The sequence below is a fragment of the Melaminivora sp. genome, from assembly GCF_032059615.1.
Classification (GTDB): domain Bacteria; phylum Pseudomonadota; class Gammaproteobacteria; order Burkholderiales; family Burkholderiaceae_C; genus Melaminivora.
On the sequence record NZ_DAMCAM010000001.1, the window covers coordinates 1 to 112,430 of the forward strand.

Sequence of the window (112,430 nt, forward strand, 5' to 3'; positions counted from 1 at the left end):
GGCCGGCGGCACCGGCGGCCACATCTTCCCGGGCCTGGCCGTGGCCGAGGAGCTGGCTGCGCGCGGCTGGCGCGTGCACTGGCTGGGCACGCCCGGCAGCATGGAGTCGCACCTGGTGCCGCCGCGCGGCATCGCGTTCGAGACCATCGATTTCTCCGGCGTGCGCGGCAAGGGCGTGCTGACGCTGGCGCTGCTGCCCGTGCGGCTGCTGCGTGCCTTTGGGCAGGCGCTGGGCGTGCTGCGCCGCGTCAGGCCTGACGTGGTGATCGGCCTCGGGGGCTACGTCACCTTCCCTGGCGGGCTGATGGCCTCGGCCGCGGGCCGGCCCCTGGTGCTGCACGAGCAAAACTCCGTGCCCGGCCTGGCCAACCGGCTGCTGGCGCTGGTGGCCGACCGGGTCTACACCGCCTTTCCAGGCGTGCTGGCCGGGCGGCGCACGCAGTGGGTGGGCAACCCGCTGCGTGCGGCCTTCCTGCAGCAGGCCGGGCCGGCCGAGCGCTTTGCCGGGCGCAGCGGCCCGCTCAGGCTGCTGGTGGTGGGCGGCAGCCTGGGGGCGCGCGCGCTCAACGAGATCGTGCCGCAGGCGCTGGCCCTGCTGCCCGAGGCCGAGCGCCCCGAGGTCGTGCACCAGAGCGGCGCGGCCCAGATCGACGCGCTGCGCGCCAACTACCAGGCCGCTGGCGTGCAGGCCGAGCTGACGCCCTTCATCGACGACACGGCGGCTGCTTTTGCCGCTGCCGACCTCATCGTCTGCCGCGCCGGCGCCAGCACCGTCACCGAGATCGCCGCCGTGGGCGCGGCCGCGGTGTTCGTGCCCTTTCCCTTCGCCGTGGACGACCACCAGACGGCCAACGCCCGCTTCCTTGTGGACGCTGGCGCGGGCTGGCTGGTGCCGCAGGACGAACTCACCCCCGAGCGGCTGGCCGGCATGCTTCAAAAAATGGAGCGCTCCGCCCTTGCGGGGCGCGCGCTGGAGGCCAAAAAGATGCAAAAAACCCAGGCCGCCCGTGAGGTGGCCATGGCCTGCGAGGAGCTGGCATGAGCCTGTCCCGAGCCTTTTCGTGGCGCCCGTTGCCCCGCAAAGGCGGCAGGTGCAAGGCGCCCGCCGCAAGCCGCACTGGTGTGCGACGAGGATGGGCAACGCCGCAGATGCCGCCTTTGCGGGGCAACCCTTCGGGCAAGGCAGCAAAAGGCCGCAATCGTTGTTGCGCGCCTTGCCCAGGCCAACGGCATGGGCCGCAGCGCGCGCCTAGATTGCAACCTTTTGCTGCCTTGCGGACGCCACGAAAAGGCTCGGGACAGGCTCTATGAAACACGCCATCCGCCACATCCATTTCGTCGGCCTGGGCGGCTCGGGCATGTGCGGCATCGCCGAGGTGCTGCACAACCTGGGCTTTCGTGTGTCGGGCTCGGACTTGCAGGCCAGCGGCGTGCTCGAGCGCCTGGCCGCGCTGGGCATCGCCACGCACGTAGGCCATGCGGGCGCGCACATCGCCGGTGCCGACGTGGTCGTCACCTCCACCGCGGTGCAGGCGGACAACCCCGAGGTGCGCGCCGCGCGCGCGGCCGGCGTGCCCGTGGTGCCGCGCGCGCTGATGCTGGCCGAACTCATGCGCATGAAGCGCGGCATCGCGATTGCCGGCGCGCACGGCAAGACCACCACCACCAGCCTGGTGGCCAGCATCTTGGCCGAGGCCGGGCTGGACCCGACCTACGTCATCGGCGGGCGCCTCAACAGCGCCGGCAGCAATGCGCGCCTGGGGCAGGGCGACTACATCGTGGTCGAGGCCGACGAGTCGGACGCCTCGTTTCTGAACCTGCTGCCGGTGCTGGCGGTGGTCACCAACATCGACGCCGACCACATGGAGACCTACGGTCACGACTTCGGCCGCCTGCAGCAGGCCTTCGTGGACTTTTTGCACCGCATGCCGTTCTATGGCCGCGCCATCGTCTGCAGCGACGATGCGGCGGTGCGCGCCATCGCCCCGCGCGTCGCGCGCCCGCTCACGCGCTACGGCCTGGGCGAAGACGCCGACGTGCGCGCCAGCGGCGTACGCGCGGTGGGCACGCAGATGCATTTCTCCGTGCAGCGGCGCATCGGCGGCCAGGAGCTGCCCGCGCTCGACGTGGTGCTGAACCTGCCCGGCCTGCACAACGTGCAGAACGCGCTGGCGGCCATCGCCGTGGCGGCCGAGCTGCAGGTTCCCGACGGGCCGCTGCTGCGCGCGTTGGCGGGCTTCACCGGCGTGGGCCGGCGCTTCCAGAGCCACGGCGAGCTGCCGGCCGCGGGCGGCGGGCATTTCACGCTGATCGAGGACTACGGGCACCACCCGGTGGAGCTGGCCGCGACGCTGGCGGCCGCGCGCGGCGCCTGGCCGGGCAGGCGCATCGTGCTGGCCTTCCAGCCGCACCGCTACAGCCGCACGCGCGACTGCTTCGCCGACTTTGTGCGGGTGCTGTCGGGCGCCGACGCGCTGTTGCTGACCGAGGTCTATGCCGCGGGCGAGGCACCGATCGCCGGCGCTGATGGCCAGGCGCTGGCGCGCGCCGTGGGCGCGGCCGGGCGGCAGGCGGGCGAGCCGGTGTTCGTGGCCGACGTGGCCGCGCTGCCCGGGCGCATCGCCGCCCTGGCGCGCGGCGGCGACGTGGTGCTGTGCATGGGGGCGGGCTCCATCGGCGCGGTAGCCGCCCAGGTGGCACAATGGATTCAAAAACAAGAGCAAACTATCGAAGAAGGATGCGGGCTATGACCCAATTCGACCCCATGATCGAGCCTGCGGCACTGGGCAAGGTGGCGGTGCTGATGGGCGGCGCATCCAACGAGCGCGAGGTCTCGCTCATGTCCGGCGGCGGCGTGCTGCAGGCGCTGCGCGCGCGCGGCGTCGATGCCCACGCCTTCGACCCGGCCCAGGCCGGCCTGGACGAGCTCAAGAGCCATGGCTACGCGCGCTGCTTCATCGCCCTGCACGGCCGCCACGGCGAGGACGGCACGGTGCAGGGCGCGCTCGAGCTACTGGGCATTCCCTACACCGGGCCGGGCGTCATGGCCTCCAGCATCGCCATGGACAAGGTCATGACCAAGCGCATCTGGCGCGCCGAAGGCCTGCCTACCCCCGACTGGCGCCTGGTGGCCAGCGCCACCGAGACCGTCCAGGCCTTCCAGGCGCTGGGCGCACCCATGATCGTCAAGCCCTCGCGCGAGGGTTCCACGCTCGGCCTGACCAAGGTGACCACCCTTGGTCAGTGCGAGCAGGCCTATATGCTGGCCGCGCGCTACGACCCGGAGGTGCTGTGCGAGCAGTTCATCGACGGCATCGAGACCACCTGCCCGGTGCTGGGCCAGGGCCTGCTCGCCCAGGCGCTGCCGGTGATCCGCATCGAGGCGCCCGAGGGCAACTACGATTACCAGAATAAATACTTCACCGACGCGACGCAGTACCACTGCCCGAGCGGCCTGCCCGAGGACGAGGAGCGCGAGATCGGCCGCCTGGTGGTCGAGGCCTTCCGCACCCTGGGCTGCCGCGGCTGGGCGCGCGCCGACATCATGGTGCGCAGGAGCGACCGCAAGCCCTTCCTGCTGGAGATCAACACCTCGCCCGGCATGACGGGCCATTCGCTCGTGCCCATGTCGGCGCGCGCCGCCGGCGTGAGCTACGAGGAGCTGTGCCTGCGCATCCTGGCCGACGCCTCGCTCGACGCCCTACAGGGCCGGGCCCGCGCCTGAGACTCGGCACAGAGGACAACACCCCGTGAACGTCGCCGCCACCACGCTGCCCGCCCCGCTGGACGTCCGGCTGATGAACGCCACCGCCGCGGTGCTGTTCGTCGGCCTGGCGCTGGCCACGCTGTGGCTGTGTGGCGGCTGGCTGCTGCGCCAGCCCATGTTTTCGGTGGCGCGCATCGTCGTGCAGGGCGAGCTGCTGCACACCAGCGCCAGGAGCCTGCGTGCCAACGTTGCGCCGCAGCTGGTGGGCAACTTCCTCACCCTGGACCTGGAGGCCGCGCGCCACGCCTTCGAGCAGGTGCCGTGGGTGCGCAGCGCGCAGGTGCGCCGCGAGTTCCCGGGCGACCTGCGCGTGCTGCTGCAGGAGCACGACGTGGCCGCGCGCTGGGGCGAGGGCGGCGGCATGCTGGTCAACAGCCATGGCGAGGTGTTCGAGGCCGACGACGACGGGCTCGACCTGGAGGACCTGCCGCGCCTGCAGGGCCCGGCCGACCGCGCCGCCGAGCTGCTGGACATGGCGCGCCGCCTGGAGCCGGCGCTCGCGCCCCTGGGCTCGCCGCTGGACGCGCTCGAGCTTTCGGGCCAGGGCGGCTGGCGCGCCACGCTGGACAGCGGCGCGCTGCTGGAGCTGGGTGGCGGCACGCCGGCGCAGGTGCTCGAGCGCGTGCGCCGCCTCACCAACACATTGCCGCAGGTGGCCGAGGCGCAGGGCCGCACGGTGGCGGCGCTGGAGTCGGCGGACCTGCGCCATCCCAGCGGCTACGCGCTGCGCCTGCGCGGCGTGACCACCGTGAGCAGTGACACCGCGGCCCGGGCGCCTGCGGCGCGCGCGGCCGCACGCCCGGCGCCTCGCCGTGCACCGAACAAGAACCATTGAGGGCAAGGACTAGCGAAGCGATGGCAAGGGAATACAAGGACGTGGTCGTGGGGCTGGACATCGGCACCGCCAAGGTCATGGTCGTGGTGGCCGAGGTGCTGCCCGGTGGCGGGCTCAAGCTCGCCGGCCTGGGCGTGGCGCCTTCCAATGGCCTCAAGCGCGGCGTGGTGGTCAACATCGACGCCACGGTGCAGAGCATCCAGCAGGCGCTGAAAGAGGCCGAGCTGATGGCCGACTGCCGCATCCAGCGGGTCTATACCGGCATCACCGGCAGCCACATCCGCGGACTCAACTCCAGCGGCATGGTGGCCATCAAGGACCGTGAGGTCACGCCCGCCGACGTGGCGCGCGTGGTCGAGACGGCCAAGGCCATCAATATCTCCAGTGACCAGCGCCTCCTGCTGGTCGAGCCGCAGGAGTTCGTGATCGATGGGCAGGACGTGCGCGAGCCCATCGGCATGAGCGGCATCCGCCTGGAGGCCAAGATCCATATCGTCACCGGTGCGCAGAGCGCGGCCGAGAACATCATCAAGTGCGTGCGCCGCTGCGGGCTGGAGGTCGAGCAGCTGCTGCTCAACCCGTTGGCGTCCAGCCAGTCGGTGCTCACCGACGACGAGCGCGAGCTGGGCGTGGCGGTGGTGGACATCGGCGCCGGTGCCACCGATGTGGCCATCTTCACCGGCGGTGCCATCCGCCACACGGCCGTGATCCCGATCGCCGGCGACCTGATCACCAGCGACATCGCCATGGCGCTGAGGACGCCCACCAAGGACGCCGAGGACATCAAGGTCGAGAGCGGCTACGCCAAGCAGCTGCTGGCCGACCCCGAGGCGCAGGTCGAGGTGCCGGGCCTGGGCGACAGGAGCCCGCGCATGCTCTCGCGCCAGGCGCTGGCCGGGGTGATCGAGCCGCGCGTCGAAGAGATTTTTTCGCTGGTGCAGCAGGTCATCCGCGATTCGGGCTTCGAGGAGATGCTGTCCTCGGGAATCGTGCTCACCGGCGGCAGCGCCGTCATGCCGGGCATGGTGGAACTCGGCGAGGACATCTTCTTGAAGCCCGTGCGCCGGGGCGTGCCCAAGTATTCCGGGGCGCTGGCCGACATGATCGCCCAGCCGCGCGCGGCCACCGTCATGGGCCTGCTGGAAGAAGCCCGCCTGGCGCGCCTGCGCGGCTTCAAGGTCGCGGCCAAGAGCGGCTCGGTCAAGACGGCCTTCGGCCGCTTCAAGGATTTCATCGTGGGGAACTTCTGACCATGCGAACCACCCCCCAACACCGAAAACGCCGCCGTCTGCGATGCGACGGCGCACCGCCCGGCGGGGCCACGCGAGCCCACCCCCGCCACTACCCACCCCATCACGAAAAAGCCAGAGGAGCAGCAACATGAGCATCGAAATGATCGAAACCGAAGAATTCAACCAGGGCACCCTCATCAAGGTGATCGGCGTGGGCGGCGGCGGCGGCAACGCGGTCGCGCACATGATCGACCGCAGCGTGCAGGGCGTGGAGTTCGTCTGTGCCAACACCGATGCCCAGGCGCTGCTGCGCAGCACCGCGCACCGCACGGTGCAGCTGGGCAACAACGGTCTGGGCGCCGGCAGCAAGCCCGAGAAGGCGCGCGAGGCGGCCGAGGCTGCGTCCGAGGACATCCGCCAGGCGATCTCGGGCGCGCACATGCTGTTCATCACCGCCGGCATGGGTGGCGGCACCGGCACGGGCGCCGCGCCCGTGATCGCGCGCCTGGCCAAGGAGATGGGCATCCTCACCGTGGGCGTGGTCACCAAGCCCTTCGAGTGGGAAGGCAGCCGCAAGATGAAGAACGCGGAAGAGGGCCTGGCCGAGCTGGAGGCCAACGTGGACTCCCTCATCGTGGTGCTCAACGAGAAGCTGCTGGAGGTGCTGGGCGACGACGTGGGCCAGGAAGAGGCCTTCGCCCACGCCAACGACGTGCTCAAGAACGCCGTGGGCGGCATCGCCGAGATCATCAACGAGTACGGCCAGGTGAACGTCGACTTCGAGGACGTGCGCACCGTCATGGGCGAGCCCGGCAAGGCCATGATGGGCACGGCCACCGCCGCCGGCCCGGACCGCGCGCGCATCGCCGCCGAGCAGGCGATTGCCTGCCCGTTGCTGGAGGGCATCGATCTGTCGGGCGCGCGCGGCGTGCTGGTGCTGGTGACGGCCAGCAAGGGCAGCCTGAAGCTGTCGGAGTCGCGCCTGGCGATGAACACCATCAACGCCTACGCCTCGCCCGACGCCCACGTCATCTTCGGCGCGGCGTATGACGAGTCGCTCGGCGACGCCATCCGCGTCACGGTGATCGCCACCGGGCTGTCGCGCGCCAACGCCCGCCGCCAGAGCATGCAGGTGGTGCAGGGCAGCCTGCGCACCGGCACCGACAACGTGTCCTACCACATGCCCGGTGCCGGCAGCACCGTTCCGGGCGTGGCGGGCGTGGGCGCCGCGGCGTCGGCCGACTACAACAACATGGCCGTGCCCAGCGTCTGGCGCACCAACCGCACGCAGGCCACGGCGCGCGTGGACGCGCTGTCCTCGGGCGGCATGGACGAGCTGGAGATCCCGGCGTTCCTGCGCAAGCAGGCCGACTGAGCATCGCCCGGCGCCCCGGGCGGCGCCGTCGCCCGCTTCTGAGAACCCGCTGGCGCGAAGCCCGCGGGTTTTTTCATGGGCGCGGCGCGCCTTCCAGCCGGAACAGGGCCACCACCTGCGTGAGCTTGAGGGCCTGCTCGCGCAGGCTCTCGGCGGCGGCGGTCGACTCCTCGACCAGCGCGGAGTTCTGCTGCGTCATCTGGTCGAGCTGGTTCATGGCCGTGCTGACCTGGCCGATGCCCTGGCTCTGCTCGGAGGTGGCCGCGCCGATCTCGCCGATGATGTCCGTGACGCGCCGGACGCTGGCGACGATGTCGCCCATGGTCGCGCCGGCGTTGCCCACCAGCTGCGAGCCGCTTTCCACCTGCTGCACCGAGGCGCCGATCAGGGTCTTGATCTCCCGGGCGGCCTGGGCCGAGCGCTGGGCGAGCTGACGCACTTCGCCGGCCACCACGGCAAAGCCCCGGCCGGCGTCGCCGGCGCGCGCCGCCTCCACCGCGGCGTTCAGCGCCAGGATGTTGGTCTGGAAGGCGATGCCATCGATCACGCCGGTGATGTCGCTGATCCTGCGGCTGCCTTCGTTGATCTCCTGCATGGTGTCCACCACCTGCGCGACCACCTCGCCACCGCGCGCGGCGACCTGGGCGGCCGAGCCGGCCAGCTGGTTGGCCAACTGTGCCGATTCAGACGTCTGGCGCACGGTGCTGGAGAGCTCTTCCATGCTGCTGGCCGTGGCCTGCAGGTTGCTCGCCGTGTCCTCGGTGCGGTGTGCCAGGTCGTTGTTGCCCTGGGCGATCTCGGCGGCGGCCGTGGCGATGCCATCCGAGGCCGAGCGCACCTCGGACACCAGGCGGCGCAGCGAGGCCACCATGTGCGCGAGCCCGTCCAGCAGCGAGCCTTTCGGGCTGTCGGGCATGGGCGTGTCCAGCCGGCCCTGCGCCACTTCGGCCATGACCGCCATGGCCTGCGAGGGGTCGCCGCCGATCTGGCGCAGCACCGAGCGCAGCACCACCCAGCCCACGGCCGCCACCAGCAGCATGACGGCCGCCACCAGCGCCAGGTCCTTGAACAGCGCCTGGCGCACGGCGGCGTCCACGTCGTCCATGTACAGGCCCGAGCCCACGAACCAGTTCCAGCCGTCCACGCGCATGGCGTATTGCAGCTTGGGCACCAGCGCCTGCTGGCCCGGGCGTGGGAACATGGCCGGCACGAACACCCGCCCGTCGCGGCTCGCGGCGAGAGCCTCGTTGATCTGGCGCAGCAGGTCCATGCCCGTGCCGTCCTTGAGCTTGCCCGTCATGTCCCGGCCTTCCCACTCGGGCTTGATGGGGTGCATCACGCCGCGGCTGTCCAGCGTCCAGATGTAGAAATACTCGGTGCGCCCGTCCGGGCCGCCGTAACGCGAGGCGCGCACCGCCTCCCGGGCGGCGTTCTGTGCGTCCTGCACCGGCATGGCGCCGCTGTCGGCGCGTGCCTTGTAGGATGCGACGATGCTGTGCGCAGACTGCACGGCCGTGGCCAGCACGTCGCGGCGGGCCTCGATGATCAGGCGGCGCTCCTGCACGAGCGCCAGGGCGGCCATCGTCACCAGCGCCAGCAGGGCGGTGGCGAGCATCCAGAGAATCTTGGCCTTGAAGCTGAGTCGGTTCATGGGAAAGGGCAGGCAGAGAGCGGGGCCTGGTGGGCCGGATGGGGCATGCCGGCGTCCGCACGAGAGTGATCGCGCGGCAGCGATGCCCGGCGTTCTATCGGCGTCATAGAGGAATTCTGAAGAGGGGATGGCCGGCGCCCGCCTAAAATCGTCCGATGCTCCAGCAACGCACCCTCAAGACCCTCACGCGCGCCGTGGGCGTGGGCCTGCACAGCGGCCAGCGGGTGGAGCTGACGCTGCGCCCGGCGGCGCCCGACACGGGCATCGTCTTTCGCCGCGTGGACCTGCCCGAGCCGGTGGACATCCCCATCCGTGCCGAGTCGGTGGTGGACACCCGCATGGCCTCCACCATTGGCGCGGGCAGCGCCAAGGTGCACACCGTCGAGCACCTGATGTCGGCCTGTGCCGGACTCGGTGTGGACAACCTCTACGTGGACATCACCGCCGAGGAGGTTCCCATCCTCGACGGCTCCTCGGCCTCCTTCGTCTTCCTGCTGCAGAGCGCGGGGATCGAACTGCAGAACGCGCCCAGGCGCTTCATCCGGGTGAAGCGGCCCGTGGAAGTGCGCGAGGGCGAGGGCGCGAGCCTCAAGTGGGCGCGGCTTGCGCCCTACCATGGCTTCAAGCTGCGTTTCGAGATCGATTTCGCCCATCCGGCGGTGGACTCGACCGGCCAGAGCGTCGAGTTCGACCTGGGGGAAGGCAACTACGCCCGCGACATCGCCCGCGCACGCACCTTCGGCTTCACCAAGGACGTGGAGATGCTGCGCGCCAGCGGCCGCGCGCTTGGCGGCGGGCTGGACAACGCCATCGTCATGGACGACTACAAGGTGCTCAACGCCGATGGCCTGCGCTACGACGCCGAGTTCGCGCGCCACAAGATCCTGGACGCCATGGGCGACCTGTACCTGGTGGGCCGGCCGCTGCTGGCCGCCTACAGCGCCCACCGCTCGGGCCACGCCATGAACAACCTGCTGCTGCGCGAGCTGCTGGCCCAGGAGGACGCCTGGGAGCTGGTCACCTTCGAGAGCGAGCGGCAGGCGCCGGCGGGCTTCGCCCAGCCCGTGCGCGCCTGGTGAGCGGCAGGGCATGCTGGTCTTTCGCGCGGCGGTCTTCTTCCTGCTGCTGGTGGCGGCCGTGAGCTTTGCCTTCTTCGCCGTCACTGGGCAGGCGCGCTATCGGCGCCTTGGAACGGTGGTGCTCAAGTGGACGCTGATCGCCGCGTTCCTGTTCTTCGCAGTGCTGATCCTCGAGCGCATCCTCTGAACGCGGGGCATCCGGCCCGAAGCCCTGGTGATGCGGACGCGCCCTATACTCGCCTGCGCTCCGGGGTGCACGAACGACAGGCGTGCTGAGATGGCGGACCCGACCGCCAAAACCGCGAACTTGATCTGGTTAGTACCAGCGTAAGAAGAGCTGCAGCAGGAAGGCCAGGGTGCGTGCGCGCGCCGGCGGGTGCACAGGCACCCGTCCCTCTCTTGCCGATTGCGGAGCATTTCCTTCACCACGAACCGGAGTGCCTGCCATGAACGCCCCCGCCGATTTCTCCCACCTGCTGGCCCGCGCGCGCGAGTCCTTTCCCGCCTCGACCAAATCCTTCATCACTGGCAGTCGCGCCGACCTGCGCGTGCCAGTGCGCGACATCCGGCTCACCAACGACGAGGTGGTCAGCGTCTATGACACCTCCGGCCCCTACACCGACCCGGCCGCCAGCATCGACGTGCGCCGTGGCCTGGCCAGCGTGCGCGGCGTCTGGATTGCCGAGCGCGGCGACACCGAGGCCTATGAGGGGCGCAAGCCCCTGGCGCTGGACGATGGGCAAAAGAGCGAGGACGCCGCTCGCCTGGCCGCCCTGCGCGCCGAGGCAGCCGCGCTGCAGCGCCAGCCGCACCGCGCCCGAAGCGGTGGCAACGTCACCCAGATGCACTACGCCCGCCGCGGCATCATCACGCCGGAGATGGAATACGTCGCGCTGCGCGAGAACGGCCGGCGCGAGTGGATGGCGCAGTACCTGCAGGACGCCGCACGCGAGCAGCGCCTGGCCGGCAACCCCATGGGCGCGAGCATTCCGCAAGTCATCACGCCCGAGTTCGTGCGCGATGAGGTGGCGCGCGGCCGCGCCATCATCCCGGCCAATATCAACCACCCGGAGGTCGAGCCCATGGCCATCGGGCGCAACTTCAAGGTCAAGATCAACGCCAACATCGGCAATTCGGCCGTGACGTCGAGCATCGAGGAGGAGGTGGAAAAGCTGGTCTGGGCGATCCGCTGGGGCGCGGACAACGTGATGGACCTGTCCACCGGCAAGAACATCCACACCACGCGCGACTGGATCATTCGCAACTCGCCCGTGCCGATCGGCACCGTGCCCATCTACCAGGCGCTGGAGAAGGTGGGCGGCATCGCCGAGGACCTGACTTGGGAGATCTTCCGCGACACGCTCATCGAACAGGCCGAGCAGGGCGTGGACTATTTCACCATCCACGCCGGCGTGCGCCTGGCCTTCATTCAGCTGACCGCGCAGCGGCGCACCGGCATCGTCTCGCGCGGCGGCTCCATCATGGCCAAGTGGTGCATGGCGCACCACCGGGAGAGCTTCCTGTACGAGCACTTCGAGGACATCTGCGACATCATGAAGTCGTATGACGTGAGCTTCTCGCTGGGCGACGGGCTGCGTCCGGGCTGCGCCTCGGACGCCAACGACGAGGCGCAGTTTGCCGAGCTGCACACCCTGGGCGAACTCACGCAAATCGCCTGGAAGCACGATGTGCAGACCATGATCGAAGGCCCCGGCCACGTGCCCATGCACCTGATCGCCGCCAACATGGCCGAGCAGCTCAAGACCTGCCACGAGGCGCCGTTCTACACCCTGGGGCCGCTCACCATCGACATTGCCCCCGGCTACGACCACATCGCCTCGGCCATCGGCGCGGCCATGATCGGCTGGATGGGCACGGCCATGCTGTGCTATGTGACCCCGAAGGAACACCTGGGCCTGCCCGACCGCGACGACGTCAAGCAGGGCATCATTGCCTACAAGATCGCCGCGCACGCCGCTGACGTTGCCAAAGGCCACCCGGGGGCACGTGCGCGCGACGACGCGCTGAGCCAGGCGCGCTTCGACTTCCGCTGGCAGGACCAGTTCAACCTGGGGCTGGACCCGGACACGGCGCGTGAATTCCACGACGAGACGCTGCCCAAGGACGCTGCCAAGGTGGCGCACTTTTGCAGCATGTGCGGCCCGAAGTTCTGCTCGATGAAGATCACCCAGGAGGTGCGCGAGTTCGCGCAGCAGGGGCTGCAGGCCAAGGCCGAGGAGTTCAACCGCGCGGGCGGGGGGTTCTACATTCCCATCACCAGCGAGGGCACGCCGCGAGGCTGACCGCCCCGTGAATACCCTCGGCAGGACGGCCTGGCAGCCCTCCTATAGTTGCCCGGATCCGGCACCACAAGTGCCGGGCTCCAGACTTCCTGCCGAGGTGAACCATGACACTGCCGGGCCGCTCTTCCTTGCGCGCGCGACTCTACTTTGCCACCGCCTTCTCGCTGCTTCTGCTGGTGGCGATCGGCCTCCTGGGCTATCTCGCGCTCGATGGCGCGCGGGCCACGGTGCAGGGCCTGTTTGCGCAGCAGGTGCATGCGCTCACGGCCATGGCCGAGCTGCGCACCGACCTGGCCCAGCTGCGGCGGCTGGAAAAGGACATCATCATCAACTTCAACAATTCGGCCGAGGTCGAGGAACTGCGCGGCGCCTGGGCGCAGCAGCTGGCGCGGGTGCGCGATGGCCTGCAAAGGGCGCGCCCGGCCGAAGGCGCTGACTCGCAGGCGACCTTCGTCGCCGGCCTGGAGCAGGCGCAGGCCGAACTGGGCCGCTACGTCGAGGGCATCGTCCCGATCTTCGAGCAGATCGAGCGTGCCCAGGTGGACGGTGCTGGCGCCGGCGCCTACGCCGAGCGCCTCAAGGCCTCCATGGAGGCAGCCGACGGCGCGCTGGCCGGGCTGTCGGGCCAGGCACGCGAGCGCATGGACGAGGCGCGCGAGCGGCTGGATGCACGGTCGGCGACCATGGCCCTTCTGATCGCTGCCGCAGTGGTGTTGGCGCTGCTCGTCCTGCTGCCGCTCACGCTGCTGACCGTGCGCTCGGTCACGGGTGGATTGCTGCAGGCGCGCGCCCTGGCCGAACGCATTGCCGCGGGCGACCTGTCACGGCAGGTGCAAGCCACCCGCAGCGACGAGGTGGGTCTGCTGATCGGGGCCATGGGCGGCATGCAGCAGGCCCTGCAGGCTCTGGTAGGGCAGGTGCAGCAAGCCGCAGGCGGCATCTCTTCGGCCAGTTCGGAGATCGCCCTGGGCAACCAGGACCTGAGCCAGCGCACCGAGCAAGCTGCGGCCAGCCTGCAGCAGACCGCCTCTTCCATGGAAGTGCTGACGGGCACGGTGCAGCAAAGCGCAGGGTCTGCACATGCGGCAAGCCGGCTGGCCGCTTCTGCCGCCGAAGTGGCCGAGCGCGGCGGCACCGTGGTGGCGCAGGTGGTGCACACCATGGGGGAGATCTCCGAGAGTTCGCGGCGCATCGGCGACATCACGGGCGTCATCGATTCCATCGCCTTCCAGACCAACATCCTGGCGCTCAACGCCGCCGTGGAGGCGGCGCGTGCCGGAGATTCGGGCCGGGGCTTTGCCGTGGTGGCCAGCGAGGTGCGCAGCCTGGCGCAACGCAGTGCCGAGGCGGCGCGAGAGATTCGGCAGCTGATCGACGCATCGGCCGAACGGGTTGCAGGTGGCTCGCGCCTGGTGGGCGAGGCGGGCGAGACCATGACGCAGATCGTCGAGGGTGTGCGCCAGGTCGCGGCCATCGTGGCCGAAATCACCGAAGGCGCCACGCTGCAGAGCGACAACATCGGCCAGATCAATCAGTCGGTCGCGCACCTGGACCGGATGACGCAGCAGAACGCGGCGCTGGTGGAGGAGTCGGCTGCGGCTTCGTCGTCGCTCAACGAGCAGGCGCGGCAGCTCGCGCAATCCGCGGCGCGGTTTCAGCTCGGCGAGGTGGGCGTCCGCGGGCCGGGAACGTGGGGCGCGGCAGCAGACGGCAGCGCCCCGCCTGCTGGCGTCGCAGCGGGTGCCCTGCTTCCGCCCACGCTGGTTGCAGGCTGAAGCAGGGCGGCGGATCAGAGCCTTGTCAGAAGCTCACGGCCATGGCCGGCACGTCGATGCGCACGATCGGGCGGGACAGCGCCGAGACCGTGGCGCGGGCGAATTGCTGCGCCCACTGCGGGTCCTGGAAGTGGCGCGTGCCGGCCGCCTGGGCCACCACCAGCACCTTGTCGGCCAGCAGCACCTTGCCGCTGGCGCGCAGCGGCTCGCACTCCAGGCGATGGAACTCGTCGTCGAGCCAACGGCGCGCCTGCTCCAGGTCCAGGGGTTCGCTGCCTTGCAGATCCAGGCGCAGTTCCTCGCCGGGGCTCAGGGTGATCAGGACTTCGCTGTGCATGGTGTTTCCGGGGTTTTCAGAAGGAGGAAAGGGCCCGGCCGGAGGGTGCTGCGCCCTGCCGGCCGGGGCTGTGGGCGAGCTTACACCGCGCCGCGGCGCCGGGCGCGCACCGCCTCGGCCAGCTCGGCCAGGCAGGCGGCCGAGTCGTCCCAGCCCAGGCAGGCGTCAGTGATGCTCTGGCCGTAGGCCAGCGCGTCGGGCCGGTCTTGGCCGGGCGTGAACTTCTGCGCGCCGCCCTGCAGGTGGCTCTCGACCATGACGCCGAAGACGCTCCGGGAGCCCGCGGCGATCTGCGCGGCGATGTCGCGCGCCACATCGCGCTGGCGCTCGTGCTGCTTGCTGCTGTTGGCGTGGCTGCAGTCCACCATCAGCGACGGGTGCAGGCCGGCGGCCTCCAGATCCTTGCAGGCAGCGGCCACGCTGGCTGCGTCATAGTTGGGCGCCTTGCCGCCGCGCAGGATGACGTGGCAGTCCTGGTTGCCCTTGGTGTGAACGATGGCCACCTGGCCGTTCTTGTGCACCGACAGGAAATGGTGGCCGCGGCCGGCCGACTGGATGGCGTCGGTGGCGATGCGGATGTTGCCGTCCGTGCCGTTCTTGAAGCCGATGGGCGCGGAGATGCCCGAGGCCAGTTCGCGGTGTACCTGGCTTTCCGTGGTGCGCGCGCCGATGGCGCCCCAGCTGATCAGGTCGCCGATGTACTGCGGGCTGATCACGTCCAGGAATTCGCTGCCCGCCGGCACGCCCAGGCGGTTGATGTCGATGAGCAGCTGGCGGGCGATGCGCAGGCCCTCGTCGATGCGGTAGCTGCCGTCCAGGTAGGGGTCGTTGATCAGGCCCTTCCAGCCCACCGTGGTGCGGGGCTTTTCGAAATACACGCGCATGACGATCTCCAGTTCGTCCTGGTACTGCGTGCGCACGGCCTGCAGGCGGCGGGCGTATTCGAGGGCCGCCTCGGGGTTGTGGATGGAGCAGGGCCCGATCACGACCAGCAGACGATCGTCCTCGCCAGCCATGATCCGGCCGATGTTGCGGCGCGTGTCGGCGATCAGGGTCTCCACCCGGGAGCCCCGGATGGGGAAGAAGCGGATCAGATGGTCGGGAGGCGGAAGCACGGTGATGTCCTGGATGCGTTGGTCGTCGGTCTGGCTGGTGCGGTCGTCGACGTTGCGATACCAGGTCTCGGCGCTGGCAGGGATGCGTGCGTTCATGGCTGTCTCTCCGGTGGATGGGTGGGATGGTGGAAAACGGGGAACAAAAAAACCGCCGGGCTGCTGGCAGCTTCGGCGGTTTTTCAGGGAGGGTTTTCGTGTGGCTCGGGGTGCGCGCGTACCTCTCTCATCCGCCTGGGACAGAGAACCAAAAGTAAAACCAGAAGGAGGAATACGCGCGGGGAGCGGACATGCGGGGCAATGTAGCACGCTTTGACGCACTGCAGCATGGGGCGGCGTTGCCCCCTGGCCACAGGGCTTTCACGCTGGCGCAGGCGCTCACGCCGTGCCGCCGACGGTCAGGCCTTCGATGCGCATGGTGGGCTGGCCCACGCCCACGGGAACGCTCTGGCCTTCCTTGCCGCAGGTGCCCACGCCGCTGTCGAGCTGCATGTCGTTGCCGATCATGGTCACCTTCTTGAGCGACTCGGGGCCGCTGCCGATCAGCGTCGCGCCCTTGACCGGATAGAGGATCTTGCCGTTTTCCACCCAGAAGGCCTCGCTGGCCGAGAACACGAACTTGCCGCTGGTGATGTCCACCTGGCCGCCACCGAAGTTGGTGGCGTAAAGGCCGCGCTTGATGCTGGCAACAATCTCCTGCGGGTCCCTGTCGCCGCCCAGCATGTAGGTGTTGGTCATGCGCGGCATGGGCAGGTGGGCGTAGCTCTCGCGCCGGCCGTTGCCCGTGGGGGCGACCCCCATCAGGCGTGCGTTCAGGCTGTCCTGGATGTAGCCCTTCAGGATGCCGTCCTCGATCAGCACGTTCTTCTGTGTGGCGTGGCCCTCGTCATCCACGTTGAGCGAGCCGCGCCGCTCGGCCATGGTGCCGTCGTCGAGCACCGTCACGCCCCGGGCTGCCACGCGCTCGCCGATGCGGCCGCTGAAGGCGCTGGAGCCCTTGCGGTTGAAGTCGCCCTCCAGGCCGTGGCCCACGGCTTCGTGCAGCAGCACGCCGGGCCAGCCCGGGCCGAGCACGACGGTCATCTCGCCGGCCGGTGCCGGGCGCGCGTCCAGGTTGGTGAGCGCCGCCTGCACTGCCTCCTGGGCGTACTGCGCGATCTGCTCGTCGCTGAAGTAGGCTAGGCCAAAACGCCCGCCGCCGCCGGACGAGCCCACCTCGCGCCGACCGTCCTGTTCGGCGATCACCGTGATCGACAGGCGCACCAGCGGGCGCACATCGGCGGCAAGGGTGCCGTCGGCGCGGGCCACCAGCACCACGTCGTACTCGGCCGCCAGGCCGGCCATGACCTGCACCACGCGCGGGTCACGCGCCCGGGCGTGCTGCTCGGCGCGTTCGAGCAGCTGCACCTTGGCTGTGCTGTCCATGCTGGCGATCGGGTCCAGGCCGGCGTAGAGGGAGCGGCTCGGCGCTACTTTTTTGCGAGCTACACGTCCGCGCCCAGCTTGGCCTGCACTCGAAATCGAGCGTACGGTGGTGGCAGCATCCATGAGCGAGGCCAGCGAGATGTCGTCGGAATAGGCGAACGCCGTTTTCTCGCCGCTCACGGCGCGCACGCCCACCCCCTGGTCGATGGAGAACGAGCCCGTCTTGACGATGCCTTCCTCCAGGCTCCAGCCCTCGTGGCGCGTGTACTGGAAGTACAGGTCGGCGTCATCGACCTGGTGCGCACGGATGTGCGAGAGCGCGCGCGACAGGTGCGTCTCGTCCAGGCCGAAGGGGGTGAGCAACAGCTCGCGGGCGATGGCCAGGCGCTCGATGGTGGGTTCGCGGGAGATCATCGCGGCATTTTAGGCAGCCGCCCGACGCCGCGCCGCCCGCGGGGCTACCCGTGCCCGGACGTCTCGCGCTGCGCGCGCGCCACCGACATCAGCACGCCCAGTGCCAGGCCGAGCGTGGTCATGGCCGTGCCGCCGTAACTGATGAAGGGCAGCGGCACCCCGACCACCGGCAGGATGCCGCTGACCATGCCCATGTTCACGAAAGCATAGGCGAAGAAGATCATGGCCACGGCGCTGGCCATCAGGCGCTCGAACAGCGTGTTTGCGCGCGCCGCGATTGCCAGGCCCCGCCACACCAGCAGCAGAAAGCAACTGATCAGCACCAGGTTGCCCACCAGCCCGAACTCCTCGGAAAAGGCCGCGAAGATGAAGTCCGTGGTGCGCTCGGGGATGAACTCCAGGTGGGTCTGCGTGCCGGCCATGAAACCCTTGCCCCACAGCCCGCCCGAGCCGATGGCGATCATGCCCTGGATGATGTGAAAGCCCTTGCCCAGCGGGTCGCGCGTGGGGTCCAGCAGCGTGCAGATGCGCTGCTGCTGGTAGTTGTGCAGCACCGGCCAGCGCACGCCGTCGGCGCAGATCTGCGGCTCGAACCACACCACCAGCGCGATGCCGATGGCGCCCAGGATGACGGGCGGCAGCACCAGCTTCCAGGGCAGGCCGGCGAAGAAGATGACCGATGCCCCGGCGGCCAGCACCAGCAGCGCCGTGCCCAGGTCGGGCTGCTTCATGATGAGGCCCACGGGCAGCGCCAGCAGCAGCACCGCGATGACGAAGTCCAGCGCCCGGACCTGTCCCTCGCGCTTCTGGAACCACCAGGCCAGCAGCAGCGGCATGGCGATCTTCATCAACTCGCTGGGCTGCACCACCACGCCGATGTTGATCCAGCGCTGCGCGCCCTTCTTGGTGATGCCGAACAGCGCCACCGCCACCAACAGCGCCACGCCCACCACGTACAGCGGCAAAGCCAGCGCCATCAGCCGCTGCGGCGGCACCTGCGCCACCAGAAACAGGATGCCGGCGGCCAGCAGCATGTTGCGGCCGTGGTCGGCAAAGCGCATGCCGTGGTCGAAGCCGGCGGAATACATCGCCACCAACCCCAGGCCGGCCAGGGTGAGCAGCAGCAGGATCAGCGGCCAGTCGAAGCCGCGCAGCAGCGGCACGATGCGCTGCGCAAGCGTCGGCGAGCGGAACGTCGTCGGATGCGTGGAGGTAGTGGTGGGCTTTGCTGCGGCCATGGCGGCGAAATTATCCGCCGCATGGGCACAATGGCCCTCCATGGCCCGCACCCATCTGCTGTACCTGCATGGTTTTCGCTCCTCGCCCCAGTCGTACAAGGCGCGGCTGGTGGCAGCGCACGTCGCCGCGCACCACCCGGACATCACCTTCTGGTGCCCGCAGCTGCCACCTTCGCCGCACGCCGCCATGGCCCTGGTGGCCGAAGGCATCGCCGGCTGGCCGACGGGCGAAGCCATGGTGGTCATCGGTTCGTCGCTGGGTGGTTACTACGCCAGCTGGGTGGCGCTGCACAAGCGCTGCGCGAGCATGCTGCTCAACCCGGCCGTCGATCCGGCGCGCGACCTGGCGCGCTACATCGGCGAGCAGACCGCCTGGCATGCGCCCGAGGAGCGGTTCTTCTGTCGCGCCGAATACATCGACGAGCTGCGGCAACTCGATGTGCGGGGCACGCAGCCCGCCGGCCCCGAGCTGTTGATCGCCGCCCAGGGCGACGAGCTGCTGGACTGGCGCGAAATGGTGGCCCGCTATCCCCGCGCGCGCCAGATCGTGCTGCCCGGGGGTGACCATGCGCTGAGCGATTTCGAACGGCTGCTGCCCGAGGCCATGGCCTTTTGCGGCCTGGCGTGAGGGCCACTCATCCCGCCGTTGCCGTGCCGGTGTTCCAGTACGCCTGCAGCACGCCGGGCAGCTCCTCGATGCGCCGCACCACGCCATCAAGTTCCTCGGCATCGACAGAGGTTGCATAGAGAATGACCTCGACTTCGGTGTCGCGCGTGCCCAGCTGGTGTTTCTGCACTGCGCGCACCGGGTACTGCGCGGCTTCGAGCAACTGCACCATGCGCTCGCGCACCTCGGGCTGCTCGCTGCGCCGGCACATGGCATAGACGTGGTAGGTCGCCTCGCTCGCGGCGCTACTCAGGGGGCTGCGGTTGATGTGGTTGACCACGGGGCGCAAGAGCGTGTTGCTGGCCAGCACGAACAGCGTTGCCAGGGCTGCCTCGACGATGAAATTGGCCCCGGCGCACGCGCCCACGGCGGCCGAGCCCCATAGCGTCGCCGCAGTGTTCAGGCCGGTGACGTTGATGCCCTCCTTCATGATGGCGCCGGCGCCCAGGAAGCCCACGCCGGTGATGACGTTGGAGACCACGCGCGCCGAGCCCTCCACGCCGTTCATGCGCATGGACAGATCGACGAACACCGCTGCGCCCACGGCCACCAGCGCGTTGGTGCGCAGGCCGGCGGTGCGCTGGCGGATCTGGCGCTCCAGGCCGATGACGCTGCCGAAGGCAAAGGCGAAAAACAGGCTGACCAGCGTGTTCAGTGTGGCGACGGGATCGATGTTCTGCAGGGCCAGCATGAAAGGTGCGGGAACGAAGCGGGGAGGGCGCGAGGGTAGCTCAGGCGGCCAGCGAGGACGAGCCTTTCAGCCCCGCGCTGGTGGCGGCGCGCGTACGCCAGGGCCAGGAGCGCAGCCAGGGCCGCGCCCAGGCCAGCAGCTGGCGTGCGGCAGCGGAGGGCGTGCCTGCCGGGCGTGTCTTCCGAAGTTCCGGGGCGTCCCGCGGGGTCAGCATGTCGTCCGCCGCCCTTTCGGCGGCGAGCGCGCGCCAGCGCCGCCGCGCGGACGGCGACAGCCGGGCGTACACGGCGGTGCGCTGCGCCTCGGGCAGCAGCGAAAGCGCATCGACCATCTGGCGGGGGCTCAGGCGCGACAGCGCCTGGGCGCAGGCACCGGCGCCTGCCTGCTCGACCAGACGCTCGAGCACCTGCGGGCGGCGCAGGCGCAGCGCGGCCAGAAGGGCGCGCTCCAGCGCGCCGCTGCCGGCGGCCGGTGCGATGGCGTGGGAGTAGGCGAGGCGGTGGTCGGCGCGCGCAAGGGAGGCGCGACGTCCGGTGGTTTGCGGCATGCGGATTTTTCTCCTTGGAAAGGGCGGGCAGGGCCGCCAGGAGCACGCCGCGCCATCCTCAATGGCAGTGCGTGGCCTCCGGCGGCCGGAAGCGGTGAGAAGAACGACAAAGAAAACGCAAAGCCCCGCCGTTCGGCTCTTGCTGTGCGCAATGCACAGGAGAGGGCGGCGGCGAAGCCGTGCAGAGGGTGCCGGCTGCCAGGGGGACCGGGAGAGGGTCGGCCCTTGGGCAGCGCGGCGGCGAGGGCGCCGTCATGGGCGGTGTGCCGGGCGCCTGTTCAGCGGCCCGGGCGGTCCTGCCCGCCCTGCATGCTCAGAAAGCTGCGGATGCGGTGCGTGGGCCAGTCGGTGCGTGCGTCCAGGTCCAGGGCTTCGAGCAGCGGCGCTGCCGGTAGGCGTGGGCCCTCAGAGACGGTTGGCGCCACGGTGGGCAGGATGCGGCGCAGCACGCGCGGGTTCAGGAAGGCAGGCATGGCTTGTCTCCGGTGCAGGCACGGAAAAAGGCCACGTAGCGGTACGCATCAACCAGGCTCGCACGACCAGCGTGCGGGCGCGCAGCGAAGACGGAACGCGTCGAAGAAGGCGGCTCCGAAGAGTCGCCGGGAATGGCAAAAGGCGGGGATCGTTCGATCCACACAGGCAGCAGGCCGGCCGGGCCTCCCGCTGCCAGGGCAGGGGGAGTCGGTCAGTCGGCCAGCAGCGCAGCCCTTGCGGCGCGCTCTATCTCGCTGGTTGAACTGGCACTGTCCACGTGGGGACTCCAAAAATGACGAAGCGCGCATTGTGGCAAAAATACGTCATCTTGTCAAGCCTCTGCGAGCGGGTGGGGTGCGGATATGTGCTGCCGCGCCAAGGCCGAGGTTCGCGGCAGGGCGCGCAGCAGGCCGGCCACGATCAGCGCCTGCGCCGCGTAGTAGCTCGACAGCACCCCCACCTGCGCCGCGGGCAGGGGCTGGACGAAGCGGTCGATGGCCAGCAGCGCATCGCTCAGCAGGAACAGCGCTGCGCCCCAGGCTACGGCGCGTGTGCCCGGCACCTCGCCGGCCAGCTGGGCATGGCGCGCGAACGCCTGCGCGGCCATGAGGGCGATCACCAGGACGTAGGCCGCCACCGGCAGCCGCAGCGCCGCCGGCAGGCCACCCAAGACCAGCAACGCATACACGGCTGCGCCAACGGCGAGCACCGCCACCAGCGCCCGCCGAGCGGCAAACCAGGGCACGCCCTGGCGGAACAGCCGCAGGTAGGCCAGGTGCGCCAGCAGGAAGGCCCCCAGCCCGGGCAGGAACAGGCCGGGCAGCATGAGCGCGACGTCTCCCGCCAGCGAGGCCAGCAACGCAAGCAGCAGCAGCCAGGCCTTGCCGTTGTTTGGGTGAAAAATGCCGCCATCCCTTGATGGATAAAGACGTGCAGCTACGCTTGTGATAGCAAAAGCCATTGCCAGCGGCTTGAATAGCCAGTACCACTCAATCCACCCCAGCGCGCTCGTGGCCGTGGCCAGGGCGCCCGCTTCGACCATCAGCGCCAGGCCCATCCCGATGCGGCCCTGCACGGCCGCGGCCAGTGCCCACTGGCAGGCCAGCAGCGTAGCGAACCACAGGGCAGCCTCCGGGCGGGGCAGGTTGTCGGCATGCCACAGAAAGACCGCGGCCCCGGCCGCCAGCAACATGAACTGCGCGATGCTGAAGACGCGCAGCGCTGTACCCATGGGCGGAGCGAACAGCGGCAGGTCGTTGATGTCGAACGCCGGCTTCGGATGGCTGCGCGCCACGTCTTCCGGGCGCCAGCCCGGGCCCTTGAGCCACACCCGCAGCTTGTCGGCCCAGCGCCGCGTGCGCCAGCTGTCCTGGGCCAGCGACGCATACACCTGCGCATTGGCCCACAGCGGATCCCAGCTGTTGAGCAGCCCGCGCGTGCCATAGACGCAGGGCTGGGCCGGGTCTTCCTCGCGGAAGGTGCCGAACAGCCGGTCCCAGAGGAGCAGGATGCCGCCGTAGTTCCGGTCCAGGTAGTCGTCGTTGACGGCGTGGTGCACCCGGTGGTTGCTTGGGCTGCAGAACCAGCGGTCGAACCAGCCCAGGCGTCCGACCTGCTCGGTGTGCACCCAGAACTGGTAGAGCAGATCGACCAGCCCGACCACCACGAAGACCAGCGGCGGCACGCCGGCCAGAGCCATCGGCAGGTAAAACAGCCAGCTGAAGAGTGCGCCCGAGCTGGTCTGGCGCAGGGCGGTGGAGAGGTTGTAGTGCTGGCTCTGGTGGTGCACTGCATGCGCCGCCCACAGCACCGCTACCTCGTGGCCCATGCGGTGCAGCCAGTAATAGCAAAAATCGTAGAGCAGCAACGCCAGCAGCCAGCCGTACCAGGTGGTCCAGAAGGCGTCGTTCCTCCACAGCGCCAGATGCTGCCAGGCCAGTGTGTACAGGCCCAGGCGCAGCACCACCGTGAAGGCCGCGCTGGTCTGACTGAGCAGGCCCAGGTTCAGGCTGCCGATGGCATCGGCCAGCGCGATGGAGCGCCGGCCGCGGCGCCGGTCGGCCGCCCACTCCAGCGCCATCAGCAACAAGAAGACGGGGGTAACGAGAACGATGAGCTGGCTGGCGGACATGCAGGCCATTGTGCGAGCCGCACGTGGTCATGCCCAGTCGGGCAATCCTGGGGCCGCCAGCGCGGACGCGGACACGAACGACAAAAGCCCCGGCACGCAGCGCCGGAGCCGGGGCAACCGTGCAACGGGGGTTGCGGACTGCGGCGCCGGCGGCCCTCGGGCGGGGCCGGGCGCTGCCGCGCCTCAGGGCCGATTTACAGGCCGTCGCCGTCGGAATCGCCAGGCACGGCGCGCTCGACGCGGTCGCTTAGGCGCTGCCATGCATCGCGCGAAGCCGGGCGGGCACGTTCCCAGTCCAGCGACGAGCGGCCGCGCGCGGTCTGCCAGTCGCGTGCCAGGTCGGGCTCGACGTCATCGAACGTGCGGCCGGGGTACCTGGAGTACGAATTGACGCCGTAGCCATAGGCTGGGCCGTAGTCGTCGTAGCTGGCGCCGCTGGCGTAGGGACGGCTGGCATAGTTGTCGCGCCAATAGCTGTCCTCGAGGGCTGGGTCGACCTTGGCTGCGCCGTTGCCGGCCATGGCGCCGATCACGGCGCCTGCCGCCGCTCCCACCACGGCGCCCACCGGGCCGGTCATGCCGCCTACGGCGGCACCAGCGGCGGCACCGCCCGCCACGCCACCAGCCACACCGCCCAGGGCGGCGCCCATACCGGTCGCTGTCGTCTTGTCGCTCATATCGAACTCCTGCAAGTTGGGGTTGAGGGAGGAGTCATGCTAGGAGCGCTGGCCAGCAGCGCCGTGCAGGACACTGCCCAGCAGTGGCGTCGGCGCGCGCAGGCAGCCGGCCTGTCCCGCGATTCACGCATGCAGCTCCTCGCGCCCTGCGCCTCCTTCCAGGTGCCCGGTGTCGCCCCAGCCCACCAGCGTCAGCCCACCCGGTGTCCACAGCAGCCGGTTGATGGCCGCGTTGCCCAGCGACCAGGTGCGCGGGGCCTGCAGCTCCAGGCGGGTGGCCAGGCGGTAGAGGATGTCGAGCACGCCGCCGTGCGCCACCAGCACGATCTGGCCGCCGGCATGGCGCGCGGCCAGGGCGTGCACGGCCGCCTCGACGCGGCTGCGCAGCATGGTGAGCGATTCGCCCGCGCCACCGGGCACGAAATCGGGGTCGCGGCGGCGCCAGCGCAGGGCGTCCCCGGGCAATTCCTGCTCGATCTGCCGGAATGTGCGGCCTTCGAAGCTGCCGAAGCCGCGCTCGCGCAGGCCGGTCTCCGGGCGCAAGGGCGCGCCCGTGGCCACGGCGATGGCCTGGGCGGTGGCAAAGGCCCGCTGCAGGTCGCTGCTGTAGATGGCGGCGATGGCCTCGCCGGCCAGTGCCCGACCGGCCTGGCGCGCCTGCCACAGGCCGGTGTCGTTGAGGGCGATGTCCAGATGGCCCTGGATGCGGGTGTCCACGTTCCAGGCCGTTTCGCCGTGGCGGATGGCGATGATGCGGGTGGCGTCGTAAGGCTGCATCGAACCATTGTGGGTCAACCGGAACATCCGGGAGTGGACGCTAGCGCGGCGGCAGAACCTCGGTGCGCACGCGCCGCGCGGGGGCCGGGGGCTGGGGAAAGCCGCTCAGCGCCTGGTCGAACAGGATGCCGTAGATGGCCGGGTCGCTGGTCCAGACGTCCTCGTAGGTGGCCGAGGTTTCATAGACCACCTGCTGGGTGGCGGCGTTGCGCAGCACCAGCGTCACGCGGCGGTGGTAGAGCGTGGGTGGCGCGTCCATGATCCAGCCCGTGCCGAAGCCCACTCCCAGGCCGCGCCCACCCCAGCCCAGGCCCCAGCCGAAACGGCCGTAGAACGGGTCGTTGGCGTAGTACGGCCAGTGCCGGGGCACGGTGTAGCCGCCCTCGGCGCCGATCTGCGCGATCAGGCTGGGCCGCGCGTCGTCGCGGCGCAGGCCGACGCGCGCCAATGCCCGGTCGGCCTCGGCCTCGATGGCGACGGCCGCCTCGGGCTGGGCCTGTTGCGACGGCAGGCGCTCGATGCGGTAGGTGGGCGGGCTGGGCAGCGCAGCCAGCGCGGTGTAGCTGCGCACGTCGCTTTCCACCAGGCGTGGGCCGGCGCAGGCGGTGAGCAGCAGGGCCGCGCAGACCAGCGCGGCGCGGGGCAGGAAGCGGTTCAGTTCGGGCATGGCGCGGGCTCCTTGGCCTGCCATGCTAGCCGGCGCACCCCCGCGCGGTGCCGGACGACGCGCCGCATGTGTGTACGCGCAGGAAGGTGGATCGGCTTTTTTCAAGGTAAAAGCGGAAAATTCGGCGCCAGTCAACGGTTCATTGCTATTTAAAACGAAGCATCAACCAATCTGCACCACCTGCATGCCGGGCAGGCCGGGCAGGGCCGGGAACTCCTCGTGGTCGAAGGCCGTGTCCCCGTCCGGGCTGGCAATGCCGGTGGCGCGGGCGTTCTGGAAGTCATGCAGCTTCGGGTCCATCATGTGCGTGGTCACCACGTGGCCCATGGCGCGCAGCATGCTTTCGATGCGGCCGGGGAACTTCTTGTCCCACTCGCGCAGCATTTCGTTCACGGCCACGCGCTGCAGGCCGTCCTGGCTGCCGCACAGGTTGCACGGGATGATGGGGAACTGCTGGTATTGCGCCCAGCGCGCCGTGTCTTTCTCGGGCACGTAGCACAGCGGGCGGATCACCACGTGCTTGCCGTCGTCGCTGACCAGCTTTGGCGGCATGCCCTTCATGCGCCCGCCGTAGAACATGTTGAGCATCAGCGTGGCCACGATGTCGTCGCGGTGGTGGCCCAGGGCAATCTTTGTGGCACCCAGCTCGTCTGCCACCTTGTACAGGATGGCGCGGCGCAGGCGCGAGCACAGGCTGCAGGTGGTCTTGCCCTCGGGCACCACGCGCTTGACGACGCTGTAGGTGTCCTGGTTCTCGATGTGAAACTCCACCCCGATGCTCTTGAAGTAGTCGGGCAGCACGTGCTCGGGAAAGCCGGGCTGCTTCTGGTCCAGGTTCACGGCGACGATGCTGAAATGGACCGGCGCGCGCTTTTGCAGCTTGCGCAGGATGTCCAGCAGGGTGTAGCTGTCCTTGCCGCCGGACATGCAGACCATGACCCGGTCGCCTTCCTCGATCATGTTGAAGTCGATGATGGCGCGGCCCACTTCGCGGCACAGGCGCTTTTCCAGCTTGTGCGCCTCGCGCTCTATCTTGGGCCTGGCCGGGGCGGCAGCGGGGTCGGTCGGGGTGGCGGGCGCTTCTTCGGCGACCCAGGAGGATTCGGTCACGGCGTTCATGGCAGGCGGTGAAGGTGAAACTGCAGGCAGGGCGCGATTGTCCGTGCAAGCTCGGGCGTTGGCTGCAGCATGGGCTTTGCGGGAGGCGATGCGGGGTGTGCAGGCCGCCGCGCTCACCACTGCCCGGACTCGACGCGGATGGCCACTTCGCAGTCGTCGAAGATCTCCAGCTTGGCAATCCTGATGCGCACGCCCAGCACCCCGGGCAGCTGCATCAGCCGCGCGGCCAGCTTGCCAATCAGGCTCTCGAGCAGGTTGACGTGCTCGACCTGGCACTCGTCGATGATGATCTGGCGCACCTTGCGGTAGTCGAGCACGTGCAGGATGTCGTCGTCGGGCGGGTGCAGGGGCTGACAGCCCAGGTTCAGCTCGGCATCGACCTGGATGGGCTGGGGGGCGGTCTTCTCATGGGCCAGCAGGCCCAGGTTGGCGGCAAAGCGCAGGCCGGTCAGGGCCAGCACCTGCTGCCCCTGGGCGGCTGCGCCGGGAAGGGTTGGGGAAGAGGTCACGATGGGATTGGGGTTTCACCAGGGTTTGATGCAGACCCGCTCGACCCCGACAGAGGCGCTGTCGGGATAGATGTCGGGCTTGCGGGTGGCGACCCGCACGGCATGCACGGCGTCCTGCTGCAGCAGGCGCTGCGCGATGGCGTCGCACAGCGTCTCCTGCAACTCGTGGTGGCGCGTACCCACCTCGCGCGCCACGGTCTCGCGGATGAAGTCGTAGTCCAGCGTCTCGGCCAGCTCGTCGCGCGCGGCCGGCGCATGGTCGAGCTTGACGCACAGGTCGATGTCGAACCACAGGCGCTGCGGCGCCTGCCGCTCGTGGGCGTGCACGCCGATGCGCACGGGCACCTCGTGGCGGCGCAGGCTCAGCGCCCGGCAGTGCGTGGCCAGGCGCGCGTCGATGGCGCCGAAGGCGAGCAGGATGGAGTTCACGCCGGCCCCCCGTCAGCCTCTGGCCCGTCGATGGCCCACATCACGTCGCGTGCCAGGGGCACCAGGTGCTGGCCGTTGTCGGCCTGCAGGGTGCAGCCGTTCAGGCTGGCGTTGCCCGCCAGGAACACAGCGCAGCGCGCCACGTCGGCCGGCTCGATGCGCCGGCGCAGCAGGTTGACGCGGCTGGCCCGCTCGAAGTTGTCCTGCGTCTGCGGCCCGCTCAGGTAGATCAATCCGGGCGAAAGCCCGCACACCCGCACATGCGGCGCCAGGGCCTGCGCCTGCAGCGCCACGCTGCGCTCCAGGGCCAGCTTGCTGACGGTGTAGGAAAAGTAGTCGGGGTTGAGGTTGTGCACCTTCTGGTCGAGCACGTGGATCACGCTGTGGTCGCCGCCGCCATCCGGCTGCGCCCGCGCGCCCAGCCAGCGGGCCAGGGCATTGCCCAGCAGCAGCGGCGCGGCGGTGTTGGTCATGAAATGCCCGCGCAGGGTGGCGGCACTGGCCGAGGCCGCGTCGTCGGCCTCGAAGACGGAGGCGTTGTTGACGATGCAGCGCGGCGCCGTGCCGGCCAGCGCCAGGCATTGCGCGAACAGCGTGTCGGCGCCATCGTCGAGCGCCAGGTCGGCCTGCACGGTCAGGCATTCGGCGCCGCGCTCGCGCACGGCCGCCTGCGTGCGTTCGGCCTCGCGGGCGGAGCTGCGGTAGTGGCACAGCACGCTCCAGCCGGCGTCGGCAAAGGCCAGGGCGATCTCGCGGCCCAGCCGCACCGCCGCGCCGGTGACCAGCACCCAGGGCGATGCGCGCCCGCTCATGGCCGCGCTCCGGCCCGCCCCGCGCGTGCCAGGGCGGCCCCTACAATGGCCCGGGCGCCGTGGGCGCGCCCGGAAAACGAATCAAAAGGGTTGCTCATGCGTTCGAGGACGGGCACGCGAGCCGGCGCCCTGAAACGCGAATTATGACCACCCCCGCCAATCCCCTGGACCCGCTGATCCGCCGGGCCATCGCCGAGTCCGGCGGCTGGCTGCCGTTCGATCGCTTCATGCAGCTGGCGCTGTACGCACCGGGCCTGGGCTACTACGCCAACGCCTCGCGCAAGTTCGGCGCGCTGCCCGACAGCGGCAGCGACTTCATCACCGCGCCCGAACTCTCGCCGGTGTTCGGCCGCCTGCTGGCCGTACAGGTCGGCCAGGCGCTGGAGGCCACCGGCACCGACGAGGTCTGGGAGTTCGGCGCCGGCAGCGGCGCCCTGGCCGCACAGCTGCTCGCGGCTCTGGACGGGCGGGTGCGCCGCTACACCATCGTGGATGTCTCGGGCAGCCTGCGCGCGCGCCAGCAGGAGCGCCTGGCCGCCTGGGGCAGCCAAGTGCAGTGGGTGGACCGCCTGCCACAGGCCATCGAGGGCGTGGTTGTCGGCAACGAGGTGCTGGACGCCATGCCGGTGCAGCTGCTGCACCGCCGCGCGGGCCAGTGGCACGAACGCGGCGTGGCCGTGGACGAAGCCGGCGCCCTTGCCTGGCGCGACCGGCCGACGCTGCTGCGCCCGCCCGTGGAGGTGGCGGGCGAGCACGACTACCTGACCGAAATCCACCCGCAGGCCGAGGGTTTCATGCGCACCCTGGCCGCGCACCTGGCGCGCGGCGCGGCGTTTCTCATCGACTACGGCTTTCCCGAGGCCGAGTACTACCACCCCCAGCGCGACATGGGCACGCTGGTGTGCCACCGGGCGCACCGGGTCGATTCCGACCCGCTGACGGACGTGGGGCTCAAGGACATCACCGCGCACGTGAACTTCACCGCCATGGCGCTGGCGGCACAGGACGCGGGGATGCAAGTGCTGGGCTATACGAGCCAGGGACACTTTCTGATCAACTGCGGTTTGCTATCGGAACTGGAGCAATTGGACGAAGCGCGGCGGGGGCAGGCGGCGAAATTGGTCATGGAGCATGAGATGGGGGAGCTGTTCAAGGTGCTGGCGGTGGGGGTGGGAGGGGACTGGGGGGCGTTGGGGTTTGAGCGGGGGGACAGGACGGGGCGGCTTTGATTGTTTTGTTGCGCTTCGTTCAAACAACCGCAGCGAGTCAGTTCACGAAGCATGCTCGCTGCGCGTGCATGCCACCCCGCCAGCGCCTCGCCACAGGCGCAGGATTAATGGGTAAGCGGCCATGACTCGGGCCAACGCTTCGCTCGGCCTGGGAAGGGGAAGGGTACATGGCGCACGGCAGCCGGTTTTCACTCCCTCCTCCTCCTCTGGGGGAGGGTGGGGGTGGGGGCCGGCTGGTGCTGCAACGCGCGGCTGGCGGCCAACTGCGTCAGATTCAGCGGGCGCGGCGCGCCGCTCACGCTGCGCCGTTGCGCGTGATTGGGTGGAACACTTCGATGTGGCGCAGGCGCATGGCGGACGATTATGGGCATCTACACTCGCCGCCATGCTGCGCTGGCTGATCGTCGTTTTCCTGGCCCTGGTGCTGATCGAGGGGCTGGCGCCCTGGCTGCGCCGCCTGGGGCTGGGGCGGCTGCCGGGGGACTTTCGCTTCCGGCTGTTCGGGCGCGAGTGGTCGGTGCCGCTGGCCAGCACCGTGCTGCTGAGCGTGCTGCTGACGTTGCTGGTCAAGTGGTTGTAAGGCTTTTTGTCGTTTCGCCCAGCATTGGCGCGGGCTTGCAGCTATCAAATTTATGTAACTGCATCTGGTGGCGACGGCTGACAGCGCCGGCCGGCGCCAGCCGCCATGATCGCGCCCATGGCTGAGACTGCTCCTCCTTCGCCCGCGGCCGCCTGGCACGCCGGGATCGACATCGGCGGCACCAAGGTGGCCGTCTGCCTGGCGCGCGCCGCGCCCGCCGGGGGCGACCCGCCCGAGCTGGTGCAGCGGCTGGCGGCGCCCACGGTCAGAACCGGCGCGGTGGATGCGCTGGCGCGCCAGGTGCTCGGCCTGCTGGAGGACGCCTGCGCCCGCCAGGGCGTGGAGCGCGGCGCCCTGGCCGGCGTGGGCGTGTCCTCGTGCGGGCCCTTCGTGCGCCGCGGCGGCGCCATCGAGGTGGCCAACCCCAACATCTGCGGCGGCCTGGCCGGCGCCGCCGGGCCCCGGGCGCTGGACAACGACTGGCGCGAGGTGCCGCTGCAGGCGCCGCTGGCCGAGGCGCTGGGCGGCGTGCCGCTGCGCATCGCCAACGACGCCGTCGCCGCTCTGGAGGCCGAGCGCCGCTGGGGGGCGCTGGCGGGCATCGACGACTGCGCCTATGTCACCTGGAGCACCGGGGTGGGCGTGGGCCTGTGCGTGGACGGGCGCGTGCTCGGGGGCAAGAACGGCAACGCCGGGCACGCCGGGCACAGCTTCGTGGGCGACGTGCCCGGCCCGGCGCCGCTGTGCGGCTGCGGCAACCGGGGCGACGTGGAGTCGCTCGTGGGCGGCGGCCTGCTGCCCGCGCGGCTGGGGGTGCGCGCGCCCGCGCTGCTGCAGGCCGCGGGCCGGGGCGACGCGGCCGCGCTGGCACAGGTGCGGCAGCTGTGCTGCCTCATGGGGCGGCTGCTCTACAACCTGGTGGCCACGCTCGACCTGGAGCGCATCAGCCTGGGGGGCGCGGTGTTCCTGCACCACCAGGCGCTGCTGCTGCCCCTGCTGCGCGAGCAGGTGCAGCAGTACTTTCCCGCGCTCACGCAGGGCGTGCAGCTGGTGCCTGCGGGCCTGGGGCCGCAGGTGGCGGACTACGCGGCGCTGGCGCTGCTGCCGAAGGGGTAGGGGGCACCGGCCAGCGCTGCGCCGAAATCATCCCCTCACCCCGGCTCTCCCCCCGGAGGGGGCGAGGGGGTGAAGAGCGTGGACGGGTCATTGGCCTCATGGCCCTGCAGGGCCTGCAGGAAACTGCGCCGCCACCAGTGCACGTCGTGCTCGCGCGTGTGGGTGAGCAAGCGGGCATGGCGCTGCTGGCGCTCCTCCAGCGGCATGTGCAGGGCGGTCTGGATGGCGTCGGCCATGCTTTCCCGGTCGTAGGGGTTGACCAGCAGCGCGTCCTTGAGCTGCTCGGCCGCGCCAGCGAAGCGCGACAGCACCAGCACGCCGGGGTCGGCTGGGTCTTGCGAGACCACGTACTCCTTGGCCACCAGGTTCATGCCGTCGCGCAGCGGCGTCACCAGCCCCACGCGCGCGGCGCGGCACAGGCCGGGCACGCGCCGGCGCGCCACGATGCGGTGGATGTAGCGCAGCGGCATCCAGTCCAGGTCGCCATAGTCGCCATTGATGGCGCCGCACAGGCCCTCCAGCTCCTGGCGCAGGTCGGTGTAGGCCATCACGTCGTCGCGCGAGGGCGAGGCGATCATGATCAGCGTCGCGCTGTGCCGGTTCTCTGGGTACTTCTCCAGCAGCTGCCGGAAGGCGCGCACGCGCTGCGGGATGCCCTTGGAGTAGTCCAGCCGGTCGATGCCCAGCAGCAGCTGGCGGCGCGCGTATTCGGCGCGCAGCGCCTCGCAGGTCTGCACGGCCTCGCTGGCGCGGCCCAGGCGCTCGAACTCCTGCACGTCGATGCCGATCGGGAAGGCCCCCACGCGCAGCTCGCGGCTGAAGGCGGCCAGGCGGCCGTCGCCCAGGTCCTCGGCGCCCGCTTCATTGATCATGTAGCGGCGAAAGTGCGCCACGTCGGCCTCGCTCTGCAGGCCCACCAGGTCGTAGGCGAAGAAGGCGCGCATCAGCCACTCGTGCTGCGGCAGCGCGGCCAGCAGGAGCGGCGGCGGCACGGGGATGTGCAGAAAGAAGCCGATGCGCTGGCGGCAGCCCAGGGAGCGCAGCTCGGCGGCCAGGGGGATCAGGTGGTAGTCATGCACCCAGATGATGTCGTCGTCCTGCAGCAGCGGCAGCAGCTTGGCGGCGAACATGCGGTTGACGCGCCGGTAGCCGTCCAAATAGGCGCCGTGCATGTCCGCCAGGTCCAGCCGGTAATGGAACACCGGCCACAGCACGCTGTTGGAATAGCCCTGGTAGTAGGCCGCGTGGTCCTCTGCCGCCAGGTCGACGGTGGCCAGGGTCACGCGGCCGGCCTGGCGCGTCTGCAGCTGGCATTCGCCGGGCTGGCAGTGCTCGCTGACGACCCCGCTCCAGCCGAACCACAGCCCGCCGGTGCGGCTGAGCGTGTCGCCCAGCGCCACGGCCAGGCCGCCCGCGGCGGGCTTGCGCGGGTCGGCCAGGCGGTTGGAAACGACGACGAGACGACTCATGGCAATTCCTCCTGGATGTTGTTCGTATGCCCTCGCGACCCCTCAAGCGCCGCGCATCGCCCCTGCGTCCAGCACCCGCGCAACGCAAGGCGCGAACCGCCGTGCAAGGGCCGCCCCGCCGCAGGCGCTCAGGGGGTTGTTCTCTATATGACGCTGTCCCACGGCGCAGACAGGCGCATGGCGGCGTTGATCACGCCCACCATCGAGTACGTCTGCGGGAAGTTGCCCCACATCTCGCCGGTGGTGGCGTGCGTGTCCTCGGACAGCAGGCCCAGCGGGTTGCGCACCGCCAGCATGGCCTCGAAGATCTCGCGCGCCTGCTCCTTGCGGCCCACGCGCGCCAGCGCGTCGATGCGCCAGAAAGTGCAGATGTTGAAAGACGTCTCGGGCTTGCCGAAGTCGTCGGCCGCCTCGTAGCGGCGCATGAAGGGGCCGTCGCACAGCACCTCCTCCATCACGTCCAGCGTGCGGATGAAGCGCTCGTCGCGTGCGTCGACCAGCCCGACCTCGGCCATGAGCAGGATGCTGGCGTCCAGCTCGCGCCCGCCAAAGCTCTCGGCGAACACTCCGCGCTCGGCGTTCCACGACCGGGTCAGGATCTCGTCGCCCATGCGCTGCGCGTGCCCGCGCCAGTAGGCGGCGCGCTCGGGCAGCTGCAGCGCCAGGGCTATTTTTGCCAGCCGGTCGCAGGCCGCCCAGCTCATCAGCGCCGACGAGGTGTGGATGCGCGCGCGCGTCCTGAGCTCCCACATGCCCGCGTCCGGCGTGCCATAGACCTGCACCGCCAGCTCGCCGATGTGCTCCAGGCGCGCGAACTCGGCCGGGCCCGAGGGCTGCAGCAGCCGCTGGTCGTGAAAGGCCTGGGCCGAGCCCAGGATGATGTTGCCGTACACGTCGTGCTGGAAGTGCTCGGCCGCCTGGTTGCCCACGCGCACCGGGCCCATGCCGCGGTAGCCCTCCAGGTGCGCCATGATGGATTCGGGCAGCTGGTGCTCCTGGCCGATGCCGTAGAGCGGCTGGATGTGGCCCTCGCCCGCCTTGACCACGATGTTGGCCAGCCAGCGCAGGTAGTCCTCCATGGTGCCGACCTCCGACAGGCTGTTGAGCGCGCGCACCACGAAGAAGGCGTCGCGCAGCCAGCAGTAGCGGTAGTCCCAGTTGCGCCCGCTGTGGGCAGATTCCGGGATGCTGGTGGTCATGGCGGCGACGATGGCGCCCGTGTCCTCGAACAGGCTCATCTTGAGCGTGATGGCCGCGCGGATCACCGCCTGCTGCCACTCCAGCGGCAGGTGCAGGCGCGCGCTCCAGTGCTTCCAGTAGCCGATGGTCTCCTGCTCCCAGTAGCGCGCGGTGTCGGCGATGCCCTCGCTCAAGGTCTCGTCGGCGCCCAGGATGAAGTTGTGCTCGCGCGCGACGATGAAGGACTCGCCCGAGAGCACGTAGGTCACCGGCACATCGGTGGTCAGGCGCAAGGTGAGCGCGCCGCCCACGTAGCGCACGTGGTGGCTGCCGCGCGTGATGGTCGGCTCGCTCTGGCCCCAGTCGTAGCGCACCCGCAGGCACACGCGCACGCGCGGCGAGCCGCGCACGGGCCGGATGCGGCGCACCAGCGTCACCGGCCTGAAAAAACGCGAGCGCGCATGAAAGCGCGGGCAGAAGTCGGTCACCTCCAGGCAGTTGCCGGCACTGTCGGTGAGGCGGGTGCGCAGCACGGCGGTGTTGGGCTCATACCACTGCTCGCTGCTGGCGAAGTCCTCCAGGGCGATGGCAAAGCGTCCGGCGTCCTCACCCGGGTGGATCAGGGCGTTGAAGACCGGGTCGCCATCGAAGCGCGGCAGGCAGCTCCAGACGATGCTGCCCTGGCCATCGACCAGGGCGCTGATGGTGCAGTTGCCGATCATGCCCAGGGCGAGCGAGGGCTGGCGGGTGCTGGCCTCGGTGGCCAGGGCGGTGGGGTGGTCCGGGGTGCTCATCGGGCGGTCTCCGCGGTGGGGGCGAGCGTCCGGGCGGCGGTGTGCAGCCAGGCGCGCACGGCCGGGGGCGAGTCCAGGCGGGCGCGCGCCGCGCTGCCGCCCGCGCCCACCTTGACGCCCAGCCCGCCCAGGGCCTGCACGGCGGCAAAGCCGGCCTCGTCGGTCACGTCGTCGCCCACGAACAGCGGCACGCGCCCGGCAAAGGGCGGCTCGTGCATCAGGCGCTCGATCGCCCGGCCCTTGCTGGCGCCGGCGGGCTTGACCTCATAGACGCACTTGCCGGCCATCAGCTCCAGGCCGGGGTGGCCGGCCAGTGCCTGCTCCAGCGTCTGGCGGCACAGGGCCTGCAGCTCGGGCGCGTGGCGGTAGTGCAGGGCGATGGCGGCGTTTTTCTCCTCCAGCAGCAGGGCCGGGTGCTGCCGGGCCAGCGCCCGCAGGGCCGGGCGCACGGCGGCCAGGGCGGCGCTGTCGGTCGAAGGAGTGGACGGGGCGGAATCCGGCGCCGTGCCCGCCGGGTGCAGCCGCGCGCCATGCTCGCAGGCCAGGGGCAGGGCCAGGCCGGCGAAATGGGGGGCAATGCTGGCGTGGGCGCGGCCGGTCACGATGGCCAGGGCGCCGCCGAGCGCCTGCTGCAATGCGCGCAGGTCCTGCAGCGTGCCGCGGGGCAGCGTGACCTGGTGCGGCTGCTCGGCGATGTCGGCCAGGGTGCCATCGAAATCCAGAAACAGGGCGTGTCGGGATGTGAGGGTTGGTTCTGAAAACATCGGCCCGGAGCATGGCAGCTGCGGCTGGGCCGGCCTGTAGGCCGGGGGCCATAAAGCGCGCAGCCCGGGCGCGAGGCCATTGCGTGTGGTTGGAGCGCGGTTGAAAACCCCGGGCCGAATCCGCAGGTGCGGGCCTGTACCCCGGCTTATCGCACCGCACGGAAAGAAAGGACTGCCATGAACCCGAACACCTCCGCCGCCGGCCAGGCCGCCGCCCGGGCGAGCGGCGACGCGCTGCACGTCGTCTGCCCGCACTGCCACACCACCAACCGCGTGCGCCGCGACCAGCTCGGCTCGGCGCCCGACTGCGGCAGCTGCCACCAGCCGCTGTTTGCCGGCGAGCCGGTGGCGCTGGACGGCGCGAGCTTCGACAAGCACATCGGCCGCAGCCAGCTGCCCGTGGTGGTGGACTTCTGGGCGCCCTGGTGCGGGCCTTGCCGGCAGATGGCGCCGGCCTTTGCCCAGGCCGCGCGCGAGCTCGAACCCCAGGCGCGCCTGGCCAAGCTCGATACCGAGGCCCAGCCGCAGGTAGCCGGGCGCTACGGCATCCGCAGCATTCCGACCATGATCGTTTTTCGCGGCGGGCAGGAGGTGGCGCGCATCTCGGGCGCGCTGCCGGCCGGGGAGATCGTGCGCTGGGTGCGCTCGGTGGTGTAGGGGCAGGTCAGCCTTGAGCCAGCCAGGCGGCCAGGGCCTGTTCGCGTGCGCGGCGTATCCATTCGCCCACCTGCGGGCCGCGCGCGCCGCGCGCTGCCGCCTCGGCGGCCACGTCGGCGGTGGGCACGGCCAGGGCCTGTTCCAGCGCGGCGGCCAGGCGCGGGCGCTGGGGGTAGGGCCGCTCCTGCAGTCCCAGGCGGCCGCGCGCGTCGCACTCGCAGGCCAGCAGCACGTCGGCAAAGCGCCGGGGCTTGCGCAGCGCGTCGCAGCGCTCCAGCAGGCGCAGCAGGGCGGCGGCGCCCAGTGACCCGCTGCGGTGGATGTTGCCGTGCTCGCGCGCGACCACGTCGGCCGTCTCGCGGCAGTCGGTGGGCACGCGCAGGCGCTCGCACACGCCCTTGAGCAGCCTGGCACTGCGCTGCTCGTGGCCGATGTGGCGCGGCAGTACGTCGGCCGGTGTCGTGCCCTTGCCCAGGTCGTGCGTCAGGCAGGCAAAGCGCACCGCCAGCGGGGCCTGCAGGCGCGCGGCCATGTCCAGCACCATCAGCAGGTGGGCGCCGGTGTCCACCTCGGGGTGGTGGTCGGCGCGCTGGGGCACGCCCCACAGGCGGTCCACCTCGGGCAGCAGCACGGCCAGGGCGCCGCAGGCGCGCAGCACCTCCAGCATGCGCGACGGCGTCGCCTCCATCAGGCCGCGCGACAGCTCCTGCCAGACGCGCTCGGGCACCAAGTGGTCGGCCTCGCCGCTGTCCACCATCTCGCGCATCAGCCGCAGGGTCTCGGGCGCGACCGAGAAGTCGGCAAAGCGCGCGGCAAAGCGCGCCACGCGCAGGATGCGCACCGGGTCCTCGCGGAAGGCGTCGGTGACGTGGCGCAGCACGCGCGCGCGCAGGTCGGCTGCGCCGTTGTAGGGGTCGAAAACGGCTTCAGCCGGCGTCCATCCAGGGCTTGCAGCTATCGCGTTGATAGTGAGGTCACGCCGCGCCAGGTCTTCTTCGAGCGTGACCTCGGGCGAGGCGTGCACGACAAAGCCCCGGTAGCCGCGCCCGCTCTTCCTCTCGGTGCGCGCCAGGGCGTATTCCTCGTGTGTCTCGGGGTGCAGGAAGACGGGAAAGTCACGCCCCACGGGCACGAAGCCGCGCGCCGTCATGTCCTCGGGCGTGGCGCCCACGACCAGCCAGTCGCGGTCGCCCGCGGGCAGGCCCAGCAGCCGGTCGCGCACGGCGCCCCCGACCAGGTAGATCTGCATGCCGGTGGGCCCCTTCAGCCGCGCGCGAGGCGGTAGGGCTCCTCGAACTCGCGGAAGTCCTGCTCGGCCAGGGCCGCGTCGGTCCAGGCGCGCACGCCCGGCAGCTCGAGCACGCGCTGCACGTAGGCGGCGATCGGCTCGGGCAGCGGCAGGCCGTAGGTCACCAGGCGCGTGCACACGGGGGCGTAGAAGGCGTCGGCGATGCTGAACGGGCCAAACAGCAGGGGCCCGCCGTGCTGCGCGAGCAGCTCGCCCCACATCTGCACCAGGCGCTGCACGTCGGCGCGCACGGCGGGCCGGTCGCGCCACAGGAGGCCCCCGACCTCGGGCAGGCGCGCCTCGATGTTGGTCGGGCAGGCGCTGCGCAGCGCCGCAAAGCCGCTGTGCATCTCGGCCACCACGCTGCGGGCGCGGGCGCGCGCGGCGCGGTCGGCGGGCCACAGCTGCTTGTCCGGATGCGTCTCGGCCAGGTATTCGGCGATCGCCAGCGTGTCCCAGATGACCAGCTCGCCATCGACCAGCACCGGCACCTTGCCCGTGGGCGAGACAGCCTGCAGCTGGCGCTTGAACTGCGAGCCCGGCTCGAAGCTGTCAAAGCGCACGGGCACCTCGTCGAAGGCGATGTCCGCCTGGCGCATCAGCACCCAGGCGCGCATGGACCAGGAGGAATAGTTCTTGTTGCCGATGTAGAGCTGGGGCATGGCACGGACCTCCGCAGGTTTGCTACTGTTGTGATAGCTGGTTGTCCAGGAATGGCAAAGGTTTCAAGGAAAAAAAACCTTGAAACCTTTGCGCTGTATGGACGGGCAGCTATGGTTTTCGCAGATCACACGGGCCAGACCACGCCGTTGTCGTTCAGGATGGCGTCCAGCGGCAGGTCGTGCGGCTCGGGCTCGAACTCGTCCAGGTAGCCGGCCGTGTAGCCCAGGCCCACGGTGACGGGCCGCGGCTGCAGCGTGGCGAGCGTGCGGTCGTAGAAGCCGCCACCATAGCCCAGCCGGTAGCCGCCCGGCCCGTAGCCCACGCATGGGACGAGCAGCAGTGTGGGCATCAGCGCCTCGGTGTCCTTGGGCTTGGGGATGCCGTAGGCGTCCTCCTCCATGGGGCAGCCCGGGTACCAGGCGTGGAAGGTGAGCGTCTTGTGCTGCTTGTTGACCACCGGCAGGCCGATGCGCCGGCGCAGCGGCTCGCCCTGTAACTCGCCATCCTCCTTCCAGCGGTGCAGCGCGGGCAGCGGATCGAACTCGCCCTTGATGGGCCAGTAGGCGCCGATCACGGTGTGCGGCTTGTCCACCAGCCAGATGCGCAGCACCCGCTGCAATCGCTCGGCGCGTGCCAGCCGGTCGGGCAATTGCAGGCGTTGATTCACCAGCGCGCGGCGCAAGGCTGCTTTGTCCATCACATAATTTCCAGATGTTTCAATGCGCGCCCGGGACCGGGCGCAACCGCTTGGGAAGGGGCCAGGTCTCTCCCAGGCGCATTCTCTCCCCGGTGGGGAGGATTTCGGGCCGGAGTTTGTTTTAGATGAAAAAGTGTTTCAAGCTTTTGACACCGCTGCTGCTGGCCGTCGCCCTGGGCAGCGCCGCCACGACGGTTCAGGCGCAGGGCGCGGCCTCTGCCACAGCCGATGAGGCAGTGCTCGAGATGCAGAAGGCCTTTCGCCGCGGCGACAAGGCGCGCCTGGCGCAGCTGCTGCCGGCCACGCACGGCCACCCCCTGGAGCCCTGGGCCGCCTACTGGGAGCTGCGCGCGCGGCTCGACGAGGCCCAGCCGGCCGAGGTGCAGGCCTTCCTGCACCAGTGGGCCGGCACCTACCAGGAGGACCGCCTGCGCAACGACTGGCTGCTGCTGCTGGGCCAGCGGCGCGACTGGCTGCGCTTTGCCGAGCTGCACCCGGCCTTTCGCATGCAGGACGACCGCGAGGTGCGCTGCTACGACTTGACCGTGCGGCACCTGCAGGGCGGGGCGGCGGCGCAGGCCGCGGGCGACGGCGCCGAGGTGCTGCGCAACTGGATGGCCCAGCGCGACGCCGATGACGGCTGCGCCTACGCCGCCGGCGAGATGCTGGCCGCCGGCAAGATCAAGCCCCTGGACGTGTGGCGCAAGGCGCGGCTGGGCGCCGAGGCCGGGCGCCCGCGCGCCGCGCGCCAGGCCGTGGCCCTGGTCGCGCCCGAGGCCCTGACGCCGCTGGCGCAGGCCCTGGCCAGCCCGGCCAAGTACCTGGCCGCCCGCGCCACCGCCGCCGGCCGCGAGCGCCAGGAGCTGGTGGCGCTGGCGCTGATCCGCATGGCTCAGTCGGACGCCGCAGGCGCGGCGCGGCTGCTGGAGTCCAAGTGGGGCGTGCACCTGTCGGCCGAGGAACGCAACTGGGTCTGGGGCGTGATCGGCAAGCAGGCGGCGCTGTCGCTGTCGCCCGAGGCGCTCGCCTACTTCGCCCGCGCCAGCCGCGACGCCGACCTGACCGACGACATGCTGGCCTGGAAGACGCGCGCCGCGCTGCGCGCCGGCCAGTGGAAGGTGGTGGCCCGAAGCATCGACGCCATGAGCGAGGCCGCGCGCGAGGACCCGGCCTGGACGTACTGGCGCGCCCGCGCCTGGATGAGCGACCGCCCCGGCGACGAGCAGCGCGCCCACGCGCGCCGGCTCTACGAGCGCATCGCCGGCACCACGGGTTTCTATGAGCAGCTGGCGCTGGAGGAGCTGGGCGCGGCCGTGGCGCTGCCGCCCGCGCCCGCGCCGCTCACGGCCGAGGAGCGCGCCGCCGCGCGCGCCAACCCGGGCCTGAATCGCGGCCTGTACGCCATCGCCCTGGGCCTGCGCAGCGAGGGCGTGCGCGAGTGGAACTACACCACCAACCTGCACAGCCCCGGCGGCATGGGCGAGCGCGAGCTGCTGGCCGCGGCCGACTTCGCCTGCCAGCAGCACGTCTGGGACCGCTGCATCAACACCAGCGAGCGCACGCGCACCAGCATCGACATGGCGCAGCGCTTTCCGACGCCGTTCCGCCAGGCGGTGCTGGAGCGCACGCGCACCATCGGGCTCGACCCGGCCTATGTCTATGGCCTGATCCGCCAGGAGAGCCGCTTCATCATGGACGCGCGCTCGGGCGTGGGCGCCTCGGGGCTGATGCAGGTCATGCCCGCCACGGCGCGCTGGACGGCCCGCAAGATCGGCCTGACGGACTTCACCCCCGAGCAGATCAACGACCGGGATACCAACATCGCCATCGGCACGGCGTACCTCAAGCTGGCGCTGGACGATTTCCAGGGCTCCATGCCCCTGGCCGCCGCCGCCTACAACGCCGGCCCGGGCCGGCCGCGCAACTGGCGCAACGGCCCGGTGCTGGACGCCGCCATCTGGGCCGAGAACGTGCCCTTTGCCGAGACGCGCGATTACGTGAAGAAGGTGCTGGCCAATACGGTGAACTACGCGGCATTGCTGACGGGGCAGCCGCAGTCGCTCAAGGGGCGGCTGGGGATGGTGGGGCCCCGGGTGGCGGTGGGGGAGGATCCGAGCAAGGATTTGCCTTGATTATTTGATAGCTGGTTGTCGTTGGCTGGTGCGGGGCTAGGCTGGTTTTGATGTTGTTGGGGTTGTTTTGGGTGCGGGGGCCGGGACTCGCCCCGGCGGGCGACTTACTTTCTTGTCGCGCGACAAGAAAGTAAGCAAAGAAGCGCGCCCCCGCTGCCCGTATCCCCAACGCTGCGCGTTGGGGCAGCCTGCGGTGCTCGGGCGGTCGGCGGTGCTGCGGAACTCACTACGCGCTCGGTGAGCGCTTCGTTCGGACAACCGCAGCAAGCTAGAGGTGGATGCGCGTGTGCCTGCGGCTCACGCGCCCGCCGCCCGCCCTGTGCTCCTCGGTACGGGCAAAGGGGGGTTGGAGGGGCGAGTCGGGCCGACGCTTCGCTCGGCCTCGCATTTCAGCCCATCTGGGCGTGTTCTTTCCCTTCCCCTCTCTCTTTCTTTCTTACTCCCTCCCCCTCTGGGGGAGGGCAGGGGTGGGGGCCAGCCGCGCTGCGCCCTGCAGCCTCGGGCAGTAGAACCAGCCGGCCCCCACCCCTGCCCTCCCCCAGAGGGGGAGGGAGTGAAAGCCGGCTGCCGTACGTCCCTTCCCCACGCCAGGCCGAGCGAAGCGTCGGCCCGAACCGTCCCCGCTTGCCCCCCTTCAATCCTGCGCCAGCGCCTCGACACAGGTTGCCCCCACGCCCAAAACAACCCCAACAAAAAAAACAGCAAAAACAGCAAAAAACCCGCACCAGCTAACGACATTCAGCTATCAAAACCTCACCCCCGCACCCACCGCCGCAACAGGTTGTGATAAACCCCCGTCAACTGCACCAGCCGCATGTCATCCGCCGCCAGCACCGGCGTGAGCTGCTGGATGGACTGGTCCAGGTCGAACAGCAGGGTGCGCTCGGCCTCGTCGGCGACCAGGCTTTCGATCCAGAAGAACGAGGCCACGCGCGCGCCGCTCGTCACCGGGGTCACGCGGTGCAGGCTGCTGGAGGGGTACAACACCATGTCCCCGGCGGCCAGCTTCACGGTCTGCACGCCAAACGGGCCCTCCACCTCCAGCTCGCCGCCCTCGTACTCCTCGGGCTCGGCCAGGAACAGCGTGGCCGACAGGTCGGTACGCATCTGCTGGCTGCTGCCGGGCAGGAACATGAGGGCGCTGTCCACGTGGGCGCCGTAGGTGCCGCCGCCGGCGTAGCGGTTGAATTTGGGCGGATAGATGGTGCGCGGCAGCGCCGCCGAGAGAAACAGTGGCGTGCCCGCCAGCCGGCGCAGGATGCGCTGGCCCAGGCGCGTGCACAGCTCGCTGCCGTCCTGCAGCTGCTGGTTGCGCTTGACGCTTTTGGCCAGCGTGCCGGCGGTGGCGGCGCCGTCGTGCCAGTCGGCGGCATCGAGTTCGGCGCGGAAGGCGCGCACTTCCGTTTTGGTCAGTACCTGGTCGATGGAGATCAGCATGCAGGGGCCTCAAACGGTGGAAGGCAGGGGCAGGGGCAGGGCAGCAGCGCCCCGGGTGTGATGTCGGCCAGGGTGGCGCAGCCGGCCTGGGCCATGCAGGCGTGCAGCTCCTCGGCCAGCAGCGTGAGCATGTGCGCGACGCCCAGGGCGCCGGCCGCCGCCAGGGCGTAGAACTGCAGCCGGCCGACGAGCACGGCGTCGGCGCCCAGCGCCAGGGCCTTGAAGGCGTCCTGGCCGCTGCGGATGCCGCTGTCGAGCAGCAGCGGGCAGTCCGCGCCCACGGCGGCGCGCACGGCGGGCAGCAGGGCCAGGCTGGCGGGCGCGCCGTCCAGGCTGCGCCCGCCGTGGTTGGAGACGATCAGACCGGCCGCGCCGGCGGCGCGCAGGGCGCGCGCGTCGTCCGGGTGCAGCACGCCCTTGACCCAGACGGGCAGGCGCGTGGCCGACAGCAGCCAGTCGAGGTCGCACCGGGTGGGGGCGTGGCGCATGGCGCCCTGGAAGATGCGGCTGTCGCCCGGCGCCAGGGGCGTCGGCGCGGAGGGTGCGTAGCCCGTCAGGTTGGCGGCCAGGCACTCGGGCGGCAGCACGAAGCCGGCCGCCAGGGCGCTGCGGCTGGCCAGCTGGATGCTGGCGTCCAGCGTCAGCACGATGGCCTGGTAGCCGGCGGCTTCGGCGCGCGCCAGCAGGTCCAGCGTGTGTGCGCGCTCGGGCTGCAGGTAGAGCTGGAACCAGCGTGGCCCCTGGCCCGCCGCCTGCGCGATGGCTTCGAGGGGCGTGGACGAGAGGGTGCTGGCGACCAGGCAGGTGTCGGTGGCCTCGGCGGCGCGCGCGGTGGCGACCTCGGCGTCGGGGTGCGCCAGGCGCTGGTGCGCCACCGGGGCCAGCAGGAAGGGGTGGAGGAACGGCTGGCCGTTCAAGGCCAGGCGCGTGTGGCCGCCGCGCACGTCGCGCAGCAGGCGCGGCAGCACGGCCCAGGAGTCGAAGGCGGCGCGGTTGGCGGCCACCGTGCGGTCCCAGCCGCAGCCACCGGCGATGTAGGCCAGGCGATCGGCCGGCAGGTGCTGCGCGGCCAGCCGTTCGTAGTCGATGGCGTTGTGGATGCCGGGCGGGATGCGTTCAGGCGGCATGGGTGAAGGGTTTTGCTCCCTCGCCCCCTTGGGGGAGAGGGCAGGGCTGAGGGGGTGGTTCTGGCGTTGCGCTTGGAATCGGCACCCCCACCCCGGCCCTCCCCCGCTGCGCGGGAGAGGGAGAGGGGGCGCAGACCGCGTTACAGGTCCAGGTTCAGCGTCAGCCGCACGGCCCGGCCATCGCCCTTGTACAGGAAGGCGCCCGAGCGATAGACGGCGGTGAAGTAGTCCTTGTCGGCCACGTTCAGCACGTTCAGGCGCAGGTTGGCGCTCTTGTTGATGCGGTAGGTGGCGAACAGGTCGTACACGGCGAACGATGGCACGGGCTGCGAGCACAGGCCCTGCGCGTTGTGCCCGGCGGCCGTGTCGGGCTGGCCGCCGCACTTGCCGCTCTCGTAGCGGGCCACGGCGCCGAACTCGAAGTTGCGCGTCAGGTGGTACTTGGCCTGCAGCGCGGCGCTGCGGTCGGCGAAGTTGGACAGCGGCAGGCCGACGAAGCCCGGCGTGCTCGACTGCAGCACCCTGGACTTCATGAACGCCACGCCGCCCTGCACCTCCAGCAGCGGCGTCACGTTGCCAGCCAGGCCCAGCTCGATGCCGCGCACGCGGTTCTTGCCGGTGTTGAAGGTGCCCACGGTGTCGTAGTCGGCGCCCTCCGTCACGTCGCTCTTGGTGGTCTGGAAGACGGCGGCCGTAGCCAGCAGTTTGTCGTCCAGGATGTTGAATTTGGTGCCCAGTTCGAAATTGCGCGAGGTCTCGGGCCGGGCGCCGGCCGCCTGGCCGTTGTGGATGATCAGGCCGCCATAGCCGCCGCCGCTGGCGTCGGGCTCGCCGCCATTGATGTCCTGCGCCGTGCCGAAGCTGGCATAGACCATGGCCGTCGGGTTGATCTTGTAGCTCACGCCCAGGTGGCCGTTGACCAGCGTGTCGCTAAAACGGTAGTCGCCCGTTTGCGCGCCGGTCTGGTTGTTTTGCGTGAGCATGGTCAGCTTGTAGTGGTCGGCGCGCAGGCCGCCGAACAGCGTCCAGCGGTCGGTCAGGTCCACCGTGTCCATCGCCGACAGGGCGAAGGTCTTGACGCGCCAGTCGCGCGTCCAGTCACGGCGCTCGTAGCTGCGTCCGGCCAGGCTGCCGAGGTTGTCCAGCGCGTTGCCGTTCAGGTCGGTGATGCACCAGCTGCCCTGCGGGCCGTTGCGCCCGGAGGTGCGGCAGTTGGGCGCGGCGGTACTGCTCACGCCGTAGTTGCCCGACAGCACCTTGTGGTCGGTGTATTCCAGACCGAAGATGAATTCGTGCTTCAGGCCGCCTATCTGCTTGTCCCAGCGCAGGTTGCTCTGGTGGGCGAAGTACTCCACCTCCTGCCAGCCCGTGTGGCCGCCGTCGATGGCGGCGGCGGTGCCGATGGCGTTGCCCGCCGCATCCAGCACGGTGGCGCTGGAGGCGCCGGTGGTGGCGTAGGCGTTCTTGGACTGGCCGTAGCGCGTCAGGCTGGTCAGCTTGACGTCGGGCGTGAAGCGGTAGTTGACGCGCGCCGTCAGCGTGTCCACGTCCGAGCGCAGGAAGTCGGCGTCCTGCGCGTACATCGGCACGCCCCGGGCCGGGCGGCGGTTGGGCGGCGTGCCGACCAGGTAGTAGCCCAGGTCGGGGTGCTTATCCTTGGCGCGCAGGCCGTAGTAGTCCAGCGTGACCGACAGGTCCTCATTGGGCAGCCACAGGCCCGACAGGGCCAGGCCGTTGCGCTGGCGCTTGGACGGATCGCGGTCGGGCACGCCCTCGCTGGACAGTAGGGCGTTGGCGCGCAGGGCGAAGGTCTCGGAGAAGACCTTGTTGGCGTCCAGCGTCACGCGGCGGTGGCTGTCGGTGCCGATGCCGGCGCTGATGCGGTTGAAGCTGTAGTCGGTGGTGGCCTGCTTGGTGATGGCGTTGATGGCGCCGCCGGCCGAGCCGCGCCCGGCAAAGCTCGAGTTCGGCCCCTTGGTGACTTCGATCTGCTCGATGGCAAAGCTCTCGCGCGTGGTCATGCCGGGGTCGCGCAGGCCATCGACGAACACGTCCGAGCGCGCCTCCTGGCCGCGGATGATGTAGCGGTCGCCAAAGGCGTTGCCGTTCTCGCCCGTGCCCAGGGTGATGCCGGGCTGCACCGCCAGGATCTGCTTGAGATCCGTCTGGCCCGAGTCGCGGATGGCCTCGCCCGTCACCACCGAGATGGTCTGCGGGATCTCGGCCAGCGGGCGGGTGTAGCGGCTGTCGGCCGAGGTTTTGGCCTTGTAGGGCGCGCCGACCTCGGCGTTGGGGTTGGGGTCGATGGCCTGCTCCTGCACCGTCACGGTGGGCAGGGTGGCCGCCGATGCCGCCGGGGCGGCCTGCTGCTGGGCCATGGCCGACAGGGGCAGTAGCGCAGCGGCGGCCGACAGGCTGCCGGCCAGGCGCAGGCTCTTGGGTTTCTTCAGGCGAGGAGGGACGGAGGTGGGGGGCATTTCGGAAGGGGGTCCTTGAATGGGAGGGGAGGGCAGGGAAATCGGACGCGATTATTGTTGAGAATCAATCGCGTTTGCATCCCCATTCAAAGAAATGCCGGTTTTTGTGTGCTGGAAAGCGCGGCGCGTGCCCGGGCGTTGCCTGGGGGCAACAGGCCGTCAGGCGTTGACCAGCAGATCGCCCTCGCGCCGGGCCGCGCCGCCGGCGACCAGCTCCTCGACCAGCGCCTGGGCCCATTGCGGCTCGGGCAGCTCGCTGAAATAGCGCGCGTGCAGGGCCGAGAAGTAGGGCGTGGCGCGCAGCCATGCCACGGCGTCGGGCACGGCGATGCGCTGCCACTCCAGCAGCTTGTACTTGAGCAGCACCTTGGCGGCGTAGCGCGCGTGCTTGAGCGGGCTGGCGACGAAGCCCTCCAGGCGCTTGCGCGCCCGCGCCAGCGCCGCGGGCACGTCACCGAACACGCCGCCGTGCCCCGGAATGACCACCAGCGGCGCCAGGCGCTCGATCACGTCCAGCGTGGCACCCACCTCGGCGAACGCGCCCTCGCCCTCGAGTTCCGGGAAGACCACGCCGAAGCCGTTTTCCCACAGCGCGTCGCCTGAAATCAGCACGCGCGTGCCGGGCTCAAACAGCAGCACGGCGTGCCTGTCGTGCCCGGGCGCGGCGTGGATCTGCCAGCGCCGCCCGCCCAGCTCCACCTCCTGGCCGGGCTCGAGCGTGCCGTCGGCGCGAAAGGGCGGGCATTGCTGGCCCGTGGGCACGTAGCTCAGCGCCACCGGGTCCCAGTCGCGCACCTGGGCGAACTGCCCGGGCGGGATCAGGGTCTGCACGTCGGGCCAGCGCTGCTGCAGCAGGGCGTTGCCGCCGCAGTGGTCGCTGTGCAGGTGGGTGTTGAGCAGGCGCGCAAGCGGTGCGCCGCCCAGGGCCGATTCGACCAGTGCCACGGTTTGCGCGGCATGCGTGTGGTAGCCGCTGTCGATCAGCGTGGCCGGGCCGGGGCCGGCGAACAGGATGTTGTTGGCCGACAGCCAGCCGCGTTCGAAGACGGTGATTTCGGGGGGAAGTGCAGGTGGGGCGCCGTTCATCAGCTATTCAATTCATAGTACCAGGTAGGCCCTGCGTGGGGCGGGCGGGTCAGTGGCCGTCGCGCAGCGCGCGCCGCAGGATCTTGCCGACGTTGGTCTTGGGCAGCTCGGCGCGAAACTCGATGTGCCGGGGGCGTTTGTACCCGGTCAGCTGCTCCTGGCACCAGCGCGCCACCTGCTGCTCGGTCAGCTGCGGGTCGCTGCGCACGACGAACACCTTCACGGTCTCGCCCTGGCTGGCGTCGGGCACGCCGACCGCGGCGCACTCGAGCACGCCGGGGCAGCGCGCCACCACCTGCTCGACCTCGTTGGGAAAGACGTTGAAGCCGCTCACCAGGATCATGTCCTTCTTGCGGTCCACGATGCGGCTGGTGCCGCGCTCGTCCATCACCGCGACGTCGCCCGTGCGCAGGAAGCCGTCGGCGGTGAAGGCGCGGGCGTTTTCCTCGGGCTGGTTCCAGTAGCCCGGGGTGACGTTGGGCCCGCGGATGCACAGCTCGCCCGTCTGCCCCGGCGGCACGTCGGCGCCCTCGTCGTCCTTGATGGCGATGTCGATGCCCGGCAGCGGCAGGCCGATGCTGCCGCTGAAGGCCGTGGCGGTGACCGGGTTGTTGGTGCCGATGGCGCAGGTCTCGCTCATGCCCCAGCCTTCGATCATGGTGCTGCCCGTCACCTCCTGCCACTGGCGCGCCGTGGCCTCGCTGGCCGCCATGCCGCCGGCCTGCGAGACGCACAGCTGCGAGAAATCGAGCTGGCGAAATCGCTCGCTTTGCAGCAGGGCGTTGAACAGCGTGTTGACCGCCGGCAGCAGGTGAAACGGCCGCCGCGCCAGTGTCTCGACGAACTTGGGGATGTCGCGCGGATTGGGGATCAGCGTCAGGTGCGAGCCCTGGCGGATGGCCAGCAGGCACAGCGTGAGCGCGAAGATGTGGTAGAGCGGCAGCGCCGCGATGCTGTTGATGCGCGAGGCGTCGCCGATGCGCGCCAGCGCCGGCGAGAACCAGGCCTCGGCCTGCAGCGTGGCGGCAATGATGTTGCGCTGGGTGAGCACCGCGCCCTTGGCCAGCCCCGTGGTGCCGCCGGTGTACTGCAGGAAGGCCGGCGCCTCGGCCGTGGTGGCCAGGCGCTGCAGCGTGCGGCGCGCGCCCTCGGCCAGCGCCTGGCGAAAGCCCAGCACGCGCCGCCCGCCCGACAGGGGCAGGCTGTACTCGGGCACCATCTTGGCCAGGTGGCGCACGGCAAAACTGAGCCAGCGCCCGCGCACCGCTCCCATCAGATCGCCGATGGAGGCGATGACCACCTGCTGCACGTCCGTGTCCTCGATGACCTGGGCCAGGGTGTGGGCGAAGTTCTCCAGGATGATGATGCTGCCCGCGCCCGAGTCCTTGAGCTGGTGCGCCAGTTCGCGCGCCGTGTAGAGCGGGTTGACATTCACGCAGGTGTAGCCGGCGCGCAGCACCGCCGCCATGCTTACGGCGAACTGCGGCACGTTGGGCAGCATGATGGCCACGCGCGCGCCGGGCGCCAGGCCCTGGCCCTGCAGCCAGGCGCCCAGCTGCGCCGACAGCCGGTCGAGCTCGCCATAGCTCATCCACTGCTCCATGCAGACCGAAAACGGCCTGTCGGCGTGCCGCGCGAAGGACTCCTCGAGCAGCTGCGCGACCGAGCCGTACAGGTCGGGGTCGATGGTGGGCGGCACGCCCTCGGGGTAGTGCCGGAGCCAGATGCGGTCCATGGTCGTCGCTTTCTTGTCTCGTTGTCGTATCGTGCCCGCGAGGCGCGGGCGGGCGAGTGCCGATTGTGAAAGGGCGCCCCGCGCCGGCCCATGGGGGCTTGTCCCATGGCGCGCGGTCGCCTGCGCGACAGTCGCCTGCCGCCCGTCCGTACCCACCACGAAAGGACCACCGACCATGGAAAACGCACGCTGGCAGCGTTGGCTGGTGGCCGCGCACGCACTGCTGCTGGCGCTGTGGCTGGCGCTGCTGTGGCGCACCTCGCCCGCGCTGGCGCTGGCGGGCTTGGTGCTGGTGCCGCTGGCCTCGCGCCTGCTGATGCTGCCGCAGTTCCTGCTGATGGTGGCGGTGCGCGCGCGCGCCGGCGAGCCGCGCCTGCCCGCAGCAGTCCTGCTGCGCGCCTGGTGGGCCGAGGCGCGCTGGGCGGCCCGGGTCTTTGGCTGGTGGCAGCCGTTTTGCCACCGGACGCTGCCCGACTGGCTGCCCCCTGCGCCGGCCGGCGCCCCGGCGGCGCGCGGCGTGGTGCTGGTGCACGGCTATCTGTGCAACCGCGGCTTCTGGCGGCCCTGGCAGCGCCTGCTGCGCGCGCGCGGCCATGCCCACGTCGCGCTGACGCTGGAGCCGGCGTTCGGCTCCATCGACGACTACGCCGCCGCCATCGACGCCGCCGTGCAGCAGGTCGAGCAGGCCACGGGCCGGCCGCCCCTGCTGGTCGGCCACAGCATGGGCGGGCTGGCGATCCGCGCCTGGCTGCGCGCCACGCCGGGCGCGGCGGCGCGCGTGCACCGCGTCGCCACCCTGGGCACGCCGCACCAGGGCACCTGGGCGGCGACGCACGCGCGCACCACCAACGGCCGGCAGATGGTGCTGCACGGCCCCTGGGTCGAGGCCCTGGCGGCAGCGGAGCCGCCCGGGCTGCGCGCGCTTTTCGTGTGCTGGCACTCGGATGCGGACAACGTCGTCTATCCGCAGGCCGCCGTGGCGCTTGCGGGCGCGCAGCACCGCGCCGTGCCCGGCGCCGGGCACGTGGAGCTGGCCTTTCATCCGCAGGTGCTGCGCGAGTGCCTGGCGCTGCTGGACTGACATGGGAAAATCTCGCCCCTATGCATGCACTGTTTGACGACGCCGGCAAGTTTCTTGCCGGCCGCATCCTCTCGGAGACCGACACGTCGGCGCAGATCGAGCTTGACTCGGGCAAGCGCGTGAAGGCCAAGGCCGCGCACATCCTGCTGCGCTTTGACAAGCCCCAGCCGGCCGAGCTGCTGGCGCGGGCGCGCGAGGTGGCCGCCGGCATCGAGCTGCCGCTGGCCTGGGAGTTCGCCCCCGGGGAGGAATTCGGCTTTGCCGAGCTGGCGCGCGACTACTTCTCGGCCTCGGCCCCGCCGGCCGAGCAGGCCGGCATGCTGCTGGCGCTGTTCGAGGCGCCGCACTACTTCCGCCGCGCCGGCAAGGGGCGCTTTCGCAAGGCCTCGGCCGAGGTGGTGGAGCAGGCCCTGGCCGCCATCGAGAAGAAGCGGCAGCTGCAGGCGCAGATCGACGGCTGGGCCGACGAGCTGGTGGCCGGGCGCTGCCCCGAGGCCATCGATGCCCAGCTCTACCGCATCCTGTTTCGGCCCGACAAGAACGCGCCCGAGTACAAGGCCGTGGTCGAGGCCAGCCGGCGCGCGCACCTGGCGCCGCTGGCGCTGCTCTCGCGCGCCGGGGCCATCACGTCGAGCTACCAGTTCCACTGGCAGCGTTTTCTGTTCGAGCACTTTCCGCGCGGCACGGGTTTTCCCGACCTGGCCGCGCCCGAGCCGCCGTCCGACCTGCCGCTGGCCGAGGTGCAGGCGTATTCCATCGACGACTCGGCCACCACCGAGATCGACGACGCGCTGTCGCTCACCGGCCTGGGCAGCGGCACCGTGCGCCTGGGCATCCACATCGCCGCGCCCGGCCTGGCCATTGCGCCGGGCGGCGAGCTGGACCGCCTGGCGCGCACGCGCCTGTCCACCGTCTACATGCCGGGGCACAAGATCACCATGCTGCCGCACGAGGTGGTGCAGCGCTACACGCTGGACGCCGAGCGCGCCAACCCGGCGGTGTCGCTGTATGTGAATATCGACGAGGCGACGCTGGCCATCACCGGGCACGAGACGCGCCTGGAGCGCGTGCCCGTCACCGTCAACCTGCGCCACGACCAGCTCGACCACATCGTCACCGAGGCCTGGCTGGCCAACCCCGAGGCTCAGCATGAAAACACGCCCCAGGCGTTGCTGGACTTGCGCGAGCAGCTATCGTTTCTGTACCGCCTGGCGCGCCAGCTCAAGAGCCAGCGCGAGGCGGTGCGCGGCAAGCCGGAGACCTTCACCCGCCCCGACTACACCTTCCGCCTGGAGGGCCAGGCCGGCGACGAGCCCGACGGCAGCGAGACCGTGGTCATCGGCACCCGCAAGCGCGGCGCGCCGCTGGACCTGATCGTCGCCGAGGCGGCCATCGTCGCCAACAGCACCTGGGGCCAGATGCTGGCCGAGCACGGCGTGCCGGGCATCTACCGCAGCCAGGCCAGCCTGGCGCCGGGCGTCAAGGTGCGCATGGGCACCAAGGCGTTGCCGCACGCCGGCATCGGCGTGAAAAGCTATGCCTGGGCCACCTCGCCGCTGCGCCGCTATGTGGACCTGGTCAACCAGTGGCAGGTCATCGCCTGCGCGCGCCACGGCAGGACGGCGGCGCTGGCCGCGCCCTTCAAGCCCAAGGACGCGGAGCTGTTCTCCATCATCAGCAGCTTCGACGCGACCTACGGCGCCTACAACGCCTACCAGGCCGGCATGGAGCGGCTGTGGACGCTCAAGTACCTGCAGCAGCAGGGCCTGCAGGAGATCGAGGCCACGGTGATCCGCGACGGCGGCGCGGGCGGCGACTTCCTGGTGCGCGCCGACCACCTGCCCCTGGTGCTGCCGGTGCTGGGCGCGCAAAGCCTCTCGCGCGGAGCGCGCGTGCGTGTGCGCCTGGGCGAGATCGACGAGATCGCGCTGGACGTGCACGGCACCGTGGTCGAGCGGCTGGACGACCCGCTCGACCCGCGCGACGACGGCCCGGTCGAAGACGACGAGGGCGAGGAAGCCGCGGCCGCCGGCCCGCTGGCCATCGCCGTGGACCTGCAGGAAGGCGAGGCCGGGGCGGGAGCCGCCCCCGGCGCCGAGCACCCCGCGCCGTGACGCCGGCGGCCGGTCGCGCGCGGCCGTCCACGCTGACGGTGGCGCTGGTGCTTTCGGTGCTGGTGCACGCGGCCCTGCTCACCGTGCGCTTCGTCGATCCCGAGCGCTTTCGCCGGGTGTTCGACGACACGCCACTGGAGGTCATCCTGGTCAACGCCAGCTCGCGCGAGGCGCCGCCCCCGGGCCAGGCGCAGGCCATCGCCCAGGCCTCGCTTGCCGGCGGCGGCGAGGCCGAGCGGGGCCGGGCGAGCAGCCCGCTGGCCGCGTCCAGCGTGACCCGGCTGGGCGAGGACCTGGAGCAGGCCCAGCGCCAGATGGACCGCCTGCTCGAGCAGCAGATGCAGCTGCTGGCGCAACTGAAGCGGGAGCTGGCCCAGCTGCCCGCGCCCGAACCCGGCACGCCCCAGGACAGCGCCGAGCAGACGGCGCAGGAGCAGCGGCGCCTGCACCGGCAGAGCCTGCTGGCCGAGATCGAGCGGCGCATCCGCGAAGAGAACGCCCGGCCGCGCAAGCGCTACATCAGCCCGGCCACGCGCGAGGCGGTCTATGCGCTGTATTACGACGCGCTGCGCCGGCGCATCGAGGACCGCGGCACGCGCGACTTTCCCGAGCACGGCGGCAGAAAGCTCTATGGTGAGCTGGTCATGCTGATCACCGTCAACCACGACGGGCGCGTGCTGGATGCCGAGGTGCTGCAGGGCTCGGGCAGTGCGCCGCTGGACCGCCGCGCCCAGGCCATCGCCCGAGCCGCCGGGCCCTTTGGCGCCTTCAGCCCGGACATGCGTGCCCGGGCCGACCAGATCGCCGTGGTCTCGCGCTTTCGCTTCACGCGCGAGCAGACGCTGGAGACCGAACTGCGCTGACACACGGCAGACCCCTTCATGAGCCCCACCATGCAAACACCCACCGACTCGCCCGGCCTCTACTGCGTCATCGGCAACCCCGTGGCGCACAGCCGCTCGCCCTGGATCCACGCCCGCTTTGCCGCGCTGACCGGCCAGGCCCTCGTCTATGAGCGGCTGCAGGCTCCGCTGGACGGCTTTGCCGCCAGCCTGGCGCAGCTGGCCGCGCGCGGCGGGCACGGTTGCAACGTCACCGTGCCCTTCAAGCACGAGGCGGCGCGCTGCGCGCACAGCGCCAGCGAGCGCGTGCAGCTGGCGGGCGCGGCCAACACCCTGGTGCTGGGGCCTGACGGGCGCATCCACGCCGACAACACCGACGGCCTGGGCCTGGTGGACGACATCGAAGCCGGCGCCGGCGTGGCGCTGGCCGGGCGCGACGTGCTGCTGGTGGGCGCGGGCGGCGCTGCCGCCGGGGTGCTCGGCCCGCTGCTCGAGCGCCGGCCGCGCCGCCTGGTGGTGAGCAACCGCACGGCAGCGCGCGCCCAAGCACTGGTGCAGCGCCACGCCGCCCTGGCGCAGCTACAGAGAGTGGAGCTGCAGGCCGTTGACCAGCAAGGGCTGGCGGGCGATTTCGATGTGGTCATCAACGCCACCGCCAGCAGCCTGGAGGGCGGCGCCGTGCCGGTGCCAGAGCGTGCGCTGCGCGCCGGCGGCCTGGCCTGTGACCTGATGTATGGCGCCGCCGCCGAGGGCTTTCTGACCTGGGCGCGCGAGCGCGGCGCGCACGGGCGCGACGGCCTGGGCATGCTGGTGCGCCAGGCGGCCGCGTCGTTCGCCCTGTGGCGCGGCGTGGCGCCGCCGGCCGCGCAGGTGCTGGACGAGTTGCGCGCCGCCATGGCGGCGGGCGCGGCCTGAGTGGCACGGGGCGGGGCGGGCATGGTGATGGACTGGAAGCGGGGCGGGGGCCTGCCGCGCCTGCGCTCAGGGCTGGGCGCGGGCCTGGCCGGGGCGCTGCGCTGGGGCCTGCTGGCGGGCCTGGCGTTCATCGCGCTGCAGCTGTTTTTCGTGGCGCGCATCGCGCTCATGGCGGTGGTCGATCCGCAATCGACGACCTTCCAGCGCTCGCAGGCCTGGGCCCTGGCGCGCTCTGGCGATGGCCTGCGCTGGCGCCAGCAGTGGGTGCCTTACGGCCAGATCTCCGACCACCTCAAGCGCGCCGTGGTCGCCGCCGAGGACGATGGCTTCCTGCGCCACGACGGCGTGGAGTGGCAGGCGATCGAAAAGGCCTGGGAGCGCAACGCCCGCATGGCGGCGCAGGAGGCGGCCGGGCGCGTGCGCAGCCGCGGGCCGCGCATCCGCGGCGGCTCCACCATCACCCAGCAGCTGGCCAAGAACCTGCTGCTGTCGGGCGAGCGCACGCTGGTGCGCAAGGGCCAGGAGTTCGTGCTGACCCTGGCGCTCGAGCGCCTGCTGAGCAAGCGGCGCATCCTGGAGATCTACCTGAACAACGTGGAATGGGGCGCCGGCGTCTTCGGCGCCGAGGCCGCGGCGCGGCACTACCATCGCAAGGGCGCGCACCAGCTCAGCGCCGCCGAGGCCGCGCGTCTGGCCGTGATGCTGCCCGCGCCCAAGCGCTTCGAGAAGACGCCCGGCTCGCTCTACCTGGCGGCCCGCACGCGCGCCCTGCTGGCACGCATGGGGCGCACGCAGCTGCCTTGAGTTTCAGGTAAAAAAGCCCCGCAGCCCGCGCCAGCATTGGGCATTCAGCTATTCATACGGAAGCACATGAGGATTCTCGGCATCGACCCCGGCCTGCAGACCACGGGTTTCGGCGTGCTGGACGTCCAGGGCCACGCCCTGCAGTACGTGGCCAGCGGCACCATCCGCACCGCGGGCGTGGCGCTGGGCGACCTGCCCGGCCGGCTCAAGGTGCTGTTCGACGGGGTGAGCGAGGTGGTCGCGCGCTATCAGCCCGACAGCGCGGCCGTCGAGATCGTCTTTGTCAACGTCAACCCGCAGTCCACGCTGCTGCTGGGCCAGGCGCGCGGCGCGGCGCTGACCGCGCTGGTGCACGCCGACCTGGCGGTGGCCGAGTACACGGCGCTGCAGATGAAGAAAGCCGTGGTCGGCCATGGCCGCGCCGCCAAAGCCCAGGTGCAGGAGATGGTGCGCCGCTTGCTGCAGCTGCCCGGCCTGCCCGGCACCGACGCCGCCGACGCCCTGGGCCTGGCCATCACCCACGCCCACGCCGGCGCGGCCATGGCGCGCATCGGCGAGGTGGCGCAGCTCAACCGCCGCCAGCACGCGCTGTACAAGGGCGGGCGCAGCTATTAATCGGCGCGGGCGGACCCGATCCTTGTTACTCCCTCCCCCCTCTGGGGCAGGGCTGGGGTGGGGGCCTGTCCCGCCAGAAAATCCGTCACCAGCCCCAGCACCTGCTGCGGGCACTCGCGGTGCGGCACATGGCCCGTGCCCGGCAGGATGTGCACCTGCGCCGGGCCGCCCAGATGCCCGGCGATCAGGCGCGGGTGCGCCTCGGAGCCGTATTCGTCCTCGCTGCCGTGCAGCACCAGGGCCGGGCAGCGCACCTGGGGCAGCACATCCCGCAGGCTGAAGTCGGCAAACCGCGGCGACAGCCAGGTGCCGATCCAGGCGTCCAGCACCCAGTCGGTCCGGTCGCCGTGGTGGCGCTGCAGGCGTGCGCGCTCCCCGGGGTCGGCGAACGCGGCCTGCGCCTGGCGGATGCCCTCGCGCGTGCGCTCCTCGACGAAGGCCTGCGCCGACTCGGTGATCAGCGCCCGGCAGGCCTTGGGGTAGCGCGCCGCGCAGTGCACGGCCATGCCCCCGCCCACGCTGTGGCCGAAGACGATGAAATCCTCCAGCCCGAGCTGTTCGCGCACCGCCGCAAAGGCCTCGACCGCCTCGCGGGCGACGAAGTCGGCCGGCAGCCGGTCGCTGCGCGGCTCGGACTGGCCAAAGCCCGGCCGGTCGTAGGCGATGACGGCGCGGCCCGTGCTTTGTGCCAGCAGCGCCGGAAAGTCGCGCCACAGCGCGATGCAGCCCAGCGAGTCGTGCAGCAGCACGATGGGCGCGGCCGGGGCCCGTGCAGGGGGCGGCTGCCAGCGGCGCGCCAGGACGTGCCCGTGCCTGGTGGCGATGCGAAAGTCCTCGGGGGTGGATGCGGCGCTCATGTCGGTCCGGGTTTCGAGGGGCGGTTCAGGCAGGGGAAGCGGGGGCAGGGCGAGAGGCCAGACCCTGCAGCAGCCGTGCGTGGATGCCGCCGAAGCTGCCATTGCTCATGCACACGATGTGGTCGCCCGGCTGCGCGGCCGCTGCCACCCGGGCCACCAGGGTATCGATGTCGGCGACGGTCTGCGCGCGCGCGCCCAGCGGTGCCAGGGCGGTGGCCGCGTCCCAGTCCAGCCCGGCCGTGTGGCAAAAACTCAGGTCGGCCGCCTGCAGCGCCCAGGGCAGCTGCGCCGCCATGGTGCCCAGCTTCATGGTGTTGCTGCGCGGCTCGAACACCGCCAGGATGCGTGCGCCGGCCGGCAGGCGCTGGCGCAGGCCGTCCAGCGTGGTGCGGATCGCCGTGGGGTGGTGGGCGAAGTCGTCATAGACCTGCACGCCGCTGGCGCTGCCGCGCAGCTCCATGCGCCGGCGCACGTTCTGAAAGCGCGACAGCGCCTCGGCGGCCTGCGCCGGTGCCACCCCCACGTGCTCGGCCGCGGCGATGGCGGCCAGGGCATTGAGCTGGTTGTGCACGCCGCCCAGCGCCCAGCGCAGCTCGGCCACGCGGCCCTGGCCGCGCCGGTGCACGGCAAAGTCGTGCGGCGGGCCGTCGGCAAAAAAATCGCTCGCCGCGCTGCCGAAACTGGCCACCCCGCTCCAGCAGCCCTGGTGCAGCACGCGCGCCAGGCTCTCCTCCAGGCCATTGACGACCACCCGCCCCGACGGCGGCACGGTGCGCAGCAGGTGCTGGAACTGCCGCTCGATGGCCGCCAGGTCGTCGAAGATGTCGGCGTGGTCGAACTCCAGGTTGTTCAGGACGGCGGTGCGCGGGCGGTAGTGCACGAACTTGCTGCGCTTGTCGAAGAACGCCGTGTCGTACTCGTCGGCCTCGATGACGAAGAGCGGCCGCGCCTGGCCCGGCGCCTGCCGCCCCAGGCGGGCGGAGACGCCAAAGTCCAGCGGCACCCCGCCCACCAGAAAGCCCGGCGCAAGGCCCGCGCACTCCAGGATCCAGGCCAGCATGGAGGTGGTCGTGGTCTTGCCGTGCGTGCCGGCCACCGCCAGCACGTGGCGCCCGGCCAGCACGTGCTCGGCCAGCCACTGCGGGCCGCTGGTGTAGGGCGCGCCCGCGTCCAGGATGGCCTCCATGAGCGGGAACTTCGGGCTGCCGTCTGCCAGCCGGGCGCGGCTGACCACGTTGCCGACCACGAACAGGTCGGGCGCCAGCCGCAGCTGCTCGGCGCCGTAGCCCTCGATCAGCTCGATGCCCAGCGCCGTGAGCTGATCGCTCATGGGCGGATAGACGCCCGCGTCGCAGCCCGTCACGCGGTGCCCCGCCTCGCGCGCCAGCGCCGCCAGGCCGCCCATGAACGTGCCGCAGATGCCCAGGATGTGTATGTGCATGGGCGAGCATTCTAAGAAGGGCGGCAGGCCCGGGCGGGGCGGGCGGCGGACACTGCGGAAGTATTGGCAAAAAGGGCGTGAAACCCTTGCCCTTCAAGGGCATGGCGCTATGAAAAAAGACCGGTGAGCCGGTAAAGTCCCTGCCCAGCGCGCGCATTGGCGCCGCGCGGGCGGCGCGCCGGGGGCCACAATGCGCGCTGACCGCCTCCCTTGCACCAAGACCGCCATGCAGCCGCCCATCGCCATCGAGATTGCCCACGCCACCGCCCGCCTGGCGGTGGAGGAGGGCCTGGAGTGGGGCGCCGCCAAGCGCCGGGCTGTGCGCGAGCTGGGCCTGCCGGCGCGCACGCCCCTGCCCGACAACGACCTGGTCGAGGACGCGGTGCGGGCCTATATCGGCCTGTTCTGCGCCGAGACCCAGCCCGCCGAGCTGCGCGCGCTGCGCCGCCTGGCACTGACCTGGATGGAGCGGCTACAGGACTTTCGCCCCTACCTGGGCGGCGCCGTCTGGCACGGCACGGCCACGCGGCTGTCGGACGTGCACCTGACGCTGTTCTGCGACGACCCCAAGTCGGCCGAGATCGCCCTGATCGACCACCGCGTGAGCTACGAGCCGCGCACCGTCAAGGGCCTGCGCGGCGAGCCCGTCGAGGTGCTGAGCCTGTCCAGCTGCTCGCCCGAGCTGGGCGAGGAGATCGGCGTGCACCTGCTGATCCACGACCTGGATGACCTGCGCGGCGCCCTGCGCCCCGATGCGCGCGGACGCACGCCGCGCGGCGATGCCGAGGCCGTGCGTCGGCTGCTGGAGGCGCCCGAGCCGCCGCTGCCTGCGGCAGAGCCCCATCGAGACCTGCCATGACGCTGCACAACTCTCTTTCATCCCCCTCGGCCGCCGCTGCCCCGGCGCGCCGCCGGCTGATGCTGGGCGTGGGGGCGCTGGCCGCCGCCGCGGGTGCCGGCGCCGCCTGGTGGCGCACGCGCCCGGGCCCGGTGGCAGAAGACGCTGCCGGGCGGTTCTGGAGCGCCAGCTTTGACGGCCTGTCGGGGCAGAAGCTGCACATGACCGACTTTCGCGGGCACCCGCTGCTGCTGAACTTCTGGGCCACCTGGTGCCCGCCGTGCGTGCAGGAGCTGCCGCTGCTCGACCGCTTCCACCAGGAGCAGCGCGGGCGCGGCTGGCAGGTGCTGGGCCTGGCGATCGACCAGGAGGACAAAGTGCGCCAGTTTCTCGAACGCCGGCCGCTCGGCTTTCCCCTGGCCATGGCCGGCCTGGACGGCTCGGACCTGGGGCGTGCCCTGGGCAACGAGCGCGGTGGCCTGCCCTTCAGCGTGCTGTTCGCGGCAGATGGCGGCATCTTGGTGCGTAAAATGGGCGAGCTGAGCGCACAGGACCTGGCCAGCTGGTCCACAAAGGCGTGAACGCTGCCTTGGCGCAAACAAGATGAAGGAAAAAGAAGCCATTTCGGCGAAGTAGGCCGAATTTGGAGTAAATTCGCGCCCTTCCCATTTCAGCCGCTGGAGCCCCCATGGATTTGCGAAAACTCAAGACCCTCATCGATCTGGTGTCTGAGTCGAATGTGTCCGAACTCGAGATCACCGAAGCCGAGGGCAAGGTGCGCATCGTCAAGGCCGGCGCCACCGTCGTCCAACAGGTGATGGCCGCCCCCATGCAGGCCGCAGTGCCCATGGCAGTCGCGCCGGCCGCCGCCCCCGCCCCGGCCGCCGAAGCGCCGGCCGCCGCCGCAGCGCCCACCGGCCACGTCGTCAAGTCGCCCATGGTGGGCACCTTCTACCGCGCCTCCAGCCCCGGCGCCAAGGCTTTCGTCGAGGTCGGCAGCGTGGTCAAGGAGGGCGAGACGCTGTGCATCGTCGAGGCCATGAAGATCCTCAACGAGATCGAGGCCGACAAGAGTGGCACCATCACGCGCATCCTGGGCGAGAACGGCCAGGCCGTCGAATACGGGCAGGCCCTCTTCATCATCGAATGACCCGCTTCCCCCATGAGTCCGTCGCATCGCGCCGTCCGCAGGCGTGAGACTGGTAGAGCCTATGTTTAAAAAAATCCTGGTCGCCAACCGCGGTGAGATAGCACTACGCATCCAGCGCGCCTGCCGCGAGCTGGGCATCAAGGCCGTCATGGTCTATTCCGAGGCCGACCGCGACGCCAAGTACGTCAAGCTGGCCGACGAGGCGGTGTGCATCGGCCCGGCGCCGTCCCCGCAGTCCTACCTCAACATGCCGGCCATCATCTCGGCCGCCGAGGTCACCGATGCCGAAGCCATTCACCCCGGCTATGGCTTTCTGGCCGAGAACGCCGACTTTGCCGAGCGTGTGGAAAAAAGCGGCTTCCAGTTCATCGGCCCGACGCCCGAGTCCATCCGCCTGATGGGCGACAAGGTCTCGGCCAAGCAGGCCATGCTGCGCGCCGGCGTGCCCTGCGTGCCCGGCTCGGACGGCGAGCTGCCCGACGACCCGGTGCAGATCCGGCGCATCGCCCGCACCGTTGGCTATCCCGTCATCATCAAGGCGGCGGGCGGCGGCGGCGGGCGCGGCATGCGCGTGGTGCACACCGAGGCGGCCCTGGTCAACGCCGTGCAGATGACCAAGGCCGAGGCCACGGCGGCCTTCGGCAACCCGGCCGTCTACATGGAAAAGTTCCTGCAGAACCCGCGCCACATCGAGATCCAGATCCTGGCCGACAAGCACAAGAACGCCGTCTATCTGGGCGAGCGCGACTGCTCCATGCAGCGGCGCCACCAGAAGGTGATCGAGGAGGCGCCGGCGCCGGGCATCCCGCGCAAGCTGATCGAGCGCATCGGCGAGCGCTGCGTCACCGCCTGCAAGAAGATCGGCTACCGCGGCGCGGGCACCTTCGAGTTCCTGTACGAAAACGGCGAGTTCTATTTCATCGAGATGAACACGCGCGTGCAGGTCGAGCACCCGGTGACGGAGTGGATCACCGGCGTGGACATCGTGCGCACCCAGATCATGGTGGCCGCCGGCGAAAAGCTGCCGTTCTCGCAGCGCCACATCCAGCTGCGCGGCCACGCCATCGAGTGCCGCATCAACGCCGAAGACCCGTACAAGTTCACGCCGTCGCCGGGGCGTATCACCAAGTGGCACGCGCCGGGCGGCCCGGGCGTGCGCGTGGATTCGCACGCCTACACCAACTACTACGTGCCGCCCAACTACGACTCCATGATCGGCAAGATCATCGTGCACGGCGACACGCGCGAGCAGGCGCTGGCGCGCATGCGCACTGCCTTGCTGGAGACCGTGGTCGAGGGCATCAGCACCAACGTGCCGCTGCACTGCGAGCTGATGGTGGATGCCAACTTCGTCTCCGGCGGCACCAACATCCACTACCTGGAGGAGTGGCTGGCGCAGAGGAAGCGTTGAGCAGGCGCTAAAGCCCGGCCGCAACCCGCCTGCATGACACTTCGCTGGCTCCCGGAGACGGGCGCCAGCTTTTTTGTTGCCCCTGATTCCCCTTGATGACCCCCGAAAAGGACGCCGCCATGTTCGAGCTGACCCTGCTGTGCCCCGAGGAGCGCGTCGATGCCGTGAGCGAGGCCTTCGATGCGCTCGATGCCCTGAGCGTCTCCGTCGAGGATGCCGACGCGCAGACCGAGGCCGAACAGGCGCTGTTTGGCGAGCCCGGCATGCCCGCGCCGCGCCAGGCCTGGAACAAGAGCCGGGTGACGGCGCTGTTTGCCACGCACGAGGCGGCCGACGAGGCGGCGCGCCTTCTGGCGGCGCAGGATTTCTTTGCCGGCTGCGAGACGGCCGGCATCGCCCAGGTGCCCGAACAGGACTGGGTGCGCCTGACGCAGTCGCAGTTCGAGCCGGTGCAGATCACGCCCGAGTTCTGGATCGTGCCGAGCTGGCACAAGCCGCCCGCCGGCGCGGTGCAGACCCTGCGCCTCGACCCCGGCATGGCGTTCGGCACCGGCACGCACCCGACCACGCGCATGTGCCTGCGCTGGATCGCCCGCCAGGGCGCGCAGGGGGGCGATGCGCTCGGGCGCGTGCTGGACTACGGCTGCGGCTCGGGCATCCTGGCCATAGGCGCGGCCAAGTTCGGCGCCGCGCCGATCGACGCCGTGGACATCGACCCGGCCGCCGTGCAGGCCACGCTGGACAACGCGCAGGCCAACGACGTGCAGCTCGCCGCCGGCCTGCCCGACCAGGCGCAGGGTGCGTACCGCACGGTGCTGGCCAACATCCTGGCCACGCCGCTCAAGGTGCTGGCGCCGCTGTTGTGCGCGCACGTGGCGCCAGGCGGGCATCTGGTGCTGGCCGGCATCCTGGAGCGTCAGGCCGAGGAGCTGCAGGCAGCCTACGCGCCGTGGCTGCAGCTGCAGGTGGCCGATCGCGAAGACGGCTGGATATTGATGGTGGCGCGCCGCTGAAACCGGGCGGCCACCGGGCTGCCGGGCCCTGCGGCCGGCCTTCTACAATGCCCCGCCGATGAGCCAGACCACCCGCTGCCCCCACTGCGCAACGGCCTTTCGCGTGGTCGCGGACCAGCTGCGCGTCTCCGACGGCTGGGTGCGCTGCGGCCATTGCCAGGAGGTGTTCGACGCGTTGCAGAGCCTGCGCCAGCCCGTGCGGCCCCCGCCGGACGGTCCGCAGCTGGCACAGGAGGAGGGGGAGCCGATCCCGGCCTTTCTGCGCGCCCCTGAGCCCGAGGCGCCTGCGCTGGCGGATGAGGAGGCGCCGCCCGACGTGCCATTGCCCCTGCCCGCAGCGCAACCGCCGGCCGAAGCCCTGCCCTGGGTGGACGAACCGCCTCCGCCGGGCGGGGACGAACCCCAGTTCGTGCGCGCCGCGCGCCGCGGCGCCGTGTGGCGCCAGCCCCGCACACGCGCCCTGCTCGTGCTGGCAGCATCGCTGTTGGCGCTGCTGCTGGCCGCGCAGGCCCTGCTGCAGCAGCGCGATGCGCTGGCCGCGCGCCACCCGGCTGTAAGGACGCTGCTGCAGCCCCTGTGCGCGCTGCGCGGCTGCACGCTGCAGGCGCCGCGCGACCCAGCCGCCCTGGTGATCGACAGCTCCTCCTTCATGCGCCTGCGCCTGGACGACGATCAGTACGAACTGCGCCTGGCCCTGCGCAACCTGCATTCCCACGCGGTGGCCATGCCACTGCTGGAGCTGACACTGACCGACGCCGACGAGCGCGTGTTGGTGCGCCGCGTCCTGGACCCCGCGCGCGAACTCGGCGCACCGGCCGAACTCGCCCCGCTGGGCTCCTGGGGCGCCGCCACCCCGGTGCAGGTGCCCGAGGCCCCGGTGGCGGGCTACCGGCTGCTGGCCTTCTATCCCTGATGCCGCCCCGGCGGGCGCGGCTCTTTTTCCTGCCCCTTTTTTCCACCACCGGAACACCACGACATGACAGCGCTGATTTGCGGCTCCCTGGCCTTTGACACCATCATGACGTTCGAGGGCCGCTTTGCCGAGCAGATCCTGCCCGAGCAACTGCACATCCTGAACGTGTCCTTCCTCGTGCCCACGCTGCGGCGCGACTTCGGCGGCTGCGCCGGCAACATCGCCTACGCGCTGAAGCTGCTCGGGGGCGAGCCCTGGCCCATGGCCATGCTGGGCAGCGACGGTGGCAGCTACCTGCAGCGCATGCGCGAGCTGGACATCGACACGCGCTTCGTCAGGCAGGCGGGCGATGCCTACACCGCGCAGGCCATGATCATGACCGACCGCGACAACAACCAGATCACCGCCTTCCACCCGGGGGCGATGATGCACGCCCACCGCAACCGCATCGAGCCGGGCTGCGGCGCGGCACTGGGCATCGTCGCCCCGGACGGCCGCCAGGCCATGCTGGAGCATGCGGCGCAGTTCGCTGCCGCCGGCATTCCCTTCGTCTTCGATCCGGGCCAGGGCCTGCCCATGTTCGACGGGGCGGAGCTGAGCGGCTTCATCGACCAGGCCGACTGGGTCGCCGTGAACGACTACGAGGGCAAGATGCTGTGCGAGCGCACCGGCCTGTCGCCGGCCGACATCTCGCGGCGCGTGCGCGGCCTGGTGGTGACGCTGGGGGCTCAGGGCTGCGAGGTCTGGGAGCAGGGCGCCAGCACGCTGGTGCCCCCGGTGGCGCCCACCGAGGTGGTGGACCCGACAGGCTGCGGCGACGCATGGCGCGGCGGCCTGCTCCACGGCCTGGCGCAAGGCTGGCCGCTGGCGCGCTGCGCGGCACTGGGCAACCGCATGGGCTCGCTCAAGGTGGCGCAGCGCGGACCACAGAACTACACGCTGGACTTCGATCCGCAGGCATTTTGATGGAATGAAAAAGCCCTGCAGCCCGCGCCAGTCAATGAGATTGCGCTAGCAATTTCGACAAAAAAGCCCGGTGCGGGACCGGGCTGGGCAGGGCCGGGCGTTCAGGCCGGCGTCAGGGCTTTTCGCCGCTCGGAAATGGCCAGGCCGCGTGGGGCGCCCGGGTGGTCTGCACGGCCGGCGCTGCGGCGGCGGCAGGTGCGGCGGCTGTCGTGCCTGCCACCTTGCGGGTGGCCGGGGCCTTGCCGGATGCACTCTTGCCCGCGGCAGCGCCCTTGCTGGCAGCCGTGCTGCTCTTGGCGGCCGTCCTGGTGCTGGCGGCAGCCTGCTTGGCGGTGGCGGGCGCCGCAGCGGCCTTCTTTGCCGGTGCGGCGCTCTTGGTGGCGGCGCCAGAAGCCTTGGCCGGGGTGGCGGCGGCCTTGGCAGGAGCCTTTTTCGCACTGGCGCTGTCGGCGGTCGAGGGCGCCGCAGTCTTGCCGGCCGTCTTCTTGGCCGCTGCAGCCTGTTTCACCGGGGCTGCCTTGGAGGCTGCGGCTTCCTTCGCCGGGGCGGTCTTGCCGGTGGTCTTCGCGGCAGTGGTTTTTGCAGTGGTCTTTGCCGTGGCGCTGGCGGACTTGGCGGGGGCCTTGGCGGTGGGTTTCGCTGCGGGAGCCGCAGCCGGAGCCGCCGCAGCCTTGCCGCTGCCGGCCTTGGCGCCTGCGGCCTTCTTGGCGGCTGGCGCTGCCGCCTTCTTGGCAGGGGCGGCTGCCGTGGCCGTCGGCGCTGCCTTCTTCGCAGCCGGGGCGGCGCTGGCTTTGCCGGCTGTGGCCTTCTTGGCGGGCGCAGCCTTCTTGGCGGCAGCCGGCGCGGGTGCCGGGGCCGCAGCGGCTGCCTTCTTGGCGGGAGCTGCCTTCTCGGCGGCGGCCGCCTTTTTCACGGCCGGGGTCTTGGCGCTGGCGGCGGCGCCGGCTTTCTTGGCGGGGGTGGCTGCGGTCTTGGTCGCAGCGGGTTTCTTCGCAGTTGCCATCATTTTCTCCTTGGGGTCGATTTGCAGAGAGCACGCAGCGCCTGCTTTGGGTACTGCGCGATCCATGGCAACGACGCGTCGTCCGCCACCACGAATGCTGAGAGAGGCGCACCCGCGCGGCGGCCGCGCCGTGCCGCCATGCCGTGGGAGTGCCGAGGAAAAACCGTATCCGCCATGGCTCGCTTCGCGCTGCGTGTCCGTCAATCCCAGGACAGCGCACCACCCGTCTGGTACTCGATGACGCGCGTTTCGAAGAAGTTGCGCTCCTTCTTCAGGTCGATCATCTCGCTCATCCAGGGGAAGGGGTTTTCCTCATTCGGAAACAGCGCCTCCAGGCCGATCTGCGTGGCCCGGCGGTTGGCGATGTAGCGCAGGTAGCCCTTGAACATGGAGGCGTTCATGCCCAGCACGCCGCGCGGCATGGTGTCTTCGGCGTAGCGGTACTCCAGGTCCACGGCCTGGTGGAACAGTCCGCAGATCTCTTCCTTGAACGGGGCCGTCCACAGGTGCGGGTTTTCCAGCTTCAGCTGGTTGATCAGGTCGATGCCGAAGTTGCAGTGCATGGACTCGTCGCGCAGGATGTACTGGTACTGCTCGGCCGCGCCGGTCATCTTGTTTTGCCGGCCCAAAGCCAGGATCTGCGTGAAGCCGACGTAGAAGAACAGGCCCTCCATCAGGCAGGCGAAGACGATCAGGCTCTTGAGCAGCGTCTGGTCGGCCTCGGGCGTGCCCGTCTTGAACGACGGGTCCATGATGGCGTCGATGAAGGGGATCAGGAACTGGTCCTTGTCGCGGATGGAGGCGACCTCGTTGTAGGCGTTGAAGATCTCGCCTTCGTCCAGGCCCAGCGACTCGACGATGTACTGGTAGGCGTGGGTGTGGATGGCTTCCTCGAAGGCCTGGCGCAGCAGGAACTGGCGGCATTCGGGCGCGGTGATGTGGCGGTAGGTGCCCAGCACGATGTTGTTGGCCGCCAGCGAATCGGCCGTGACGAAGAAGCCCAGGTTGCGCTTGACGATGCGGCGCTCGTCTTCGGTCAGGCCGTTCGGGTCCTTCCACAACGCGATGTCGCGCGTCATGTTGATCTCCTGCGGCATCCAGTGGTTGGCGCAGGTGGCTAGGTACTTTTCCCAGGCCCACTTGTACTTGAAGGGCACCAGCTGGTTGACGTCGGTCTTGCCGTTGATGATGCGTTTGTCCACCGCGCTGACGCGGCCGCCGTGCGCGGCGCCCGGCGGCGCAGCCTGCGGGCGCGGCTGCTGCAGGGGGCCGTCGTGCGGGGCCCCTTGCGGGAGGTTTTGCGGTGGGGTCTTGACTTCGTCGTCCCAGGTAAGCATGGCTCGTCCAGTGCGTGGATTATGGAAGCAGTGCTTCAAAAAGAAAAGCATCGAAGCGTTGCGCAGCGCCGATTCGTTGCGTACCCGCCTGCTGCGGGCGGCTTCGATGCGGTGGGGTGGGTGAGGCCTGGGGCAGCCTTCACTGGCAGGCTTCGCAGCCCGGGTCGTCGATGGCGCAGAACTGCACGTCCGTGGCCGGCCCGGCCATCGCGGCAGCTGCGGGCGCATCCGTCGGGACGGCATTGAGCTGGCGCTTGTTCACCGTGCTCATCTCGACGTGGGTGGCGCTTTGCGTGCGCAGGTAGTAGGTGGTTTTCAGGCCACGCAGCCACGCGAGCTTGTAGGTCTCGTCGAGCTTCTTGCCCGAGGCGCCGGCCATGTAGATGTTCAGACTCTGCGCCTGGTCGATCCACTTCTGGCGGCGCGCGGCCGCCTCGACCAGCCAGGTGGGCTCGACCTCGAAGGCGGTGGCGTAGAGCTGCTTGATGTCCTGTGGCACGCGGTCGATGGGAGCCAGCGAGCCCTTGAAGTGCTTGAGGTCCATGACCATGACGTCGTCCCACAGGTGCAGGCGCTTCAGGTCGCGCACCAGGTACTGGTTGATGACGGTGAACTCGCCCGAGAGGTTGGACTTGACCGACAGGTTGCCAAACGACGGCTCGATGGAGGCATCGACGCCAACGATGTTGGAGATCGTCGCCGTGGGCGCAATCGCCACGCAGTTGGAGTTGCGCATGCCGTGCCGGGCTATTTGTGCGCGCAGCGCGTCCCAGTCCAGACGCGCGCTGCGGTCCACCTCGACGTGGCCGCCGCGCTCCTGCGCCAGCAGATCCAGCGAATCCAGCGGCAGGATGCCCTGCGACCACAGCGAGCCCTGATAACTGTCGTAGGTGCCGCGCTCGCGCGCCAGCTCGCTGGAGGCCTGGTAGGCGTAGTAGCAAACGGCCTCCATGGACTCGTCGGCGAACTGCACGGCGGTGTCGCTGGCGTACGGAATGCGCAACTCATACAGGGCATCCTGAAAGCCCATCAGGCCGAGGCCCACCGGGCGGTGGCGCAGGTTGGAGTCACGCGCCTTGTCCACGGCGTAGTAGTTGATGTCGATCACGTTGTCCAGCATGCGCATGGCGGTGGCGACCGTGCGGCGCAGCTTGTCATGGTCGATCTGCCCGTTCCGAACGTGCTGGGCCAGGTTGACCGAGCCCAGGTTGCACACCGCCGTTTCGCTGTCGCCGGTGTTGAGCGTGATCTCGGTGCACAGGTTGGACGAGTGCACCACGCCCACATGCTGTTGCGGGCTGCGGATGTTGCACGGGTCCTTGAAGGTGATCCACGGGTGGCCGGTCTCGAACAGCATCGAGAGCATCTTGCGCCACAGGTCCACCGCCGGCACGCGCTTGAAGAGCTTCAATTCGCCGCTGTCGGCGCGGGCCTCATGGGCGACGTAGGCGCGCTCGAAGGCCTGGCCATACAAATCATGCAGATCGGGCACGTCCGAGGGCGAGAACAGCGTCCACGGGCCCTTGTCGAGCACACGCTTCATGAACAGGTCCGGAATCCAGTTGGCCGTGTTCATGTCGTGCGTGCGCCGGCGATCGTCGCCGGTGTTCTTGCGCAGCTCCAGGAATTCCTCGACATCGAGGTGCCAGGTTTCCAGGTAGGCGCAAACGGCGCCCTTCCTCTTGCCGCCCTGGTTGACCGCGACCGCCGTGTCATTGACGACTTTCAGGAACGGCACTACGCCCTGCGACTCGCCGTTCGTGCCCTTGATGCGCGCACCCAGAGCGCGCACGCGCGTCCAGTCGTTGCCCAGGCCCCCGGCGTATTTGGACAGCAGGGCATTTTCCTTGATGGATTCGTAGATGCCCTCCAGGTCGTCGGGCACGGTGGTGAGATAGCACGAGGACAGCTGTGAGCGCAGCGTGCCGCTGTTGAACAGCGTGGGCGTGCTGCTCATGAAGTCGAACGAGGACAGCAGCTCGTAGAACTCGATGGCGCGGGCGTTGCGGTCTTCCTCCTGCAGGGCCAGGCCCATGGCCACGCGCATGAAGAAGGTCTGCGGCAGCTCGATGCGCGTCTTGGCAATGTGCAGGAAGTAGCGGTCGTACAGCGTCTGCAGGCCCAGATAGTCGAACTGCAGATCGCGCCCGGGCTTGAGCGCCGCGGCCAGGCGCTCCAGGTCGAAGTCGAGCAGGGCGGGGTTGAGCAGCTCGTGCTCCACGCCCTGCTTCACGAACAGCGGGAAGTGCGCGGCATAGGCCTGCGGCAGGTCGGCGGGCGCCACCTCGCGCCCCAGCACCTCGCGCACGATGGTGTGCAGCAGCAGGCGCGCGGTGGCGTGGGTGTAGCCCGGGTCTTTCTCGATCAGGGTGCGCGCGGCCAGGATGCCAGCCTTGTAGACCTCCTCCATGGGCACGCCGTCGTACAGATTGCGCAGCGTCTCGGCGGCGATCGGCGCGGCCTGCACCTCGGGCCCGAGGCCGGCGCAGGCGGACTCGATCAGCGCCTGCAGGCGCAGCAGGTCCAGCTCCACGCGCTGGCCGCCCTCCTGCACGAACAGGGCCGGCATTTGCGGCATCAGCTGCTGGCGCTGCTGCGCGCGCTCCTGGGCGCGGCGCTCGCGGTACAGCACATAGGCCCGCGCCACGTCGTGGTGGCCCCCGCGCATCAGGCCGAGCTCGACCTGGTCCTGCACGTCCTCGATATGGAAGGTGCCGCCGGCCGGGCGCGAGCGCACCAGCGCCCGCACTACCGCCTGCGTCAGGTCCTCGACCAGCTCGCGCACGCTGGCCGAGGCCGCGCCCTGCGCGCCGCGCACCGCCAGGAAGGCCTTCATCAGGGCCACGGCGATCTTTTGCGGCTCGAACGGCACGACGGCGCCGTTGCGGCGCAGGATCTGATAACGGGCCAGTTCGGCGGCGCTGCCCGGGCGGGCGGCCCCGGCGGACAGGGCGTCCGGCATCTGCGGGAGGTCGGAGACGGGGGATTCGACGGAGGCGTGCATGGCTTTCCTTTCAGGGCGGTGGGGCAGCGGGCGGGGAGGGCGCGGGGCGTCGGCCTGGCTGCGTGGAGGTGCTGGCGGGCGACGTGCCAGACACTACATATAGCGCTAAGTGTTTGTTTGAAACACTATGGGTAGTGTATCCGCGCATCAAGGGCCCTGCAGCGACAGGCGCCGTTGTCCGACAGGGCCTCAGCGGCGCGCGGCTCCGGGCGGCAGCAGGATGCCCGTGCCTGCGAGTGCGGCCGACACGCGCGCCCAATCGAACCCCGGCCCCGGGTCGTGCTTGCGTGCCGGCGCGATGTGCTCGTGCCCGGCCACGTGCCGGATGGGGTGGCGCAGCTGCAACGCCGTGCACAGGGACAGAAGCGCCTCGTACTGCGCCGGCTCGAAGGCGCGTCCCTCCAGGCCCTCGAGTTCCACCCCGATCGAATCGTCATTGCAGCCATCGCGGCCGCGGTAGTGCGACACGCCGGCATGCCAGGCGCGCCGGCCGGTGTCCACAAACTGCCACAGGGTGCCGTCGCGCTCGATGAAGAAATGGCTGGAGACTTGCAGCCCCCGGATCTGCTTGAAATAGGGGTGGGCCTCCCAGTCGAGCCGGTTGGTGAACAGGCGCTGCACCTGGCCCGTACCGTATTCGCCCGGGGGCAGGCTGATGGAGTGCACGACCAGCAGGTCCACCCGGGCACCGGCGGGACGGCTGCCATGGTTGGGCGACGGCAGGCGGCGCGCGGTGCGCAGCCAGCCGTCCCGCCAGGGGCCGGCCCCCTGTGTCGCGCCGCGCATCACGGGCGCTGATGGGCGCGGCAGCAGTAGCTGCGTCCGCCCTCATCGTGCAGCGCCTGCGAATGCGGCAGGTGCACGCCGCAGTGCGCGCAGCGGACCATCTCCTCCGGCGCGGGCAGGGACGAGGCGCCGCGCCCGGGCGGCGGAGGGCGGCGCTGCTGGCTGCGCCAGAAGGCATAGACGATGGCCACCACGGCCAGGAGTACCAGGTACTTCATGGCATCAAGCGGCGCGCCCGAGCACCACCTCCATGACGAAGCGCGAGCCGGCATAGGCCAGCAGCAGCAGCGCCGCACCCGCGTAGAGCACGCGCGCCGCCCGCCGTCCGCGCCAGCCCAGGCGCGCCCGGCCCAGCAGCAGCAGCGCGAAGGTGGCCCAGGCCAGCACGGAGAACACCGCCTTGTGGTCCCACAGCCAGGCACGGCCGTAGAGCTCCTCGCTGAAGAACCAGCCCACCAGCAGCGTGGCCGTCAGCAGCACGAAGCCGGCCGTGACGAAGCGGAAGGTGAGGCGCTCCAGGGTGAGCAGCGGCAGGCTGCTGGACAGGTCGCTGGCCTGGCGCATCTGCCGCTCGGCGCGGCCCATCAGCCAGGCGTGCACCACGGCGGCAGAGAAGAGGCCATAGCAGGCGATGCCCAGCGTCAGGTGCAGTGCCAGCCAGGGCGAGGCCGAGACGTGCAGCGCCCGCCCGGGGAAGAAGGCCGCCAGCAGCGCCGTCGCACCGCCCAGCGCGCACAGCGCCCAGCGCGTGCGCAGCTGCGGAAACAACTGGTGTTCCACGGCGTAGATGGTCAGCACCAGCCAGGCCGTCATGGACAACGCCGGGGCGAAGCCGAAGTGCGGCTGGCGCCCGAGCAGCCCCCAGGCCAGCGCTGCCGCGTGCAGCGCCCAGGCCGGCGCCATGGGCCACAGGCTGCTGCGCTCGCTGCCCGCGCGGGCGACGACCACCGCGGCGAGCGCGTAGCCTGCTGCCGCGGCAATGGCCAGGAGCCAGGTGCCCGAGGATGCGCTGGGTAAAATCATGGGTTCGCAGTTTAGCTACGGAGCACGCAGCCATGGCCTCCGCCCTGACCGAAAAACTCACTCGTCTCGTCAAGGAGATGCGCGGCCAGGCCCGCATCACCGAGTCCAACGTGCAGGACATGCTGCGCGAGGTGCGCATGGCATTGCTCGAAGCCGACGTGGCCCTGCCCGTCGTGCGCGACTTCATCGCCCGTGTCAAGGAAAAAGCGCTCGGCCAGGAGGTGCTGGGCAGCCTCAAGCCCGGCCAGGCGCTGGTGGGCATCGTCAACCGCGAGCTCGCCGCCACCATGGGCGACGGCGTGGCCGACCTGAACCTGGCCGCGCAGCCGCCCGCCGTTATCCTGATGGCCGGCCTGCAGGGCGCGGGCAAGACCACGACTACCGCCAAGCTGGCCAAGCACCTGATCGAAAAACGCAAGAAAAAGGTGCTCACCGTGTCGGGCGACGTGTACCGGCCGGCCGCCATCGAGCAGCTCAGGACCGTGACCAAGCAGGCCGGCGCCGAGTGGTTCGCCAGCACGCCTGATCAGAAGCCCCGCGACATTGCAGTGGCGGCCCTCGACCACGCCCGGCGGCATTACTTCGACGTGCTGCTGGTGGACACGGCGGGCCGCCTGGCCATCGATGAAGTGCTGATGCAGGAAATCCAGGACCTGCACGCCGTCCTGAAGCCGGTCGAGACGCTGTTCGTGGTCGATGCCATGCAGGGCCAGGACGCGGTGAACACCGCGCGCGCCTTCAAGGAGGCGCTGCCACTCACCGGCATCGTTTTGACCAAGCTCGACGGCGACTCGCGCGGCGGCGCGGCGCTGTCGGTGCGCCAGGTCACCGGCGCGCCGATCAAGTTCGCCGGCGTGTCCGAGAAGATCGATGGCCTGGAGGTGTTCGACGCCGAGCGCCACGCCGGGCGCATCCTGGGCATGGGCGACATCGTCGCGCTGGTCGAGCAGGTCTCGGCCGGCGTGGACATGGAGGCGGCGCAAAAGCTTGCCGCCAAGGTGAAAAGCGGCGACGGCTTCGACCTGAACGACTTCCTGGGCCAGCTGCAGCAGATGAAGCAGATGGGCGGCCTGTCGAGCCTCATGGACAAGCTGCCGAGCGAGCTGACTGCCAAGGCCGGTCAGGTGGACATGGATCGTGCCGAGCGCGACATCCGCAGGAAGGAAGGCATCATCTGCAGCATGACGGCGCAAGAGCGCCGCAAGCCCGAACTCATCAAGGCCACGCGCAAGAAGCGCATCGCCGATGGCGCCGGCGTGCAGGTGCAGGAAGTCAACCGCCTGCTCAAGGAATTCGAGCAGATGCAGGGCATGATGAAGAAGATGAAGGGCGGCGGCCTGATGAAGATGATGAAAAAAATGGGTGGCATGAAGGGGCTCAAGGGCATGAAGGGCATGCCCGGCCTGCCGTTCTGATCGAGCCCTTCCGGGCGCCTCTCAAGGAGCACAGACCATGACCGCCCAGGCCGCGAGCAACCATTTCATCACCGAACAGGAATACCTGGACGGCGAGCAGCACAGCGAAGTGCGTCACGAGTACATCGACGGGCAGGTCTTCGCCATGACCGGGGCGAGCGATCTGCATGGCCTGATCCTGAACGCCTTGGCTTTCGCGCTGACGCCTGGAGCGCGGCGCAAGGGCTGCCAGCTCTTCACCTCGGACATGAAATTGCGGCTGGAGCTCGGTGGCCAGACCCTTTTTTATTACCCCGATCTGCTCCTGTCCTGCGATCCACAGGACCGCGACCGAAACTTCCGCCGCGCTCCCTGCCTGATCGTCGAAGTCCTGTCGCCCTCCACCGCGCGCATCGACCGGCGCGAAAAACTGCTGGCCTACCAGAGCCTGCCCAGCCTGCAGGCCTACCTGCTGGTCGAGCAGGAGCGTCGCCATGTGGAGCTGTACCGCCGCGCCAATGGCTGGCGCGTCGAGCACTACGAAAGCGGCAGCCTTCCCATCGACTGCCTGGACATGCCGCTGACGCTGGACGACATTTACATCGACGTGCCCCCGGCTTGACCGGTTCGCGTCAGGGCAGAGACAGGGCTGTTTTTCGTTGCAAGCCCTTGAGTGACAAGGGTTTCAAGGTATAAAAAGGGGAGTCGAAACTCAGCCTCCCAGCACCTCGCCGCGCAGCGTGTAGGTGCGCGCCTCGGTGATGCGCACGTCGAGCATCTGCCCGGTCAGGTCGGCGCTGCCGGCAAAGTTGACCACCCGGTTGCACTCGGTGCGCCCCATCAGCTCGCTGGCGTCGCGCCTGGACGCTCCCTCGACCAGCACGCGCTGCACCGTGCCCACCCGCTCGGCACTGATCTCGGCAATGTTGCGGTTGATGACGGCCTGCAACTCCTGCAGCCGGGCGAGCTTGACCTCATGCGGCGTGTCATCGTGCAGATTGGCCGCCGGCGTGCCCGGGCGCGGGCTGAAGATGAAGCTGAAACTGTTGTCGAAGCGCACGTCGTCGATCAGCTTCATCATCTTGCGGAAGTCCTCGTCCGTCTCGCCCGGAAAGCCGACGATGAAGTCGCTGCTCATCGCCATGTCGGGACGGATGGCGCGCAGCTTGCGCACCGTGCTCTTGTATTCCATGGCCGTGTAGCCGCGCTTCATGGCCATCAGGATGCGGTCCGAGCCATGCTGCACGGGCAGGTGCAGGTGGCTCACCAGCTTCGGGATGCGCGCGTAGGCGTCGATCAGGCGCGGCGTGAATTCGTTCGGATGGCTGGTCGTGTAGCGAATGCGCTCGATGCCGGGGATCTCGGCCACGTATTCCAGCAGCAGGGCGAAGTCGGCCTTTTCCGCCGTCCCGCCCATGGCGCCCAGGTACGCGTTGACGTTCTGGCCCAGGAGCGTCACCTCGCGCACGCCCTGGTCGGCAAGGCCTGCGACTTCGACCAGCACGTCCTCGAACGGGCGGCTCACTTCCTCGCCGCGCGTGTAGGGCACGACACAGTAGCTGCAGTACTTGGAGCAGCCTTCCATGATGGAGACGAAGGCCGATGCGCCCTCGACGCGTGCCGGCGGCAGGTGGTCGAATTTTTCGATTTCGGGAAAACTGATGTCCACCTGCGGGCGGCGCTGGCGCTGGCGCGCATCCAGCAGCTCGGGCAGGCGGTGCAGCGTCTGCGGGCCGAACACCACGTCCACGAAGGGCGCGCGGCGGATGATCTCCTCGCCCTCCTGGCTGGCCACGCAGCCGCCCACGCCGATCAGCACGCCGCGCTCTTTGAGATGCTTGACGCGGCCGAGGTCGGAAAACACCTTCTCCTGCGCCTTCTCGCGCACCGAGCAGGTGTTGAACAAGATCAGGTCGGCCTCGTCGGGGTTGTCCGTGGGCTCGTAGCCCTGGGCGGCCTGCATCACGTCGGCCATCTTGTCCGAGTCGTACTCGTTCATCTGGCAGCCAAAAGTCTTGATGAAGACCTTGCGGGCGGGCGAGCCGGGCGTCGGAGCGTGCTCGTTGCCGGGGGAAGTGGCGGGGGATTCGCAGCGTTGCATGGTGTGTATCCAGGGGCTGGGGTCGGGGGCAAAGGGCAGCGATTGTGCCCAAAGCCCGAAGGCCATGCGCTGGCGCGGCAGTCCGGGACAACGCCGGGGGAAATGCGAGGTTCGCAACGTGGTGTTGCGAAAGACTACAAAATGCTGATTTTCCAGCATCTTCGTTCCGTGAAACCCATGAATCTCTCCCGTATGAACGTCGCCACCCGGCTGGGGCTGGGCTTTGCCCTGGTCATCCTTGCCGGGGTGGCGGCGGCGCTGCTGGGCAGCCTGCAGCTGCAGCGCGTGCAGCGCAGCACCACTGTGCTGGTCGAGGACCGCATGGCCAAGGTCGAGCAGCTCAACCAGATGCAAGACAACCTGAACGTGGTGGCACGCGCCTCGCGCAACCTGGCGCTGCTCGATGAACCTGACCAGCGCGAGAAGGAAAAGCAGCGCATCGACGAGGCCCGCGCCAGCAACAATGTGCTGCTCAAGCAGCTGAACGACAGCATCGAGGACCCGGCGAACCGGCAGATTTTGGAAAAAATCGCCCAGCTGCGCGCCTCCTACAACGACACCACCGACAAGGCGATGGATCTGGCGCTGGTCGGCCAGGGCGTGATGGCGGCCGAGGTGCTGCTGCGCGAGAACCGACCGGTCCAGGCCGCCTATTTCGCGGCGCTGGGCGAGTTGATCGCAGCGCAGAAGAGCGCCATGCAAGCCACGGCCGGCGAGGTGCAGGCGCTTGCCAACACGACCACCGTGATGATGGCTGGCCTGGCCGCGCTGGCGGCCGTGGCGGGCATCGCCATCGCCTGGCTGCTCACTCGCTCCATCACGCGCCAGCTGGGCGGGGAGCCTGAATACGCCGCCAGCGTGGCGCGCGAGATCGCCGCCGGCAACCTGGCCGTGCAGGTGCAGCTGCGTGACGGTGACAGCGCCAGCCTGTTGGCCGCCATGCGCGCCATGCGCGACAGCCTGGCACAGGTCGTGGCAAGGGTGCGCCAGGGCTCGGAGTCGGTGGCCGCCGCCAGCACGCAGATCGCCCAGGGCAACCAGGATCTGTCGGGCCGCACGGAAAGCCAGGCCAGCTCGCTGGAGGAGACAGCCGCCTCGATGGAAGAGCTGGGCTCCACCGTGCGCCAGAATGCCGACAGCGCGCGCCAGGCCAACCAGCTCGCGCAAAGTGCCAGCACCGTGGCGGTGCAGGGCGGCGAGGTGGTGGCGCAGGTCGTGGACACCATGCGCGGCATCAACGAGGCGAGCAACCGGATCGCCGACATCATCCAGGTCATCGATTCGATCGCTTTCCAGACCAACATCCTGGCGCTGAACGCCGCCGTGGAGGCCGCGCGCGCCGGCGAGCAGGGCCGGGGCTTTGCCGTGGTGGCGGGCGAGGTGCGCACGCTGGCGCAGCGCAGCGCCGAGGCCGCCAAGGAGATCAAGCAGCTCATCACCGACAGCGTGCAACGCGTCGAGCAGGGCACGCAGCTGGTGGACCGCGCCGGCAACACCATGGACGAGGTGGTCACCAGCATCCGCCGAGTCACCGACATCATGGGCGAGATCAGCGCCGCCAGCAGCGAGCAGAGCCAGGGCGTGCTGCAGGTGGGCGAGGCGGTGCAGCAGATGGACCAGGTCACGCAGCAGAATGCCGCGCTGGTCGAGGAGATGGCTGCTGCCGCGTCGAGCCTGAACCTGCAGGCGCAGGATCTGGTGCAGGCCGTGGGCGTGTTCCAGCTGGAGCAGGGCCATGGGTCGCTGACGCGCCCGGTGCCACCGCCTCAACGCCCGGCGCCCCGGGCCGCGGCGGCCCCTGCCACCGCGCGGCCGCGGCCGGCCGCCCCTGCTGCGGCCGTGCAGCGGCCCGCCGCACCACGGGTGGCAGCGCACGCCCCGGCCCCGGCCCAGCCCGCGCTGGCCAAGGCGGGCGAGGACGACTGGGAAGCCTTCTGACAGGGGCGGGTGGGCGCCGCCGGGCGCCCGCCTGCCATTGGTCGCTGGCCATGCCAGCCCGCACCAACGAAAAAGGCCTGGATGGATCATCCAGGCCTTTGCGTGTGTGGTGGTGGTACCGGGACTTGAACCTGGGACATCAGCATTATGAATGCTGCGCTCTAACCAACTGAGCTATACCACCGAAGCCGCAAATTATAGAACAAAAATTCGCGGCGCAAGGCAATCATTGGTGCGTGAAGTTCGCCTGACGCTTGTTCACGAAGGCGTCCATGCCTTCCTTCTGGTCCTGCGTGGCAAACAGCGCGTGGAACAGGCGGCGCTCGAACATCAGGCCGTCGCTCAGGGAGCCCTCGAAGGCGCGGTTCACCGTCTCCTTGGCGGCCATGACGGCGACCTGGGAGAAGCCGGCGATCACGATCGCAGCAGCCAGGGCCTCTTCCATCAATTTCTCCAGCGGCACCACGCGGCTGACCAGGCCCGAGCGTTCGGCCTCGGCCGCGTCCATCATGCGAGCCGTGAGCGCCATGTCCATGGCCTTGGACTTGCCGATGGCGCGCGGCAGGCGTTGCGTGCCGCCGGCGCCGGGGATCACGCCCAGCTTGATCTCGGGCTGGCCGAACTTGGCGTTGTCGGCGGCGATGATGAAGTCACACATCATGGCCAGCTCGCAGCCGCCGCCCAGGGCGTAGCCGCTCACGGCGGCGATCACGGGCTTGCGGATCGCGCGGATCTGCTCCCAGTTGCGCGTGATGTAGTCGCCCTTGTAGGCGTCGGCGAAGCTGTACTTGGCCATGGCGCCGATGTCGGCGCCGGCGGCAAACGCCTTTTCGCTGCCCGTGATGATGATGCAGCCGATCTTCTCGTCGGCATCGAAGGCCTTGAGCGCCGCGCCAAGCTCGTCCATGAGCTGGTCGTTGAGTGCGTTGAGCTGCTTGGGGCGGGCAAGCTGGATGACGCCGACCTGGTCCGCTTCGGTGCGGACTTCGATGCATTCGTAGGCCACGTGTATCTCCGTTGTTCGTAGGGGTGAGGGGAAGGGAAAGCCGAAGCGGGCAACTATACCGCCCGGTCGGAAGTGTCCGGCGCCGCGGCCGGGCCGAGCCAGCGTGCCGCCAGCGCGGCATCCTCGACCTCCAGGCGCACCGCATCGGTGCCCGCGCCGCTGCCGGGCAGGGCCAGGGGCAGGCGCAGCAGGCGCCGGTCGCGCGCGACCAGGGCCGTGACCTGCTCGTCCGCGCCGGCGTAGAGCGGCACATCGTCGAGCTGCAGCACGCGCCAGGCGCCGCCCTCGGGGGTTTCGATTGCCAGCCACTCGTCCCCGGCGGCAAAGCCCGCCTGCTCGGCCGCGCCGCCGCCAAGCACCACCTTGACCTGCACGCCCGCCGCGCCCTCGGCCACGCGCAGACCCAGCCGCTGGGCCAGCGGCGCGGGCTGGGCGCGGCAGGCGATGCCGTGCGCGGCCAGCAGTTCGGCAAGCGGCAGCTCGTCCGTGCCGTGCACCCAGGCGGCCAGCTCGGCCGCCCAGTCGCGCCCGGACAGGGCCTGCAGCTCGGCCAGCAGATCGGCCTCGGTCATGGGCCCGCCGCCGGTGCGCCGCCACAGCGCACGCAGCACGTCGTCCAGCGTGGCGCGGCCGTGTTGGCGCAGGGCCAGGTCCAGGCACAGGGCGACCAGCGCCCCCTTGCTGTAGTAGCTGACCGTGCTGTTGGGCGTGTTCTCGTCCGGGCGGTAGAACTTGACCCAGGCGTCAAAGCTCGCCTCGGCCACGGACTGCACGCGCCGGCCCGGCGTCTGCAGCACCTGGTTGATGGTTTTGGTCAGCACGCGCAGGTAGCTGCCGTGGTCGAGCAGGCCGGCGCGGCGCAGCAGCAGGTCGTCGTAGTAGCTGGTGAAGCCCTCGAAGAACCACAGCAGCTGCGTGTAGTTCTCGCGCGCGTAGTCGTAGCGCGCAAACTCCGCCGGGCGCAGGCGCTTGACGCACCAGGCGTGAAAATATTCGTGCGAGAACAGCCCCAGCAGGTTCTGGTAGGACTCGGCCGGTTGCGCCTCGCCCTGGCGCGGCAGGTCGCGCCGGTTGCACAGCAGGGCGGTGGAGTTGCGATGCTCTAGTCCGCCATAGCCCTCGTGCAGCACGTTCAGCAGGAAGACGTAGCGCTTGAACGGCGGCGCCTCGCCCTGTGCATGCCACAGGCCCGCCACCGTCTCGCACAGCCGCTGCACGTCGCGCAGCAGGCGCTGGCCGTCGAACGAGGGCGCGGCGCCCGCCACCACCAGGCGGTGGGGCACGCCGGCGGCGCTGAAATCGGCGCTCCAGAATTCGCCTATCTCCACGGGGCAGTCCACCAGCTCGTCGTAGTCGCGCGCCCGGTAGCTGCCAAAACCGGCCTCGTCCGTCCGCTCGGCCGCCAGGCCCGTGGCCAGCTGCCAGCGGGGCCGCGCGGCCGGGCGCAGAATGTCGATCGCGTGGGGCGCTCCCTCCTGGCCATGCACGCACAGGCACAGGCTGGTGCCGTTGAAGAAGCCGCGCACCCCATCCAGCCAGGCGGTGCGTACCGAAGTGTCGCAGGCGGCGGCCTCGTACTCCACGGTGAGCGCGCGCGCCGGGTCGCAGGCGGCGCGCCAGCGGTGCTTGTCCAGCTGCTGCAGCGCCACCGGGCGCCCATCCTGGCGGGCGCGCAGCGCCTGCAGGTTCTTGGAGAACTCGCGCACCAGGTAGCTGCCCGGAATCCACACCGGCAGCGACAGCTCCTGCTGCGCGGCCGGCTGGGCAACGGTCAGGGTGATGCGGTACAGGCGCTGGTGCAGCGCCGACGGGTCGACGCGGTAGTGCACGGCGGGCGGGGGCAGGGCGCAGGGGGGCATGGGCCGCTCACTCCAAACGAGGATTAGCTATTATAAAAATAGCTGCAAGCCCTTGCAGGGCAAGGGCTGGAGGTGTATTTCGCCAGAATTTTTGGGAGGGTCCCGGCGGCTCCCGGCAGCTCCTGGCCCGGGCGCCCCGGGGCTCACTGGGCCGCAGCGGCCTCGTTCAGGCGCTTGTCCACGTCCTGGGCCGCGATCGCGCCGGGCACGCGCGTGCCGTCCGGGAAGATCAGCGTGGGCGTGCCGGTGATCTTGTGCTTGCGCCCGAACGCCAGGTTGCGCTGCAGCGCGGCCGTGTCGCAGCTGGCGGCGACGGGCATCTTGTCGCGCAGCATCCAGTCCTCCCAGGCGGCGCCGCGGTCCTTGGCGCACCAGATGTTGCGCGACTTCTCGGCCGAGTCGGGGCTCAGGATGGGGTAGAGAAAGACATACATGGTCACGTTGTCCACGTTCTGCATGTCTTTTTCGAAGCGCTTGCAGTAGCCGCAGTTGGGGTCCTCGAACACCGCCAGCTTGCGCTCGCCCTTGCCGCGCACGAGGGTGAAGGCGTCCTGCAGCGGCAGGGCCTTGAAGTCCACGGCGGTCAGCTTGGTGATGCGGTCCTCGGTCAGGTTGCGGCGCGCACGCGTGTCGATCAGCTCCCCCTGGATCAGGTAGTTGCCCGTGGCGTCGGTGTAGAACAGGTCGGTGCCGATGCGCACCTCGTACAGCCCCTTCATGGGCGTGGAGCGCACCTCGTCGATCTGCGACAGCTGCGGGATGCGCTCGGCCAGCGTCTTGCGGATGGCGGCGTCCTGGGCCAGGGCGCCGGTGGCGGTCAAGGCCAGCGTTGCCGCGGCGAGCAGGGTGGGGAGGAGTTTCATGGTGTGTGCAGTCGGGTCGTGTCCATCGGTCGGGTGGGCTTTCTTTCAGGCGCGGCGCGCACTGTCCAGGCCCATGGCGCGGCGCGCCACCCAGGTCTTGAGCGGGCCGCTGCGCGCGAAGCTGCTCATGCCCCAGTTGCGCAGCGCGGCAAACGCCGTCTCTTGCCGGGCAAAGAGTTGCTGCAGCCCGTCCATGACCAGGCCCGCCGGCAGCAACTCGGCCTTGCGCTCGCGCTCGTAGCGGCGCAGCGGGCGCAGGTCCGACAGCGGCCGCCAGCCCTGGCGCGTGCGCAGCACCCGCGCCAGCGCCTGGGCGTCGCCCAGGCCCAGGTTCAGGCCCTGGCCGGCCAGCGGGTGCACGTTGTGGGCGGCGTCGCCCGCCAGCACCCAGGTGCCCGGGCCGTCCGGCATGCGGCCGCACCAGTGGCGCGCGCGTGCCTGCTGCAGCGGCCAGCTGGCGCGCGGCCCGCTCATGCGCAACTGCCCGAGCGCGCCCCGGCTGGCCTCGATCAGCGCGAGGGTGAAACTGTCTTCGTCGGCATCGAGCCAGTGCGGGGCCTGTTCATGCGGGACAGACCAGACCACGGCCACCGAGTTCCCGCCGGGGCCGTCCAGCGGCAGAAAGGCCAGGATGGAGCCGTCGGGCGCAAACCACTGGCGCGCCACCTGGCGGTGCGGCAGCTCGCAGACCAGCCGCGTGGCCACCGCCGTCTGGCCGTAGGGCGTGACGTCGAATTCGGCGCCGAACAGCGCCCGGGTGCGGCTGGCGCGGCCCTCGCAGACCACCGTCAGCGGCGCGGGCACGGGGGCGTCCACCACCTCGACCAGCGGCTGAAAGCGCACCGCGTCGTGCAGGCGCGCCTCGAGCGCGGGCACATCGACGATCCAGGCCAGGGCCTCGCCCCCCTGCTCGGCGGCGTCGAACTGCACCGCGCCCTCCTGGTCGGCCGCCACCTCCATGCGCAGCACGGCGGTGGCGTGCTGCTCGTCGGGCCAGCCGCGCACGGACTGCAGCAGCGCGCGCGAGGCGGCGTTGAGGGCGTAGGCCCGCACGTCGGGCGCGCCGCCGCCCTGGGCCGGGGGCGCCACCAGCGCCACGCGCAGACGCTCGCGCGCCAGGAGAAGGGCCAGGGCACGGCCCACCACGCCCGCGCCACGGATGCAAATGTCGAATGTCTGCGCCATGGCGGGCATTGTAGGAGCGGGCCGCAGAGCGCCTGGAGGCGGGGGCGGCGCGCCGACCTAGAATCGCGCGTTTGTCCTTCCAGTACCCGAAAGCCCTGTCATGAGCCTGAAATGCGGCATCGTGGGCCTGCCCAACGTCGGCAAGTCCACCCTCTTCAACGCCCTCACCAAGGCTGGTATCGCCGCCGAAAACTACCCTTTCTGCACCATCGAGCCCAACACCGGCGTGGTCGAGGTGCCCGACCCGCGCCTGGCCCAGCTCGCGGACATCGTCAAGCCCGAGCGCATGGTGCCGGCCATCGTCGAGTTCGTGGACATCGCCGGCCTGGTCGCGGGCGCCAGCCAGGGCGAAGGCCTGGGCAACCAGTTCCTCGCGCACATCCGCGAGACGGACGCCATTGTCAACGTGGTGCGCTGTTTCGAGGACGAGAACGTGGTCCACGTCGCCGGCCGGGTCGATCCGATCGCCGACATCGAGGTCATCCAGACCGAGCTGTGCCTGGCCGATCTGGCCACCGTCGAAAAAGCCCTGAACCGCTACAGCAAGGCCGCCAAGAGCGGCAACGACAAGGAGGCGGCCAAGCTGGTGCAGCTGCTCACCCCCATCCAGGCCGCGCTCGATGAGGGCAAGCCGGCGCGCACGGTGGAGGTCTCGAAAGAGGACGCGCCGCTCTTGAAGCAGTTCTGCCTGATCACCGCCAAGCCGGCCATGTTCGTCGGCAACGTGGCCGAGGACGGTTTCGAGAACAACCCGCTGCTGGACAAGCTGAAAAGTTACGCCGCGGCGCAAGGAGCCCCCGTGGTGGCCATCTGCGCCAAGATCGAAGCCGAGATGGCCGAGATGGAGGACGAGGACCGCGCCATGTTCCTGGCCGAGATGGGCCTGGAGGAGCCCGGCCTGAACCGCCTGATCCGCGCCGGCTACGACCTGCTTGGCCTGCAGACCTACTTCACCGCCGGGGTCAAGGAAGTGCGCGCCTGGACGGTTCGCAAGGGCGACACTGCCCCGCAGGCCGCCGGCGTCATCCACGGCGACTTCGAGCGCGGCTTCATCCGCGCGCAGACCATCGCGTTCGACGACTTCCTGCAGTTCAAGGGCGAGCAGGGCGCCAAGGACGCGGGCAAGATGCGCGCCGAGGGCAAGGACTACGTGGTCAAGGATGGCGACGTGATGAACTTCCTGTTCAACGTCTGACACCGCCCGGCTGCCGTCACAGCGGCAGCCCGTCCGTCCCCGTCACCGCCCGGAACGCCGGGCGCGCGAAGAAATAGCCCTGCATCAGCGCCACGCCCTCGTGGCTGAAGAAGTCGCGCTCACCAGCGGTCTCGATGCCCTCGGCGATGACGGTGATGCCCAGCTCCTGGCACATGCGCAGCAGGTGGCGCGTGATCACTTGGCGCGAGCGGCTGGCATCCACGTTGCGCACCAGCGCCATGTCCAGCTTGACGATGTCGGGCTGGAAGTCCGCCAGCAGCGTCAGCCCGGCGTAGCCCGCGCCAAAGTCGTCGATGGCGGTGAGGAGGCCCGTGCGCTGGTACTCGCGCAGGATGCTGGCCAGCCAGGGGCCGTCCTCGACCCGATCCCCCTCGGTCACCTCGAAGATGATGCGCTCGAGGGGAAAGTCGTGCCGCCGCGCCGCGGCCAGCGTGGTGCGCAGGCACAACTCCGGCTGATAGACGGCGTTGGGCAGGAAGTTGATCGACAGCCGGGTTTCCATGCCCAGCACCGCCGCCGTCTCGATGGCCTTGACGCGGCAGGCCTGGTCGAAGCGGTAGCGGTTGTCCTCATTGACCTGCTCCAGCACCCAGCCCGCGCCCTGGCCTTCCACGCCGCGCACCAGCGCCTCGTGCGCCCAGACGCTGCGCGCCTGCGTGTCCACGATGGCCTGGTAGGCGAAGTCGAAGGAGAAGGTGAGTTTTTGTGATGAGGAGCAGCCCGGGCACCCCGAGGGCGGGTCGAGCGGCAGGATGTCGATGAAGTCCATGGCGAACTGCCCCGGGGCCGGGGCGGGCAAGTGGAGGAGCGAAGGGCATTATCCAGGGCCGGGCGCAGGGGCGGGTGCTGCGCGCACAATCGACGCCCTCCCGCCTGGCCCCTGCGCCCCGACACTCCTTTCCCATGCATCCCGGCATCGCCTACGCCACCGCCGCCTACACCGCCTGGGGCCTGTTCCCGCTGTACTTTCGCCAGCTCGCGCAGGTCTCGGCGCTGGAGGTGATCGCCCACCGCACGCTGTGGTCGCTGGTCTTCGTCGCCCTGGTGCTGTTCGTGCGCCGGCAGTGGGCGTGGCTGGCGCCGCTGCTGCGCCAGCCGCGGCTGGTGGCTGTTTCGGCGCTGTCGGCGCTGCTGCTGTCGGCCAACTGGCTGATCTACGTCTGGGCGGTGAACAACGGCCATGTGCTCGACGCCAGCCTGGGCTACTTCATCCTGCCGCTCATCAACGTGGCCCTGGGCTATGCCGTGCTGGGCGAGCGCCCGCGCCGCGGGCAGTGGGCGGCCGTGGTGCTGGCCGCGTGCGGCGTGCTGTGGCTGGCGCTGCAGGCCGGACGCATGCCCTGGATCGGGCTGGCGATCGCGCTGACCTTCGGCGGCTACGGCCTGCTGCGCAAGACGGCGCCGCTGGGCGCGCTCGAAGGCTTGGCGCTGGAGACGGTGCTGCTGGCCCCGCTGGCGCTGGGCCTGCTCGCCTGGTGGGCCGCGCGGGGCACGGCAGCGTGGACGCACGCCGGCGCCGCCGACTGGCTGTGGCTGCTGGCGGCCGGGCCCATCACCGCCGTGCCGCTGCTCCTGTTTGCCGCCGGCGCACGCCGCGTGCCGCTGGCGACGCTGGGGCTGCTGCAATACATCTCGCCCAGCCTGCAATTCCTCCTCGGGGTGGGGCTGCTGGGCGAGTCGGTGCAGCCGGCGCGGCTGGCCGGCTTTGCGCTGATCTGGTCGGCGCTCGTACTGTTCACGCTGGAGGGCCTGTGGCAGCGGCGCCCGGCGTGAACAGGCGCTGGGTCAGCCGTGCAGCCAGCCCGTCCAGCCGGCGGGCACCAGGTGCAGCAGCGTGGCCGTCATGACCAGGTAGCGGAAGAACTTGCCCACCGCCATGTAGGCCAGGCAGGGCCAGAAGGGCAGGCGCAGCCAGCCCGCGATGGCGCACAGCGGGTCGCCCACCACCGGCAGCCAGCTCAGCAGGCAGGCGCGTGCGCCCCATTGACGCAGCCAGATGCGCACCAGACGCTCGTTGCGCGACAGGGTCCGGGGCCGCCGGGCCGCGGGCCTGTCGCCTGCAGTCCCCTCGCGCGTCAGCTCGCGCGCCGCACGCCAGGCCTTGTGCGCGCCCAGGCCCATCCACCAGCTCACGGCGCCGCCCAGCGTGTTGCCGGCGGTGGCCGCCAGCACGGCCGGCCAGAACAGCTCGGGATTGAGCTTGACCAGCCCGAACACCGCCGGCTCCGAGCCCAGCGGCAGCAGCGTGGCCGAGACGAAGGCGACCAGGAACACCGTGCTCAACCCGAATTGCGGCAGGGCAAGGGTGTGCAGCAGCTGTTGCATCCAGGCTTCCATGGGGCGGCGAGTGTAGGTGGCGGTCGGTGGCGCGGCGTTCCATTCTTGCGCGTCGCGGGCCGCCTCCGGTATCGTCGCCGCTCCATGGCCGCGTAGGAGAGCAGCGACGATGCACAGGCAAGACATGAATCACCCCGCGCACCGCGGCAGGGGCGCCCGGCTGGCCGGCGGCGCCGCTGCGCTGGCGCTGGCAGCGGCCCTGGGCGGCTGCGCGCAACCGGGCCCGGGCAGGGCAGGTGGCGCAGCGCCGGACCTGGTGCCGCTGGCCAGCGTCGCCCCCGGCGTGCTGCAGGACATGCGCTACCGCGGCTCGCGCAACTTCCTCGGCCGCCCGGTGGCCGGCTACGAGGACGCGCAGTGCTGGCTCACGCGCCCGGCGGCCGAGGCGCTGGCCGGGGTGCAGCGCGAGGCCGAGACGCTGGGCCTGCGCGTGAAGGTGTTCGACTGCTATCGGCCGCAGCGCGCAGTCGATGACTTCGTGCGCTGGGGCCGCGACCTGCAGGACCAGAAGACCCGCGCCGAGTACTACCCGCGCGTGCCCAAGCAGGAGCTGTTCCAGCGTGGCTACATCGCCGAGCGCTCGGGCCACAGCCGCGCCAGCACCGTGGACCTGACGCTGGTGGTGGTCGATGGTCTGCGCGCGCGCAAGGTGCTGGCCGGGCCGCTGGCGGATGGCGAGGAGGCCGACATGGGCACGCCCTTCGATCTCTTCGATCCGCTCTCGCACACCGACAGCCCCGAGCCCGCCCCCGACGTGCGGCAGAACCGCCAGTGGCTGCGCGCACTGATGCAGCGCCACGGCTGGCGCAACCTGCCCGAGGAGTGGTGGCACTACACCCTGGAGCGCGAGCCCTACCCGGATCGTTTCTTCGACGTGCCGCTGCGCTGAGTTGCCGGGGTTTCAGGAGTGAAAAAGCCCCTGGGACGAGAGCTGGCAAGGGCAGGTTGCTATCAAAAATATTGTTTGAATACGCCCCCGTGGGCAGGAAGGGTCTTATGTCGGGCAGGTTCTTTCCCGGGCTGCGCTGCATGGCCGCGGCGCTGCTGGCCCTGTGGCTGCCGTTGCAGGCGGCCACGCTGCAGCTCGAGGGCGCGAGCGGGCACACGCAGCTCGACGGCGCGGCGCTTGCCGCCCATCCGCAGGCGCGCGACATCGACATACCCGCAGACGTGGCCTATGGCCGAGCCATGCGCTACCGCGCCGTACCGCTGGCCGTGGTGCTCGCCGGCCTGGGCCTTGCGCCTGGCGACACGCTGGAGGTCGTGGCCAGCGACGGATTCACCGCCCAGCTGCCGGGTGCCCTGGTGCTGCGCGCGGCGCATGGCGGGGCGGGCGAGCCCTGGCTGGCCATCGAGCCCGAGCAGGCGCCCTGGCCACTTCTGCCCGGCAAGCAGCACACGGCCGGGCCGTTTTACCTTGTCTGGCCGCAGGCGCAGGGGGTGGCCAGCGAGCAGTGGCCCTACGCCATCGGGCGCCTGGCGGTGCGCGAGGCGCCCGAGCGCCGCTGGCCGCAGATCACCGTGGCGCCGTCCCTGCCGGCCAATCACCCGGCGCGGCGCGGCCAGGCGGTGTTCGTCACCCAGTGCCTGGTGTGCCACGCCATGAACGGCGGGGGCGGGGCCACCATGGGGCCGGACCTGAACCGCCCGCTGAACCCGGTGGAGTATTTCCAGCCCGACGCGCTGCGCCGCCTGATCCGCGATCCCCGCAGCGTGCGCGCCTGGCCGGGCCAGGCCATGCCGGGCTTCGGCGCGCAGCAGATCAGCGAGGCGCAGCTGGACGACCTGCTGGCCTACCTGGCCCACATGGCGCGCCGGCGCTGACGGGCCGGGCGCGGCCGCCCGGCTGCTGAAAAATTGGGCAGTACAATCGCGCTCCCCCGCGCCGTCCCCATCCCCCTCGAGTATTCCTGCCGCGCCATGTCCGCCCTGCGCATCGGCTCCCATGCCCTGCCCAACCGCCTGTTCGTCGCCCCCATGGCCGGGGTGACCGACCGGCCGTTCCGGCGCCTGTGCAAGCAGCTGGGCGCGGGCTACGCGGTCAGCGAGATGGTGAGCGCGCGCCGCGACCTGTGGGACAGCCTCAAGACCAGCCGGCGCACCAATCACGAGGGTGAGCCCGGCCCGATCGCCGTGCAGATCGCCGGCGTGGACGCGGCCATGATGGCCGACGCCGCCCTCTACAACATCGACCGCGGCGCCCAGATCATCGACATCAACATGGGCTGCCCGGCCAAGAAGGTCTGCAACAAGTGGGCCGGCTCGGCCCTCATGCAGAACGAGCCCCTGGCGGTGGAGATCGCCGAGGCCGTGGTCGCCGCCTGCGCGCCGCGCGGCGTGCCGGTGACGCTCAAGATGCGCACCGGCTGGTGCGACAGCCACAAAAACGCCGTGCAGCTGGCGCGCCGCTTCGAGGCGGCGGGCATCCAGATGCTCACGGTGCACGGGCGCACGCGCGAGCAGGGCTACCGCGGCCAAGCCGAGTACGAGACCATCGCCGCCGTCAAGGACGCGGTGCGCGTGCCCGTGGTGGCCAATGGCGACATCGACAGCCCGCACAAGGCCCGCGCCGTGCTCGCTGCCACCGGCGCCGACGCGCTCATGGTGGGCCGCGCGGCGCAGGGCCGGCCGTGGATCTTCCGCGAGATCGGCCACTTCCTGGCCACGGGCGAGCAGCTGGCGCCGCCGCTGGTGGCCGAGGTGCGCCGCCTGCTGCTCGAACACCTGCAGGACCACTACCGCCTGCACGGCGAAGCCAGCGGCGTGCGCAGCGCGCGCAAGCACATCGGCTGGTACGTGCGCGCGCTGCCCGGCGGCGAGGCGCTGCGCCAGCACATCAACACGCTCGACGACTGCCAGGCCCAGTGGCAGGCCGTGGCGCATTACTTCGACATGCTGGGCGCGCGCATGGACCGGCTGCCCGCCGGCTGCGCCGCCAGCGAACCCCTTGCCGCATGAGTACCGACCGCCCCAGCAACGACGTGGACAGCCCGGCCGCCAACGGCGCCAGCCTGGAGCAGTGCGTGCGTGAGAGCCTGCAGGGCTACTTCCGCGACCTCGGGGGCGAGGCGCCCGATGGGGTCTACGACATGGTCGTGCGCCTGGTCGAGCGGCCCCTGCTGGAGGTGGTCATGAGCCACGCCCAGCAGAACCAGTCGCGCGCCGCGCAGTGGCTGGGCCTGAACCGCAACACGCTGCGCAAGAAGCTGGCCCAGCACCAGCTGCTGTGATGGGCACGGCTGTGCCATCGCTCCGTTTTTGGTAGCTGAAAGCCAAGGCCAGGCAACGGGAAACGCCGTTTTCATTCAAAATTTCATTCTTCGAGGGAACCCATGAACGCATTGATCTCCGTCTCCGACAAGACCGGCATCGTCGAGTTTGCGCGCGCGCTGCACGCCATGGGCGTGCGCCTGCTGTCGACCGGCGGCACGGCGCAGCTGCTGGCGCGCGAGGGCCTGCCCGTGACCGAGGTGGCCGAGCTGACGCAGTTTCCCGAGATGCTGGACGGCCGGGTCAAGACGCTGCACCCCAAGGTGCACGGCGGCCTGCTGGCGCGCCGCGACGTGCCGGCGCACATGGCGGCGCTGGCCGAGCACGGCATCGACACCATCGACCTGCTGGTGGTCAACCTGTACCCGTTCGAGTCCACCGTGGCCAAGGCCGGCTGCACGCTGCAGGAGGCCATCGAGAACATCGACATCGGCGGCCCGGCCATGGTGCGAAGCGCCGCCAAGAACTGGAAGGACGTCGCCGTACTCACGGCCGCCTCGCAGTACCCGGCGGTGCTGGCCGAGTTGAAGGACGGCGGCCGCCTGAGCGACCGGCTGCGCTTCTCGCTGGCGGTGGCCGCCTTCAACCGCATCGCCCAGTACGACGGCGCCATCAGCGACTACCTGTCCTCCATCGATTTCGAGGACGGGCGCCCGGCGGACGACTACGTGCCCGTGCGCCACCTGTTCCCGGGCCAGAGCAACGGCATCTTCACCAAGGTGCAGGACCTGCGCTATGGCGAAAACAGCCACCAGCAGGCCGCGCTCTACGCCGACCTGCAGCCCGCGCCCGGCTCCATCGTCACCGGCGAGCAGCTGCAGGGCAAGGAGCTGTCCTACAACAACATCGCCGACGCCGACGCCGCCTGGGAGTGCGTCAAAAGCTTCAAGCTGCCGGCCTGCGTCATCGTCAAGCACGCCAACCCCTGCGGCGTGGCCGTGGGCACCAACGCCCTGGAGTCCTACACCAAGGCCTTCCAGACCGACCCGACCAGCGCCTTCGGCGGCATCATCGCGCTCAACCGCGTGGTCGACGGCCCGGCCGCGCAGGCCATCGCCAAACAGTTCGTCGAGGTACTGATGGCGCCCGACTTCACGCCCGAGGCGCTTGAGGTCTTCCAGGCCAAGGCCAACGTGCGCCTGATCAAGATCGCGCTGCCGCCCGTGGGCGGGCTCACCCCCTGGAGCCAGGGCCGCAACGCCATGCACGTGCAGCGCGTGGGCTCGGGCCTGCTGATGCAGACGGCCGACAACCACGAGCTGCAACTGCCCGACGTGCGCGTCGTCACCGCCCGCCAGCCCACGCAGGAGGAGGTGCAGGACCTGCTGTTCGCCTGGAAGGTGGCCAAGTACGTGAAGAGCAACGCCATCGTCTTCTGCAAGGGCGGCATGACCATGGGCGTGGGCGCGGGCCAGATGAGCCGGCTCGACTCGGCCCGCATCGCCAGCATCAAGGCCCAGGCCGCGGGGCTGTCCCTGGCCGGCACGGCCGTGGCCAGCGACGCCTTCTTCCCTTTCCGCGACGGCCTGGACGTGGTGGTGGATGCCGGCGCCACCTCCATCATCCAGCCGGGCGGCTCGATGCGCGACCAGGAGGTCATCGACGCGGCCAACGAGCGCGGCGTGGCCATGGTGTTCACGGGGGTGCGGCACTTCCGGCACTGAAGCGGCCAGCGTCCGCCCGCCCGTCCCCCGCCTGACCACCGCCTGCAGCAGACCGATGACCATGGCCCCCCTGCGATCCTCGCCCCCGCTGTCGAACGAGGAGGATGAACACGAGCAGCAGCGACTGTTCTTCCTGCGCTCGACCGGCCTGCTGGACTCCACCGCGAGCGAGGCCTTCGACCGCATCACGCGGCTGGCCAGCAGTTTCTTCCAGGTGCCCATCAGCCTGGTCTCACTGGTTGACGAGCAGCGCCAGTGGTTCAAGTCGGGCGTCGGGCTGAGCGTGCGCGAGACGCCGCGCGAGGTGTCGTTTTGCGCGCATGCCGTGCGTGCCCGGGCACCCCTGGTGGTGCCCGATGCGCAGTTGGATGCGCGCTTTGCCGACAACCCCCTGGTGACCGGTGCGCCGGGCATACGCTTCTACGCCGGCGCGCCGCTGGCGCTGCCCGGCGGCCACGTGCTGGGCAGCCTGTGCGTGATCGACACCCGGCCGCGCACCTTCAGCGCCGCCGAGCTGCGGCTGCTGCAGGACCTGGCGGCGCTGGTGATGAGCCAGATCGATCTCCACCAGCTGGCCGGGCGCGTCCATGAGGTGACGCGCCTGCCCAACCGGTCGCAGCTCGCCGAGGACCTGCGCGCGGCCTGCGCCACGGCCGGGGGCGGCGCCTGCGTGCTGATGCTGGTCGACCTGATGGGCAGCGAGACCATGCACTCGGCCATCCGGGCCATCGGCAACGAGCCGCTGGAGGAGGCGCTGCGCACCATCGCCACGCAGCTGGTGGGGCTGGTGCCGCCGTATGCCGGGCTGTACCAGGTGGGCGAGAGCCGCTTTGCGGTGCTGATGCCGCCCCAGGGCCCCCTGGACGCGTCGGAGGCGGTTCCCGCAGCGATCCTGGCGCGGCTGGCCCAGCCTTTCTGGATCAACGGCCTGCCGGTGCAGCTGGAGGTGAGCACCGGGCTGGTGCGGTTCGCCCTCACGCCCGAGGAGGCGTCCGACGCGCTGCGCCGCGCCACCGCGGCGCTGCACCAGGCACGCGACGCGCAGGTGCCGCTGGCCTGGTACGACACGGCATGCGACGCGCCGCACCGGCGTGCCTACACGCTGCTGCGCAGCATTCCGGCGAGCCTGGCGCAGGGCGAGTTTCGTCTGGTCTACCAGCCCAAGATGAACCTGCACACGGGACGCTACACCGGGGTCGAGGCGCTGGCGCGCTGGCGCAGCCCGGTCCACGGCGATGTCTCCCCGGGCGAGTTCGTCGCCTTGATCGAGACCACCACGCTCATCCACGACTTCACCGAATGGATCCTGCACAAGGCGCTGGAGCAGCTGGCGGCATGGCGCGCGCAAGGGGTGCAGGTGACCATGGCGGTCAACGTCTCGTCGCAGAACCTGCAGCATCCGCGCTTCCTGCAGGCGCTGCGCAACGCCTGCGCGCTGTACGACGTGGCGCCGCAGGAGCTGCACATCGAATGCACGGAAAGCGACGTGATCGCGGGCACGCGCACCGGCGCGGCGCTGGAGGCCGTGCGCGCCATGGGCATCGGCATTTCGCTGGACGATTTCGGCACCGGCTACAGCAACCTGGCGTGCCTGCACACGCTGCCGGTGCATCTGCTGAAACTCGACCAGTCGCTCATCAAGCCCGTCGCCACCGACGAGCGCGCGCTGGCGCTGGTGCGCTCACTCATCCAGATGGGCCATACGCTGGGCTACCGCCTGCTGGCCGAGGGCGTGGAGACCGCCGAGGTGCTCGACATCCTGCGCCGCGAAGGCTGCGACGCCGCGCAGGGCTATTACCTGTCGCGCCCGCTGGAGGCGCAGGCCGTGCCGGCCTTCCTGCTCGGCGCGCAGGCGCTGCACCCCGCCGCCGACGCCTGAGCGGGCGGGGCCCTTTTTTATGTGAAAAACGGCTCCAGCCCTTGTCAGTCAACCGCTTGAAGCTATTGTTTTGATAGTTCGATGAATACTTCCCGTGCCGCCGCCACGGTGGCCGCGATGTCCTCGTCGGTATGCGCGCTGCTCACGAATCCGGCCTCGTACAGCGCCGGTGCCACATACACGCCGCGCTCGAGCAGGCCGTGGAACAGCCGGTTGAAGCGCGCCCCGTCGGTCGTCAGCACCTGGGGGTAGTTGCGCGGCAGCTGCGGCATCAGGAAGAAGCCGAACATGCCGCCCTCGCAGTCGGTGGCAAAAGGCACGCCGGCTGCGTGCGCGGCGCCCTCCAGGCTCTGCATGAGAGTGCGCGTGCGCGCGGCCAGGCGGTCGTAGAAGCCCGGCTGCGAGACCTGCTGCAGCGTCGCCAGGCCGCAGGCCGTGGCCACGGGGTTGCCCGAGAGCGTGCCGGCCTGGTAGACAGGGCCGAGCGGCGCGAGCTGCTCCATGAGGGCGCGCGGGCCGCCGAAGGCCGCCAGCGGCATGCCGCCGCCGATCACCTTGCCCAGCACCGTCAGGTCGGGCTTGAACCCCGGGATCTGCTGTGCGTACAGGCTCTGCGCGCCGCCCAGGGCAACGCGAAAACCCGTCATGACCTCGTCCAGGATCAGCAGGGCGCCGCTGTGCGTGCACAGCTCGCGCGCGCGCTGCATGAAGGCCGTGCTGGCGCGCACGAAGTTCATGTTGCCGGCAATCGGCTCCATGATCACGCAGGCGACTTCGCTGCCGTGCAGCGCAAAGGCCTCTTCCAGCTGCGCCACGTCGTTGTACTCCAGCACCAGGGTGTGCTGCACCACTTCGGGGGGCACGCCGGCGCTGGTGGCATGGCCGAACGTCGCCAGGCCCGAGCCGGCCTTGACCAGCAGCGAGTCCGCATGGCCGTGGTAGCAGCCGTTGAACTTGATGATCTTCGGCCGCCCGGTGGCGCCGCGCGCCAGGCGGATGGCGCTCATGCCAGCTTCGGTGCCCGAGCTGACCAGGCGCACCATCTCCATCGACGGCACATGGCGCACGATCTGCTCGGCCAGCTCCACCTCGCGCTCGGTGGGCGCGCCGAAGGAAAAGCCCTCCAGCGCGGCCTTTTGCACCGCCTCCACCACGGCGGGGTGGCCGTGACCCAGGATCATCGGGCCCCAGGAGCCGATGTAGTCGATGTAGCGCTGGCCGTTGGCGTCCCACAGGTGGGCGCCGTGTGCGCGCTCGATGAAGCGGGGCGTGCCGCCCACGGCGCGAAACGCCCGCACGGGCGAGTTCACGCCGCCCGGGATCAGGGCCTGCGCGCGCTCGAAGAGCTGCTGGTTGCGGTCGGTGGTGGCGGTGGGTTCAGTGCTTGGTGTCATGGGGTGGCATCTCAAAGCCCGTGGCGTCCAGGGGGTCGGCCGCGGGCGTGTCGTCATCGTCCTGGGGGTCCTCGTCTTCCGGCTGGGCCCAGAACATGCGGTCGGGCAGGGCCTGGCCCATGCCCGGGCGAAAACCTGCCGCCAGGCAGCCGTCCAGGTAGCTCAGCGCCTCGGCCATGGCCTCGGGCAGGTCGCAGCCGGTGGCGATCAGCGCGGCCAGCGCCGCGCTCAGGGTGTCGCCGGCACCGGTGAAGGCGGCCTCGATGCGTTCGAAGCGGCCGCTGGCCAGCACCGTCTGCGCCGAGGTCAGCACGTTGTCGAGGTGCTGCCCGCCCGGCAGCGGCACGCCGGTCACCAGCAGGTAGGGCACGCCCAGCTCGTCGGCCGCCACGGCCAGCTCGCGCGGCGTGGGGCTGCGCCCGGCCGCCCAGTCGGGCAGCAGCCAGCGCGCCAGCAGGCCGTGGTTGCCCACGAGCACCGAGGTCTGCGGCAGCAGCAGTTCGCCAAAGGCGTCCAGGTACTGGTCGATCAGGTCGTCGCGCCACCACGACAGGTCGGGCATGTAGGCGATCACCGGCACGTCGGCATAGTCGGCGGCGATGCCGGCGATGACGCCCAGCGTCTCGGGGTTGCCCACGAAGCCGACCTTGATGGCATGCACCGGCATATCCTCCAGCACGGCGCGCGCCTGGTCGGCCACGGCCTCGCTGTCGAGGTCGTGGTGGTCGAAGACCTCGGCACTGTCGCGCGCATAGGCGCCGCAGGTCACGGCCAGCGGGTGGGCGCCCACCGAGGCGATGGTCAGGATGTCGGCCACCAGGCCGCCGGCGCCGCTGGCGTCGCCGGCGTTGAAGGTCAGCACGCAGGCCGGGCCCGCCGCAGCGTCGTCCTGCGCATCGGCGGACGGGAGGAGGGTGGGGTCGGGGGCGTGGGGTGGATCGGTGGGCATGCGGCTGGCTGGGCCCACGGGCCCGGCGCAGCCGGGCGCGGCGCAGGCCGAAAAAGGGGTCCGTACAATCGACCGATTCTATTGGAAGGCCCTTTGCAGTGACCGAACCCAAAACCTGGATGTGCGTGGTGTGCGGCTGGATCTATGACGAGGCCGCGGGCGACCCGGGGCACGGCATCGCCGCCGGCACCCGCTGGCAGGATGTGCCCGAAGACTGGTGCTGCCCCGAGTGCGGGGCCGGCAAGCAGGACTTCGAGATGGTCGAGTTCTGACGCAGGCGGGCACGGTGGCAACCGACACGCCGGTACGCGTGCTGGTGGCGGACGACAGCCCCACCATCCGGCGCAGCGCGGAGATCTTCCTCACCCAGGCCGGCCACGAGGTGCTGCTGGCCGGCGACGGCTTCGAGGCCCTGGCGCTGGCCGCCGACCACGCGCCGCAGATCGTCTTCTGCGACATCCAGATGCCCCGGCTCGACGGCTACCAGGCCTGCGCCATCCTCAAGCGCAACGCCCGTTTCGCCGCCATCCCCGTGGTCATGCTCTCCTCGCGCGACGGCCTGTTCGACCGGGCGCGGGCGCGTCTGGCGGGCGCGGCCGACCACCTGGGCAAGCCCTTCACCCGCGAGCAGCTGCTGCAGGCCGTGCGCCGCCTCGTGCACGCCGCGGGCGACCCGGCCGCGTGACCCGTCGCGCGCCGGCAGCCAGGGAGCAACCCCCATGACAGGCACGCAAGACCACCCCGCGCACCCCGCCGCCGACGACGCCCCGGCAGCGGGTGACCTCGGCCCGCTCGCCTGGGCGCACGCCAGCCTGCGCGAGGCGCTGCAGGCCGCAGCCGACGGGCTGCAGCGCTTTGCCGACGGCGGGCGCGGCGCTGCCGGCGCCGCACCTCTGGGGCAGGCGCTGCGCCAGCTGCAGCAGGCGCGCGGCGTGCTGGACATGGTGGACATGGCGCCCGCGGCCCGGTTCGCCGCGGCGCTGGAGGGCGCGGTGCAGCACCTGCAAGACCTGGCCGCACAGGGCATGCCAGAGGCGCGGGAGCACGCCGCGGCGCTGGTTCAGGGCGCTTCGGCGCTGCTCGATCATCTCGACCAGGTGCTGGCCGGCAGCGCCATCTCGCCCGTTGCCCTGTTCCCGCACTACCGGCTGGCGCGCCAGCTCGCCGGGGGCGCCGCCGCGCACCCGGCCGACCTGTGGAGCGGCGCGCAGCCGACGACGCCGCCGCTGCCCGCCAGCGCCGAGCCGCTGGCCTATGGCCGCGAGCCCCGCGCGCGGCTGGACAGCGCCGTGCTGCGCCTCGTCAAGGAGGGCCGGCCAGAGGTCGCGGCCGAGTTGCGGGCGCTGTGCCTGGGCTTTGCCGCGGCGCGGCAAGAGCCTGAGGTGCGCAGCTTCTGGCAGATCTGCGCGGGTTTTTTCGATGCGCTGGCGCAGGGCGCGCTGGCGCTGGACGTCTATGCCCGCCGCGCCGCGCCGCGGGTGCTGCTGCAGTACGCCGCGCTGGCGCAAGGTGGTACAAAGGTCAACGACAAGCTGGTGCAGGAGCTGCTGTTCTTCTGCGCCCAGGCCGGCCCGGTCGAGCCCGGCCAGGCGCCCGCCCTGGCTGCCGTGCGCCAGGCCCATGCCCTGCGCCAGCACACCGCAGTGGACTATGAACGGCCCAGCCTGGAGCTGCCTGACCAGGCCGCCGCCGGGCAGGCGCGCGCCCAGCTGGCCGCCGCTGCCGAAGCCTGGGCCGTCACCGTGGCCGGGCAGGGCGGGGCCGTGCAGGGCCTGGCCGACCGGCTCGACCATGCCGCTCCGCTGCTGGCGCGGGTGCTGCCCGGCAACGGGGCGCTGGTGCAGGCCGTCGTGCGTGTCGTGCAAGGCGCCGTTGCCCTGGGCGCACCGCCCGGCGCAGCGCTTGCCCTGGAGGTGGCGACGGCGCTGCTGTACCTGCAGGCCCTGCTCGACGAGCCCGTCGCCCTGGCCTCCGATGAGGAGGCCGCGCGCGCGCGGTCGCTGGCGCAGCGCCTGGATGCCGTGGCCGCCGGTGGCGAGCCAGCGCCGGCAGGTGCCTGGCTGCAGGCGCTGCAGCGCGGCCCGGGCGAGTACCGCGGCATGGACGCCGTGCTGGACGCCCTGCGCGGCACGCTGGCGCAAGTGCAGGCGGGTGTGGAGCAGTACCTGGCCAAACCTGCGGCGCCCGAGGCCCTGGCGCAGGCAGCGCTGCAGCTGCGCCAGGCGCAGGGCGTGCTGACGCTGCTGGAGCTGGAGTCCGCGGGCCGGGCCGTGGAGCACATGGCCACGCTGATCGCCCGCCTGCAGGCGGGCGCGGCCGAGCCCGGGCGCAGCGCCGCACTGGACGGGCTGGGGCGCAACCTCGCGGCGCTGGATGCGCTGTTTGACATGCTGGGCTACCAGCCCGCCCTGGCGCGCAGGCTGTTCGTTTATGACGCAGGGCGCGCAGAACTGCGCCGGCAGGAGGTGGAGCCCCCCGAGGCGGATGCGCCCCCGCCCACACCGGCACCGCCACTCCCGCCCCCCGGCGCCCCCGATGCCGATGCCGGCGCTGAAACCGAAACCGATGCGGCAGAGCCCCTGCCGCAACCCAGCCCCGATGAGGCGGTCAAGGTCATCGGCGCGCTGCGTGTCCCCCTGCCGCTCTACAACGACTTTCTGAACCAGGCCGACGAGTGGTCGCGCCAGTTGCTGGTGGTGCTGCAGGAATGGGCGCTGGAGCTGCACTGCCCGCTGCCTGCGCAGGCACGGGAGCTGGCCGAGGTGCTGGCCGAGGGCGCCGCTGCCGTGGGTTTCGAGGCCCTCGCGCAGCTGGCAGCGCTGCTGGCGCGCGCCCTGCAGCTTCGGCAGGGGTGCGCGGGCACGCCGGCGCAGGCGCAGGTGCTGGATACCGCCGCGCAGGACCTGCGGCGGCTGCTGCACCAGTTCGCCGCCGGCTTTCTCAAGCCGCCCCAGCCGCGCGTGCTGGCGCAGCTGCAGGCCCTGGTCGCCGAGGGCGCCACGCCTGGCCAGGAGGCACCGGACCCCGAGCTGCTTGCCATCTTCGAGGACGAGGCGCTGGACCTGCTGCCCCGCCTGGGTGCGGCGCTGCGCCAGTGGCAGGCCAGCCCCGGCGAACTGCAGCCGCGCGCCGAGGCGCTGCGGGTGCTGCACACGCTCAAGGGCAGCGCCCGGCTGGCCGGCGCGCAGGAACTGGGCCTGCTTGCGCACGAGCTGGAATCTGAAGCCGGGCAACTGGCGCAGGACGCACGGCCGCAGGACATCGACCGGCTGCTGGCGGGGCTGGATGCGCTGCAGGCCGCGTTCGACGCGCTGCGCGCCGAGTGCGGCACCCAGCCCGCCGTGCCGCAACCAGAGTCCAGGCCCGAGCCGATCGCGCCTGCCACTCCGGCCGTTCCAGAAGAATCCCTGGCTGTAGCGCCTGAAGCCCTGCAGGCCTCCGAGGCGCGGACCTCCGCGCCCGGCGAAGATGCCGCCGAGCGGGCCGCCCCTCCGGCCCCGCCCTCGGTGCGGGTGCGCGCCCACGTGCTGGACCGGCTGGTGCAGCAGGCAGGCGAGGTGCTGGCCACGCGCACGCGGCTGCAGGAGCGCCTGACGCAGATGCGCGGGGCGGTGGAAGACCTGGCGCAAATCGGGGAGCGCCCATCGCCAGACGCCCACGCCGCACTGGCCGACGCACGCGAGGCCCTGCAGCAGGCGCTGCAGGCGGCCGAGGACGACCTGGCCCTGCAGGGCCGGCAGGCGCGCGAGCTGCAGCGCGGCCTGCTGCGTGCGCGCAGGGTGGAGTTCGACTCTGTTGCCGAGCGTCTGCACGCCCTGGTCCGCCAGGTGGCGCGCGAGGCCGGCCGGCAGGCGCAACTGACCATCAGCGGCGGCGACGTGCCCTGGGACCGGGCCCTGCTCGAACGCATGGTGCCGGTGCTCGAACACCTGCTGCGCAATTGCGTGGTGCACGGCATCGAGGCGCCCCAGGCCCGCACCGCGGCCGGCAAGTCCGCGCAGGGGCGCATCGGCATCGAGCTGCAGCAGGACGACCACGCCCTGCAGCTGCGGGTGCAGGACGACGGCGCCGGGCTGGACGAGGAGGCCCTGCGCGCGCGCGCCATCGCCCAGGGCCTGATCGAATCGGACGCCGAGCCGGGCCCCGAGGGGCTGGCGGAGCTGGTCTGCACGCCTGGCCTGTCCACCAGCGCGGAGGTCACCGGCCTGTCGGGCCGGGGCATCGGCATGGACGTGGTGCGCGCCGAGCTGCGCGCCTTGGGCGGGCGCCTGGCCATCCGCTCGCAGCGCGGGCAGGGCACGACGTTCGAGCTGGAGCTGCCCCTGGCCGGCTCGCAGGCCTGCCAGGTGCTGCTGCTGCGCGCCGGTGCCCAGACCTTTGGCGTGCCCGCGGCCCTGGTGGCCGCCGTGCGCCGCTGCAGCCGCGCCGAGCTCGAGCAGGCCTATGCCGGCCACGGCGTCGTGCACGAAGGCCGGGCGTTGCCGCTGTACTGGGCCGGCGCACTGCTGCAGTCCAGCCCGCGCAGCAGCGAGCCTGCGGGCCGGGCGCTGCCGGTGCTGGTGCTGCGCCGCGGCGCGCAGCGCATCGCCCTGCATGTGGACGAGGTGCTGGGCACGCAGGACGCGGCCCTGGGCAGTCTGGGTCCGCAGCTGTCGCGCCTGCCCGGTCTGGTGGGCCTGGCGGCGCTGGCCAGCGGCGAGCCGGCGCTGATCTACGACCCGCTGGCATTGGCAACCGAGGACCCGCCGCCACCAGGAGCGGCGGCCCCTGCCGCAGCGCCGGCCTGCGCCCCGGCGGAGGCAGCGCAGCCGGCGCCGCTGCTGCTGGTGGTGGACGACTCGGACACGGCGCGCCGCGCCGCCGCGCGGCTGCTCGAGCGCGCCGGCTACCGCGTGGCGCTGGCCGCCAGCGGCCGCGAGGCGCTGCAGCGCCTGCACGAAGAGCCTGCCGCCGTGGTGCTCACGGACCTGGAAATGCCCGACATGGACGGCTTCGGGCTGCTCGGCGCCCTGCGTTTGGACCCGGCGCTGCAGGCCGTGCCCGTGCTCATGGTCAGTTCGCGCACGGCGCCCGAGCACCGCGAGCGGGCGCTGGCGCTCGGCGCGCAGCACTACCTGGCCAAGCCCTACCACGAGGACGAGCTGCTGGCCCTGGTGCGGCAATGCCTGCGGCGGGCCATGGCGGTACGGGACAAGCCCTAAAATCCGGCCCATGTCCGACCACAGCGCCCCCATGAACCTGACGCACCACTTCCTGATCGCCATGCCCGGCCTGGAAGACGCGTCCTCGTTTTTCTCGCGCAGCGTGGTCTATCTGTGCGAACACAGCGAGCGCGGCGCGCTGGGCCTGGTCATCAACAAGCCCATGGGCATCAAGCTCGGCGGCCTGCTGGAGAAGGTGGACCTGACGCTGGGCCGCCAGGACCTGAGTGAGGCCCCGGTGTTCCACGGCGGGCCGCTGCAGACCGAGCGCGGCTTCGTGCTGCACGACGCCATGAAGCCCGCGCACGTGGGCGGCGTCGAAGGCGAGGGCGAGGCCTCGCCCTACGCCTCGACCATGAGCATCGCCGGCGGCCTGGAGATGACCACCTCCAAGGACGTGCTCGAAGCGCTGTCGCACGGCGCCGGCCCGCGCCGCGTGCTGGTCACGCTGGGCTATGCCTCCTGGGCCGAGGGCCAGCTCGAATCCGAGCTGGCCGAGAACAGCTGGCTGACCGTCGAGGCCGACCCCCAGGTCATCTTCGACGCGCCGGTGCGCGAGCGCTACGACCGGGCGCTGGCCCTGCTGGGCCTGCAGTCCTGGACGCTCTCGCCCGAAGCGGGGCGCGCATGAGCGGCGGCGCACCGGCCGCCCCTGCCGCGCACCTGCAGACCTTTCTGGCTTTCGATTTCGGCACCAAGCGCACGGGCGTGGCCACCGGCACGCGCCTGCTGGGCACGGCCTCGCCGCAGCCGACCATCCGCGCCGAAGGGGCGGGCGCGCGCTTCGACCAGGTGGCCGAGCGCATCCGCGAGTGGCAGCCCGACGCCCTGGTGGTGGGCGTGCCGCGCCACCCCGACGGCGCCGCGCACGAGATGACCGAGCGCGCGCTCCGATTCGCGCGCCAGCTGCGCGGGCGCTTCGGCCTGCCCGTCTTCGAGGTGGACGAGCGCTACAGCAGCGTCGAGGCCGAGATGGACGGCGCGCACGACACCGACGCGGGCGCCGCCTGCATCATCCTGGAACAGTTTCTGAGGAGTCTCTGACCATGAGCGTCCCCCCCACCGGCCGCGAGGCCCCCGGCCGCCTGCTGCTCGACGCCGAGGCGCTGTACGCCGAGCTCTTGCGCGGCGTGCGCGGGCTGCTGTTGCCCGATACGCGCCTGGCCGGTATCGCCTCGGGCGGCGCCTGGCTGGCCGAGCGGCTGCAGCGCGACCTGGGGCTGCCGGGCAGCGCCGGGGTGCTGTCCTCCACCCTGCACCGCGACGATTTCGCCCGGCGCGGGCTGGCCGCGGGCACGCAGACCCAGCTGCCGTTCGATGCCAACGGCGCCGACCTGCTGGTGCTCGACGACGTGCTCTACACCGGCCGCACGGTGCGCGCCGTGCTCAATGAGCTGTTCGACTACGGCCGCCCGGCGCGCGTACGCCTGGCCGTGCTGGTGGACCGCGGCGGGCGCGAGCTGCCCATCGCCGCCGAGTTCGCCGCCGCCCGCGTGAGCCTGCCAGCCAGTCAGTCGCTGGCCCTGGCGCGCACCGACGCGGGGGGCTTTCACTTCGACATCAAGGAGGCCTGAAGGCCGTGCTCTACAAGCGCAACCCCCAGCTCAACAAGAACGGCGAGCTGATCCACCTGCTGTCCATCGAGGGCCTGCCCCGCGCCATCCTGACGCACATCCTGGACACCGCCGCCAACTTCGTCAGCGTCAACGACCGCGAGGTCAAGAAGGTGCCGCTCTTGCGCGGCAAGAGCGTGTTCAACCTGTTCTTCGAGAACAGCACGCGCACGCGCACCACCTTCGAGATCGCCGCCAAGCGCCTGTCGGCCGACGTGTTCAACCTGGACATCGCGCGCAGCTCCACCGCCAAGGGCGAGACGCTGCTGGACACCATCGACAACCTCTCGGCCATGGCGGCCGACCTGTTCGTGGTGCGCCACAGCGAGTCGGGCGCGCCCTACCTGATCGCCCAGCACGTGGCGCCGCACGTGCACGTGGTAAACGCCGGCGACGGCCGGCACTCGCACCCCACGCAGGGGCTGCTGGACATGTACACCATCCGGCACTACAAGCGCGATTTCTCCAACCTGACGGTGGCCATCGTCGGCGACGTGCTGCACTCGCGCGTGGCGCGCTCGGACATCCACGCGCTCACCACGCTCGGCTGCGCCGAGGTGCGCGTGGTGGGGCCGCGCACGCTGGTGCCGTCCGACCTGTCGCACATGGGCGTGCAGGTGTTCCACAACCTCGAAGACGGCATTCGCGGCTGCGACGTGGTCATCTGCCTGCGCCTGCAGAACGAGCGCATGAGCGGCGCGCTGCTGCCCTCGAGCCAGGAGTATTTCAAGAGCTTTGGCCTGACGCCCGAGAAGCTGCGCCTGGCCAGCCCCGACGCCATCGTCATGCACCCCGGGCCCATCAACCGGGGCGTGGAGATCGCCTCGGCCGTGGTGGACGGGCCGCAGGCCGTGATCCTGCCGCAGGTCACCTTCGGCATCGCGGTGCGCATGGCCGTCATGTCCATCGTCGCGGGCAACGACGCCTGACCCTGATTTTCATAGCAGCAAGCCAAGGCTGGACAAGGGCTTGCTGCCGATTTGGCTTGAAACCATGAAGATACTCATCGAGAACGGCCGGGTGGTCGATCCCGCCAGCGGCCTGGACAAGGTGTGCAGCGTGGCGCTGGCGGCCGGGCGCATCATCGCCGTGGACCGCCTGCCTGCCGGCTTTGCACCAAGCCGCACCATCGACGCCAGCGGCTGCCTGGTGCTGCCGGGCCTGGTGGACTTGGCCGCGCGCCTGGGCGAGCCCGGCCACGAGCACGAGGGCATGCTCGAGTCGGAGATGGCCGCCGCCGTGGCCGGGGGCGTGACCAGCCTGGTCTGCCCGCCCGACACCGACCCCGTGCTCGACGAGCCCGGCCTGGTGCAGATGCTCAAGTTCCGCGCCGAGAAGCTGCACCAGTCGCGCCTGTTCCCGCTCGGCGCGCTCACGCGGGGTCTGGCCGGCGAGGTGCTCACCGAGATGGCCGAGCTGACCGAATCAGGCTGCGTGGGCTTCTCGCAGGCCGAGGTGCAGCTGGCCAGCACCCAGGTGCTGCAGCGCGCGCTGCAGTACGCCGCCACTTTCGACTACACCGTCTGGCTGCGCCCGCAGGAGCTGCACCTGGGCCGGGGCGTGGCCGCCAGCGGCCCCCTGGCCACGCGCATGGGCCTGGCCGGCGTGCCGGTGGCCGCCGAGACCATCGCGCTCTACACCATCTTCGAACTGGTGAAGGCCACCGGCGCGCGCGTGCACCTGTGCCGGCTGTCGAGCAGCGCCGGCGTGGAGCTGGTGCGCGCGGCACGCGCCCAGGGCCTGCGCGTGAGCTGCGACGTGAGCATCAACTCGCTCATGTTCACCGACACCGACATCGGCTACTTCGACAGCCGTGCGCGCCTGATGCCGCCGCTGCGCCAGCAGCGCGACCGCGACGCGCTGTCGCAGGCGCTGGCCGACGGCACCATCGACGCGCTGGTCTCCGACCACACGCCGGTCGACGAGGACGCCAAGGCCCTGCCGTTCGCCGAGGCGGAGGCCGGCGCGACGGGCCTGGAGCTGCTGCTGTCGGTGGCCCTCAAGTGGTCGCGCGACGCGGGCGTGCCGCTGGCGCGCGCCCTGGGCGTGGTCACGCACGAGCCCGCGCGCGTGCTGGGCTCGGCGCTGGGCACGCTGCAGGCCAGCGTCGGGCGCATCGTCGAGGGCGGCGTGGGCGACCTGTGCATCGTCGATGCCGGCGCGCACTGGACGGTGACCGGCGACGCTCTGGCCAGCCAGGGCCGGCACACGCCGTTCTCCGGCTACGAGCTGCCGGCACGCGTGCGCGCCACGCTGGTGGGCGGGCACGTCGCGTTCGAGCGCGGGCACTGAGCCCGCCAGGCGGAAACGCGCTCTCAGGCGCGCTCGAACGTGACCACGTGGTCCACCTGCGGGCGGATGCCGATCCACTCGCCCACGGCGTGGTCGTGGTGGCTGGGCACGTGGGCCATCACGGTGAGGCCGCCGGCCAGCTCCAGGGTGTAGAGGAATTCCGCCCCGCGAAACGACTTGCGCAGCACGCGCGCCTGCACGGGCGAGCTGTCGTCGTGCACTACGTCGTCGGGGCGCAGCAGCACGTCGCACAGGCCGCCCTCATAGACCGAGGGCAGGGGGCAGCCGTCGATGTCGGTAAGCTCGCCCAGGGGCGTGCGCGCGACGATGTGGCCGCCCTGGCTGGCCAGCTCGGCGGGGGCGAAGACGCCGTGGCCGATGAAGCTGGCGACAAAGCGCGTGGCCGGGCGGTGGTAGAGGGCATAGGCGTCGTCCCACTGGTGCAGGTGCCCGCCGTGCATGACGCCGATGCGGTCGCCGATGGCAAAGGCCTCCATCTGGTCGTGGGTGACGAACAGCGCCGTGGCGCCCGCGGCCTTCAGGATGCCGCGCACCTCGTGCGCCAGGCGCTCGCGCAGGTCCACGTCCAGGTTGGAAAACGGCTCGTCCAGCAGCATCAGCCGCGGGCGCGGCGCCAGGGCGCGGGCCAGGGCCACGCGTTGCTGCTGGCCGCCCGACAGCTCGTGCGGGTACTGCGCCGCGCTGCCCTCCAGGCCCACCAGCGCCAGCACCTCGCGCACGCGCGCCTGCTGCTCGGCGCGCGGCAGGTCGTGGATGCCGAAGGCCACGTTGCGTGCCACGCTCAGGTGCGGAAACAGCGCGTAGTCCTGGAACACCATGCCGATGCGACGCTCCTCGGGCGGCATGCAGCGCCCGGGCGCGCCCACCAGCTCCTGGGCCAGGCGGATGCTGCCGCCGGCCACGGGCTCGAGCCCCGCCACCGCACGCAAGAGCGTAGTCTTGCCGCAGCCCGAGGGGCCGATCAGCACCCCGATCTCGCCGGCGGCCAGGCCCAGTGTCACGCCCTGCACCGCCGGGTCGGCCCGGTTGGCATAGCGCACCTGCAATTCGGAGACTCCTAGAAACATGGGCAAATTCTAGTTGCGTAGAATTGTTCGCATTTGCATTGGGTCTTGCGCCGGCCTTTCCGGGCCTTTTCAGCGGCGCCGCCACACAGGCCCGGGCCCTTTCCCTCCTGCTTCTCGCACACCCCTTGTCCCGCTCTCCCGCCGCGCTGTGGCGCACCGCCTTCCTGATCCTGCTCGCCTGCGCGCTGGTGCTGCCGCTGCTGACGGTGTTCGCCGCCTGGCTGCCAGGGGCCGAGGGCAGCGAGCAGGCCGGCGCCATCGTGCGCGCCATGGCCGCCACCGTGCTGCCGGACTATCTGTGGACGACCTTCGTCCTGGGCCTGGCGGTGGCCGCCGGCGCGGCGCTGGTGGGCACGGCCTGCGCGGCGGCGGTGACGCTGTTCGATTTTCCTGGTCGGCGCGCGCTGGAATGGCTGCTGCTGCTGCCCCTGGCCATGCCGGCCTATGTCACGGCCTATGCCTATACCGACTTTCTGCAGTACAGCGGGCCGCTGCAGGTCTGGCTGCGCGAGAGCTTCGGCCTTGAGGGGCGCCTGCTGCCCGAGGTGCGCAGCCTGTGGGGCGCGATCTGGGTCTTCATCTTCTCGCTGTATCCCTATGTGTATCTGCTGGCGCGCACGGCGCTGTCCGAGCGCGCGGCGCACCTGATGGAGGCGGCGCGCCTGCTGGGCGCCCCGCCCGCGCGGCGCATCGTGCAGGTGGCGCTGCCGCTGGCGCGCCCGGCGGTGGCCGCGGGCGTGGCACTGGTGCTGATGGAGACGCTGGCCGATTTCGGCGTGACCAGCTATTTCGGCATCCAGACCTTCACGGTGGGCATCTACAAGGCCTGGCTGGCCATGGACGACCGCCTGGCCGCGGCGCAGCTGGCAACCATCCTGCTGGTGCTGGTGGCGCTGCTCTTGCACCTTGAGCTGCGTGCCCAGCGGCGCATGCGCTTTGCCGCCGGCGGGGTGGGGCGCGCCGGCTCGGCCGAGGGCGAGCCGCAGCGCCTGGCGGGCACCGGGGCGTTGGCGGCCTGGCTGGTCTGCCTGGTGCCGGTGTTCATGGGGTTTTTCGCACCGGTACTCTTCATGCTGCGTCCGCTGGCCTCGGACTGGTCGGTGCTGCCCTGGGGACGGTTCATCGAGTGGGCGGGCAACAGCGTGCGCCTGGGCGCCATCACGGCGCTGCTGGCGGTGGCCATCGCCTTCGTGCTGGCCTTTGCCGTGCGCAGAAGCCGCGACTGGGTCACGCGCGCCGTGGTGCGGCTGGCCAGCCTGGGCTATGCGGTGCCGGGCGCGGTCATCGTGGTCGGCCTGCTGCTGCCCGTGGGCTGGCTGCAGCAGGTGGCGCCGGGCGCGGCGCTGCCGGCGCTCATCACTTCGACCGCCATGGGCATCGTCTGGGCCTATCTGGTGCGCTTTTGCGCGGTGGCGCTGCAATCGGTGCAAAGCGGCTATGCGCGCATTCCCCTGAGCCTGGATGATTCCTCGCGCATGCTGGGCGTAGGGGGGCTGAGGCTGCTGTCGCGCGTGCACTGGCCGCTGCTCAAGCGCTCGGCCGCTGCCGCCGCGCTGCTGGTCTTCGTGGACGTGATGAAGGAGCTGCCCGCGACCATGGTGCTGCGCCCCTTCAACAGCGACACGCTCGCCGTCGTGGCCTACCAGCTGGCGCGCGACGAGCGGCTGGGCGAGGCGGCGCTGCCTTCGCTCGCGCTGGTGGCCGTGGGCCTGGTGCCGGTCATCCTGCTCAGCCGCACGCTGCGTTCGGCCAAGCGGTGACGCGTTGAGGCGCCGGGGCCTGTCCTTACACTCGGCCCGCATGAGCACGCATCCCGACATCACCATCTATCACAACGCCCGCTGCAGCAATTCGCGCGGCGCGCTGGCGCTGTTGCGCGAGCGCGGCATTGAGCCGGCCATCGTCGACTACATCGCCCAGCCGCTGGACGCGGCCGAGCTCAAAAGCCTGGTGGCGCGCCTGGGCGTGCCGGTGCGCGAGCTGCTGCGAGCCAAGGAGGCGGCGTATGCCGAGCTGAGTCTGGCCGACCCGGCGCGCAGCGACGACGAGCTGATCGCCGCCGTGGCCGCGCACCCCGAGCTGCTGAACCGGCCCATCGTGGTCACGCCGCGCGGCGCGCTGCTGTGCCGGCCGCCCGAGCGGGTACTGGAGATCCTGTAGCGCCGAACCGGGGCGTTGGCGCCCCAGTGATGCATGGGCAAAAAGGCCTTTTGCCCCTGTGGGAAAAGGGTATCTAGCTACTTAAAAAATAGCGCGGGTCCCTAAGTTTCGCTTAAGCGCCCGCGCGCACACTGCCTGCCATGGCCGCTGAACCTCAGCGGCGCAACCCATGAAAGGCAGATCATGAACACCATCCTCTCCACCCCCCGCAGGCTCATCCTGGCCCTGGTGGCCGCAGGTGCCCTGGGCGCCACGGGGGCTGGCCTGGTCACCCAGCGACAGGCCCATGCGCTGGCGGCGCCCGTCGCTGCGGCCCCGGCCGCCGTGGCGCAAAGCGGCAGCGCGCTGCCCAGCTTCGCCCAGATCACCGCCGACAGCGGCCCGGCCGTGGTCAATATCAGCGTCAGCGGCATGCACCGCACGGCCATGGCCGAAGGCGATGACGACGGGGAGGGCGCGCAAGACCCCATGCAGGAATTCTTCCGCCGCTTCGGCATGGCCCCGCAGGCCCCCGGCCGCATGCCGCAGAACGTGCCGTTGCGCGGCCAGGGTTCGGGCTTCATCGTCAGCCCCGATGGCGTGGTGCTGACCAACGCCCACGTGGTCAAGGACGCCGATGAGGTCACCGTCAAGCTGACCGACCGGCGCGAGTTCCGCGCCAAGGTGCTGGGGGCCGATACCAAGACCGACATGGCGGTGCTCAAAATCGACGCGCAGAACCTGCCCGCCGTGCGCCTGGGCAGCACCAAGTCGCTGGCCGTGGGCGAATGGGTGCTGGCCATCGGCTCGCCCTTCGGCTTCGAGAACAGCGTGACGGCCGGCGTGGTCAGCGCCAAGGGCCGGGCCCTGCCCGACGACAGCGCCGTGCCCTTCATCCAGACCGACGTGGCGGTGAACCCCGGCAACTCCGGCGGGCCGCTGTTCAACGCGCGCGGCGAGGTGGTGGGCATCAACTCGCAGATCTACAGCCGCTCGGGCGGCTACCAGGGCGTGTCGTTCGCCATCCCTATCGAGGTGGCCGAGCGCGTGAGCCAGCAGATCCAGAAGACCGGAAAAGTGAGCCACGCGCGCCTGGGCGTCACGGTGCAGGAGGTCAACCAGACCCTGGCCGATTCCTTCGGTTTGGACAAGCCGCAAGGCGCCCTGGTGGCCGACGTGCAAAAGGGCGGCCCGGCCGACAAGGCGGGCCTGCAACCCGGCGACGTGATCCGCAGCGTGGACGGCCAGCCCATCGTCGGCTCGGGCGACCTGCCGGCCACCATCAGCCAGGCCACGCCCGGTGCCAAGGTGCAGCTGGAGGTCTGGCGCAAGGGCGCCAGCGAAACCTTGAGCGCCACGCTGGGCGACGCCGCCGACAAGAAGGCGGTGGCCGATGCAGGTGCCACCGAGGGCGCATCGCAGGGCCGCCTGGGCCTGGCCCTGCGGCCCCTGGAGAAGGGCGAACAGCGCGAGGTGGGCATGGAAGGAGGCCTGCTGATCGAGCAGGCCAGCGGCGCCGCCGCCCGCGCCGGTGTGCAGGAGGGTGATGTGCTGTTGGCCATCAACGGCACGCCGGCACGTGACATTGGCCAGGTGCGCGGCGTGGTGGCCAAGGCCGGCAAGTCGGTGGCGCTGCTGGTACTGCGGGGCGGCAACCGCATCTTCGTGCCGGTGCGGCTGGGTTGAGTGTTTTTGGCCTCAAACCGCCATGGAGCAAGCGCAATAAGCTATCGAATAAGTAGCAAATGAGTGGCTGGTGCCTGGCCGGCGACACTGCCCGCCGGGCGCGTCGCTATGCTGGCCGCCATGCCTGCCTGCCCTGAAAGTCCGCCATGCGTCTGCTGCTCGTCGAAGACGACACCATGATCGGCGAAGCCGTGCAGGAGCTGCTGCGCGCCGAGCACCACGCCGTGGACTGGGCGCGCAGCGGCACCGAGGCCGACGCCGCGCTGGCCGCGCAGCGCTACGACCTGGTGCTGCTGGACCTGGGGTTGCCCGGCCGCGATGGCCTCCATGTACTGCGCGCACTGCGCGCGCGGCGCGACCGCACGCCGGTGCTCATCACCACCGCGCGCGACGCCGTGGCCCAGCGCGTGCAGGGGCTGGACGCGGGTGCCGACGACTACCTGCTCAAGCCCTTCGACATGGACGAGCTGCTGGCGCGCATCCGGGCGCTGGCGCGGCGCGCCGGCGGGCGCAGCGAGGAGGTCTATGAAAGCGGCGGCGTGCGCATCCAGCCCGCCACGCGCGAGGCCAGCGTCGATGGCCAGCCCGTTACTTTGTCGGCGCGCGAATGGGCGGTTCTGGAGCCGCTGCTGGCGCGCCCCGGCGCCGTGCTGTCGCGCGCGCAGCTGGAGGACAAGCTCTACGGCTGGGGCGAGGAGATCAGCAGCAACGCCGTCGAGGTCTATGTCCACGGCCTGCGCAAGAAGCTGGGCGCCGGCCTGATCGTCACGGTGCGCGGCGTGGGCTACATGCTGCCGCGCGCGGCGGGGCAGGGCGCATGACGGGCGGCGCGCACTCGCTACGCACGCGATTGCTGCTGACGCTGGTGGCCGCCATCGCCCTGGCCGTGCTGGCGCAGGCGGCGCTCGCCTGGCGCGCGGCGCTGGCCGAAGCCGACGCGCTGTTCGACCACCAGATGCAGCAGACCGCCCAGGCGCTGCGCCCGGGCCTGCCGGCGTGGGGCCTGCGCGAGTACAGCGACCCGCTGGTGCCGGGGCAGGAAAGTTCGGAATTCGTCGTGCAGGTCTGGACGGCCGACGGCCTGCGCATCTTCGAGTCCAACGTCGGCCTGGGCCTCCCGCAGCGCGCCGTGCTGGGGTTTTCCAACGTGCAGGCGGGCGGCACCACCTACCGCGTGCTGTCGGTGGCGACGCCCCTGCAGGTCATCCAGGTGGCACAGGACATGGCCGTGCGCCGCTCGCTGGCGCGCCAGCTGGCCCTGGGCACGGCCTGGCCCATCGCGCTGATGGCGCCGCTGCTGGCCCTGGCCGCCTGGTGGGCCGTGAGCGGCTCGCTCGCGCCCGTGGAGCGCGTGCGCCGCCAGGTGGCGCGCCGCCGCGCCGATGACCTGTCGCCCGTGGACGCCGCCGGCCTGCCCGCCGAGGTGCGGCCGCTGGTCGATGAGCTGAACCTGCTGCTGGCGCGCATGCAGCAGGCGTTCGACGCGCAGCAGCACTTCGTGGCCGACGCGGCGCACGAGCTGCGCTCGCCCCTGGCGGCTTTGAAGTTGCAGGCCCAGGCCCTGGCGCGCGCGCAGGGCGACGCCGCGCGCACGCGCGCCGCCGAGCGCCTCGCCGCCGGCATCGACCGCGCCACACGGCTGGTCGAGCAGCTCTTGGCCCTAGCGCGCCAGGAGGCGCATGCCAGCGGCGCGGCGCTGCAGCCCCTGGTGCTGGCCAAGCTGGTGCAGCGCGCCGTGATGGATGCCGCGCCCGCCGCGCACGCGTGCGGCATCGACCTAGGGTTGGCGCCGTTGGAAGGCGACGCGGCCGCTGCCAGCGTGCGCGGGCAGGGCGAGGCGCTGGCCATCCTGCTGCGCAACCTGCTGGACAACGCCGTCAAGTACACGCCCGAGGGCGGCACGGTGGACGTGGCATTGCAAGTGCAGGGCGATGCGCTGGTGCTGACGGTGGACGACAGCGGCCCCGGCATCGCGCCGGCGGAGCGCGAGCGGGTGCTGCGGCGCTTTCACCGCGCCCAGGCCGCTGAAGGGGCGGCCGTGGCCGGCAGTGGTCTGGGCCTGTCGATCGCCCAGACCATCGCGCAGATGCACGGCGCGCAGCTGGCACTGCTGGACGCCCCGCGCCTGGGCGGCCTGCGCGTGCAACTGGCGCTGCCGCGCGCCTGAAACACGCGCACCAAAAAAAGCGGCGACCGCAAGGCCGCCGCTTTCCAATTTTCATAGCGCAGGATCGTTACCCGGCGCGGGTTTTCACTCCCTCTCCCTTTGGGAGAGGGTGGGGGTGAGGGCCAGCCGCGCTACGCAAAACGGCCGTCCCCCGCCACCCGGCGCCGCCCAGCCTTCAGCGCCCGGCGCCGCCCACCTTGTAGATGTTGGCATCCTTCTCGCCCGTCACCTCCAGGATGCCCACTGCCCCCTTGCCGGCGCGCGACAGGGCGTGGTCCACCAGGGTGTACTGGCCGGGGTAGTCCACCTTGAACTCGACGATGGTCGCGCCGCCCGGGGCCACCAGGGTGGTCTGCACGTCCTTCTTGACCGAGCTGATGGAGCCTTCGCTGTACACCTTGTCGAAGATCTCGCCGATCACGTGAAAGGACGAGATCTTGTTCGGGCCGCCCACGCCGAAGTAGATGCGCACCGTCTCGCCCACCTTGGCGGTCAGCTTGTGCTCCTTGGTCAGCGAGCCCACGGCGCCGTTGAAGACGTAGTAGTCGGGCAGCTCGGCAGCCATCTTGTCCAGATCAGCTTCCTGGTGCGTCTTGGCGCCGTGCGGGCGGGTGGTGTACATGTCGCCCTGCATCACGTAGTACTCGCGGTCCACCTTGGCCAGGCCTTCCTCGGGCTCGACCAGGATCAGGCCGTACATGCCGGCGGCGATGTGCTGGGGCACCAGCGGCGTGGCGCAGTGGTAGACGTACAGGCCGGGCTTCAAGGCCTTGAAGGTGATGGTCTTCTCCTGGCCCGGGGCGACCTGGGTGTGCTCGCCGCCGCCGTGCCCGCCGGTGACCGAGTGCAGGTCGATGGAGTGGATCATCTTGCTGTCGCGGGCGTTGGCCAGGGTCAGCTCGACGCTGTCGCCCACGCGGGCGCGCAGCATGGGGCCGGGCACCTTGCGGTCGAACGTCCAGTAGGTGAAGCTGGTGCCGTTGTCCAGCTTGCCGTTCAGCTCCACCGTCTCCATGCGGTACTTCAGCAGCTGCGGCGGGCGGTTGCCAATGGGTGCGGGCACGGCGGCCGGGTCCATGGCGATGCTGAGTGCGGCGGCATCCGCCGGGCGCGAGGCGGGCGCGGTGTAGAGCTGCGCGCCGCTCAGCGGCGAGACCTTGGCGGCCGTGGGCGCGGCGTTCTTGCCGTTGCCGGGCACGGCCTCGAAGGTGCCCTCCATGCCGATCTGGCGGTGGCCGGGAATGGTGCAGTAGTAGGTGAAGGTGCCGGCCTGCGTGACCGTGAAGCGCACGGTGACGGTGCCAGTGCTGGCGTCGAACTTGGGCGACTGCACCTCCAGCTCGGGGATGGCCAGGTCGTGCTGGGCGCCTTCGCCGCTTTTCAGCACGATCTCCACGGTGTCGCCGACGGCGGCGCGAAGCACCGGGTTGGCCACGCCGTGGTCATCGACGAAGACCATCTTGCCGTCCACGATGCCGGTCTCCAGCACGAAGCGTTTCACGGTGGCGGCATCGCCGGCTGCCGCCGCCGGGGCCACGGCGGCCGCAGGGGCGGAGGCGACGGCGACGTGGCCCTGGTGCTGTTCGGCCAGCGCCGCGTAGGCCAGCGTGCTCGCCAGCAGAGCTCCAGCAGCAACGGCCAGGGGAAGGCGGGGGAACGAACGCGGGGATTGCATGACAACCATCCTTATCGGGAAGAACTTTGAATAGGTCTCCTCGGCCGTCTGCAGGTGCATCGCGGTGGAGACTGGCGCTATTGTATTTAAAGATGAATTAAAAATTCATCTTAAACAGGAAGAAATTTGACTCAAGTCAATTAGGGATCACCCGAGATGCCGGGTTTTTCCTGATATCCCTCTGCGAGCGTTGCAGGTCAATGGTTTCCTGCTACAAAAATTGATTTCTCCCAAGTGTCGCCGCGTTCGCTGGGGACACCGGGCACTGTCGCTATGCTCCCGGCCATGCCGAACCCTGCCTTTGTCGCCGTTGCCTGTGTGCCCGCACTGCACGGGGGGCCGCCATGATCCGCATCGCGCTGCTGTCCAGTCTGGGCCACACCATCGCCGTGGTCCTGGGCCTTTTGATCTACGTGCTGGGCACACGCATCAACCAGCAGCGGCGCCACCCCTCGGCGGCCATCGGCTGGGTGCTGGGCATGGTGGCCTTCCCGTATGCCACGCTGCCGCTGTTCCTGCTGTTTGGCGTGCGCAAGTTCGCCCGGCCCGCGCGGCGCCACCACTGGCAGGCGCCGCCGCCCGCGGGCGAGGGGCCGGCCTGGGCGGCGCAGCTGCTCGCCGGCATGGAGGTGGCGCCCGCGGTGCGCAACGAGCGCGTGGTCTGGCACGAGGACGGCGCGCATGCGCTCGACGGCCTGCTGGCCACCATCGCCTCGGCGCGCCAGCGGCTCGATGTCTGCACCTACGTGTTCGCCCACGACGAGGTGGGCCGCGAGATCGCGCGGGCGCTGCTGGCCAGCGCGCGCCGCGGCGTGGCGGTGCGCCTGCTGGTCGATGCCGTGGGCAGCCTGTCCATGCCGCGCGGCATGCTGCGCGCCCTGGCGCGCGAGGGCGTGCAGGTGCGCCGCTTCATGCCGCTGCTGCACAAT

Annotated in this window: 100 protein-coding genes, 1 tRNA gene and 1 riboswitch (1 of these 102 running past the window's edge); of the genes, 54 read left to right on the forward strand and 47 right to left on the reverse strand. The window is 70.7% G+C overall.

Annotated elements, in window-relative coordinates:
* From murG to ftsZ, 6 genes are all read left to right on the forward strand, one after another.
* Window positions 1-1,042, forward strand: a 1,042-nt coding sequence (murG, locus tag RT051_RS00005) for an undecaprenyldiphospho-muramoylpentapeptide beta-N-acetylglucosaminyltransferase (protein WP_313069567.1), incomplete at its 5' end; no start/stop codon positions are given.
* A 265-nt stretch (window positions 1,043-1,307) separates the two neighbouring features.
* On the forward strand, window positions 1,308-2,750 hold the full coding sequence (gene murC, locus RT051_RS00010) for a UDP-N-acetylmuramate--L-alanine ligase (protein WP_313069568.1): 1,443 nt from the start codon (window positions 1,308-1,310) through the stop codon (window positions 2,748-2,750).
* Window positions 2,747-3,724: a D-alanine--D-alanine ligase gene (locus tag RT051_RS00015; protein ID WP_313069569.1), complete on the forward strand. Its 978-nt coding sequence runs from the start codon at window positions 2,747-2,749 to the stop codon at window positions 3,722-3,724. Before murC ends, RT051_RS00015 begins: the two co-directional genes overlap by 4 nt.
* 73 nt (window positions 3,725-3,797) lie before the next feature.
* Complete coding sequence (locus tag RT051_RS00020; RefSeq protein ID WP_313069868.1) at window positions 3,798-4,601, forward strand: cell division protein FtsQ/DivIB; 804 nt, start codon at window positions 3,798-3,800, stop codon at window positions 4,599-4,601.
* Between the two features lie 20 nt (window positions 4,602-4,621).
* Complete coding sequence (ftsA, locus tag RT051_RS00025) at window positions 4,622-5,851, forward strand: cell division protein FtsA (protein ID WP_313069570.1); 1,230 nt, start codon at window positions 4,622-4,624, stop codon at window positions 5,849-5,851.
* Window positions 5,852-5,981: 130 nt separating this feature from the next.
* Complete coding sequence (gene ftsZ / locus RT051_RS00030; protein ID WP_313069571.1) at window positions 5,982-7,208, forward strand: cell division protein FtsZ; 1,227 nt, start codon at window positions 5,982-5,984, stop codon at window positions 7,206-7,208.
* Between the two features lie 73 nt (window positions 7,209-7,281).
* Here ftsZ and RT051_RS00035 read toward each other — a convergent pair whose 3' ends face one another.
* Window positions 7,282-8,859 (reverse strand): methyl-accepting chemotaxis protein, encoded by a 1,578-nt coding sequence (locus tag RT051_RS00035; protein ID WP_313069572.1) that lies wholly within the window; start codon window positions 8,857-8,859, stop codon window positions 7,282-7,284.
* Window positions 8,860-9,014: 155 nt separating this feature from the next.
* Between RT051_RS00035 and lpxC the strand changes: the two genes are divergently transcribed.
* From lpxC to RT051_RS00055, 4 genes are all read left to right on the forward strand, one after another.
* The gene (gene lpxC, locus RT051_RS00040; RefSeq protein WP_313069573.1) at window positions 9,015-9,938 is read left to right on the forward strand and encodes a UDP-3-O-acyl-N-acetylglucosamine deacetylase; all 924 of its coding nucleotides are present in this window, start codon (window positions 9,015-9,017) and stop codon (window positions 9,936-9,938) included.
* Between the two features lie 10 nt (window positions 9,939-9,948).
* A complete protein-coding gene (locus RT051_RS00045) occupies window positions 9,949-10,125 on the forward strand; it encodes a hypothetical protein (RefSeq protein WP_313069574.1) in 177 nt (58 codons plus the stop codon).
* Window positions 10,126-10,176: 51 nt separating this feature from the next.
* Window positions 10,177-10,289, forward strand: a riboswitch (TPP riboswitch).
* Window positions 10,290-10,384: 95 nt separating this feature from the next.
* Window positions 10,385-12,241 (forward strand): phosphomethylpyrimidine synthase ThiC, encoded by a 1,857-nt coding sequence (gene thiC, locus RT051_RS00050; protein ID WP_313069575.1) that lies wholly within the window; start codon window positions 10,385-10,387, stop codon window positions 12,239-12,241.
* Window positions 12,242-12,345: 104 nt separating this feature from the next.
* Complete coding sequence (locus RT051_RS00055) at window positions 12,346-14,016, forward strand: methyl-accepting chemotaxis protein (protein WP_313069577.1); 1,671 nt, start codon at window positions 12,346-12,348, stop codon at window positions 14,014-14,016.
* A gap of 25 nt (window positions 14,017-14,041) precedes the next feature.
* Here the strand turns inward: RT051_RS00055 and RT051_RS00060 are convergent, their stop codons facing one another.
* The 4 genes from RT051_RS00060 to rodA form a co-directional block, all read right to left on the reverse strand.
* A complete protein-coding gene (locus RT051_RS00060; RefSeq protein ID WP_313069580.1) occupies window positions 14,042-14,353 on the reverse strand; it encodes a hypothetical protein in 312 nt (103 codons plus the stop codon).
* 80 nt (window positions 14,354-14,433) lie between these two features.
* A complete protein-coding gene (locus RT051_RS00065) occupies window positions 14,434-15,564 on the reverse strand; it encodes a 3-deoxy-7-phosphoheptulonate synthase (protein WP_313069583.1) in 1,131 nt (376 codons plus the stop codon).
* Window positions 15,565-15,843: 279 nt separating this feature from the next.
* Window positions 15,844-17,304: a metalloprotease TldD gene (gene tldD, locus RT051_RS00070; protein ID WP_313069586.1), complete on the reverse strand. Its 1,461-nt coding sequence runs from the start codon at window positions 17,302-17,304 to the stop codon at window positions 15,844-15,846.
* A gap of 44 nt (window positions 17,305-17,348) precedes the next feature.
* Window positions 17,349-18,542 carry a rod shape-determining protein RodA gene (gene rodA / locus RT051_RS00075; RefSeq protein WP_313069589.1) on the reverse strand — a complete coding sequence of 398 codons (1,194 nt, stop codon included), beginning with the start codon at window positions 18,540-18,542 and terminating at the stop codon, window positions 17,349-17,351.
* A 40-nt stretch (window positions 18,543-18,582) separates the two neighbouring features.
* On the opposite strand from rodA, the gene RT051_RS00080 reads away from it, so the two are divergent.
* Window positions 18,583-19,170 carry a YqiA/YcfP family alpha/beta fold hydrolase gene (locus RT051_RS00080; protein WP_313069592.1) on the forward strand — a complete coding sequence of 196 codons (588 nt, stop codon included), beginning with the start codon at window positions 18,583-18,585 and terminating at the stop codon, window positions 19,168-19,170.
* A 7-nt stretch (window positions 19,171-19,177) separates the two neighbouring features.
* Here the strand turns inward: RT051_RS00080 and RT051_RS00085 are convergent, their stop codons facing one another.
* The 11 genes from RT051_RS00085 to RT051_RS00135 form a co-directional block, all read right to left on the reverse strand.
* Window positions 19,178-19,900, reverse strand: coding sequence for an MgtC/SapB family protein (locus RT051_RS00085; protein ID WP_313069595.1), 723 nt, complete (start codon window positions 19,898-19,900; stop codon window positions 19,178-19,180).
* Between the two features lie 40 nt (window positions 19,901-19,940).
* Window positions 19,941-20,447 (reverse strand): hypothetical protein, encoded by a 507-nt coding sequence (locus RT051_RS00090; protein WP_313069597.1) that lies wholly within the window; start codon window positions 20,445-20,447, stop codon window positions 19,941-19,943.
* A gap of 278 nt (window positions 20,448-20,725) precedes the next feature.
* A complete protein-coding gene (locus tag RT051_RS00095; RefSeq protein WP_313069600.1) occupies window positions 20,726-20,920 on the reverse strand; it encodes a hypothetical protein in 195 nt (64 codons plus the stop codon).
* 332 nt (window positions 20,921-21,252) lie between these two features.
* Complete coding sequence (locus tag RT051_RS00100; RefSeq protein WP_313069604.1) at window positions 21,253-23,052, reverse strand: lysoplasmalogenase family protein; 1,800 nt, start codon at window positions 23,050-23,052, stop codon at window positions 21,253-21,255.
* Window positions 23,053-23,246: 194 nt separating this feature from the next.
* The gene (locus RT051_RS00105) at window positions 23,247-23,729 is read right to left on the reverse strand and encodes a hypothetical protein (protein ID WP_313069607.1); all 483 of its coding nucleotides are present in this window, start codon (window positions 23,727-23,729) and stop codon (window positions 23,247-23,249) included.
* A 123-nt stretch (window positions 23,730-23,852) separates the two neighbouring features.
* Window positions 23,853-24,506, reverse strand: coding sequence for a histidine phosphatase family protein (locus RT051_RS00110; RefSeq protein ID WP_313069610.1), 654 nt, complete (start codon window positions 24,504-24,506; stop codon window positions 23,853-23,855).
* Between the two features lie 40 nt (window positions 24,507-24,546).
* Entirely contained in the window at window positions 24,547-25,173 is a 627-nt protein-coding gene (locus RT051_RS00115; protein ID WP_313069612.1) for a DUF4136 domain-containing protein, read from the reverse strand.
* 162 nt (window positions 25,174-25,335) lie between these two features.
* Window positions 25,336-26,292, reverse strand: a complete 957-nt coding sequence (gene ttcA, locus RT051_RS00120; RefSeq protein WP_313069615.1) for a tRNA 2-thiocytidine(32) synthetase TtcA — start codon at window positions 26,290-26,292, stop codon at window positions 25,336-25,338.
* A gap of 113 nt (window positions 26,293-26,405) precedes the next feature.
* Window positions 26,406-26,801 (reverse strand): dihydroneopterin aldolase, encoded by a 396-nt coding sequence (locus RT051_RS00125; RefSeq protein WP_313069618.1) that lies wholly within the window; start codon window positions 26,799-26,801, stop codon window positions 26,406-26,408.
* A 15-nt stretch (window positions 26,802-26,816) separates the two neighbouring features.
* Window positions 26,817-27,230 (reverse strand): dihydroneopterin aldolase, encoded by a 414-nt coding sequence (locus RT051_RS00130; RefSeq protein ID WP_313069621.1) that lies wholly within the window; start codon window positions 27,228-27,230, stop codon window positions 26,817-26,819.
* Window positions 27,227-28,042, reverse strand: a complete 816-nt coding sequence (locus RT051_RS00135) for an SDR family oxidoreductase (protein ID WP_313069624.1) — start codon at window positions 28,040-28,042, stop codon at window positions 27,227-27,229. The genes RT051_RS00130 and RT051_RS00135 overlap by 4 nt, the downstream gene beginning before the upstream one ends.
* Before the next feature lie 143 nt (window positions 28,043-28,185).
* On the opposite strand from RT051_RS00135, the gene RT051_RS00140 reads away from it, so the two are divergent.
* The 3 genes from RT051_RS00140 (at window position 28,186) to RT051_RS00150 (ending at window position 30,967) form a co-directional block, all read left to right on the forward strand.
* Window positions 28,186-29,271, forward strand: a complete 1,086-nt coding sequence (locus RT051_RS00140; RefSeq protein WP_313069627.1) for a class I SAM-dependent methyltransferase — start codon at window positions 28,186-28,188, stop codon at window positions 29,269-29,271.
* A gap of 385 nt (window positions 29,272-29,656) precedes the next feature.
* Window positions 29,657-29,851, forward strand: a complete 195-nt coding sequence (locus tag RT051_RS00145) for a DUF2905 domain-containing protein (RefSeq protein ID WP_313069630.1) — start codon at window positions 29,657-29,659, stop codon at window positions 29,849-29,851.
* Between the two features lie 117 nt (window positions 29,852-29,968).
* Entirely contained in the window at window positions 29,969-30,967 is a 999-nt protein-coding gene (locus RT051_RS00150; RefSeq protein WP_313069632.1) for an ROK family protein, read from the forward strand.
* A 35-nt stretch (window positions 30,968-31,002) separates the two neighbouring features.
* On the opposite strand, the gene RT051_RS00155 is transcribed toward RT051_RS00150, so the two are convergent.
* The 3 genes from RT051_RS00155 to otsB form a co-directional block, all read right to left on the reverse strand.
* On the reverse strand, window positions 31,003-32,436 hold the full coding sequence (locus RT051_RS00155; protein WP_313069635.1) for a trehalose-6-phosphate synthase: 1,434 nt from the start codon (window positions 32,434-32,436) through the stop codon (window positions 31,003-31,005).
* A 143-nt stretch (window positions 32,437-32,579) separates the two neighbouring features.
* Complete coding sequence (locus RT051_RS00160) at window positions 32,580-34,409, reverse strand: glycoside hydrolase family 15 protein (protein WP_313069637.1); 1,830 nt, start codon at window positions 34,407-34,409, stop codon at window positions 32,580-32,582.
* Window positions 34,406-35,173, reverse strand: a complete 768-nt coding sequence (gene otsB, locus RT051_RS00165; protein ID WP_313069640.1) for a trehalose-phosphatase — start codon at window positions 35,171-35,173, stop codon at window positions 34,406-34,408. The genes RT051_RS00160 and otsB overlap by 4 nt, the downstream gene beginning before the upstream one ends.
* Before the next feature lie 177 nt (window positions 35,174-35,350).
* Here otsB and trxC point away from each other — a divergent pair, with 177 nt between their 5' ends.
* On the forward strand, window positions 35,351-35,830 hold the full coding sequence (gene trxC / locus RT051_RS00170; protein WP_313069644.1) for a thioredoxin TrxC: 480 nt from the start codon (window positions 35,351-35,353) through the stop codon (window positions 35,828-35,830).
* Window positions 35,831-35,837: 7 nt separating this feature from the next.
* Here the strand turns inward: trxC and RT051_RS00175 are convergent, their stop codons facing one another.
* The 3 genes from RT051_RS00175 to RT051_RS00185 form a co-directional block, all read right to left on the reverse strand.
* Window positions 35,838-37,079, reverse strand: coding sequence for a multifunctional CCA addition/repair protein (locus RT051_RS00175; RefSeq protein WP_313069651.1), 1,242 nt, complete (start codon window positions 37,077-37,079; stop codon window positions 35,838-35,840).
* A 14-nt stretch (window positions 37,080-37,093) separates the two neighbouring features.
* Window positions 37,094-37,780 (reverse strand): glutathione S-transferase family protein, encoded by a 687-nt coding sequence (locus tag RT051_RS00180; protein WP_313069656.1) that lies wholly within the window; start codon window positions 37,778-37,780, stop codon window positions 37,094-37,096.
* Between the two features lie 125 nt (window positions 37,781-37,905).
* On the reverse strand, window positions 37,906-38,478 hold the full coding sequence (locus RT051_RS00185; RefSeq protein ID WP_313069658.1) for a 5-formyltetrahydrofolate cyclo-ligase: 573 nt from the start codon (window positions 38,476-38,478) through the stop codon (window positions 37,906-37,908).
* 125 nt (window positions 38,479-38,603) lie between these two features.
* On the opposite strand from RT051_RS00185, the gene RT051_RS00190 reads away from it, so the two are divergent.
* Entirely contained in the window at window positions 38,604-40,610 is a 2,007-nt protein-coding gene (locus RT051_RS00190; protein WP_313069661.1) for a transglycosylase SLT domain-containing protein, read from the forward strand.
* A 753-nt stretch (window positions 40,611-41,363) separates the two neighbouring features.
* On the opposite strand, the gene RT051_RS00195 is transcribed toward RT051_RS00190, so the two are convergent.
* The 5 genes from RT051_RS00195 to RT051_RS00215 form a co-directional block, all read right to left on the reverse strand.
* Window positions 41,364-42,047 carry a Fe2+-dependent dioxygenase gene (locus RT051_RS00195; protein WP_313069664.1) on the reverse strand — a complete coding sequence of 228 codons (684 nt, stop codon included), beginning with the start codon at window positions 42,045-42,047 and terminating at the stop codon, window positions 41,364-41,366.
* Window positions 42,041-43,174, reverse strand: coding sequence for an alpha-hydroxy acid oxidase (locus RT051_RS00200; RefSeq protein ID WP_313069667.1), 1,134 nt, complete (start codon window positions 43,172-43,174; stop codon window positions 42,041-42,043). The genes RT051_RS00195 and RT051_RS00200 overlap by 7 nt, the downstream gene beginning before the upstream one ends.
* Window positions 43,175-43,314: 140 nt before the next feature.
* Window positions 43,315-45,651 carry a TonB-dependent receptor gene (locus RT051_RS00205; protein ID WP_313069670.1) on the reverse strand — a complete coding sequence of 779 codons (2,337 nt, stop codon included), beginning with the start codon at window positions 45,649-45,651 and terminating at the stop codon, window positions 43,315-43,317.
* A 159-nt stretch (window positions 45,652-45,810) separates the two neighbouring features.
* The gene (locus RT051_RS00210) at window positions 45,811-46,737 is read right to left on the reverse strand and encodes an MBL fold metallo-hydrolase (RefSeq protein ID WP_313069673.1); all 927 of its coding nucleotides are present in this window, start codon (window positions 46,735-46,737) and stop codon (window positions 45,811-45,813) included.
* A gap of 49 nt (window positions 46,738-46,786) precedes the next feature.
* The gene (locus RT051_RS00215) at window positions 46,787-48,472 is read right to left on the reverse strand and encodes an AMP-binding protein (RefSeq protein WP_313069675.1); all 1,686 of its coding nucleotides are present in this window, start codon (window positions 48,470-48,472) and stop codon (window positions 46,787-46,789) included.
* A 175-nt stretch (window positions 48,473-48,647) separates the two neighbouring features.
* Between RT051_RS00215 and RT051_RS00220 the strand changes: the two genes are divergently transcribed.
* The 6 genes from RT051_RS00220 (at window position 48,648) to ruvC (ending at window position 54,843) form a co-directional block, all read left to right on the forward strand.
* A complete protein-coding gene (locus tag RT051_RS00220; RefSeq protein ID WP_313069678.1) occupies window positions 48,648-49,553 on the forward strand; it encodes an alpha/beta fold hydrolase in 906 nt (301 codons plus the stop codon).
* Between the two features lie 20 nt (window positions 49,554-49,573).
* Window positions 49,574-51,667, forward strand: coding sequence for an RNB domain-containing ribonuclease (locus RT051_RS00225; RefSeq protein WP_313069680.1), 2,094 nt, complete (start codon window positions 49,574-49,576; stop codon window positions 51,665-51,667).
* Window positions 51,664-52,530: a TonB family protein gene (locus RT051_RS00230; RefSeq protein ID WP_313069683.1), complete on the forward strand. Its 867-nt coding sequence runs from the start codon at window positions 51,664-51,666 to the stop codon at window positions 52,528-52,530. Before RT051_RS00225 ends, RT051_RS00230 begins: the two co-directional genes overlap by 4 nt.
* A 30-nt stretch (window positions 52,531-52,560) precedes the next feature.
* Complete coding sequence (aroE, locus tag RT051_RS00235) at window positions 52,561-53,424, forward strand: shikimate dehydrogenase (RefSeq protein ID WP_313069686.1); 864 nt, start codon at window positions 52,561-52,563, stop codon at window positions 53,422-53,424.
* Between the two features lie 84 nt (window positions 53,425-53,508).
* Window positions 53,509-54,228: a monofunctional biosynthetic peptidoglycan transglycosylase gene (gene mtgA, locus RT051_RS00240; RefSeq protein WP_313069870.1), complete on the forward strand. Its 720-nt coding sequence runs from the start codon at window positions 53,509-53,511 to the stop codon at window positions 54,226-54,228.
* A 66-nt stretch (window positions 54,229-54,294) separates the two neighbouring features.
* Window positions 54,295-54,843, forward strand: coding sequence for a crossover junction endodeoxyribonuclease RuvC (ruvC, locus tag RT051_RS00245; protein ID WP_313069689.1), 549 nt, complete (start codon window positions 54,295-54,297; stop codon window positions 54,841-54,843).
* On the opposite strand, the gene RT051_RS00250 is transcribed toward ruvC, so the two are convergent.
* Together RT051_RS00250 and mpl are read right to left on the reverse strand one after the other, a co-directional pair.
* Entirely contained in the window at window positions 54,840-55,700 is an 861-nt protein-coding gene (locus RT051_RS00250) for an alpha/beta hydrolase (RefSeq protein WP_313069692.1), read from the reverse strand. The two genes, ruvC and RT051_RS00250, sit on opposite strands and share 4 nt — an antisense overlap.
* 25 nt (window positions 55,701-55,725) lie before the next feature.
* Window positions 55,726-57,141 (reverse strand): UDP-N-acetylmuramate:L-alanyl-gamma-D-glutamyl-meso-diaminopimelate ligase, encoded by a 1,416-nt coding sequence (mpl, locus tag RT051_RS00255; protein ID WP_313069693.1) that lies wholly within the window; start codon window positions 57,139-57,141, stop codon window positions 55,726-55,728.
* Between the two features lie 226 nt (window positions 57,142-57,367).
* Here mpl and RT051_RS00260 point away from each other — a divergent pair, with 226 nt between their 5' ends.
* The 7 genes from RT051_RS00260 to RT051_RS00290 all read left to right on the forward strand — a co-directional run bounded on the left by RT051_RS00260 (window position 57,368) and on the right by RT051_RS00290 (window position 63,432).
* Window positions 57,368-58,000, forward strand: a complete 633-nt coding sequence (locus RT051_RS00260) for a hypothetical protein (RefSeq protein ID WP_313069694.1) — start codon at window positions 57,368-57,370, stop codon at window positions 57,998-58,000.
* Window positions 57,997-58,560 carry a TlpA disulfide reductase family protein gene (locus RT051_RS00265; RefSeq protein WP_313069695.1) on the forward strand — a complete coding sequence of 188 codons (564 nt, stop codon included), beginning with the start codon at window positions 57,997-57,999 and terminating at the stop codon, window positions 58,558-58,560. Before RT051_RS00260 ends, RT051_RS00265 begins: the two co-directional genes overlap by 4 nt.
* Window positions 58,561-58,667: 107 nt before the next feature.
* Window positions 58,668-59,129, forward strand: coding sequence for an acetyl-CoA carboxylase biotin carboxyl carrier protein (accB, locus tag RT051_RS00270; protein WP_313069696.1), 462 nt, complete (start codon window positions 58,668-58,670; stop codon window positions 59,127-59,129).
* Window positions 59,130-59,190: 61 nt separating this feature from the next.
* A complete protein-coding gene (accC, locus tag RT051_RS00275) occupies window positions 59,191-60,540 on the forward strand; it encodes an acetyl-CoA carboxylase biotin carboxylase subunit (protein WP_313069699.1) in 1,350 nt (449 codons plus the stop codon).
* A 119-nt stretch (window positions 60,541-60,659) separates the two neighbouring features.
* The gene (gene prmA / locus RT051_RS00280) at window positions 60,660-61,553 is read left to right on the forward strand and encodes a 50S ribosomal protein L11 methyltransferase (protein ID WP_313069872.1); all 894 of its coding nucleotides are present in this window, start codon (window positions 60,660-60,662) and stop codon (window positions 61,551-61,553) included.
* A 58-nt stretch (window positions 61,554-61,611) separates the two neighbouring features.
* A complete protein-coding gene (locus RT051_RS00285; protein WP_313069702.1) occupies window positions 61,612-62,466 on the forward strand; it encodes a zinc-ribbon and DUF3426 domain-containing protein in 855 nt (284 codons plus the stop codon).
* A 63-nt stretch (window positions 62,467-62,529) separates the two neighbouring features.
* Window positions 62,530-63,432 carry a carbohydrate kinase family protein gene (locus tag RT051_RS00290; protein ID WP_313069705.1) on the forward strand — a complete coding sequence of 301 codons (903 nt, stop codon included), beginning with the start codon at window positions 62,530-62,532 and terminating at the stop codon, window positions 63,430-63,432.
* Between the two features lie 112 nt (window positions 63,433-63,544).
* Here RT051_RS00290 and RT051_RS00295 read toward each other — a convergent pair whose 3' ends face one another.
* From RT051_RS00295 to RT051_RS00320, 6 genes are all read right to left on the reverse strand, one after another.
* Window positions 63,545-64,435, reverse strand: a complete 891-nt coding sequence (locus RT051_RS00295) for a hypothetical protein (protein ID WP_313069708.1) — start codon at window positions 64,433-64,435, stop codon at window positions 63,545-63,547.
* Window positions 64,436-64,635: 200 nt separating this feature from the next.
* A complete protein-coding gene (locus RT051_RS00300) occupies window positions 64,636-65,772 on the reverse strand; it encodes a ribonucleotide-diphosphate reductase subunit beta (RefSeq protein WP_313069711.1) in 1,137 nt (378 codons plus the stop codon).
* 139 nt (window positions 65,773-65,911) lie between these two features.
* Window positions 65,912-68,734 carry a ribonucleoside-diphosphate reductase subunit alpha gene (locus tag RT051_RS00305; RefSeq protein ID WP_313069875.1) on the reverse strand — a complete coding sequence of 941 codons (2,823 nt, stop codon included), beginning with the start codon at window positions 68,732-68,734 and terminating at the stop codon, window positions 65,912-65,914.
* Between the two features lie 231 nt (window positions 68,735-68,965).
* Window positions 68,966-69,562 (reverse strand): 1,6-anhydro-N-acetylmuramyl-L-alanine amidase AmpD, encoded by a 597-nt coding sequence (ampD, locus tag RT051_RS00310; RefSeq protein ID WP_313069715.1) that lies wholly within the window; start codon window positions 69,560-69,562, stop codon window positions 68,966-68,968.
* Window positions 69,562-69,780, reverse strand: coding sequence for a PP0621 family protein (locus RT051_RS00315; RefSeq protein WP_313069717.1), 219 nt, complete (start codon window positions 69,778-69,780; stop codon window positions 69,562-69,564). The genes ampD and RT051_RS00315 overlap by 1 nt, the downstream gene beginning before the upstream one ends.
* Window positions 69,781-69,784: 4 nt before the next feature.
* Window positions 69,785-70,585 carry a cytochrome c biogenesis protein CcsA gene (locus RT051_RS00320; protein WP_313069724.1) on the reverse strand — a complete coding sequence of 267 codons (801 nt, stop codon included), beginning with the start codon at window positions 70,583-70,585 and terminating at the stop codon, window positions 69,785-69,787.
* Between the two features lie 32 nt (window positions 70,586-70,617).
* Between RT051_RS00320 and ffh the strand changes: the two genes are divergently transcribed.
* Both ffh and RT051_RS00330 read left to right on the forward strand, forming a co-directional pair.
* Entirely contained in the window at window positions 70,618-72,000 is a 1,383-nt protein-coding gene (ffh, locus tag RT051_RS00325) for a signal recognition particle protein (protein ID WP_313069732.1), read from the forward strand.
* A gap of 37 nt (window positions 72,001-72,037) precedes the next feature.
* On the forward strand, window positions 72,038-72,601 hold the full coding sequence (locus RT051_RS00330) for a Uma2 family endonuclease (RefSeq protein WP_313069735.1): 564 nt from the start codon (window positions 72,038-72,040) through the stop codon (window positions 72,599-72,601).
* Window positions 72,602-72,691: 90 nt separating this feature from the next.
* Here RT051_RS00330 and miaB read toward each other — a convergent pair whose 3' ends face one another.
* Window positions 72,692-73,978, reverse strand: coding sequence for a tRNA (N6-isopentenyl adenosine(37)-C2)-methylthiotransferase MiaB (gene miaB / locus RT051_RS00335; RefSeq protein WP_313069877.1), 1,287 nt, complete (start codon window positions 73,976-73,978; stop codon window positions 72,692-72,694).
* Between the two features lie 279 nt (window positions 73,979-74,257).
* Here miaB and RT051_RS00340 point away from each other — a divergent pair, with 279 nt between their 5' ends.
* Window positions 74,258-76,018, forward strand: coding sequence for a methyl-accepting chemotaxis protein (locus RT051_RS00340; protein ID WP_313069738.1), 1,761 nt, complete (start codon window positions 74,258-74,260; stop codon window positions 76,016-76,018).
* Between the two features lie 107 nt (window positions 76,019-76,125).
* Here the strand turns inward: RT051_RS00340 and RT051_RS00345 are convergent.
* The 5 genes from RT051_RS00345 to RT051_RS00365 form a co-directional block, all read right to left on the reverse strand.
* A tRNA-Met gene (locus RT051_RS00345) sits at window positions 76,126-76,202 on the reverse strand.
* A 42-nt stretch (window positions 76,203-76,244) separates the two neighbouring features.
* A complete protein-coding gene (locus RT051_RS00350) occupies window positions 76,245-77,024 on the reverse strand; it encodes an enoyl-CoA hydratase (protein ID WP_313069741.1) in 780 nt (259 codons plus the stop codon).
* 53 nt (window positions 77,025-77,077) lie between these two features.
* The gene (locus RT051_RS00355; RefSeq protein WP_313069743.1) at window positions 77,078-78,883 is read right to left on the reverse strand and encodes a peptidase M61; all 1,806 of its coding nucleotides are present in this window, start codon (window positions 78,881-78,883) and stop codon (window positions 77,078-77,080) included.
* Window positions 78,884-79,026: 143 nt separating this feature from the next.
* Window positions 79,027-79,746 (reverse strand): DsbC family protein, encoded by a 720-nt coding sequence (locus RT051_RS00360; RefSeq protein ID WP_313069745.1) that lies wholly within the window; start codon window positions 79,744-79,746, stop codon window positions 79,027-79,029.
* 45 nt (window positions 79,747-79,791) lie between these two features.
* Window positions 79,792-80,931, reverse strand: coding sequence for an FAD-dependent monooxygenase (locus RT051_RS00365; protein ID WP_313069748.1), 1,140 nt, complete (start codon window positions 80,929-80,931; stop codon window positions 79,792-79,794).
* 100 nt (window positions 80,932-81,031) lie between these two features.
* Here RT051_RS00365 and ychF point away from each other — a divergent pair, with 100 nt between their 5' ends.
* On the forward strand, window positions 81,032-82,126 hold the full coding sequence (gene ychF / locus RT051_RS00370) for a redox-regulated ATPase YchF (protein WP_313069750.1): 1,095 nt from the start codon (window positions 81,032-81,034) through the stop codon (window positions 82,124-82,126).
* 16 nt (window positions 82,127-82,142) lie between these two features.
* Here ychF and RT051_RS00375 read toward each other — a convergent pair whose 3' ends face one another.
* Window positions 82,143-82,916 (reverse strand): EAL domain-containing protein, encoded by a 774-nt coding sequence (locus tag RT051_RS00375; protein ID WP_409520511.1) that lies wholly within the window; start codon window positions 82,914-82,916, stop codon window positions 82,143-82,145.
* Between the two features lie 134 nt (window positions 82,917-83,050).
* On the opposite strand from RT051_RS00375, the gene rarD reads away from it, so the two are divergent.
* Window positions 83,051-83,920, forward strand: coding sequence for an EamA family transporter RarD (gene rarD / locus RT051_RS00380; protein ID WP_313069755.1), 870 nt, complete (start codon window positions 83,051-83,053; stop codon window positions 83,918-83,920).
* A gap of 12 nt (window positions 83,921-83,932) precedes the next feature.
* Here rarD and RT051_RS00385 read toward each other — a convergent pair whose 3' ends face one another.
* Window positions 83,933-84,472, reverse strand: coding sequence for a YqaA family protein (locus RT051_RS00385; RefSeq protein ID WP_313069880.1), 540 nt, complete (start codon window positions 84,470-84,472; stop codon window positions 83,933-83,935).
* A gap of 136 nt (window positions 84,473-84,608) precedes the next feature.
* On the opposite strand from RT051_RS00385, the gene RT051_RS00390 reads away from it, so the two are divergent.
* From RT051_RS00390 to RT051_RS00415, 6 genes are all read left to right on the forward strand, one after another.
* A complete protein-coding gene (locus RT051_RS00390) occupies window positions 84,609-85,373 on the forward strand; it encodes a M15 family metallopeptidase (RefSeq protein ID WP_313069758.1) in 765 nt (254 codons plus the stop codon).
* 107 nt (window positions 85,374-85,480) lie between these two features.
* Window positions 85,481-86,308, forward strand: coding sequence for a cytochrome c (locus RT051_RS00395; RefSeq protein WP_313069760.1), 828 nt, complete (start codon window positions 85,481-85,483; stop codon window positions 86,306-86,308).
* Between the two features lie 96 nt (window positions 86,309-86,404).
* Window positions 86,405-87,442 (forward strand): tRNA dihydrouridine synthase DusB, encoded by a 1,038-nt coding sequence (gene dusB, locus RT051_RS00400; RefSeq protein WP_313069763.1) that lies wholly within the window; start codon window positions 86,405-86,407, stop codon window positions 87,440-87,442.
* A complete protein-coding gene (locus RT051_RS00405; RefSeq protein ID WP_313069766.1) occupies window positions 87,439-87,714 on the forward strand; it encodes a Fis family transcriptional regulator in 276 nt (91 codons plus the stop codon). The genes dusB and RT051_RS00405 overlap by 4 nt, the downstream gene beginning before the upstream one ends.
* Before the next feature lie 102 nt (window positions 87,715-87,816).
* Window positions 87,817-89,418 carry a bifunctional phosphoribosylaminoimidazolecarboxamide formyltransferase/IMP cyclohydrolase gene (gene purH / locus RT051_RS00410; RefSeq protein WP_313069768.1) on the forward strand — a complete coding sequence of 534 codons (1,602 nt, stop codon included), beginning with the start codon at window positions 87,817-87,819 and terminating at the stop codon, window positions 89,416-89,418.
* Window positions 89,419-89,479: 61 nt separating this feature from the next.
* Window positions 89,480-91,297, forward strand: coding sequence for a sensor domain-containing phosphodiesterase (locus RT051_RS00415; protein ID WP_313069771.1), 1,818 nt, complete (start codon window positions 89,480-89,482; stop codon window positions 91,295-91,297).
* A gap of 62 nt (window positions 91,298-91,359) precedes the next feature.
* On the opposite strand, the gene hemL is transcribed toward RT051_RS00415, so the two are convergent.
* Window positions 91,360-92,691 (reverse strand): glutamate-1-semialdehyde 2,1-aminomutase, encoded by a 1,332-nt coding sequence (gene hemL, locus RT051_RS00420; protein WP_313069773.1) that lies wholly within the window; start codon window positions 92,689-92,691, stop codon window positions 91,360-91,362.
* Window positions 92,675-93,640, reverse strand: coding sequence for a hydroxymethylpyrimidine/phosphomethylpyrimidine kinase (locus tag RT051_RS00425; protein WP_313069776.1), 966 nt, complete (start codon window positions 93,638-93,640; stop codon window positions 92,675-92,677). Before RT051_RS00425 ends, hemL begins: the two co-directional genes overlap by 17 nt.
* 119 nt (window positions 93,641-93,759) lie before the next feature.
* Between RT051_RS00425 and RT051_RS00430 the strand changes: the two genes are divergently transcribed.
* The 8 genes from RT051_RS00430 (at window position 93,760) to RT051_RS00465 (ending at window position 102,746) form a co-directional block, all read left to right on the forward strand.
* Window positions 93,760-93,912, forward strand: a complete 153-nt coding sequence (locus tag RT051_RS00430) for a rubredoxin (RefSeq protein ID WP_409520512.1) — start codon at window positions 93,760-93,762, stop codon at window positions 93,910-93,912.
* Window positions 93,913-93,926: 14 nt separating this feature from the next.
* Window positions 93,927-94,325 carry a response regulator gene (locus tag RT051_RS00435; protein WP_313069781.1) on the forward strand — a complete coding sequence of 133 codons (399 nt, stop codon included), beginning with the start codon at window positions 93,927-93,929 and terminating at the stop codon, window positions 94,323-94,325.
* A 34-nt stretch (window positions 94,326-94,359) separates the two neighbouring features.
* Complete coding sequence (locus tag RT051_RS00440; protein ID WP_313069784.1) at window positions 94,360-98,841, forward strand: response regulator; 4,482 nt, start codon at window positions 94,360-94,362, stop codon at window positions 98,839-98,841.
* Between the two features lie 10 nt (window positions 98,842-98,851).
* Complete coding sequence (locus RT051_RS00445) at window positions 98,852-99,472, forward strand: YqgE/AlgH family protein (protein ID WP_313069787.1); 621 nt, start codon at window positions 98,852-98,854, stop codon at window positions 99,470-99,472.
* Complete coding sequence (gene ruvX, locus RT051_RS00450; RefSeq protein ID WP_313069790.1) at window positions 99,469-99,885, forward strand: Holliday junction resolvase RuvX; 417 nt, start codon at window positions 99,469-99,471, stop codon at window positions 99,883-99,885. Before RT051_RS00445 ends, ruvX begins: the two co-directional genes overlap by 4 nt.
* A 2-nt stretch (window positions 99,886-99,887) precedes the next feature.
* Window positions 99,888-100,415, forward strand: a complete 528-nt coding sequence (pyrR, locus tag RT051_RS00455; protein ID WP_313069792.1) for a bifunctional pyr operon transcriptional regulator/uracil phosphoribosyltransferase PyrR — start codon at window positions 99,888-99,890, stop codon at window positions 100,413-100,415.
* A gap of 5 nt (window positions 100,416-100,420) precedes the next feature.
* Window positions 100,421-101,383 carry an aspartate carbamoyltransferase catalytic subunit gene (locus RT051_RS00460; protein WP_313069794.1) on the forward strand — a complete coding sequence of 321 codons (963 nt, stop codon included), beginning with the start codon at window positions 100,421-100,423 and terminating at the stop codon, window positions 101,381-101,383.
* Between the two features lie 64 nt (window positions 101,384-101,447).
* Window positions 101,448-102,746, forward strand: a complete 1,299-nt coding sequence (locus RT051_RS00465; RefSeq protein ID WP_313069797.1) for a dihydroorotase — start codon at window positions 101,448-101,450, stop codon at window positions 102,744-102,746.
* A gap of 23 nt (window positions 102,747-102,769) precedes the next feature.
* Here the strand turns inward: RT051_RS00465 and RT051_RS00470 are convergent, their stop codons facing one another.
* Complete coding sequence (locus RT051_RS00470; RefSeq protein ID WP_313069799.1) at window positions 102,770-103,834, reverse strand: ABC transporter ATP-binding protein; 1,065 nt, start codon at window positions 103,832-103,834, stop codon at window positions 102,770-102,772.
* Between the two features lie 125 nt (window positions 103,835-103,959).
* Here RT051_RS00470 and RT051_RS00475 point away from each other — a divergent pair, with 125 nt between their 5' ends.
* From RT051_RS00475 to RT051_RS00495, 5 genes are all read left to right on the forward strand, one after another.
* On the forward strand, window positions 103,960-105,594 hold the full coding sequence (locus RT051_RS00475) for an iron ABC transporter permease (RefSeq protein ID WP_313069802.1): 1,635 nt from the start codon (window positions 103,960-103,962) through the stop codon (window positions 105,592-105,594).
* Window positions 105,595-105,634: 40 nt separating this feature from the next.
* Window positions 105,635-105,994: an arsenate reductase (glutaredoxin) gene (gene arsC, locus RT051_RS00480; protein ID WP_313069805.1), complete on the forward strand. Its 360-nt coding sequence runs from the start codon at window positions 105,635-105,637 to the stop codon at window positions 105,992-105,994.
* A 183-nt stretch (window positions 105,995-106,177) separates the two neighbouring features.
* Window positions 106,178-107,659 (forward strand): Do family serine endopeptidase, encoded by a 1,482-nt coding sequence (locus tag RT051_RS00485; RefSeq protein ID WP_313069808.1) that lies wholly within the window; start codon window positions 106,178-106,180, stop codon window positions 107,657-107,659.
* 146 nt (window positions 107,660-107,805) lie between these two features.
* On the forward strand, window positions 107,806-108,480 hold the full coding sequence (locus RT051_RS00490) for a response regulator transcription factor (RefSeq protein ID WP_313069813.1): 675 nt from the start codon (window positions 107,806-107,808) through the stop codon (window positions 108,478-108,480).
* Window positions 108,477-109,826, forward strand: a complete 1,350-nt coding sequence (locus tag RT051_RS00495; protein ID WP_313069818.1) for an ATP-binding protein — start codon at window positions 108,477-108,479, stop codon at window positions 109,824-109,826. The genes RT051_RS00490 and RT051_RS00495 overlap by 4 nt, the downstream gene beginning before the upstream one ends.
* Before the next feature lie 175 nt (window positions 109,827-110,001).
* Here RT051_RS00495 and nirK read toward each other — a convergent pair whose 3' ends face one another.
* On the reverse strand, window positions 110,002-111,501 hold the full coding sequence (nirK, locus tag RT051_RS00500) for a copper-containing nitrite reductase (protein ID WP_313069821.1): 1,500 nt from the start codon (window positions 111,499-111,501) through the stop codon (window positions 110,002-110,004).
* A gap of 344 nt (window positions 111,502-111,845) precedes the next feature.
* On the opposite strand from nirK, the gene RT051_RS00505 reads away from it, so the two are divergent.
* Window positions 111,846-112,430 carry the beginning of a phospholipase D-like domain-containing protein gene (locus tag RT051_RS00505; RefSeq protein ID WP_313069823.1) on the forward strand. Its footprint extends 810 nt past the window's final position, so the window shows 585 of its 1,395 coding nt (coding positions 1-585); the start codon lies at window positions 111,846-111,848; its stop codon lies off the right edge, out of view.

Bases quoted from the DNA above. Each gene is read 5' to 3' on its own strand.
- ftsA (WP_313069570.1), top strand. From the start codon at position 4,622: ATGGCAAGGGAATACAAGGACGTGGTCGTGGGGCTGGACATCGGCACC.
- RT051_RS00160 (WP_313069637.1), bottom strand. From the start codon at position 34,409: ATGAGCACCCCGGACCACCCCACCGCCCTGGCCACCGAGGCCAGCACC.
- RT051_RS00080 (WP_313069592.1), top strand. From the start codon at position 18,583: ATGGCCCGCACCCATCTGCTGTACCTGCATGGTTTTCGCTCCTCGCCC.
- ruvX (WP_313069790.1), top strand. From the start codon at position 99,469: ATGAGCGGCGGCGCACCGGCCGCCCCTGCCGCGCACCTGCAGACCTTT.
- RT051_RS00090 (WP_313069597.1), bottom strand. From the start codon at position 20,447: ATGCCGCAAACCACCGGACGTCGCGCCTCCCTTGCGCGCGCCGACCAC.
- RT051_RS00405 (WP_313069766.1), top strand. From the start codon at position 87,439: ATGAGTACCGACCGCCCCAGCAACGACGTGGACAGCCCGGCCGCCAAC.
- RT051_RS00395 (WP_313069760.1), top strand. From the start codon at position 85,481: ATGTCGGGCAGGTTCTTTCCCGGGCTGCGCTGCATGGCCGCGGCGCTG.
- RT051_RS00175 (WP_313069651.1), bottom strand. From the start codon at position 37,079: ATGCAGATCTACCTGGTCGGGGGCGCCGTGCGCGACCGGCTGCTGGGC.
- RT051_RS00190 (WP_313069661.1), top strand. From the start codon at position 38,604: ATGAAAAAGTGTTTCAAGCTTTTGACACCGCTGCTGCTGGCCGTCGCC.
- dusB (WP_313069763.1), top strand. From the start codon at position 86,405: ATGTCCGCCCTGCGCATCGGCTCCCATGCCCTGCCCAACCGCCTGTTC.
- nirK (WP_313069821.1), bottom strand. From the start codon at position 111,501: ATGCAATCCCCGCGTTCGTTCCCCCGCCTTCCCCTGGCCGTTGCTGCT.
- RT051_RS00470 (WP_313069799.1), bottom strand. From the start codon at position 103,834: ATGTTTCTAGGAGTCTCCGAATTGCAGGTGCGCTATGCCAACCGGGCC.
- RT051_RS00100 (WP_313069604.1), bottom strand. From the start codon at position 23,052: ATGTCCGCCAGCCAGCTCATCGTTCTCGTTACCCCCGTCTTCTTGTTG.
- RT051_RS00445 (WP_313069787.1), top strand. From the start codon at position 98,852: ATGTCCGACCACAGCGCCCCCATGAACCTGACGCACCACTTCCTGATC.
- RT051_RS00200 (WP_313069667.1), bottom strand. From the start codon at position 43,174: ATGCCGCCTGAACGCATCCCGCCCGGCATCCACAACGCCATCGACTAC.
- purH (WP_313069768.1), top strand. From the start codon at position 87,817: ATGAACGCATTGATCTCCGTCTCCGACAAGACCGGCATCGTCGAGTTT.
- RT051_RS00415 (WP_313069771.1), top strand. From the start codon at position 89,480: ATGGCCCCCCTGCGATCCTCGCCCCCGCTGTCGAACGAGGAGGATGAA.
- rarD (WP_313069755.1), top strand. From the start codon at position 83,051: ATGCATCCCGGCATCGCCTACGCCACCGCCGCCTACACCGCCTGGGGC.
- RT051_RS00315 (WP_313069717.1), bottom strand. From the start codon at position 69,780: ATGAAGTACCTGGTACTCCTGGCCGTGGTGGCCATCGTCTATGCCTTC.
- RT051_RS00205 (WP_313069670.1), bottom strand. From the start codon at position 45,651: ATGCCCCCCACCTCCGTCCCTCCTCGCCTGAAGAAACCCAAGAGCCTG.
- arsC (WP_313069805.1), top strand. From the start codon at position 105,635: ATGAGCACGCATCCCGACATCACCATCTATCACAACGCCCGCTGCAGC.
- pyrR (WP_313069792.1), top strand. From the start codon at position 99,888: ATGAGCGTCCCCCCCACCGGCCGCGAGGCCCCCGGCCGCCTGCTGCTC.
- RT051_RS00195 (WP_313069664.1), bottom strand. From the start codon at position 42,047: ATGCTGATCTCCATCGACCAGGTACTGACCAAAACGGAAGTGCGCGCC.
- RT051_RS00115 (WP_313069612.1), bottom strand. From the start codon at position 25,173: ATGCCCGAACTGAACCGCTTCCTGCCCCGCGCCGCGCTGGTCTGCGCG.
- RT051_RS00430 (WP_409520512.1), top strand. From the start codon at position 93,760: ATGTGCGTGGTGTGCGGCTGGATCTATGACGAGGCCGCGGGCGACCCG.
- hemL (WP_313069773.1), bottom strand. From the start codon at position 92,691: ATGACACCAAGCACTGAACCCACCGCCACCACCGACCGCAACCAGCAG.
- prmA (WP_313069872.1), top strand. From the start codon at position 60,660: ATGTTCGAGCTGACCCTGCTGTGCCCCGAGGAGCGCGTCGATGCCGTG.
- RT051_RS00355 (WP_313069743.1), bottom strand. From the start codon at position 78,883: ATGCCCCCCTGCGCCCTGCCCCCGCCCGCCGTGCACTACCGCGTCGAC.
- RT051_RS00385 (WP_313069880.1), bottom strand. From the start codon at position 84,472: ATGCAACAGCTGCTGCACACCCTTGCCCTGCCGCAATTCGGGTTGAGC.
- RT051_RS00440 (WP_313069784.1), top strand. From the start codon at position 94,360: ATGACAGGCACGCAAGACCACCCCGCGCACCCCGCCGCCGACGACGCC.
- RT051_RS00485 (WP_313069808.1), top strand. From the start codon at position 106,178: ATGAACACCATCCTCTCCACCCCCCGCAGGCTCATCCTGGCCCTGGTG.
- RT051_RS00290 (WP_313069705.1), top strand. From the start codon at position 62,530: ATGACAGCGCTGATTTGCGGCTCCCTGGCCTTTGACACCATCATGACG.
- accC (WP_313069699.1), top strand. From the start codon at position 59,191: ATGTTTAAAAAAATCCTGGTCGCCAACCGCGGTGAGATAGCACTACGC.
- ychF (WP_313069750.1), top strand. From the start codon at position 81,032: ATGAGCCTGAAATGCGGCATCGTGGGCCTGCCCAACGTCGGCAAGTCC.
- thiC (WP_313069575.1), top strand. From the start codon at position 10,385: ATGAACGCCCCCGCCGATTTCTCCCACCTGCTGGCCCGCGCGCGCGAG.
- aroE (WP_313069686.1), top strand. From the start codon at position 52,561: ATGCAAACACCCACCGACTCGCCCGGCCTCTACTGCGTCATCGGCAAC.
- RT051_RS00110 (WP_313069610.1), bottom strand. From the start codon at position 24,506: ATGCAGCCTTACGACGCCACCCGCATCATCGCCATCCGCCACGGCGAA.
- RT051_RS00300 (WP_313069711.1), bottom strand. From the start codon at position 65,772: ATGCTTACCTGGGACGACGAAGTCAAGACCCCACCGCAAAACCTCCCG.
- otsB (WP_313069640.1), bottom strand. From the start codon at position 35,173: ATGTTTTCAGAACCAACCCTCACATCCCGACACGCCCTGTTTCTGGAT.
- tldD (WP_313069586.1), bottom strand. From the start codon at position 17,304: ATGATCTCCCGCGAACCCACCATCGAGCGCCTGGCCATCGCCCGCGAG.
- RT051_RS00495 (WP_313069818.1), top strand. From the start codon at position 108,477: ATGACGGGCGGCGCGCACTCGCTACGCACGCGATTGCTGCTGACGCTG.
- ruvC (WP_313069689.1), top strand. From the start codon at position 54,295: ATGAGGATTCTCGGCATCGACCCCGGCCTGCAGACCACGGGTTTCGGC.
- RT051_RS00095 (WP_313069600.1), bottom strand. From the start codon at position 20,920: ATGCCTGCCTTCCTGAACCCGCGCGTGCTGCGCCGCATCCTGCCCACC.
- RT051_RS00320 (WP_313069724.1), bottom strand. From the start codon at position 70,585: ATGATTTTACCCAGCGCATCCTCGGGCACCTGGCTCCTGGCCATTGCC.
- RT051_RS00140 (WP_313069627.1), top strand. From the start codon at position 28,186: ATGACCACCCCCGCCAATCCCCTGGACCCGCTGATCCGCCGGGCCATC.
- RT051_RS00155 (WP_313069635.1), bottom strand. From the start codon at position 32,436: ATGAGTCGTCTCGTCGTCGTTTCCAACCGCCTGGCCGACCCGCGCAAG.
- RT051_RS00105 (WP_313069607.1), bottom strand. From the start codon at position 23,729: ATGAGCGACAAGACGACAGCGACCGGTATGGGCGCCGCCCTGGGCGGT.
- RT051_RS00055 (WP_313069577.1), top strand. From the start codon at position 12,346: ATGACACTGCCGGGCCGCTCTTCCTTGCGCGCGCGACTCTACTTTGCC.
- ftsZ (WP_313069571.1), top strand. From the start codon at position 5,982: ATGAGCATCGAAATGATCGAAACCGAAGAATTCAACCAGGGCACCCTC.
- RT051_RS00035 (WP_313069572.1), bottom strand. From the start codon at position 8,859: ATGAACCGACTCAGCTTCAAGGCCAAGATTCTCTGGATGCTCGCCACC.
- RT051_RS00135 (WP_313069624.1), bottom strand. From the start codon at position 28,042: ATGAGCGGGCGCGCATCGCCCTGGGTGCTGGTCACCGGCGCGGCGGTG.
- RT051_RS00220 (WP_313069678.1), top strand. From the start codon at position 48,648: ATGGAAAACGCACGCTGGCAGCGTTGGCTGGTGGCCGCGCACGCACTG.
- RT051_RS00145 (WP_313069630.1), top strand. From the start codon at position 29,657: ATGCTGCGCTGGCTGATCGTCGTTTTCCTGGCCCTGGTGCTGATCGAG.
- ffh (WP_313069732.1), top strand. From the start codon at position 70,618: ATGGCCTCCGCCCTGACCGAAAAACTCACTCGTCTCGTCAAGGAGATG.
- RT051_RS00045 (WP_313069574.1), top strand. From the start codon at position 9,949: ATGCTGGTCTTTCGCGCGGCGGTCTTCTTCCTGCTGCTGGTGGCGGCC.
- RT051_RS00250 (WP_313069692.1), bottom strand. From the start codon at position 55,700: ATGAGCGCCGCATCCACCCCCGAGGACTTTCGCATCGCCACCAGGCAC.
- RT051_RS00260 (WP_313069694.1), top strand. From the start codon at position 57,368: ATGCAGCCGCCCATCGCCATCGAGATTGCCCACGCCACCGCCCGCCTG.
- RT051_RS00085 (WP_313069595.1), bottom strand. From the start codon at position 19,900: ATGCTGGCCCTGCAGAACATCGATCCCGTCGCCACACTGAACACGCTG.
- RT051_RS00360 (WP_313069745.1), bottom strand. From the start codon at position 79,746: ATGAAACTCCTCCCCACCCTGCTCGCCGCGGCAACGCTGGCCTTGACC.
- RT051_RS00340 (WP_313069738.1), top strand. From the start codon at position 74,258: ATGAATCTCTCCCGTATGAACGTCGCCACCCGGCTGGGGCTGGGCTTT.
- trxC (WP_313069644.1), top strand. From the start codon at position 35,351: ATGAACCCGAACACCTCCGCCGCCGGCCAGGCCGCCGCCCGGGCGAGC.
- RT051_RS00265 (WP_313069695.1), top strand. From the start codon at position 57,997: ATGACGCTGCACAACTCTCTTTCATCCCCCTCGGCCGCCGCTGCCCCG.
- RT051_RS00060 (WP_313069580.1), bottom strand. From the start codon at position 14,353: ATGCACAGCGAAGTCCTGATCACCCTGAGCCCCGGCGAGGAACTGCGC.
- RT051_RS00065 (WP_313069583.1), bottom strand. From the start codon at position 15,564: ATGAACGCACGCATCCCTGCCAGCGCCGAGACCTGGTATCGCAACGTC.
- miaB (WP_313069877.1), bottom strand. From the start codon at position 73,978: ATGAACGAGTACGACTCGGACAAGATGGCCGACGTGATGCAGGCCGCC.
- RT051_RS00425 (WP_313069776.1), bottom strand. From the start codon at position 93,640: ATGCCCACCGATCCACCCCACGCCCCCGACCCCACCCTCCTCCCGTCC.
- lpxC (WP_313069573.1), top strand. From the start codon at position 9,015: ATGCTCCAGCAACGCACCCTCAAGACCCTCACGCGCGCCGTGGGCGTG.
- rodA (WP_313069589.1), bottom strand. From the start codon at position 18,542: ATGGCCGCAGCAAAGCCCACCACTACCTCCACGCATCCGACGACGTTC.
- RT051_RS00330 (WP_313069735.1), top strand. From the start codon at position 72,038: ATGACCGCCCAGGCCGCGAGCAACCATTTCATCACCGAACAGGAATAC.
- murC (WP_313069568.1), top strand. From the start codon at position 1,308: ATGAAACACGCCATCCGCCACATCCATTTCGTCGGCCTGGGCGGCTCG.
- RT051_RS00285 (WP_313069702.1), top strand. From the start codon at position 61,612: ATGAGCCAGACCACCCGCTGCCCCCACTGCGCAACGGCCTTTCGCGTG.
- RT051_RS00210 (WP_313069673.1), bottom strand. From the start codon at position 46,737: ATGAACGGCGCCCCACCTGCACTTCCCCCCGAAATCACCGTCTTCGAA.
- ampD (WP_313069715.1), bottom strand. From the start codon at position 69,562: ATGCGCGGCGCGACACAGGGGGCCGGCCCCTGGCGGGACGGCTGGCTG.
- RT051_RS00150 (WP_313069632.1), top strand. From the start codon at position 29,969: ATGGCTGAGACTGCTCCTCCTTCGCCCGCGGCCGCCTGGCACGCCGGG.
- RT051_RS00215 (WP_313069675.1), bottom strand. From the start codon at position 48,472: ATGGACCGCATCTGGCTCCGGCACTACCCCGAGGGCGTGCCGCCCACC.
- ttcA (WP_313069615.1), bottom strand. From the start codon at position 26,292: ATGAACGCCGTGACCGAATCCTCCTGGGTCGCCGAAGAAGCGCCCGCC.
- RT051_RS00015 (WP_313069569.1), top strand. From the start codon at position 2,747: ATGACCCAATTCGACCCCATGATCGAGCCTGCGGCACTGGGCAAGGTG.
- RT051_RS00365 (WP_313069748.1), bottom strand. From the start codon at position 80,931: ATGGCGCAGACATTCGACATTTGCATCCGTGGCGCGGGCGTGGTGGGC.
- RT051_RS00295 (WP_313069708.1), bottom strand. From the start codon at position 64,435: ATGGCAACTGCGAAGAAACCCGCTGCGACCAAGACCGCAGCCACCCCC.
- RT051_RS00020 (WP_313069868.1), top strand. From the start codon at position 3,798: ATGAACGCCACCGCCGCGGTGCTGTTCGTCGGCCTGGCGCTGGCCACG.
- RT051_RS00375 (WP_409520511.1), bottom strand. From the start codon at position 82,916: ATGGACTTCATCGACATCCTGCCGCTCGACCCGCCCTCGGGGTGCCCG.
- RT051_RS00225 (WP_313069680.1), top strand. From the start codon at position 49,574: ATGCATGCACTGTTTGACGACGCCGGCAAGTTTCTTGCCGGCCGCATC.
- accB (WP_313069696.1), top strand. From the start codon at position 58,668: ATGGATTTGCGAAAACTCAAGACCCTCATCGATCTGGTGTCTGAGTCG.
- RT051_RS00465 (WP_313069797.1), top strand. From the start codon at position 101,448: ATGAAGATACTCATCGAGAACGGCCGGGTGGTCGATCCCGCCAGCGGC.
- RT051_RS00180 (WP_313069656.1), bottom strand. From the start codon at position 37,780: ATGCCCCAGCTCTACATCGGCAACAAGAACTATTCCTCCTGGTCCATG.
- RT051_RS00185 (WP_313069658.1), bottom strand. From the start codon at position 38,478: ATGGACAAAGCAGCCTTGCGCCGCGCGCTGGTGAATCAACGCCTGCAA.
- RT051_RS00305 (WP_313069875.1), bottom strand. From the start codon at position 68,734: ATGCCGGACGCCCTGTCCGCCGGGGCCGCCCGCCCGGGCAGCGCCGCC.
- RT051_RS00490 (WP_313069813.1), top strand. From the start codon at position 107,806: ATGCGTCTGCTGCTCGTCGAAGACGACACCATGATCGGCGAAGCCGTG.
- mpl (WP_313069693.1), bottom strand. From the start codon at position 57,141: ATGCACATACACATCCTGGGCATCTGCGGCACGTTCATGGGCGGCCTG.
- RT051_RS00390 (WP_313069758.1), top strand. From the start codon at position 84,609: ATGAATCACCCCGCGCACCGCGGCAGGGGCGCCCGGCTGGCCGGCGGC.